Consider the following 111893-nt stretch of genomic DNA (forward strand, 5'->3'; position numbering starts at 1 on the left):
CCAGCGACGGCGTGCCGCTGACGGTGACCGCTTCGGAGAACTGCACCTGGATGCTGACGGTGTCGCCGATCTTGCGCAGGCCGTCCGGGCTGGCCGAGGTGATGCCGGTGACGACAGCGCGCACCGCATCTACCTGCACATTGGCGGTGTCCGTGCGCGAGGTGCTGTTGCCAGCATCGTCCACAACCGACACGCCGACGTTTCGGTTGCCTGCCGAAATGGCGGTTTCCGTGACCGTGTAGCTTGCGCTCCAGGCGTTGCCTGCCATGGTGGCCGCAACGACGCCGCCGCCGAACTGGCTGAAGTCGAAGCTGACGCCCGCGATATCCGTGTTGCCGTCGGTGACATTGCTCCAGGTCGCCGTGACGACGTCCCCGATGCGATACACGCCGCCGGCGCCGGTGGCGCCCGCGATCGTGAGCGCCGCGTCGGACACGGCCGGAGCCGCATTGTCGACTACGGCGTTGGTGCTGTCGCTGCGGGTGGTGACGTTGCCCGCGTCGTCCGTCACGGTGACGGAGACGTTGCGCATGGTGCTGTCGATGCTGCCCGCCGTGATGGTGTAGCTTGCGCTCCACACGCCATTGGCGAGCGTCGCAGCCGCCGCTGCCGGGCCGCCGAACTGGCTGAAGTCCACGGTTGCGGACACGCTGTCGCCGTTGTTGTCGCCGCCGGCGCCGTCGTTCCACGCCACGGTGACGGTGTCGCCGGTGCGGAAGGCGCCATTCGCGCCAGTGGCGCCGGCGATCGACAGGTGAGCGTCGCTCACGGCCGGATGCAGGGTGTCCCCGCTGATGGCCACGTTCGCCGTGCTGGCCGCGTTCGGGTTACCCGCCGCGTCGGTGACCACCGCGCCCGCAATGCTGATTGCGCCCGCCAGGCTGGCGACGTCCGCCGCCGGCGTGAAGGTGGCTGTGTACACCTTGCTGTCGCTGGTCGCCGCGAGGCCGGTCAGCGTGCCGCCGGTGACGGTGATGTCGCCATCGGTGAAACCGGCCGGCACTTCGCTGAAGGTGAACGTGACCGTTGCGGTGTCGCCGGCCTTGAACACGCTGCGGCTGCTCCCGATGCTCACGGTCGGCAGCAGCGTGTCGCCGGTGATCTCGACGTTGGCGGTGCTGGCCAGGTTGCCCAGGCCGCCGGCGTTGGTAAACACACCCGCGCCGACCGAGATTGCGGCCTGCAGCGCCTGCTGGCCTGCCGCCGGCGTGAAGGTGGCGGTATAGAGCTTGCTGTTGAGCGGGTCGGCCGTGACTTCGCCGAGCGTGCCGCCGGTAACGGTGACATCGCCCGCGGTGAAGCCGCTCGGCGCCGCGCTGAAGGTAAAGGTGATGAGCGCGGTGCCGCTGGCATTGACCGTGCTCGTGCTGGTGCTGATCGCAACAGTCGGGTTCGCGGTGACCGTCACTTCCAGCACCTGCTCGTACGTATTGCCGGCGGCGTCGGTGGTCCGCACGCGCACCGAGCGCACGCCAGCGGCCAGCTCGGACGCGTCGATAGCCTGCAGGGTGTTGCCGACGATCTCGAACGCGGCGTTGTCGGTATCGCCCGCACCGGCCACCAGCGAATAGGTGAAGGTGTCCGCAGGGTCGATGTCGGTGGACGACAGCACGCCGACCGCGGCATGTGCGCCATCCTGGGTGTTCACTTCGGCGTGGTCGAGCGCGATGGCGGTCGGCGCCACGCCGTCGATCACGATGGCCTTGTTCGCGCCGAGCGAACCGGCTGCGCCAGGCGCGGCCAGCGTGCGCGTGACGGCATTGCCGGCCGCGTCGACGATCGTGCCGCCAGTCAGGGCCGACATGCCGGTGACGTCCAGGTCGGGAGACTGGTCGCCTGCCTGCACCGTGTAGGTGAAGGTCAGCGTATCGGTTCCGCTGCCCGAGGCATAGCTCGCGCTGCGGTCGGTTGCCCCCGTCTCCAGGGCCAGTACCGGTGTGCCGGTGACAGTCACGGCCTCGGAGAACTTCACCTGGATGCTGACCGTGTCGCCGGCCTTGCGCAGGCCGTTCGCGCCGGACGAGGTAATGCCGGTGACGGTCGCGCGCAACGCATCGACCTGTGCATTGGAGGTGCCGGCCAGGTTGCTGCGGTTGCCGGCGTCGTCCCATACCGCCAGGCCGACGTTCAGGCCGGATGCAGCCAATCCCGAATCGGTGATCGTGTAGCTGGCAGTCCAGATGCCGTTGCTGGACACGGCAGCCACGCCACCGCCGCCAAACTGGCTGAAATCCACAATGACGCTGGCCGCATCGGCATTGCCATCGGCCGTGTTGTCCCAGGTTGCGGTGACGACGTCGCCGATGCGGTACACGCCGCCCGGACCGGTAGCACCGGACAGCGAGAGTGCGCCCTGCGACAGGACCGGCGCCTGGCTGTCCACGCTCGCGTTGCTGGTGTCGGCGAGCGTGGTGGTATTGCCCACGTCGTCAGTGACCGTGACGGACACGTTGCGGTTGGTGGCGTCGATCGCACCCGGTGCGATGTCGTAGCTGGCAGTCCACACGCCATTGGAGAGCGTGGCTGCCACTGCAGCCGGGCCGCCGAACTGGGTGAAGTCGACCGTCACGGCGGCAGTGTCGCCGTTGCGGTCGCCGCTGTCGCCGTCGTTCCAGGATACGGTCACCGTATCGCCCGCCACGAAGGTCCCGTTGGCGCCGCTGGCGCCGCCGATCGAGACGTTGACGTCGCTGACGGCCGGACGCAGCGTGTCGCCCAGGAATTCGACGTTCACCGTGCTTGCCGTGTTCTGGTTGCCGATCGCATCGGTGAACCTGGCGCCGGCCACGCTGATCATGCCGGCCAGGCTTTCCACGTTGGCCGCCGGGGTGAACGTGGCCGTGTATACCTTGCTGTCGGCGGTGGCGCTGACGGCGCCGATGGCGCCTCCGGTCACGGTGACATCGCCGGCGGTAAAGCCGACCGGCGCTTCGCTGAACGTGAAGGTGATCGTGGCGGTCTCGCCGGCCTTGAACAGTGCCTGTGCGCTCGTGACGGCAACCGTCGGGCTGAGCGTGTCGCCGGTGATGGCGACGTTCTGGGTGCTCGCCACGTTGGCCAGGCCGCCTGCATCGGTGAATTTGCCTGCGTCGACCGAAATGGTGGCGCTGAGGGCCTGCACGTTGGGCGCGGGCGTGAACGTGGCCGTGTACACCTTGCTGTCGGCAGGATCGACGGTGACCGGACCGATGCTGCCGCCGGTGACGGTGACATCGCCTGCCACAAAGCCGGTGGGCGCGTCGCTGAAGGTAAACGTGATGACAGCGGTGCCGTTCTTGTTGACGCTGGTGGCATCGGTGCTGATGGAGACGGTCGGCGGCGTGGTCACGGTGATGGCCAACGCTTCTTCGTACGAGTTGCCGGCAGCGTCGGTCGTGCGCACGCGGACGGACTTCACGCCTTCGGTCAGGGCCGATGCATCGATCGCGCGCAGCGAGGAACCGCTGATTTCAAAGGCGGCGTTGTCGGTGGAACCCGCGCCGGCCACCAGGGTGTACGTGAACGTGTCGGACGCGGTGCCGTCGGTAGTCGACAGGGAGCCGACAGTGGCGTGCGTGCCGGCCAGCGTGGTGATCGCCGCGTTGCTGATCGCCAGGTCGGTCGGCGCGATGCCGTCCACCACGATCTGCTTCGATGCGCCGAGCGAACCGGCCGTGCCTGGCGCGGCCAGGGTGCGGATCGCGGCGATGCCCGCCAGGTCGGCGATGGTTCCGCCGGTGAGTGCCGTGGTCGACGTGACGTCGAGGTCGGTGGAGCGGTCGCCCGCCAGCACCGTGTAGGTGAAGGTGAGCGTATTGGTGCCGCTGCCGGAGGTATAAGTCGCATTGCGGTCGATGGCGCCGGTCTCCAGCGCCAGCACCGGGGTGCCGGTCACGGTGACCGCTTCATTGAAGGTCACCTGGATGCTGATGGTATCGCCCACGTTCCACGGGCCGTTGCCGGTGGTCGAGGTGACGCCGGTGACCACTGGCGGGACGATGTCGACGCCGGTCATACCGAAGGACGAGGCAGCCGAGGTGCCGCCGTCGCCGTCGCTGACGGTCAGGCTGAACGTGCGCTCGCCCGCGGTTGGCGCGCTGTACATCATGTACTTGATCAGGAATTCGGCAGCGCGCGCACCCGAATTGGCGGTGGTGAATTCGATCACCAGGTCGCGGCCGTCCTGGCCGTCCAGGGTCGCATGCACGCGGCCCACTTCTTCCCAGACTGCGCCGTCCAGGACGAACACCTTCTGGCCAGCGGATGGAATCCCGCCAAGGCTGCCGCTGTCAGGGCCGAAGCCCACTTCGCCGCTCAGGTAGTCGAGCTCGAAGTGGCCGTTCTCTTCCCCGCCGGTCTGCAGGATCGACAGCGTGCCGCCGATGAAGTTGAGGGAGTCCGCGTCCGAAACCAGCACCTGGTCGGTGCCGGTGACCTGCACGTCGATGTAGGCATAGTCGGCCGCCAGGTCGGTCGCCCCCGGCGTGAACTGCGTCACTTCGCCATCCAGTTCGCGGACGACCGGTGCGGCGTTGAGCAGCAGGCCGAACTCGTCGGAAGTGCCGCTGGTCGAGTCGATGTTGCGCAGGTCGGTGTCTTCGGTCACGACCATGATGTGGCCGTCGGCGCCCACCGAGAAGATCGCTTCGCCGAAGTTCTCTTCTCCCTGTGCACTCAGCTGCGGCATGATCGCTTCGCCACTGTAGCCCTTGGTCCAGGCCGGGCCGTCCTTGCGCCACACCACCATGTTGGTATCGCTCCAATCGGGAGCGACGGAGGCGACCAGCATGTGCAGCTTGCCCGCCGCGACCTGCATGCCGTACACATAGTTGGCGCGGCTGTCGGTCAGGCTGGAATCGGTCTGCCAGCTGCCGGACTCGTTCGACACCACGTGGATCGTGGTGCCGACGCCATCCTGATTGGTGGTCGAGTGCGCGAGCCAGAATTTGCCATTGCCGTCCGTCGCCACCTCGTAATAGGTCTCCGGCGTCTGCGCCAGCTTCAGCGGCGCGGACCAGGTCGTGCTGCCAGCTGCCTTGGTCTGGTAGTACAGGTTGCCGAAGTAGTCGTTCTGGTTGTCTTCACGAACATAGAAAAGGTGGACGGTGCCGGCCGCGTCGACGCGGATCTTCGGGATGTGCAGCTCGTCGATGCCGGCGATGGTGGTCTGCAGCACCGTGGAGCTGGTCCAGGTGGCGCCGTTGTCCGTGCTGGTGGCGTACTTGATGTAGTAGTCGTGCACCGATGCGTCGGCATAGTTGTACACCGCGTGCAGCACGCCGTTCTGGCCGATCGCCAGCATTGGATCGTCGAAGTTGTACCAGCCGCTCGGGTGCGATGCCTGCTGCACGACGTTGGTGGTCCAGCTGCCCGCCTGCAGGTCGAACTCGCCGTACTTCACGCCGCGCATCGAGCTCGAACCGGTGCCGACGTAGTGCTTGAACAGCAGCGCAGGGTTGCCGTCCGTGCCGATTTGCAGGGACAGGTCGTCGCCGAAGTTGGTCACGCCCGCGGTGGCGGTCGTCAGCTCGCTGACCTCGATCCAGTCCGTGCCATTCCACTTCTTCAGCGAGATGGTATTCGAGTTTTCCAGGTGCGCCAGGTAGATGGTGCCGTCGGCCGCGCGCGCCATGCTGCTGAATGCCCAGGTATTGGCGCTATACGTGTGGATGTGATCGACCTGGAGCGCGAGCGCGTGCGCATAGGCGCCACCTTCGAACACGACCTGCGTCTCGACCGGGCCTTCCTGCCGTTCGAGCTCCCAGTCGCCGCCCGCGCCGGTCAGGTCGGTCGATGCCGCGACGTCCGCGCCGGACAGCGCTGCCATCGTGGACAGGAAATCGGCGCCGGCCATGTCCTTGCCGGTCTCGCAGCCGTACAGGAGGATGTCGCCATCGTCGGCCAGCGCGGCGCGGATCCCCGCCAGCGCCTCCGGGTTCGCCTGCAGGTAGGCGGTGGTCAGCAAGGTGCTGCCGACCTGCAGGACGCCCGAGGCGCCGTGGCCAACCAGGTGGACCGCATCGATGCCGGTGCCGCCGGCCAGCGCCGCTTCGATTTGCGCCAGGCCGTCGCGGGCCGGGTCCAGCACGACAATGTCAACTCCGGCGCGCAGTCCCGCAAGCAGGGTGTTCAGGTCGGGCAGGTTTCCGTTGACGAAAGCAATCTCTCGGCGTGCGGCCGTATTTTGGTGTGGCATGACATCCCTTATCAGAAAATTACGGACAGAGCCCGTTGTAGGAAGAATCTTACAGGACCTTTGCCATCCGAGAAACAGTAGTTGCCATCAAGACATGGCTTTGCCACCACGCATATGCATGTTGACAGTGACCAACAAGCAGTTGTAGGAAGCGGTTGCCGAGCGGCGGCGCGGCCGGGCGTTTATAATCGGCTATCTACTGGATCCCACTGCAATGACTTCTCAACTGTCCACGAAGGGCGAGGCCTGGTCCGCGCGCTTTTCCGAACCCGTTTCCGACCTCGTCAAGCGCTACACCGCTTCCGTCAACTTCGACAAGCGCCTGGCGCCGTTCGACATCCAGGGCTCGCTCGCCCACGCCGGCATGCTGCACGCCCAGGGCATCCTGAGCGCCCAGGACCATGCCGACATCGAGCGCGGCATGGCCCAGATCCTGTCCGAGATCGAAGCCGGCACCTTCGAGTGGCTGCTCGACCTGGAAGACGTCCACCTCAACATCGAAAAGCGCCTGACGGAACTGGTGGGCGACGCCGGCAAGCGCCTGCACACGGGCCGTTCCCGCAACGACCAGGTGGCAACCGACATCCGCCTCTACATGCGCGCGGCCATCGACGACATCCTGGGCCTGATCCGCGACCTGCGCGGCGCCCTGCTCGACCTGGCGGAGAAGCACGCCGACGTGATCCTGCCCGGCTTTACGCACATGCAGGTGGCGCAGCCGATCACCTTCGGCCACCACATGCTGGCCTATGTGGAGATGTTCGGCCGCGATGCCGAGCGCCTGGTCGACGCGCGCCGCCGCGTCAACCGCCTGCCGCTGGGCGCCGCCGCGCTGGCCGGCACCACCTTCCCGATCGACCGCGCGCGCGTGGCGCACCTGCTCGGCTTCGAGGACGTCTGCCACAACTCGCTGGACGCCGTATCCGATCGCGACTTCGCGATCGAGTTCTGCGCCGCCGCGTCGCTGGTGATGATGCACGTCTCGCGCATGTCGGAAGAACTGATCATCTGGATGAGCCCACGGGTCGGCTTCATCGACATCGCCGACCGCTTCTGCACCGGCTCGTCGATCATGCCGCAGAAGAAAAACCCGGATGTGCCGGAACTCGCGCGCGGCAAGACCGGCCGCGTGTACGGCCACCTGATGGGCCTCCTCACGCTGATGAAGGGCCAGCCGCTGGCCTACAACAAGGACAACCAGGAAGACAAGGAGCCGCTGTTCGACACCGTCGACACGCTCACCGACACCCTGCGCATCTTCGCCGACATGGCCAAGGGCATCACCGTCAAGCCGGACGCGATGCGCGCGGCTGCGCTGCAGGGCTACGCCACCGCGACCGACCTGGCCGACTACCTGGTCAAGAAGGGCCTGCCGTTCCGCGATGCGCATGAAGCGGTCGCGCATGCGGTGCGCGCCTGCGACCTGGCCGGCTGCGACCTGTCCGAGATGCCGCTGGAGCAGCTGCGCGCATTCTCGCCGCTGATCGGCGACGACGTGTACGCGGTGCTCACGCTGGAAGGCTCGGTGGCGGCGCGCGACCACATCGGCGGCACCGCGCCTGCACAGGTGAAGGCGGCGATCGCGCGCGTGCGCGAACACCTCACCAGGTAGCATCCCCAAGGACTGTTCCCGCTGGGGACAGTCCTCAGTCTCCCGCATGCCGCACCCCTGTCGCCCTGAAGATCAGGGCACAGCCCCTTCCATTGCTGACATACCGTGAACACTGGCACAATACCCCCACAATAAAATGGGGAGACAAGCCTGATGTTCCTGAAGGCCGCAAGACTCATTGACACGCTCAATGAAAAGGTCGCGAATATAGTGAGCTGGGCGCTGGTGGCGGCAGTCGTCATCTGCGCGGCAAATGCGCTGCTGCGCTATGGCCTGAATCTGAGCTCCAACGCCTGGCTCGAAATCCAGTGGTACCTGTTCGCGGCGATGTTCCTGCTCGCGGCGCCGCACACCCTCAAGCGCGACGAGCATGTGCGCATCGACGTCGTCGCCGGGCGCTTCTCCAAGCGCGCGCAAGCCTGGATGGACCTGTTCGGGTTCGTCCTGTTCCTGCTCCCCGTCTGCGCGCTGATCCTGTGGTACGCCATCCCCTACGCCATGCTGTCGCTGCGCGGCGGCGAAATGTCGATGAACGCGGGCGGCCTGCTGCAGTGGCCGGCCAAGATGCTGATCCCGGCAGGCTTCCTGCTGATGATCCTGCAAGGCGTTTCCGAGATCATCAAGCGCATCGCCTTCCTCGCCGGCCGGGTCGACGCCAGCGCTTTCGGCAAGCCGCACGACGGCGCGCCTGCGCTCGGCGAATAAGGGGATCGCATGGAACAGTTCCTCATCGCGAATCTCGCGCCGGTCATGTTCGGCGTGCTCGTCGTCTTCCTGCTGTCCGGTTTCCCGGTCGCGTTCGCGCTCGCCGCCAATGGCCTGCTGTTCGGCCTGATCGGCATTGAGCTCGGGCTGCTGCAGCCGGAGCTGCTACAGGCGCTGCCGAACCGGATCTTCGGCATCATGGGCAACGACACGCTGCTGGCGATCCCCTTCTTCACCTTCATGGGCCTGGTGCTGGAGCGCTCGGGCATGGCGGAGGACCTGCTCGACACGATCGGGCAGCTGTTCGGGCCGATCCGTGGCGGCGTCGCCTACGCCGTGATCTTCGTCGGCGCCCTGCTGGCCGCCACCACCGGCGTCGTGGCCGCCTCGGTCATCTCGATGGGCCTGATCTCGCTGCCGGTGATGCTGCGCTACGGGTACGACAAGCGCATCGCCAGCGGCGTGATCGCCGCTTCCGGCACGCTCGCCCAGATCGTCCCGCCGTCGCTGGTGCTGATCGTGATGGCCGACCAGCTGGGCCGCTCCGTGGGCGACATGTACCGCGCGGCGTTCGTGCCCGGCCTGATGCTCACGGCCCTGTATGCCGGCTTCGTGTTCATGGTGACCATGGTGCGCCCGAACGCCATGCCCGCCCTGCCGCTGGAGGCGCGCAACCTGCGCCAGCCGGACGGCAGCAGCGGTACGGCCTCGCTGGCCGCCGTGGTCGCGGGCGGCATCGCGGTGGCCTTCGGCTTTACGCAATGGTGGACGCACCGCGGCGTCGCCGTCGGCGAAGAAGCGGCGATCTACGGCGCGGTCGCGGGCGTGGCGGCGGCCTTCCTGTTCGCGCTGGCCAACCGGCACCTGAAACTGGGGCTGCTCTCGCGCCTGGCCGAAAAGGTCGTGTTCGTGCTGATCCCGCCGCTCGCGCTGATCTTCCTGGTCCTGGGCACCATCTTCGTCGGCATCGCCACGCCGACCGAGGGCGGCGGCATGGGCGCGCTGGGCGCGGTGCTGCTGGCCGCCGCCAACCGCCGCCTGTCGTTCCCGCTGATGAAGCAGGCGATGGATTCGACCACGCGGCTGTCGTGCTTCGTCATGTTCATCCTGATCGGATCGACGGTGTTCGCGCTGACCTTCCGCGGCATCAACGGCGACCTGTGGGTGGAGAGCCTGCTCACCAACTTGCCGGGCGGCGCGCTGGGCTTCCTGATCGTGGTGAACATCCTGATCTTCGTGCTCGCGTTCTTCCTCGACTTCTTCGAGCTGGCCTTCATCATCGTCCCGCTGGTCGGGCCGGTGGCCGAAAAGCTGGGCATCGACCTGATCTGGTTCGGCGTGCTGCTGGGCGTGAACATGCAAACGTCGTTCATGCATCCGCCGTTCGGCTTCGCGCTGTTCTACCTGCGCTCGGTCGCTCCCAAGGCGGTGAAGACGTCCGACATCTACTGGGGCGCGATTCCGTTCGTGCTGATCCAGGTCGTGATGGTCGCGCTGATCATCTGGTTCCCCGGCATCGTCACCGTGGAGGACAAGGTCGACATGAAGGAAAATATCGAATTGCGCATCGACGCGCCCGAGCCGGAGTTGTCCGCGCCGGAAGCGCCGGACTACGGCGACACCACACAGGAGTAAGGCATGGCAATTGGCGGCAGCACCGAAGAGCAGGCACTGGCCCGGCTGTCGGATATGACGGGCGGGATCGAAGGCATCGGCAAGGACGAGCATGCGTCGCGCATCGCGAAGGCGCAGGCGTTCATGCGCGCGCAGGGCATCGCAGCGGTGTACCTGAACGCCGGCACCAACCTGGCCTACTTCACAGGCATGCGCTGGTACCCGAGCGAACGCATGGTCGGCGCCATCCTGCCTGCCGAAGGCGGCGTCGAATATATCGCGCCGGCGTTCGAGGAAGGCACGCTGAACGGGTTCATGAAGATCCCCGGGCCGGTGAACTGCTGGCAGGAGCACGAGAATCCGTATGCGCTGTTCGTGGCCGTGCTGCGCCGGATGGGCGTGGCGGCCGGGAGCCGGGTCGGCCTCGACGAGAGCACGCCATTCTTCATCGCAGACGGCATCCGCCAGCAGGAATCAGGCTACGTGCTGGAAAACGCGAAGCAGGTGACGGCGCACTGCCGCATGCGCAAGTCCGCCGCCGAGATCGCGCTGATGCAGCGTGCCAAGGACATGACGCTGGAAGTGCACAAGGCCGCGGCGAGCATCCTGCGCGAAGGGATCACGACTGCCGAAGTCACCGCGTTCATCGACCGCGCGCACCGCAAGGCCGGGGCTTCCGGCTCCTACTTCTGCATCGTGCTGTTCGGCGAAGCCAGCGCTTATCCGCATGGCGTCAACTACGAGCAGGAGCTGAAAAAAGGCGACGTCGTGCTGATCGACACCGGCTGCAAGTTCAAGGACTATATCTCCGACATCACCCGCACTTATGTGTACGGGGAGCCGACCGAACGCCAGCGCGCGGTGTGGAATGCGGAGAAGGCGGCGCAACAGGCCGCGTTCGAGGCGGCACAGCTGGGGGTGCCTTGCGGCGATGTCGACCGTGCGGCGCGCGCGTCGCTGGAAGCGGCGGGATTCGGTCCGGGCTACGCGCTTCCGGGGCTGCCGCACCGGACCGGCCACGGCATCGGCATGGACATCCACGAATGGCCCTACCTGGTCGGCAGCGACGATACGCCGCTGGACGTGGGCATGTGCTTCTCGAACGAGCCGATGATCTGCGTGCCGGGAGAATTCGGCATCCGCCACGAAGACCACTTCTACATGACGGAAAAAGGGCCGCGCTGGTTTACCCAGCCGGCCCATTCCATCGATAACCCCTTCGCCTGAACCGCGAGGGGGACTGTCCCCGGATTTTTGCCACCTGGCGGAATCGCACTATTCATGGTCGATTCCGCCAAAGGCCGGGGATAGCACTGCCCGCTCAGCGGCGGAGGGACAGTGCCAGCTCCTATTAGCTGCGCTTCTGGACCAGGGTGAGGATGTCGTAGCTGGCCACCAGCTCGCCATTCTGGTTGGTCACCTGCACATCCCACGCCACCACGCCCTGGCCGACGCCGCGCTCGTCGGTGCGGTTGCGGTCGACCTTGCGCTTGCAGGTCAGGCGCGCACGAATGGTGTCGCCGATCGCCACCGGCGCCACGAAGCGCAGGTTGTCCAGGCCGTAGTTGGCCAGCACCGGACCCGGCGCCGGCGACACGAACAGGCCCGCCGCCGCCGACAGCACGAAGTAGCCGTGCGCGATGCGCTTGCCGAACTGCGAGTCCTTCGCCGCGATCTCGTCGAAGTGCATGTAGAAGAAGTCGCCGGAAACGCCGCCAAAGGCGACGATGTCCGCCTCGCTGACCGTGCGGCGGTGCGTCAGCAGCGAGTCGCCCATCTTGAGGTCTTCGAAGTACTTGCGGAACGGGTGCACTTCCGATTCCTGCACCTTGGCGCCGCGGACGTATTCGCCCGTGACTGCCGCCAGCATGGTCGGCGAACCCTGCACCGCCGCGCGCTGGAGGAAGTGGCGCACCGCGCGGATGCCGCCCAGCTCCTCGCCGCCGCCGGCGCGGCCGGGACCGCCGTGCTTGAGCTGCGGGAGCGGCGAGCCGTGGCCGGTCGAATCGACCGAGCTTTCCGCGTCCAGGATGTGGACGCGGCCGTGCGAGGCGGCCGCCACCGGCACGGCGTAGGCGGCAATCGCAGGCTCCTTGGTCACCAGCGTCGACACCAGGCTGCCCTTGCCGCGTGCGGCCAGTTCCAGCGCTTCGTCGATGCCGTCGTAGGTCATCATTGTGCTGACCGGGCCGAATGCCTCGACGTCGTGAACCGCGTCGTTCTCCATCGGGTTACGGCACAGCAGCAGGGTCGGGCAGAAGAAGGCGCCGGCGTGCACGCCCTCGCCCACCGGCTTGAAGTCGTCGCAGGCGCCGAACAGGACCTCGTTGCCGCGCGCGAGCATCGCAACGCGCTCGGTCACGTCGCGCACCTGGTCCATCGAGGCCAGCGCGCCCATGCGCACGCCTTCCACGGACGGGTCGCCGACCACCACTTTCGCCAGGCGCGCGCGCAGGCGCTCGGCCACCGCGTCCACATGCTGGCGCGGCACGATGATGCGGCGCACCGCCGTGCACTTCTGGCCGGCCTTGGTGGTCATCTCGCGCGCCACTTCCTTGACGAACAGGTCGAACTCGGCGTCGTCAGGCGCCACGTCCGGCGCCAGGATCGCGCAATTGAGCGAATCGGCTTCCGCCGTGAACGGCACCGATTGCGCGATCAGGTTCTTGTTGGCGCGCAGCTTGGCCGCGGTGTCCGCCGACCCGGTGAAGGTGACGGCATCGTAGCCGCCAAGGCGGTCCAGCAGGTCGCCGGTGCTGCCGATGACTAGCTGCAGCGCGCCGTCCGGCAGGATGCCCGATTCGTGGATCATGCGCACCAGCGCTTCGGTCAGGTAGCTGGTTGCCGTCGCCGGCTTGCCGATGCACGGCATCGCGGCCAGGAAGCTTGGCGCGAACTTCTCGAGCAGGCCCCATATCGGGAAGTTAAAGGCGTTGATGTGCACGGCCAGGCCGCCGCGCGGCACCAGGATGTGGGTGCCGGCGAAGCCGCCGCGCTTGCCCAGCGCCATGGCCGGACCTTCGTGCAGCACGTTCGAGGACGGCAGCTCGCGGCTGCCCATGCTGGCGTAGGCGAACAGGGTGCCAATGCCGCCTTCCACGTCCACCCAGCTGTCCGGGCGGGTGGCGCCGGTCAGGTGCGAGATGCGGTACAGCTCTTCCTTGCGGTCCATCAGGTAGACAGCCAGCGCCTTGAGGCGCTGCGCGCGCAGCTGGAAGTCCAGCTTCATCAGGCCGGGCACGCCGGTCTTGCGGGCGTAGGTGACCGCTTCGTCGAAGTCGATCTGCTCGGCGTGGGTGTGGTAGATCATCTGGCCGTTCAGCGCGCTGTGCAGCGGCGCATGCGCCTCCTTGCCGATCCAGCGCCCGCCGATCAGGCTTTGCAGGGTTGCGGTCATTGCTTGTCTCCGTCTTGGTTAGTCTGTTTCAAGCCGTGTTCCAGGCCGAATTCGATGCGCTTGCGGCCGGGTTCCGGCTCGGTCAGGGCGTCCACTTCACGCATGGTGGCCAGCGAACGCTCGGCCAGTTCGTGGTACTGGCGGGTGCCGAAGCTCTTCCATGCGATCTCTTCGTCACGCAGTTCGCGCATCACGCGCGCCGGGGTGCCCATCACCATGCTGCGCGGCGGGATCACCATGCCGGCCTTCACGAAGCTCATGGCGGCGACAATGCTTTCCGCGCCCACCACCGCCTTGTCCATCACGACCGCGTTCATGCCGACCATCGCGTTGCGGCCGATGCGGCAGCCGTGCAGCACGGCGCCGTGGCCGATGTGGCCGTCCACTTCCACCACCGTCTCCTCGCCGGCAAAGCCGTGCATGACGCAGGTATCCTGGACGTTGGCGCCCTCCTCCAGCACCAGCCGGCCGAAGTCCCCGCGCAGCGACGCCAGCGGGCCGATGTAGCAGCGCGGCCCGACGATCACGTCGCCGACCAGCACCGCGGTCGGGTGCACGAAGGCGGTCGGATGCACGACCGGGCGCACGCCATTGATTTCATACACCTTGACCATTACACGCGCTCGATGACGAGGGCCGCGCCCTGGCCGACGCCGATGCACATGGTGCACAGCGCGTAGCGCTTGCCGGTGCGGTGCAGCTGGTTGACCGCGGTGATCACGAGGCGCGCGCCGGAGGCGCCGAGCGGGTGGCCGATGGCGATCGCGCCGCCGTTCGGGTTCACGCGCTCGCTGTCGTCGGGCAGGCCGAGGTCGCGCGTGACCGCGAGGCCCTGCGCGGCGAACGCTTCGTTCAGTTCGATCACGTCGATCTGGTCGAGGGTCAGGCCGACCTGCGCCAGCACTTTCTTCACTGCCGGGGCGGGGCCGAAGCCCATGATGCGCGGCGCAAGGCCGGCCGTGGCCATGCCCAGGATGCGCGCGCGCGGCTTCAGCCCGTGGCGGTCGACCGCCGCGCCGGAGGCGATCAGGATCGCGCAGGCGCCGTCGTTCACGCCCGATGAATTGCCTGCGGTGACGCTGCCGTCCGGCGCTACCACGCCCTTGAGCTTTGCCAGCGCTTCGATGGTGGTGTCGGGGCGCGGATGCTCGTCGGTGTCGACCACTTTCGGGTCGCCCTTCTTCTGCGGGATCGTGACCGGCACGATCTCTTCCTTGAAGAAGCCTTCGGCATGGGCCCTGGCCCAGCGCTGCTGGCTGCGGATCGCGAACGCGTCCTGGTCGGCGCGCGACACGCTGAATTCCTTCGCCACGTTCTCGGCCGTCTCCGGCATCGAGTCGATGCCGTACTTTGCCTTCATCAGCGGATTGACGAAGCGCCAGCCGATGGTGGTGTCCTCGATCTTCGCGGTGCGCGAGAAAGCGCTGTCGGCCTTGCCCATCACGAACGGGGCGCGCGTCATGCTTTCGACGCCGCCGGCGATCATCAGGTGCGCTTCGCCCGCCTTGATCGCGCGCGCGGCGGTGCCGACCGCATCCAGGCTGGACGCGCACAGGCGGTTGATCGTCATGCCCGGCACTTCCACCGGCAGCCCGGCCAGCAGCGCGGCCATGCGCGCGACGTTGCGGTTGTCTTCGCCGGCCTGGTTGGCGCAGCCGTAGTACACGTCGTCCAGCTGCGACCAGTCCACGCCCGGATTGCGCGCGACCAGCGCGGCGATCGGCACGGCGGCCAGGTCGTCGGCGCGCACGCTTGCCAGTGCGCCGCCGAAGCGGCCGAACGGGGTGCGGACCGCGTCACAGATGTATGCGTCGTTGATGCTCAATTGGTGGCTCCTTGTTGGTTCGTGCGCCCGTCAGTGGTCATGGCGGGCATTCAGTGCGGCCTCGCCCACGCCATCGGGCGCGACCAGGTGGCCGGCGATGCGGTGCGATTTGCCGCGGAAGAGCGCGATGGCGCGGCCGTCCTGGTTGCAGACGCGGACGTCGTACACGCCGGTCTTCCCGGACAGCGAGACCTCGACCGCTTCGGCCGTCAGCACGTCGCCTTCCTGCGCCTGGGCGAGAAAGTCGATGGTGCAGCCGGCGCCGACGGTCACGTTGTTGTGCGAGTTGCAGGCGAAGGCGAAGGCACTGTCGGCCAGGGTGAAGATATGGCCGCCGTGGCAGATCGCGTGGCCGTTCAGCATGTCCGCGCGCACCGGCATCGACATCAGCGCGTAGCCGGGGCGGATCTCGACCAGCCGCATGCCCATCGCCTGGCTCGCGCTGTCACGCTCGTACATGGCCTGGCCGACTCGGCGGGCCAGCGCCAGCGCTTGCTCAGGCATGGAACTTCGCTCCCGCAGCCCGCTTGCGCCGCAGCAGCGGCGACACGCGGTAACGGTCCTCGCCATAGGCGCGCGCCATGTTGTCCAGCACCGTCACGATGTGGGCGAGTCCGACCTGGTCGGCCCATTCCAGCGGGCCCTTCGGATAGTTCACGCCCTTCTGCATCGCGGTGTCCACGGCTGCAGCGTCGCACACGCCCTGGTTGACCGCGTCGGCCGCTTCGTTGGCGAGCATGGCCACGGTGCGCATCGCCACCATCCCCGGCACGTCGTCGATGCGGGTGACGGTGAAGCCGGCCGCCTGGAACAGGCCGACGACGGCACGGTAGGCGGAATAGCTGCACTGGTCGGCGCGCGCCAGCACGACGCGCTTTGCGCCCGCCGCGTCGAGCACCAGGTCGTACAGCACGGTGTCCGGATGCTTGTTGGCGGCCGCGCGCTCGGTCGCGGTGCGCCCGTCGGTCAGGAACACGGCCGCTCCGCTGGTGTGGAAGGCGGCTGCCTCGTCCTCGCCGGCATGCGGGAGCGGCTTGCGGTGCGGGATGCGGTAGCCGTGCGCGACAAGGCGCTGCTCCATCGGCGCCACCACCGAGGTGCTGCCCGGCTCCTGGCTCACGCTGACCGACTCGGGACGCGGCTCGGGATCCTCCTGCGCCACCAGCGGCGCTGCCGCGCCTTCCGAATAATCGTAGAACCCGCGCCCCGTCTTGCGGCCCAGGTAACCTGCGTTGACCATTTCGAGCTGCACCACCGATGGCGTGAAGCGCGGGTCGCCGTAGTAGGCGTTGTGGACCGACTGCGTGACCGAATAGTTGACGTCGTGCCCGATCAGGTCCATCAGTTCGAAGGGTCCCATGCGGAAGCCGGCCGACTCGCGCATGATCGCGTCGATGGTCGGGGCGTCGGCGGCCTGCTCGGACAGCAGGCGCAGCGCCTCGGCGTAGTACGGCCGCGCGACGCGGTTGACGATGAAGCCCGGCGTCGACTTGGCGTGCACCGGGCTCTTGCCCATCGCGAGCGCGGTCAGGTACACGGTTTCCGCCACGTCTTTCGTGGTTGCCAGGCCGCTGATCACTTCGACCAGCGCCATCAGCGGCACCGGATTGAAGAAGTGCATGCCGACCACGCGTTCCGGGCGGCGCAACTGGGCGGCGATCGAGGTCACCGAGATCGACGAGGTATTGGTGGCAAGGATGCAATCGTCGCCGACGATGCCTTCCAGGTCCGCGAACAGCTTGCGCTTGGCGTCGAGGTTCTCCACGATCGCTTCGATCACCATGGCGGCGCCGCGCATGTCTTCGAGTGTCGCCGCTTCCTCCAGGCGGCCGCGCGCGGCGCTGGCATGCTCGCCGCTCATCTTGCCCTTTTCGACCAGCTTGCCGAATGTCTTGCCGATGCCGTCGATCGCCTTCGCCACCGCTTCCGGGCGGCTGTCGAACAGCCTGACGCGGTAGCCGGCGCTGGCCGCCACCTGCGCAATGCCCGCGCCCATTGCACCGCTGCCGACGACAGCGATGACGCTATTGCGATCCAGTTCGTTCGACGCCATGGTTCATTCCCCTTTGAAGTGGGCGGGACGCTTTTCGATGAAGGCTTGCACGCCTTCGCGGTAGTCGTGGCTGTAGCCAAGCTCGCGCATCATCTCGCCTTCGAGCTTGAGCTGTTCTTCCAGCGTGTTGCCCCAGCTGAGGCGCAGCGCCTTCTTGGTGAACGCCAGGCCCTTGGTCGGAGCGACCGCGAAGTGTTCCGCCATCGCGCGCGCGTCGCCCATCAGGCCCGCGTCGGGAATGCACTTCCAGATCAGGCCCCACTGCTCGGCGCGTTCGGCATCGAGCTTCTCGCCCAGCATGGCCAGGCCGGTGGCGCGCGCATGGCCCAGCAGGCGTGGCAGGTGCCAGGTGCCGCCGGTATCGGGGATCAGGCCCAGCTTGCAGAACACTTCGACAAAGCTCGCGGACTTGGCAGCCAAGACGATGTCGCAGGCCAGTGCGAGGTTGGCGCCGGCGCCCGCGGCCACGCCGTTGACGGCGCAGATGACGGGGATCGGCAGGGTGCGCAGCTTCATCACCAGCGGGGCGTAGAACTGCTCGACCGATTCGCCCAGGTCGACGCCCTTGGCGCCCGGCTCCACCGCGCGGTCGGACAGGTCCTGGCCGGCGCAGAAGCCTCGTCCGGCGCCGGTCAGCAGCAGCACGCGCACCGACTTGTCCGCTTCGACCTTCTCCAGCGCGTCGCGCACTTCGAGGTGCATCGCGCGCGTGAAGCTGTTCAGTTTTTCGGGGCGGTTCAGCGTCAGCGTGGCGATGCCGTCCGCGACCTCGAACAGGATGTTTTCGTAGCTGCCCATGCTTGTCTCCATATTGTTATTCGGCCTGGTCGAAGTCGACCACCACCTTGTCCGTCACCGGGAAGCTCTGGCAGGACAGCACGAAGCCGCGCGCGACCTCGTAGTCTTCCAGCGCGTAGTTCACGTCCATCTCCACCTTGCCGTCGACCACCTTGCAGCGGCAGGTCGAGCATACACCGCCCTTGCACGAGTAGCGCATGTCGATGCCGGCCTTCAGGCCCGCATCCAGCAGCGATTCCTTTTCCTTCTCCATGGTGAAGGTAGTGGCGTTCCCGTCCAGGATCACGGTGACTTCGGTATCGTGCCTGGCGTCCGCGTCCAGCACGCGCGGCTTGTGCTGGTGCTTGGGGATCGAGGCCGCGAACAGTTCGACCTTGATGTTCTCCTTCGGCATGCCGGCTTCCTGCAGCGCCGCCGAGACGCCCAGCATCATGTCTTCCGGGCCGCAGATGAAGGCGACGTCGATGTCCTCGACCGGGGTCCAGTGCTTCAGCAGCTGTTCGACCTTCTCCTTGGTGATGCGGCCGTTGAACAGTTCGATATCCTGCTGCTCGCGGCTCATCACGTAGACGATGTTCAGGCGTTCGAGGTAGGTGTCCTTCAGTTCGCCCAGCTCGTCGCGGAAAATCACGGAGGACGACGCGCGGTTGCCGTAATAGAGCGTGAAGGTGCTGTTCGGCTCCGTCATCAGCGTGGTCTTGATGATCGACAGGATCGGGGTGATGCCGCTGCCGGCAGCGAACGCCGCGTAGTGGCGCCCCTGCGACGGGTCGAGCGGCACGTTGAAGTGGCCCATCGGTGGCATCACCTCGAGCTGGTGGCCAGCCTTCAGGTTCGCATTGGCCCAGCTGGAGAACAGGCCGCCCGTGGTGCGCTTGATCGCCACGCGCAGGCACTTGTCCTGCACCGCGGAGCAGATCGAATACGAGCGGCGCACGTCGTCCTCGCCGATCTGCGTGCGCAGCGTCAGGTGCTGGCCCTGCTGGTAGGCGAAGGCCTCGGCCAGTTCGACTGGCACCTCGAAAGTCACGGAGATGGTGTCGCGCGTCTCCTGGCGCACCGTGGACACGGTCAGTGGATAGAATTTGCTCATGGTCGGCCTTAGTGGCTCTTGAAATAATCGAATGGCTCGCGGCAGTCCAGGCACTTGTACAGCGCCTTGCAGGACGTGGAGCCGAACTGGCTGGTGAGCTGCGTGTTGGACGATCCGCAGTTAGGGCAGGCGATTGCCGGCTCGTCGCCGCGGCGCCGGATCAGGGCGCTGATGTCGACCACCTGCTGCGCGGGCGGCGCGATGCCGTAGCCCTTGAGCGCGGCCTTGCCCTTGTCGCTCATCCAGTCGGTGGTCCAGGCGGGCGACAGGCGCGTCTCCAGCCGCACACGCTCGATGCCCGCGCGGGCCAGTTCCTGCCTGACTTCCTGGGCGATGACTTCCATCGCCGGGCAGCCGGAATAGGTCGGCGTGATGGTGACGACGCATTCGCCGCCCTCGAAACGCACGTCGCGCACGATGCCGAGATCGACCACCGAGATCACCGGGATCTCGGGGTCCGCAACCTGCTGCAGGCGGTCCCACACCGCTTGCACGTCCATTACCATTCGGCTCCGGGGTAGGCGCGCTGCAGGAACTGCATCTCGGCCAGGATATAGCCCAGGTGCTCGGTATGGCGACCCTGCTTGCCGCCGCTGTGCATCCACGCGTCCGGCGGCAGCATGGTCAGCGTGGCTTCCTCGAACACGCGCGCGACATGGTCCAGGAAGGCCGCGCGCAGGCCGGCCGCTTCCGGCGCCACGCCCTGCTCCACCATCGCGTTCTCGACCGCGTCATAGGCGAACATCTCGCCGGTGTAGGCCCACAGCTCATTGGCTGCCGACTGGATTTTCGCGTGGCTGTCGGCGGTGCCGTCGCCCAGGCGCACCACCAGGTCGCTGCTGCGGCGCAGGTGGTAGGTGATTTCCTTGACCGACTTGGCGGCGATTTCGGCGATGCGCGGATCGCTCGAGTTCACCAGTCCCTGCATCAGGAAGTAGTGGAAGGTGTCGAAGTAGAACTGGCGCATGGTGGTGTCGGCGTAGTTCCCGTTCGGCTGCTCGGTGATCAGGCAGCAGCGCATCTCGTGCGCGTCGCGCAGGAACGCCAGCTTGTCCTCGTCGCGGCCGCGGCCTTCCAGCTCGCCCGCGTAGGACAGCCACATGCGCGTCTGTCCCAGCAGGTCGAGTGCGACGTTGGTGAGCGCCATGTCTTCTTCCAGCGCCGGGCCCTTGCCGCACCACTTGGACAACTGCTGCGACAGGATCAGCGCGCTGTCGCCCAGGCGCAGCAGGTATTCAAACTTTGCGTTATCCACGGCGGCGCTCACAGGTTCTTGACTTCTTCCGGCATCGGGAAGAAGGTCGGGTGGCGGTACACCTTGCTGTTGGACGGCTCGAACAGCGGCGCCTTGTCGCCCGGGCTCGATGCGACGATGTCGGCGGCGCGCACGACCCAGATCGACACGCCTTCGTTACGGCGCGTGTAGACGTCGCGCGCATTGTTGATCGCCATTTCCGCGTCCGATGCGTGCAGGCTGCCGACGTGCTTGTGCGCCAGGCCGTGCTGGCTGCGGATGAACACTTCCCACAGGGGCCATTCTTTGCTCATTGTCTCTCTCCGTTCTTATGCTGCCTGCTTCTTCGCGGCCTGCTTGTCCGCATACGCGACCAGCGCGTCGCGGAACCACTCGCCGTCTTCATATGCCTTGACGCGCGTGCGCAGGCGCTCCTTGTTGCATGGGCCATTGCCCTTCAGGACGTTCTGGAATTCGCTCCAGTCGATGGCGCCGAAATCGTAGTGGCCGCGCTCCTCGTTCCATTTCAGGTCCGGGTCGGGCAGGGTCAGGCCGAGGAATTCGGCCTGCGGCACGGTCTGGTCGACCATGCGCTGGCGCAGCTCGTCGTTCGAGAACAGCTTGATGCGCCATTGCGCCGACTGCGCGCTGTTGACCGATTCCGCGTCGGACGGGCCGAACATCATCAGCGACGGCCACCACCAGCGGTTCAGCGCATCCTGCGCCATCTGTTTCTGCTCCGGCGTGCCGCGGCACAGCGCCAGCATGATGTCGTAGCCCTGGCGCGCGTGGAAGGACTCTTCCTTGCACACGCGGATCATGGCGCGCGCATACGGGCCGTACGAGCAGCGGCACAGCGGGATCTGGTTGATGATGGCCGAGCCGTCCACCAGCCAGCCGATCGCGCCCATGTCGGCCCAGGACAGGGTCGGGTAATTGAAGATGCTGGAATACTTGGCCTTGCCCGAGTGGAGCGCGGCCAGCAGCTCGTCGCGCGACACGCCCAGCGTCTCGGCGGCGCTATATAAATACAGGCCGTGGCCCGCCTCGTCCTGGATCTTGGCCAGCAGGATCGACTTGCGCTTGAGCGTGGGCGCGCGCGTGACCCAGTTCCCCTCCGGGAGCTGGCCGACGATCTCCGAGTGCGCGTGCTGCGAAATCTGGCGGATCAGCGTCTTGCGGTAGGCGTCCGGCATCCAGTCCTTGGCTTCGATCCTGATGCCGGCGTCGATGCGGGCCTGGAACTCGCGCTCCTGCTGGTCCATTTCTTCCTGCGTGCGGACGTTCTTCAGCCCGGTCTCGACCATCTGTGCGTACATGGCAACTCTCCCATCATGCTTGTTCCCTGCGATGATACGATACAGTAATCATCAAGTATATAAAAATCTTGACTCATATTTAGGTTATGCTTGCCGTCATGAAACATCTCACCATCCCCGAGTGGATCGCCCACTTCCTGGCAGCCGATCCGCCGCGCTCCAAGTCGCTGGTGATGACGGTGTTCGGCGACGCCGTCAGCCCGCATGGGGGGTCGGTGTGGCTGGGCAGCCTGATCGAGCTGGCCGCGCCGTTCGGCATTTCGGACCGGCTGGTGCGCACCAGCGTGTTCCGGCTGGCGCAGGAAGGCTGGCTGGCCGCGGCCCGCGACGGCCGCCGCAGCGCCTACACCATCGCGCCGTCGGCGCTGGCGCGCTTCGAGCATGCGAACCGCCGCATCTACCTGCCGCTGGACGGGCACTGGGACGGCTCCTGGACGCTGCTGCTGGCCGGCGCGTCGCCGCTGGGCGCGGCCGAACGCACGCGCCTGCGCAAGGAGCTGGCGTGGGAAGGCTATGCGCAGCTCGCGCCCGGCGTCCTTGGCCATCCTGCCGGCAGCGCGGAGGTGCTGGACGAAGTCCTCACCCGCCTGGCGCTGCACGGGCAGGCGCCCGTGTGCTCGGTGCGCGACCTGCCCGGCACGGCCGGGCGGCCGCTGCGCGAACTGGTGGGCGAATGCTGGGACCTGGCGCCGGTGATCGCCTCGTACTTGCACTTCGCGGACGTGTTCGGGCCGCTGCTTGCGCTGCTGCGGCGCGGCTGCGGCGCGCTGTCGCCGCAGCAGGCCTTCGTGGTGCGCACGCTGCTGGTGCACGCCTACCGGCGGGTGCAGCTGCACGATCCGATGCTGCCGATGGAGCTGCTGCCTGCGCCGTGGCCGGGAGCGCAGGCCTACGAGCTGGCGCGCGAGATTTACCGGGCCACGTTCGCGCTGGCCGAGCAGCATGTGATGGAGGTGCTGCGGCGCGAAGACCCGGATGCGCCGCAGGCCGACGCGTCGTTCTACGACCGGTTCGGCGGACTGGAATAAGGGGACCGCCCCTCACGCGGCGCTGGCGTAGCAGCGCAGCAGCGACAGGTCGATATCGATGCCCAGGCACGGCCAGTACAGCCGCGTGGCCGACAGCATCTCGATGCGCGAGATCTCGCGGATGGTCGCGTGCTCGAAGTCGGGATATTCGTGGAAGGCGATGTAGAGCTCCTCGCCGCCGGCCCCGACCCAGAACCCGTGCGGGGAAATGGTCGTGACTTCGGCGCTCTGTACAGGGATGTGTCGCATGGCTGGCAAACCGTGGTTCGATGGCGGAATGCCAACGTTAACAAAGGCCGGAGTGATGCCATTTGAGCCATACCATGCCAAACGCGTTAAAATCACCGGCTCAGCTCTCACCAACCGGAATTCTTTAATGCCTATCAAGATCAGCTGCCAGTTCGACGCCGGCGCCATCGAGGTGGTCAGCGCGGACAACGCGAACGCCATCGACCTGAACATCCGCAAGGACTCGCACGCGGACATCGTCCAATGGTTCTACTTCCGCCTGCAGGGCGCGCAGGGCGAGCCGTGCACAATCCGCTTCCTGAATGCCGGCCAGGCCGCCTACCCGAAGGGCTGGGAAGGCTACCAGGCGATGGCCAGCTACGACCGCCTGAACTGGTTCCGCGTGCCGACCAGCTTCGACGGCCAGGTCATGACCATCAACCACACCCCGGGCATGGACAGCGTGTATTACGCCTACTTCGAGCCGTATTCGTGGGAACGCCACCTGGAGCTGCTCGACCGCGCCCAGATGTCCGAGCACGTGCGCCTGTTCGACCTGGGCAGCACCGTGGACGGCCGCGACATGAACATGCTGGTGATCGGCGAGGAGCACGCGAACCGCAAGAAGGTCTGGGTCATCGCGCGCCAGCACCCTGGCGAGACGATGGCCGAATGGTTCGTCGAAGGCATGCTCGACGCGCTGCTCGACCCGGCCAACCCGTTCGGCCGCCAGCTGCTGAAGGAAGCGGTGTTCTACGTGGTGCCGAACATGAATCCGGACGGCTCCGTGCGCGGCAACCTGCGCACCAACGCGGCCGGCGCGAACCTGAACCGCGAGTGGAATTCGCCGTCGATGGAGCGCAGCCCGGAAGTGTACCTGGTGCGCGAGAAGATGAAGGAAACCGGCTGCGACCTGTTCCTGGACGTGCACGGCGACGAAGGCCTGCCGTACGTGTTCACCGCGGGCAGCGGCGCCCTGCCGGCGTTCACGCCGGAGATGGCCGCGCGCGAGAAGAAGTTCCAGAAGGACTTCATGATCGCCACGCCGGACTTCCAGGACGTGCATGGCTATCCCGACGCGCCGTACACCGACGAAGTGCTGACCATGGGTTCGCCGCACATCACCCACCTGTTCGGCTGCCTGTCGCTGACCCTGGAACTGCCGTTCAAGGACAACGCCAACGATCCCGACCCGCAAACCGGCTGGGACGGCGCGCGCAGCGCACGCCTCGGCGGCGCCGTGCTGCAGCCGGTGCTCCAGGCCCTGCGCGGCTAACACAGGAAGGGGACCGCCACTGCGCTCCAGGCGCCAGTACGGTCCCCGCTTGGCGCAGCACGGCCGGCCCGCCGGCCATTTACTCACCGCCCCGCTTCCAATCGTGCTTGAGCCGCGCCGTGGAAATGCGAAAATGCCCGTCCATGACCCAACACGCAGACAGACTATCCCTGTTCGAAGGCGAAGGCGAAGTTCGCAGCCTGCTGCGCAAGCTTGACTGGTCCCGTTCGCCGCTGGGCGATCCGCGCGCCTGGCCGCATGCGCTGGTCACCGTGGTGCGCCTGATGCTCAACTCGAAATTCCCCATGTTCGTGGCGTGGGGCCCGCAGCTCGGCTTCCTCTACAACGACCAGTACGTCGCGATCCTGGGCAACAAGCACCCGAACGCGCTGGGCATGCCGTTCGAGCAGATCTGGTCCGAGATCTGGCATGACGTCGGCCCGGTCGCCGCCGCCGCGCTGGCGGGACGCTCCTCCTACTTCGAGAACATGCCCCTGCGGATGCTGCGCACGGGACGCATGGAGCTCACCTACTTCACCTTCTCGTACTCGCCGGTGGAAGGCGACCATGGCGAGATCGAGGGCATGTACTGCACCTGCATCGAGAGCACGCAGGAAGTGCTGGCGCGCCGGCGCCAGGAGTTCCAGCTCAAGCTGTCCGATGCGATGCGGGTGCTGGACTCCCCTGCCGAGGTGATCGAGCAGGCCAGCCGCATGCTGGGCGAGTGGCTCGGCGTGTCGCGCGTGGGCTTTTCGGAGATGTTCGCCGACGAGAAAACCATGATGCTGCGCAGCGAATGGAACCGCGACGCGGGCGCCAGCCTCGAAGGCAGCGTACTTACGCTCGACGATTTCGGCCAGGAGATCGCCGACCTGCTGCGCGCGAACGGCGCCATGATCGTGGACGACGTCACCACCGATCCGCGCACCGCAGCCTATGCCCAGTCCTACGCGAACATCACCGTGCGCGCCGTGCTGGCACTGCCCCTGATGCGCGGCGGACGCCTGGTGGCGCTGCTGTACATGCACGACAACACGCCCCGCGCCTGGTCGGACGAGGACATCGAGCTGGCGCGCGACATGGGCGAACGCACCTGGGCGGCCGTCGAGCGCGCCCGCGCCCAGCTGGAACTGCGCACGGAACGCGACCGCACCCAGTACATCATCGACAGCATGAACGACGGCTTCGCGATGGTGGCTCCCGACTGGACCTTCACCAGCGTCAACAAGGAAGGCGCGCGCATCCTCGGCTGTCCGCAGGAGGAGCTGATCGGCAAGGACATGTGGGCCACCTTCCCCGAGACGGTCGGTTCGGGCCGCGAGGAACTCTACCGGCGCGTCCAGTCGACCCGCGTGGCAGCCTCGCTGGAATCCCAGTTCAGGTACCGCGACGGCACGCAAACGTGGCTGGAAGTGCGCGCCTACCCGTCCCTGGACGGCGGCATCACGATCTTCTACCGCGACATCAGCGACCGCAAGCAGGCCGAACGCGAACTGCAGGAATCCAACCGCCGCAAGGACGAATTCCTCGCCATGCTCGCGCACGAGCTGCGCAACCCGCTGGCCCCGATCGGCGCTGCGGCCGAGCTGATGGAAATGGTACAGCTGGATGGCCAGCGCCTCAAGCAGACCAGCCAGGTGATCAGCCGCCAGGTGCGCCACATGACCGGGCTGGTGGACGACCTGCTGGACGTCTCGCGCGTGACGCGCGGCCTGGTCGAGATCAAGCGCACGCCGCAGGACGTCAAGAGCATCGCGGCCAGCGCGGTCGAACAGGCGCGACCGCTGATGGAGGCGCGCAGGCACCACCTGGTGGTGGACCTGGCGCCCGAGCGCGCCCACGTGCTGGGCGACGAGAACCGGCTGGTGCAGATCCTCGCCAACCTGCTCAACAACGCGGCCAAGTACACGCCGGAAGGCGGCCAGGTGCGCCTGTACACCGAGGTGCACGAGAAGGAAGTGGTGCTGGGCGTGAGCGATAACGGCATCGGCGTGCCGCGTGCGCTGCAGACCGAGATATTCGACCTGTTCTCGCAGGCCGAGCGCACCTCCGATCGCGCCCAGGGCGGGCTGGGACTGGGCCTGGCGCTGGTGCGCAGCCTGGTGGAGCTGCACGACGGCCGCGTGTACTGCGTCAGCGAAGGCGAAGGCCGCGGCAGCACCTTCGTGGTGCACCTGCCGCGCATGACCGAGGTGGCCGCAAGCTCGGGATGGGAAGCCCGCAAGGCCCTGCATCGCGCGCCGTCCAGCCTGCGCATCCTGCTGGTGGACGACAATGAAGACGCGGCTTCGATGCTGGCCATGGTGCTGGAAGCGTCGGGCCACAGGGTGACCGTCGAGACCTCGTCGGCGCGGGCCCTGGAGCGCGCGTCCAGCGCGCCGTTCGACGTCGGCGTGCTCGATATCGGGCTGCCCGAGATGGACGGCTACGAGCTGGCGCGCCGCATCCGCACCCTGCCCGGCAACGGCAGCATGCTGCTGATCGCCGTCACCGGCTATGGACACGAGAACGACCGCGAAAAAGCCGCGGCGGCCGGCTTCAACCACCACTTCGTCAAACCGGTGGACTCGCGCAAAATCATGTCGGTGCTGCCGCTCCGCTGAGCAGGCAGTCCCCGGGTTTGGCGGAATCGGCCATGATGTAGTCGATTCCGCCAACCGGCCGGTTCTGAGCGGCGCCATTGGCGCGGCTCAGAACTGGTCAGTGGCAGCCGCCCCCGTGGGTCCCGAGACGGGCCGGCACCGCATCGGCATTCCCCAATTCCTCGAGCACCTGGCAGGCGCCGCCGGCCGGCGCACTGCCGCAGCGCGCGCGCAGCTGCGCCAGCTGCGTGCAGCGACTGCAGCTCGGCGATACGCGTGGCCACGTGGCCGATGTGCCGGTCCAGCAGGTCGTCGACCGCCGCGCAGCTCTGGCCAGGCGCGTCGCGCAAGGCCAGCAGGCTGCGCACCTCGTCCAGCGTCATGTCCAGCGAGCGGCAATGGCGGATGAACAGCAGGCGCTCTTCATGCGCCTGCCCGTACAGCCGGTAATTGCCGTCGGAGCGCGCCGGCTGCGGCAGCAGTCCCTGGCGCTCGTAGTAGCGGATGGTTTCCACGGGCGAGCCGGTGCGCTGCGCCAGCTCGCCGATCTTCATCAAGCCCGGCATGGGTATCGCGTCAGCGCTTGCGCGTCGAGGCGATCATGAAGTTCGAGACCGACGCTTCGGCCACCGATGCCCAGGTATTCTGCTCCTGGCGGAAGCGCTTCCACGGCTCGTAGATCTTGCGGAAGCGCGGATTCTTCGCTGCCTCCTCCTCGTAGATCGCGTGCGCGGCCTTGAAGCCGGCGTCCATGATCTCCCTGGAGAAGTAGCGCACCTTGGCGCCGTTCTTCATCAGCCGCGCCAGCGCGCCCGGGTTCAGGAAGTCGTAGTCGGCCTGCATGCCGACGTGCGCCTCGTAGCTGGCCGCCTCGATCGCCGCCTGGTACTGCTTGGGCAGCTTCTCCCAGGCCTTGATGCCGATGTAGAACGACAGCTGCGGCCCGGTCTCCCACCAGCCGGGCGAATAGTAGAACGGCGCGACCTTGTACAGGCCGATCTTCTCGTCGTCGTACGGGCCGACCCATTCCGCCGCATCGATCGTGCCTTTCTCCAGCGCCGGGTAGATGTCCGAGCCGCCCAGCTGCTGCGGCACCGCGCCCATGCGCTCCATGACACGGCCGGCAATGCCCGCGATGCGCATCTTCAGGCCCTTCAGGTCCTGCACGCTCTTGATCTCCTTGCGGTACCACCCGCCCATCTGGGTGCCGGTGTTCCCTCCCATGTAATTCAGCACACCGTATTCGCGGAAGAACGCGCGCGTGGCCTCGCGCCCGCCGCCGCGCTCGAACCATGCCGTCTGCTGGCGCGAGGTCAGGCCGAACGGCACCGCGCAATCGAAGGCGAAGGTCGGGTCCTTGCCCACGTAGTAGTAGGAGGCCGTGTGTCCCATCTCCACCGTGCCGTTTTGCACCGCGTCGAGCACCTGCAGCGCCGGCACGATCTCGCCGGCGGCGAACACGCGGATGTTGAACTTGCCGTTGGTGAGCGCGGACACGCGCCTTGCGAAGCGTTCGGCCGCGCCGTAGATGGTGTCGAGGTTCTTGGGGAAGCTGCTGGCCAGGCGCCACTGGATGGTGGGGAGGGCCTGCGCCACGGCGGGCGCGGCGATCACGCCGGCGGCGGTGCCGGCAGCGGCTTTGGTCAGGAAGGAACGGCGTTCCATGGGCTGGGGTCTCCTATTGTGGAATTATCCAGCCAGTGTATTGCCGAGTTTCTGCTAACGCAACAAGGGGACGGCCCCGCCGGGGGACGGTCCCCTCACATCACGAACCGGCGACAACCATGCTCTCGATCAGGATCGAGCCGGTCTCCTTGTTGCCGCGGATGAGCGTATCCGCCCCCACCGCCACGATCTGTTCGAACATGGTCTTCATGTTGCCCGCGATGGTGATCTCTTCGACCGGATACTGGATCACGCCGTTCTCCACCCAGTAGCCCGACGCGCCGCGCGAATAGTCGCCGGTGACGTAGTTGGTGCCCTGCCCCATCAGCTCCGTGACCAGCAGGCCGGTGCCCATCTTGCGCAGCATGCCTTCGAAATCGTCGCCTTTCCTGGTCAGCGAGGACTTGAGCGTGAGGTTGTGCGAGCCGCCCGCGTTGCCGGTGGTCTGCATGCCCAGCTTGCGCGCCGAATACGAGGACAGGAAGTAGCCCTGCAGGACGCCGTCGCGCACCACGTCGCGCTTGACCGTGCGCACGCCCTCTTCGTCGAAGGGCGCCGAGCCGACGCCGCCGATCACGTGCGGGTCTTCCAGCACCTGGATGTGCGACGGGAAGACCTGCTTGCCCAGCGAATCGAGCAGGAAGCTCGACTTGCGGTACAGCGCACCGCCCGACGTCGCCTGCACCAGCGCGCCCAGCAGGCCGGCCGCCAGCGGCGCCTCGAACAGGACCGGGCAGGTGCGGGTATCGAGCTTGCGCGCATTCAGACGCGCGAGGGCGCGCTGGGCCGCGTACTTGCCCACTTCCTCCGGCGCCGACATGCGGCTGGCGTCGCGCACCGAGGTGTACCAGTCGTCGCGCTGCATGCGCGCGCCCTTGCCGGCGATCGGCGCCACCGACAGCGTGTGGCGCGAGAACGGATAGCCGCCCACGAAGCCGCGCGTGTTGGCCGCCACGAAGTGCGACTGCTGCACGTGCACGTTCGCGCCTTCGCTGTTGGTGATCATCTTGTCGTGCGCGAACGCGGCGTCCTCGGCGCGCTTGGCGAAGGCCACCGCTTCCTCGGTGCTGATGGTCCACGGATAGAACAGCTTGAGGTCGCGCGGGTTCTTCTCCAGCATGTCCTCGTCCGCCAGGCCGGCGCAGTCGTCTTCCGCGGTAAAGCGGGCGATGTTGTAGGCCGCGTCCACGGTGGCGCGCAGCGAATCGCCGGAAAAATCGGAGGTGCTGGCATTGCCGCGCTTCTGCCCGATGTACACGGTCACGCCCAGGCCCTTGTCGCGGTTCTGCTCGATCGTCTCGATCTTGCCGCGCCGGACCGACACCGACAGTCCGCTGCCTTCGCTGATTTCGACCGCCGCGTCGCTGGCGCCGGCCTTGCGGGCGTAGCCCAGCACATCCTGCGTCAGCTGCTTGAGCTCATCTTGGGTAAGGCTGAAAACGGAATCGTTCATGTCGTGTTTTATCGGGCTTTCGATTCAAAACAGTTATCATAGCAGCGTTGATACATTTTACCGGTTGCCATTCTTCAATCGGACTCCAATACCATGCCTAATCCAAACCGCGGCTCCGTCGGCTTCAAATCGTCCGAGTTCGAACAAGAGTACGAGCGCCCCTCCAAATCGGAGCTGAAGCGCCAGATGAGCGAACTGCAGAAGCTCGGGCAGGACCTCGTCGACCAGCCGCGTGATCGCGTCAAGCGCGTACCGATGCCGGAAGACGTGCGCGACGCCATCCTCGAGTGCCAGAAGATCACCGACCACGAGGGACGCCGCCGCCAGTTGCAGTTCGTCGGCAAGAAGATGCGCACGCTCGACGAAGACGAAGTCGCCGTCATCCAGCGCACCATCGAAGGCTGGCGCGGCGCGTCCAAGGCCGATACCGCGGCCCTGCATGCGATCGAGCGCAAGCGCGAGAAGCTGCTGGCCGACGACAAGGCCCTCACCACGCTAATGGAAGAGCATCCGGAACTCGACGTGCAGCACCTGCGCACCCTGATCCGCAACGCCCGCAAGGAGCAGGCCGAGAACAAGCCGCCGAAGGCCTACCGCGAACTGTTCCAGGTCCTCAAGCAACTGGCCAAGCCTGCCGCTGCGGCCGAGGATGAGGACGGGGACGAGCAGGACGAGCAGGACGATGAATAAGCAGCTGGTCGTCGGGCTGGTCTCGATCTCGGACCGCGCCAGCGAAGGCGTGTACGAGGACAAGGGCATTCCGGCGCTGCAGGAGTGGCTCGCGTCCGCACTGACCACGCCCTACACCACCGAGCCGCGCCTGATTCCAGACGACCGCGCGAACATCGAAGCCACGCTGATCGACCTGGTCGACAACGTGGGCTGCGACCTGGTGCTGACCACCGGAGGCACCGGCCCTGCGCGGCGCGACGTCACCCCCGAAGCCACGCTGGCCGTGGCCACGCGCGAGATGCCAGGCTTCGGCGAGCAGATGCGCCAGGTCAGCCTGCGCTTCGTGCCGACCGCGATCCTGTCGCGCCAGGTGGCGGTGATCCGCGAGACGCCGTCGCACGCCGCCCTCATCATCAACCTGCCCGGCCAGCCGAAGGCGATCCGCGAGACCCTCGAGGGCCTGCGCGGCGAGGATGGCAGCGTGCTGGTGCCTGGCGTGTTTGCCGCCGTGCCCTACTGCCTTGACCTGATCGGCGGCCCGTACATGGAAACCGACCCGGCGGTATGCAAGGCGTTCCGGCCCAAGTCGGCCCAGCGTCCCGCCAACTAAGCCCTCCCGAAAGAACCGCATGTCCCAACTGCTTGAACACATCGTCGTCGACACCGCGCCGCACCCGGCCGTCTCGGTCATCTGGCTGCACGGCCTGGGCGCCGACGGCAACGACTTCGTGCCGATCGTGCGCGAACTGGACCTGGCCGGCCTGCCCGGCATCCGCTTCATCTTCCCGCACGCGCCGGCCATGCCGGTGACGATCAATGGCGGCTACGTGATGCGCGCCTGGTACGACATCCTCGGCGCCGACCTGGTGCGGCGCGAGGACGAAGGCGGCCTGCGTACTTCGCAACGCATGGTGGAAGCGTTCATCGAGCGCGAAAAGGCGCGCGGCATTCCGGCCGGGCGCATCATCCTGGCCGGCTTCTCGCAGGGTTGCGCGATGACGCTGCAGGCGGGCATGCGCCATCCGGAAAAGCTGGGCGGCATGCTGTGCCTGTCCGGCTACGTGCCGCTGGCCGACAAGGCGCTGGCCGAACGTTCGCCGCAAAGCCTGGCCACGCCGGTCTTCATGTGCCACGGCACCCATGACGGCGTGATCCCGGTCGCACGCGCAACCTCATCGCGCGACCTGCTGCGCGAACTGGGCTACGAGGTCGAATGGCACGAGTACCCGATGCAGCACTCGGTCTGCGCGGAGGAAGTGCGCGACATCGGCAACTGGTTCAGGAAAGTCCTCGCGTGAGCCGCGCGAACCTGGATTTCGCGGCCGCCCGCGCCATCCTGGCCGCGCTGGCGTTTGGCGCCGTATCCGGCCTGGCCTGCGCGCAGGCGCCCGAATCCGCCGAGCCGGCAAAACGCCCGCCTCCCGCGTTCGATCCCCGCAGCTGCTCAAAGCCCGAGTGGCCGGCCGGCGCCGCCGAGGCCGGCAAGACCGGCACCGTGACCGTGGTGTTCCTGATCGGGACCGATGGCAAAGTCAGGAAGTCGCGCATCATCAAGTCCAGCGGACACGCGGACCTGGACGATGCGGCGCTGGCGAGCCTGGCCAAATGCACGTTCCGGCCGGGTACGCGCGACGGCGAGCCGGCCGAGGCATGGCTCCCGGTGCAATACGTCTGGAGGTAGGAAGCCGGAGACGCGCCACGGCCAGCGAGGGCGCCCGAATCGTCGAAGCGGAGGTGCAAACGTGATCAAACAGGTCGGGAATACGGTCATCCGTCCCCTGCACAGGTCGACCTGCCATTGCGGCGCGGTCGAACTCGAGCTGAGCCTGCCGGACGGGATCGTGGACCCGCGCCGCTGCGACTGCTCCATTTGCCGGCGCAAGGGCGCCATCGCCGCCTCGGTTCCGCTCGCGGGACTGCGCATCGTCAAGGGCGCCGACGTGCTGAAGGAGTACCGGTTCAACACGATGGCGGCGCGCCACTTCTTCTGTTCCGTGTGCGGCATCTACACGCACCACCAGCGCCGCTCCAACCCCGACCAGTACGGTTACAACGTCGGCTGCCTGGAGGGCGTCAATCCGTTCGAGCTAGGGGAGATTCCGACCAATGACGGCGTCAATCATCCGGCCGACCGCAAGCTGCCGTGAGCGCGGCTCGCGCGGTAATCAGGACGGCTGCCTGAGCCACTCCGTCGGCGCCATCCCGCACCAGGACGAAAACGCCTTGCTGAACGCGGGCTGATGCCGGTAGCCGACGGTCAGGGCGACTTCCTTGACCGAGCGGCCCTCCAGCAGCAGGCTCCTGGCCAGGTTCATGCGCCACCCGGTCAGGTACCTGGCCGGGGCCATCCCCACCACGTCGCGGAAGCGGTTGATGAACGTCGTGCGCGACATGCGCGCGAGGGCGGCCATGTCCTGCAGCGGCCATGGGCGTCCCGGATCGGCGTGCAGCGCGGACAAGACGGGCGCGAGCTGGAGGTCCGACAGGCCCGCGAGCACGCCCTTGCTGATCATGTTCGCCTTCCAGGCGTGGCGTATCAGGTGCACCACCAGCACGCCGCACAGGCCATCGACGATCAATTCCTTGCCGATGTCGTCGGCCGCCTCCTCCGCCATCAGGAGCTCCAGGGTGGCCGACAGCCCGTCCGCCCCCGCGAGCGGCACGCACATCACATCGGGCAGCGCCTGCGCGATCGGGTTGTGGGTGGCATGGGCGAAGCGCACGTTCGCACACAGTAGCGAAACCGGCTCGCCGGCCGGCACCACCAGCTGGTGGTCGAACGCGCGCGGATAGAACACCAGGCTCGGTTCCAGCACGTGCAGTGGCGGACCTTGCCGGTGCAGCATGTGCACCGTGCCCTTGCGCACCAGGTGCAGCTGCCCCACCCCGTCGCTGGCCCGGAATTGATTCTGGCCGCAGAAGTCGCCCCTATAAAACACGGACGTGCTGAATCCAAAGCGCGGCAACAGGGTAAGTAGAGTATCCATAGGATGGTCGCGTATCAAGTTCGTACGAATGCGTATGCATTCGCCAGTTCTGTAACGAATTCTACGACATAGTTGACGTATCATTTCCGTCAAGTAACAAATCATGTGCTATTTGCAGCACACCCCCTCAACCGACGCCGCCGGGTACCTGTCCATCAAGTACCTGGCGCTGCATTTTCCCGGATGCGAATCGTGACCCTCTTTTCGAACATGCGAATCGGTACCAAGCTCATGGTCGGCTTCGGCCTGGTCATTGCCCTTCTTGCCATCCTCAGCGCCGTGTCGATCGTGCAGACCCGGTTGACGCAGGACCAGCTCAGGCATCAGCACTGGTCGCGCACCGCGAAACTCGACCAGCTGTACGTGATGCGCGAAGCGCTGGGCCAGACCGGCCTGGCAGCGCGCAACGCCTTCATCTTCACCAGCGAGGCGGACGCCAGGAACGAGCTGCGCCTGCTGGACGAGCAGAAGGCCATCTACCTGGCGGCGCTCGAGCGCCTGGTGCCCCTGCTCGAAGGCGATCCCAATTTCGTCATCGCACGCAAGGACCTGCTCCAGATGGCGCAGGAGCTCACGCGTCCGCGCCAGTACCGGGAAGCCGGGAACATGGCGGAATTCGGCCGCTTCCTGGTCGAGGAATGCAGCCCCTTGCGCCGCAAGATCGTCGCCGAGATCGACATGGTCATCAAGGCGGTAGAGCAATCGGTGGAAAGCGAGCGCCAGGCGCTGGAACGATCGACCGAGCAATCGCGCCTGCTGGTCCTTGCGATCTCCGCCATCGCGATCGGGATTGGCGCGGCTGTCGCGGTGCTGATCACGCGCGGCCTGCTCAAGCAGCTGGGCGGGGAACCGGACCAGGTGCGCCATATCGCGAGCCGGATCGCCACCGGCGACCTGACCGTGGCCATCCCGGCGCGCGAAGGCGACACGGCCAGCGTCATCGCCGCGATGCGGGAAATGCGCGACAGCCTGGCCGGCATCGTGGCGCAGATCCGCTCCGGTGCGGACACGATCGCCGCCGGCTCGGGCCAGATCGCCAGCGGGAACCTGGACCTTTCCGCGCGAACCGAGCAGCAGGCCAGCGCGCTCGAGCAGACCTCGTCCTCGATGGTGGAAATGACCGCCACGGTGCGCGGGAACGCGGACAATGCCCAGCAGGCCAACGACCTGGCCTCGGCCGCGTCGGCGGTTGCGGTCAAGGGCGGGCAGGTGGTGTCCCAAGTGGTCGATACGATGGGGGCGATCAATGCCTCCGCGCGGAAGATTTCGGAGATCATCGGTGTCATCGACGGCATCGCATTCCAGACCAATATCCTGGCCCTGAACGCCGCGGTGGAAGCGGCGCGCGCGGGCGAACAGGGACGCGGATTCGCTGTGGTCGCGACCGAAGTGCGCAATCTCGCCCAGCGTTCGGCTGCCGCCGCCAGGGAGATCAAGGGCCTGATCGAGGAATCGGTCGGCAAGGTCGAATCGGGCAGCGCGCTGGTCGACCAGGCCGGGCGCACGATGGACGACATCCTGCACAGCATTCGCGGGGTCAACGACATCATGCAGGAAATCGCCGCGGCCAGCCGCGAACAGACGGCCGGCATCAGCCAGATCAACAGCGCCATCGCCCACATGGATGAGAACACCCAGCAGAACGCGGCGCTGGTGGACGAATCGGCGTCGGCGGCGCAAAGCATGCAGGAGCAGGCGCAGCACCTGGCCAGCCTGGTCAGCACCTTCCGGCTCGACACCCACGCCGGCGCAGAAGCGGGCCTGCGCAGGCCGGCGCCCAAAGCACGGCCAGCGGCGCGAACCCGCCTTGCCGCGCCCTCCTACCCGCGCTGAACGTAGTCGTCCGCCCCCGGCAGCGGGAGCGCGTCGCCCGGCGGCGCCGGGGTGCGGGCCGCATTCATCACCATCGCCAGCAGGGTGTAATAGCCATTGATGCCGACCAGGTCGGTCACGCCCTGCTCGCCGAACTGCGCCAGCGCGCGCGCCCAGGTCGCGTCCGAGACGCGCTTGTTCACCAGCAGCTCGAGCGAGAAGTCGTACACCGCCTGCTCGTCCGGGTAGAGCTGGTGCGGACGCGTCCAGTTGGCGATTGCGTCCACCACATGGGGCGCGATGCCGGCCTCCAGGGCGATCGGCGCGTGGATGGCCCACTCCACCTGCTGGTCCCACTCGCGCGCGACCAGCAGGATCGCCAGCTCGGTCAGGCGCGTGCCGATCGCGCTGCGGTAGCGCAGGTAGGCGCCCAGCTGCTGCACCCGATCCATCAATTCAGGGCTGCGCAGCAGCGGCACGAACGGGCCGACCAGTGCGCCGCGCGGACCCTGCACAACCGCCAGCGCCGCCTCGCGCTGGGCGGGCGTCATGTCACGTTCAGGTATCGGCGGCATGCGGTCGTTCGGCATGAAACGATATTTGCATGCGGAAAGATATGGATCAACAGCCTGCGTCAAATGGCCGCGTATCGTGCGCATTCCACCATGACACGACGGAGGGACCATGACGCGCATCATGCACCGCAACCTGCGCCATACGCCGCCGGTGGCGGTTTCCGCCAGCGGGATCCGCATCACGGACAGCGCCGGAAACAGCTATATCGACGCTTCCGGCGGCGCGGCCGTGTCTTCGCTGGGACATGCCCACCCGGCGGTGCTCGATGCGATCCGCAGCCAGCTCGACAAGGTCGCGTACGCGCACACCTCGTTCTTCACCACCGAGGTGGCCGAGGAACTGGCCGAGCGGCTCGGCCGCAATGCGCCGGGCGGCGACAGCGAGGTGTACCTGGTGTCGGGCGGCTCCGAAGCCATCGAGACGGCGCTCAAGTTCGCGCGCCAGTACTACCTGGAGACGGGCCAGCCGCAGCGCGCGCGCTTTGTCGCGCGCCGCCAGAGCTATCACGGCAATACGCTGTGTGCGCTGGGGGTGGGCGGCAACGAATGGCGGCGCAAGCCGTTCGCGCCGCTGCTGCCGGAGGTGATCCGGGTGTCGGCCTGCTACGAATACCGTGGCCGCAGCGAGACGCAGACACGCGACCAGTACACCGCCATGCTGCTGCGCGAACTGGAGGCGGCCATCCTGCAGGCCGGGCCGTCGCACGTGATCGGCTTCGTGGCCGAGCCGGTAGTGGGGGCCACCGGGGGCGCCATTCCGCCCACGCCCGGCTACTTCCGCGGCGTGCGGGCACTGTGCGACAAGTACGGGATCCTGTTCATCGCGGACGAAGTCATGTGCGGGATGGGCCGCTGCGGCACCATGTATGCGATCGAGCAGGACGGGGTGGAACCGGACATCGTCACCGTGGCCAAGGGCCTCGGCGCGGGCTACCAGCCGGTGGGCGCGGTGATCGTGAAGCGCGCGCTGGTCGAGCAGCTGCGGCTGCGCAGCGGCGTGTTCCAGCACGGGCACACCTACACCGGGCATCCGGTGGCGGCGGCGGCCGCGCTGGCGGTGCAGAAGGTGCTGGAGCAGCAGGACCTGCTGGCGCAGGTGCAGGCGCGTGGCGCCTACCTGCAGCGCGCGTTAAGGGAGGCGCTGGCCAGCCACGAGTTTGTGGGCGACGTGCGCGGCCGCGGGCTGCTGGCCGGCGTGGAGCTGGTCGAGGACCGCGCCACTCGTCGTCCCTTCCCGCCGTCGCGCAAGCTGCACGCCGCGATCAAGGCGCGTGCGCTGGAGAACGGATTGATGGTGTATCCGATGGGAGGCACCATCGATGGCGAGAGCGGCGACCATGTGCTGCTGGCCCCGCCCTTCATCGCGACCGAGGCGGACCTGGATGAGATCGTGTCGCGGCTGGTCGACGCGATCGACGCGGCTGTTTGCGAGCCAGCTGGCGCATGAGCGGGCGACTGTCGTGACAATCCGGGAGTTTTCCCGTTACGGGGCGCTGGTAGACTGGGGCGATCGCCAATCTCTTCGGGGGCATGTATGACACGCGCGCTTCGCATTATTGCTTTGATCTCGAGTACCGCCATCGGTGTGCCGTTTGCGCAGGCTGCTTGCGATGTGCAGTCGGTGACCGTATCAAGCGGAAAATCCGAACTGATGCGATGGGACGTCGTCCCGGGGGAAGTACGGCCGGTCAAGCTCCCCAATGGATTTGAACTGGGACTACAGATCGAACCGGCACCGGAAGAGAAGAACCGGGCGTTCGAGAAGGCATTTCCCGACAGGGCGCCCGCCGAATTGCTGAAGATTGCACTGTTCGATCTCACCCAACGTCAACCCAGGCTGATTACCTACACGTATGGCGACACGAACTCGCTCCAGGGATATGGCCCAAGGGGCGGAGCTGCCAGGGCAGTGGAAGTCGGCGAACCTGGCATCTTGCTGACCCTGAAGAAGCAAGCCTGCCCGCGCTAGAGCCGGGCGTTGGGGACGGTCCCCGCTGGGACCGTCCCCCTTCCTATGCCACGACTTCGGATTGCTGCTCGCCGAGGCCGGGGATGCCGAGGCGGAGCTTGTCGCCGCGCTTGAGGAAGCGCGGCGGCGTGCGCGCCATGCCCACGCCCGGCGGCGTGCCGGTGGCGATGATGTCGCCCGGCTCCAGCGTCATGAACTGCGAGATGTAGCTCACCAGGAACGGCACCTTGAAGATCATGGTGCCGGTGTTCCCGGTCTGCATGCGCTTGCCGTTGACGTCGAGGTACAGGTCCAGGTCGTCCATGTCCCACATCTCGTCGCGCGTCACCAGCCACGGGCCGACCGGGCCGAAGGTGTCGCAGCCTTTACCCTTGGTCCACTGGCCGCCGCCGCGCTCCTTCTGGTACTCGCGCTCGGAGACATCGTTCACGACGCAGAAGCCCGCCACGTACTTCATCGCGTCCGCTTCGTCCACGTGCTTGGCGCGGGTGCCGATGACGACGCCCAGCTCCACTTCGAAGTCGGTGCGCCTGGAACCCGGCGGCAGCACGATGGGGTCGTCCGGTCCGTTCAGGCAGGTGGTCGCCTTGAGGAAGATGATCGGCTCCTTCGGCACCTGCGCGCCGGTTTCGGCCGCGTGGTCGGCATAGTTCAGGCCCACGCCGATGAATTTTCCGACCCGCGAAACCGGCACGCCGATGCGCGGATTGCCGCGCACCGCAGGCAGTGTCGCGGGATCGATCCTGGCGAGCTTGCGCAGTGCCTTGTCGTTCAGTTGCCCGGGGTCGATGTCGGGGATGATGCCGGACAGGTCGCGGATGCGGCCCTCGTCGTCGAACAGTCCCGGCTTCTCTTTGCCGGGGCGGCCATAGCGTAATAGTTTCATGCGTCCTTCTTGTTGGATTCGTTCGCCTCAACCGGCGTGCGCACATTGTCGCCCAGGAGGTCCTGCACGTACAGCATGCTGACCAGCACTGCGAGCATGGCGGTGAGCGGCGTCGCCAGCGCCACCCCGGCCAGGCCGAAGAAGGCGCCCATCAGGACCTGCATGATGATCGTCAGCGCCGGCGGCAGGGACACCATCTTCCTGGTCACCAGCGGTTCGAGCAGGTAGCCCTCCATCATCTGGATCCCCACGAACAGGAGGACGACCGAGAGCGCCAGTTCGGGGCTGATCGACAGCGCGATCAGCACCGCGGGCACGCCGGCCATCAGCGGGCCGAGGTAGGGAATGAAGTCCAGCAGGCCCGCGATGATCCCGAGGATTAGCGCCAGAGGCACGTCAAGCAGCGTCAGGCCGGTGGCGGTGGCGATGCCGACCACCACCATCGAGAAGAACTTCCCGAACATCCAGCGCGCCAGCGTGAGGCCGATTTCGTCCAGCACCTCGCGGGCGCGGGCGCGCTTGCGCTTGGGGACCAGCGTGACGATGCCGTCGATGTACAGGAAGGGCTGCAGCGCGAAGTAAATCCCGACGAAAATGATGATCACCGTGTTGCCGAGCGCACCCAGCACGCCGGAGAAGAACAGCCCGGCGCGCGGCAGCAGGTCGCCCACCGACTTTTTCAGCTGCTCGGTGCTGGGCAGTTCGCCGAGGATGGCTTTCAGGGCAGGGTTCTTGGCCGCTTTCTCGTGCAACTGGTCGAGCGTCTCCGGAATGGCCGTGGACAGCTGGTGCGCCTGATCGCTGATTTGCGGCGCCATCAGGTATGCGCCGCCGCCGATGATCCCGGCCAGCAGGACCACCACCAGCGCCAGCGCGAACGGCCTGCGCATCGGCACCAGCTTGCGCACGCGCTGGCTGGCTTCGTACAGCAGGATGGCGAACAGGATGCAGGCAAAGATCAGCAGCAGTGCATGCGAGGCATACCAGAGCGCGGCCAGCGCCAGCAGGAAGATGACGGCCAGCCCGTCCACCAGCGCGACCCGGTGCAGGAAGCTGCGCTCGGAACCGGAGCCGGGCGCATTCCGCGCGCTGCGCGGTTGCTCGGTGTCGTCAGGGGCGCGGGTGTCTTCGGTCATGAATTATTGTCCGGTCAGGAGATAGGCGGCCATGTCGGATGCATCCTGCTGCGTCACGTCGAGCGCCGGCATGGCGGTGGGCGGATCGAATTCCTGCGGGTTGCGGATCCAGCGCACCAGGTTGGCGTGGTTGTTGGGTATCCGCCCCGCGATGAATTTGCGCTGTGCGAACTCTTCGAGCGAGGGACCGACGTAAACCCGCGGTCCCGTCACGCCCTTGATCATGTGGCAGGACTGGCAGCCGTACTGCGCGAGCGCGATCCTGCCGCGCGCCGGGTCGCCTTCCACGCCGCCCGCGCTGGCGCCGCTGCGGCCGCATGCCGCCAGCAGGGCGGCCAGCGCCAGGACGGCGGCGCAAGCGGCGCGCGCGCTCACCGCCCCTCTCCCTGCAGGGCCGCGTAGGCCGCGTAATCCTGCGGTGTCAGGCGCGGCAGCTGCTGCATGAACGCGACCACGCTCCACAGGTCCTGGTCCGACAGGTGGAATTCCCAGCCCGGCATGCCGGTCATCTTGATGCCGTGGCGCGTAATCCAGTACAACTCGTTCGGTTTCCAGCGCCGCGCCGCATCGACCAGCGGGCCGGGAACGGGCTGGATGCTCTTGCCGAAATCCTCAGGCGACACGCCGGGCCCACCATGGCACTGCTGGCAGTTGGCGATGAAGACGGCAGCCCCGCGCCGGACGTGCGCCGCGCCAAGCTGCGGCGCCACGATCCCGCGCGCATGATGACTGACGGAGTGGTGCATCGCCTTTTCCAGCACGGTGTGCACCACCTGGAAATGCTGCGACGTGCTGCCCACGTTGTACCAGCCGCTCCACACCAGCGCGGCGCCCGCCAGCAGCGACGCCAGCCCCGCCAGCACCAGGGTGGCGGCTGCGGTCTTGAGGATCAGGCGCGTGCGGCTCGAAGGCATCGGTAGGATCAGCTCCTGTCGGTGGTGGGGGGACTTCCTGGGCGCGTTCCGTTAGAAAAATGATATTGTTGTTTCTTGTATTATATATATCCAACGGGGTTTCACAGGATCAAACGTGCGCGGCTATTTCGGCAGCAGGCAGGACACCGGCAAAGGGGCCTTCACGCTCGCCCTGGCGTGCGCTATCGGGCTGCCGCTGGTGCTGCTGGCGGGATGCCGCGACGAGATCGCGCCGCTGCGCGTCCCCGGCGGCGACGCGGCGCGCGGCAAGGCGCTGGTATCGCAGTACCAGTGCGGGGCATGCCACGCGATCCCCGGCGTCGCCGCCGCCAGCGGCACTGCGGGTCCGCCGCTCGACGCGTTTGGCCGGCGCAGCTACATCGCAGGCCACATCCCCAACCAGCCCGCCAACCTGGTGCGCTGGCTGATCGATCCGCCCGCCATGGCCCCCGGCACCACCATGCCCTCGCTCGGCCTGTCCGAAGACGAAGCGCGCCACATGGCCGCCTACCTGTACTCGCTTGAATGAGCCAATCGGTCCTCCACCCGGCCGGTCCGGATGCCGCCATCATCAGCCAGCTGAACTGGGTCATGACTGCGGGCGGGGCGCTGATCCTGGTGTTCGTGATGGTGCTGACGCTCGTGGCGCTCAGGCGAGCGCCCGGTCCGGTGCGGCCGATGCGCTGGATCGCACTGGCCGGCGTGGCATTCCCGGTCGCGGTGCTGACCGTGCTGCTGGCGTACAGCACCTGGCGCAGCGCACAGCTGGTGCCACAGACTTCCGCCGGCGCGCTGCACATCTCGGTGACCGGCAAGATGTGGTGGTGGGAGGTGCGCTACCGCGACAGCGAGAGCGGCGCGGACATCGTGCTGGCCAACGAGATCCATGTCCCGGTTGGGCGCCGGGTCTACATCGGGCTGGCCAGCACCGACGTGATCCACAGCCTGTGGATTCCGGCGCTGGCCGGCAAGGTGGACATGATCCCCGGGCGCATGACTGGGCTGTCGCTGCGCGCTGACCAGCCCGGCGTGTACCGCGCCCAGTGCGCGGAATACTGCGGCGAGCAGCACGCGAAGATGGCGCTGCACGTGGTGGCACATGAGCCGGCGCGCTTCGATGCCTGGCTCGCGGCGCAGGCGCGGCCAGCCGCCGAGCCGGCCGGCGCCTTCCTGGCGCGCGGCCGCCAGGCCTTCATCGACCAGCGCTGCGGCGCCTGTCACACGATCCGCGGCGTGACCGCCCCGACCAGCCTGGGGCCGGACCTGACTCATGTGGGCAGCCGCCTGCACATCGCGGCCGGCACCCTGCGCAACCACCGCGGCACGCTGGGGGGCTGGATCGCCGATCCGCAGGCCACCAAGCCCGGCGCGCGCATGCCCGCTGCCTCGGGCATGGATGGCGAAACGCTGCGCGCGCTGGCCAGTTACCTCGAGCACCTCAAATGAGCCACCACCACGCCCTTCCCAGCAGCCTCCCGCGCCCGGCCGACGAGCTGCGCCGGCTGGAGGCGGCGTGGAAGACGCCCAAGGGCTGGCGCTTCTTCAAGACCGTCAACAACACCAACATCGGCCTGCTCTACATCGGCACCGCGCTGCTGTTCTTCGTGCTGGCGGGCGTTCTGGGACTGCTGATGCGGCTGCAACTGGCGGTGCCGGAAAATGGCCTGCTGTCCGCCGGCGCCTATAACCAGGTGTTCACGATGCACGGCACCGTGATGATGTTCCTGTTCGCGATTCCCGTGGTCGAAGCGATCGCCGTGTACCTGCTGCCGAACATGCTGGGCGCGCGCGACCTTCCCTTCCCGCGCCTGTCGGCGTATGCGTACTGGGCCTACGCATTCGGAGGCCTGGCCTTCTTCTGCACCCTGTTCTTCGGGCTGGCCCCGGACGGCGGCTGGTTCATGTACCCGCCCCTCACCGGCAAGGAGTATTCGCCAGGGCTGAACGCGGACTTCTGGCTGCTGGGGATCGGCTTCATCGAGATCTCCGCCATCGCCGGCGCGATCGAGCTGATCGTCGGCATCCTGTTCACCCGCGCACCCGGCATGACGCTTTCGCGCATGCCGGTGTTCGCCTGGGCCATGCTGGTGGTGGCGCTGATGATCGTGTTCGCCTTCCCCGCCATCATCGCGGGCACGGCGCTCCTGGAAATGGAGCGCGCGTTCGACTGGCCGTTCTTCATTGCCGAACGCGGCGGCGACCCGGTGCTGTGGCAGCACCTGTTCTGGTTCTTCGGCCACCCGGAGGTGTACATCATTTTCCTCCCGGCCGCGGGCATGGTCTCGACGATGATTCCCACGATCGCCGGCACGCCGCTGGTCGGCAAGCGCGCGGTGATCGTGGCGCTGGTCGGCGTGGGCATGTTCAGCTTTGCGCTGTGGGCGCACCACATGTTCACGGCGGGACTGGGGGTGCTCGAATCGAGCCTGGTGTCGGCGGCCAGCATGGCAGTGGCGGTGCCCACGGCGATCCAGGTATTCGCGTGGATCGCGACCCTGTGGCGCGGCAAGGTGACCGTCAACGCACCCACGCTGTTCCTGCTCGGCTTCATGTTCATCTTCGTGCTGGGCGGGCTGACCGGCGTGATGGTGGCGGTGGTGCCGTTCGACTGGCAGGTCCACGACACCTACTTCATCGTCGCGCACCTGCACTACGTGCTGATCGGCGGGATGGTGTTCCCGGTGTTCGCCGCGATGTACTACTGGATGCCGCTGCTCAAAGGCCAGCGCCTGTCCGAGCGCACCGCGCGCTGGGTGTTCGGCCTGATGTTCGGCGGGTTCAACCTGGCGTTCTTCCCGATGCACATCAGCGGCCTGCTGGGCATGCCGCGCCGCGTCTACACCTACGCGCCGGACCTGGGCTGGAACCTGCTCAACATGCTGTCGACCGTGGGCGCCTTCGTCCTGGCATCCGGGGTGCTGCTGTTCATCGTCGACGCGGTGCGCAGCCAGATGAAGCCGGCGCAGGAACCGGGCAATCCGTGGAACGCCCCGACGCTCGAATGGCTCCCCTCGGAGGACCATGCGACGCGCAGTGTTCCGCAAATCGATTCCGACGATCCGCTGTGGGACCATCCGCGCCTGACCGAAGAGGTGCACCAGGGCCGCCACTGGCTGCCGGGAACGCCGACCGGACGCCGCGAAACGCTGATCACCAGCGCCGTCTCCGCGCAGCTGCGCTACCTGATGATCCTGCCGGGCGACAGCTGGCTGCCGCTGGTCGCCGCCTTCGGCACGGCCGGCTTCTTCCTGCTGCTGACGGTGAAGATGACGGTGCTGGCGTGGATCTGCGGAATCACGGCCGTGGCAGCCGTGATGGCCTGGCTGTGGGAGTCGGACCAGCCGCCGCCGCTGCCGCGCGTGTTCATCAGCGACCGCGTCACGCTGCCTGTGGGCGCGGCCGGTCCTGCGGCGATGTCGTGGTGGGCCACCATCGTGATGCTGGCGGTGGACGCGACCATCTTCGCATCGTTCGTGTTCACCTACATCCATGTGTCGATGCGGCTGGACGTGTGCCCGCCGCCCGGCGCCGCGCTGGCCCCGCCGCTGTGGCCGCTGCTGGCGTCGGGCCTGCTCGTGGCAGGCTCGGTTCTCATCGCGCTGGCGCGCCGCTCGCTGGCGCGGCGCTGGCTGCCCTGGCTTGTGCTCGCAGCGCTGGCGTGCGCGCTGGCGTCCTTCGGCGCCGAACTGAATGGCCTCCGCCTGTCCGGACTCGATCCGACAGCGCAAGCCTGGAGCGCCGCTATTGCCGCCATCTCGTCCTACCAGGGCCTGCACATCGTCGCGCTGGCGCTGATGGCGCCCTTCCTTGCCGCACGCGCCTGGGCCGGTCGCCTCGGGCCGTGCAACCGCGCCATTCTCGACAACGTGGCGCTGGTGTGGCACTACACCACGCTGCAGGGCCTGCTGGCGGCGGCCGCAATCTACACCGTGCCGATGGTGATGGAATGATGGACATCCAGGACGCCGTCACCCGCCGCAGCCTGCGCGCCACCGTTCCGCTGTGGCTGTGGGCCGGGCACTGGTCGCTATGCTACGTCGCGGTGGGCGCGCTGTGCCTGCGCGACGCCTGGACCCCGTACGCGCAGCCCGTCCTGGCCGGCATCTCCGCCCTGGCGCTGGCGGGCGCCGCATACCTCCTGTGGCGCGAACTGCGGCGGCTGCGCGGCGAACCGCCTCAGGGGCTGCTGGACTGGGCGCTGGCCGGCAGCGCCGTGCTCGCGCTGGCGGGCATCGCCTGGACCTCGCTGCCGCTGCTGGTGCTGGACGGCTGCAGGTAGCGCCGCCACGCATACAGCGCCAGGCCGGGCAGCTGCAGCGCGATACAGGCGGCGAAAGCCACCTGGTAGGCGACCGCCGGGTAGCGCCCGGTGGCATCGCTGTCCCAGCAGTCGACGACCAGGCCAAAGCCCAGCTGCACCAGGAACGCGCCCACGAAGATCAGCAGGTTCAGGCAGGTGGACGCGCGCCCGGTCAGCGTAGCCGGCATGCTCTGCGCAACGATCGAATATTCGATGCCGGTGATGGTGCCGACCAGGGTAAACAGCACCGCCAGCTGGCTGAAGCCGATGCCCGGAGTGACGGCGATCGCCACCTGCACGCCGATGAACAGCGCGACGCCGGCCGCCGCGACCTCCAGCGGTGCGATCCCGCGCTTCGCGGCCCACTCCGTGATCATGCCAACCGCGATGGCGCCGAAGATCACGGCCGCCATCGACAGGTAGAGCAGGTAGGCCACCGTTCCTTCCGGCATGCGCCCCGCATCGGACAGCCAGCGCCCGATCCACAGTCCCTGCACGCCGAAGAACACCGTGTGCGGCACCAGTACCAGCGAGGCGGTGCGGCGGAACGCCGGATCGCGGTACACGTCGGCCAGCGCGACGCGCGGCCCCGCTGCGGCGCGCCCCGCATCGCGCGGCGCCACCGCCCACACCACCAGCGCGGCCATGGCGACGATCAGCCCCAGGCCAAGGAACACGCCGCGCCAGTCGGTGTGCTCCAGCGCCGATCGCACCGGCAGCGTGGCCGCGGCGGAGCCCAGCCCGCCGGCGGCGATCAGGTAGCCGCTGATCGAGGGCATGCGCGCGGGCGGCGCCCAAGCCGCCATCGCCTTCACCGCCGCCATGAAGCAGCCGCCCAGCCCGAGGCCGAGCAGGAAGCGCGCGGCGGCCATGCCTGCCAGCGTGCCGGCCTGCGCGAACAGCACGCAGGCCAGTGCCGCCAGCAGCAGCAGCGCGGCCTGCACCCGGCGCGGTCCGAAGCGGTCCAGCGCGATCCCGACCGGCAGCTGGGCCAGCGCGAACGCGCAGAAGAATGCGCTGGTGAGCAGGCCCAGTTCGCCGGGGCTGAGCGACGCGGCCTGCGCCAGCTGCGGCGCCAGCACCGCGTTCACGTTGCGCAGCAGCGTGGACAGGAAGTGTCCCAGCGCGTAAGGCAGGAACACCTGGCAGAACACGGCCGCGCCGGACATGCGCGCCGTGTGCAGTGGCGGCATGTCAGGCGGCGTCGGCGCGCTCGCCGATCGCGGACGGCTCCGGCGTCCGCACCGGCGTGATCTGGATGACGCGCGCGGGCGGCGCGGCGTGGCTCTCCTCCTCCATTTCCGACTCGAAGAAGAACTTCTGCTTGCCGAACGCCGGGACCAGGTGGTTCAGCCAGGTCGCGGCGGGATCGTACCTGGCGAAGAACGGCCGCTTGACCCAGTCCGGGTTGCGGGCCTGGAGGAACTGCAGCGCGAACAGCTTCTCGCCGTTGATCGTCACCACGCCGTCGATCATCACCTTGCCGGGGAAGGCGCTCATGGACGGTCCGCGCACGGTGCGCGCCAGGCCCGACACGCGCGAGTACGCGGCCTGGAAGATCTCGTGCGCCCGCGCCAGCGGCAGCGCGAAGTAGTCGCTCGGGCCGGTATCGCGTTCGACGAACATGTAGTAGGGGATGGCGCCGAGCCGCACGCCGGTGGTCCACAGTTCGGCCCAGCTGGCCGGGTCCTCGTTGATGTGGCGGATCAGCGGCCCCTGCATGCGCAGCGTGGCGCCGGTGCCGACAATGTTCTTGACCGCCGCCTGCGCGATGCCCGGCCGCAGTTCGGCCGCATGGCTGTAATGCCCCATCACGGCAAGGTTCTTGCCGCTGGCGACCACGCGTTCGAACAGGCGCAGCAGGTCGCCGCTATCGCGGTCGCTGACAAAGCGCTGCGGCCAGTACGCCACCGACTTGGTGCCGATGCGGATGTTCTGGATGTGCGCCAGCTCCGGCGCCAGCAGCGGTTCGAGCACCTGCTCGAGCGAGCGGGTATTCATGATCATCGGGTCGCCGCCGGTGATGAGCACATCGGTCACATCGGGGTGGCTGCGCAGGTAGGACACCAGTTGCTCGCTCTCGCGGGCGGCGAACTTCAGGCCGTCCATGCCGACGAACTGCGGCCAGCGGAAGCAGAAGGTGCAATAGGCGTGGCAGGTCTGGCCGGCGCTGGGGAAGAACAGCACGGTCTCCCGGTATTTGTGCTGCAGGCCGGGCACCGGCACGCCGTCCACATGCGGCACGTTGTGGGTCAGCTGGCCGGCCGGGTGCGGATTCATGCGCATGCGGATCTTGTGGACCAGCGCCTCGCGCGCGGCGTTGTCGCCTCCGTGCATGACGAGATCGCGCAGCTGATCGTATTCGGCAGCCGGCAGCATGTCGCGGTGCGGGAACACGAGGCGGTAGATCGGGTCGTCCGGCACCCGGCTCCAGTCGATCAGCTGGTCCAGCACATACGCGTTGGTGCGAAACGGCAGCACGTGCGACACCACCTGCACCGCTTCCTGCAATTCCGGCGCCAGCCACTGCCACTGGCGCGCCTGGGTGATCGACTGCCGTGTGTACGGCTGAAACTTGTCTCCGATGGCTTCTATCTTCACGGCAACCTCCATTGATGGTCGGAAATTCATCTTAGGTTTCGCCATCCACGTCACGGTTGCCGCTAGTCAAGAAGTGCCATGAGGAAATGCAAGGATCGTTGCACTTGTGGTAGCGCAAACCGCGTCGCGCCGCCGGGCGTAGATTAGCCGATGCAACTTGGCAACATTTCACTTGGGAACTCACAACGGAAAGGACCAACACATCATGAAAAAAATCGCTGCACTGTTGATGGGCATGGCGCTGGCTGGCACTGCCTGGGCTGCCGAACCGACCGAGAAGGACGCAATCGCGATGGCCGAACGCGGCGCCGAGGTCGTGCGCACCAAGGGCAAGGACGAACTGGCCAAACGCCTGATGGCCAAGGACCCCGAGTTCCTGCAAGGCTCCTTGTACATCGACATGCGCGACGTGAAGACCGGCATCGTGCTGGCGCACCCGGTCAACCCGTCGATCGTCGGCAAGGACCTGGTGGACGTGCCGGACGCCAGCGGCAAGAAGTACCGCCGCGAGATCATCGAGCTGGCCGCCGCCAAGGGCAAGGGCTGGGTCAACTACATGTACAAGAACCCGGTCAGCGGCAAGATCGAGCCGAAAACCACCTACATCCTGCGCGAGGGCGACGTGGTGCTGGAAGCAGGCCTGTACGGTAAAAAATAATCGAAAGCGAGGCTCGCCATGCTGAGGAAACTGCGGATCGGCCCCAAACTGCTGCTCGCGCCGGGACTCGTGCTGTTACTGCTGCTGGCACTGTCCGGCGCGTCGTACTACGGCATGGTGCGCCAGAACGCATCGCTTGAAAACATGGTGCAGGTGCGCGCCGCGCGCCTGCGCGATGCCTCCGACGTGGCGGGCTCCGCGCGCCAGGCCCACTCGGACATCTACCGGCTGCTGGCCTGGACCAACGGCAGCTTCGTCAAGGAACGGCTGGACAAGGTGACCGCCGAGATCCACGCGCGGCACCAGGCGCTGGCCCGGCAGCTGGCCGGCCTGGCGAAGGTGGCCAGCCCGGAAGAGCGCAAGCTGGTCGACCCGTCCGTGGCGGCGCTGGCGGCCTACCGCAAGGAAGTGCTCGAGACGATCGAGATGGCCCAGGTGGACGTGTCGATCGCGACCAACTCGATGCAGAAGGCCGAGGCCCAGTTCCAGGTACTGGGCACGCGCCTGGCCGAACTGTCGGCGCTCGAGCGCAAGCTGGCCGAACAGGCCTACCTGGCCGCCAAGGACGAATTCCGCACCCTCGGCATCGCGATGACGGCGCTGGTGGTGCTGTCGATCGCGCTGTCGCTGGCCGTCTCGATGCTGGTGCGGCGCTCCATGCTGGCCGACATCCGCGCGATGACCGGCGTGGTCGACGAACTGGCCGCCGGCCGCCTGACCGCAGTGGCCGCGAGCGACGGGCGCGACGAGATCGCGGACGCATCGCGCGCGCTCGACCGCACCATCGCGCACCTGAACAGCACCATGCGCACGATCACCGATGCGGTGCATTCGATCGACACCGCCTCGCGCGAGATCGCGAGCGGGAACATCGACCTGTCCACGCGCACCGAGCTGCAGGCCGGCTCGCTGCAGGAAACCGCCAGCGCCATCCATACGCTGACGCAGGCGGTCAGCGACACCGCCTCGAACGCGCGCCAGGCCAACGACCTGGCGTCGAAGGCCGCGCAGCTGGCCGACAGCGGCGGCCAGGCCGTGGACCGCGCGGTACGCACCATGGAAAGCATCCGCGCCAGCTCGCGCAAGGTGGTGGAGATCACCGGCGTGATCGACGGGATCGCGTTCCAGACCAATATCCTCGCGCTGAACGCGGCGGTGGAAGCGGCGCGCGCGGGTGAACAGGGACGCGGCTTTGCCGTGGTGGCGGCGGAAGTGCGCAGCCTGGCGCAGCGCTCGGCGGCGGCGGCCAAGGAGATCAAGGCGCTGATTGCCGAATCGGTCACCACCATCGATGGCGGCAGCGCGTCGGTGAACCAGGCCGGCGCCAGCATGGGCGACATCGTCGAATCGGTGCGCCAGGTGAACGACATCATCGGCCGCATCAGCGCGGCCAGCTCGGAGCAGGCCAGCGGCATTGCCGACGTCAACCGCGCGGTGTCCAGCATGGACGACATGACGCAGCAGAACGCCGCGCTGGTGGAGCAGGCCGCCGCGGCCGCCGAGAGCCTGCACGAGCAGGCGGCCAACCTGGCGCGCGCGGTGTCGGTGTTCCAGATCGGGAAAGCGGGCGGCGGGCCGGGCGAGCGGCGCGCGCCGGACAGCCCGATGCGCGGATCGCCGCGGCTGCCGCAGCCGGACCGGCAGGCGGAGGAGCCGCGTTCCGAGCCGCCGCGCAACGTGCACCGCCTGTAGAAGAGTTCCAGCCCCTATCTGAACGGGCGGCTGACGAAGCGCGAGCCGGCCAGGCCGAAGCGCCACGGCACGTCCATCGCCTTCGAGATGCCGATGCGCGGCCCGGACACCAGCGGCACGGGTGGCTCCGCGGGCCGAAGCTCGAACGGCGACTCCGACAGCGGATGCCCGTTCAGGGCGCGCGTGACGCCCATCGCCTCGCACAGCTTGCCCGGCCCCGAGCACAGCAGGCGCAGGTCCCCGGTGCGGCGCCGCGCGTGCATCTGCTCCACCCCGTGCAGCGGCTCCAGCGCGCGGATCAGCACCCCGGCCCCGTGCCCCTCTTCCATGCACACGAAGTTCAGGCACCAGTGGATGCCGTAGGAGCGGTACACGTAGGCATGGGCCGGCGGCCCAAACATGGCCATGTTGCGTTCGGTCGGTCCGCTGAACGCATGGGAGGCAGGATCCTCGCGGTCGTAGGCCTCGGTCTCGACAATCCGGCCGCCCACGCCATCGACCAGCACCTCCACGCCGATCAGCAGCTGCGCCACCTCGTGCGCGGGGCGGTTGAAGTCGATGCCTGCAAGATAGGAGCTCATGAGCCGATTTTAGCGGAAGTTTCCAAACCGACCATTTCGCCAGGTGTGGCGGAACGCGCAACAACCAGCGGTTTCTACACCCGCGAACCCATAACTCGTTTATGATGACATATTGCCTCGCATCACCCTTCTTTTCCTCCTGTCATGTCGATTGCCACCGTCGCCGCGCCGTCCGCCGACCCGGTCGATGCCCTGATCCGTTCGATCCGCATCCCGCCCCGTCCCAGTCTCCTGATCAGCATGCAGGAGGAGCTCGACGCGCCGGAGCCGTCCCAGCCGGCGCTGGCCCGCATCATCTCGTCCGACGTGGCGATGTCCGCCTCCCTGCTCAAGCTGGCCAATTCGTCGATGTTCGGCCGCCGCACCATCAAGTCGATCGACCAGGCGCTGGCCTTCCTCGGCCTGAACCAGGTTGCCGCGCTGATGACCGGCCTGCTCGCGCGCCAGGCCATCGCGCCCAGCCACGCCTCGCTGGCCAGCTTCTGGGAAGTGTCGAGCCGGCGCGCGCAGGCCATGGTGTTCCTGTCGCGCCGCCTGCATACCGGCCCGGCCGACGTGGCGCACACTTTCGGCCTGTTCTGCGACACGGGCATTCCGCTGATGATGGAGCGCTTTCCCGACTACGCCCGCACGCTGGACGAAGCCGGCGCCAGCGCCGGCCCGTTTACGCGCGTCGAGGATGCGCGCCACACCACCAACCATGCCGCCATCGGCTGCCTGCTGGCCCGCAACTGGGGCCTGCCGACCGAGGTGTCCTGGTCGATCCTGCACCACCACGACTACGAGGTGATCGAAGACCGCGCCACGCCCGAGAGCGTGCGCTCGATGGTGGCCGCCTCGCTGCTGTGCGAGCGCGCCATCCAGGATTTCCAGGGCCTGGAATCGGCGGAATGGGCCAAGGGCGGCGCGATCGCCTGCGCCCACTTCGGGCTGGGAGAGACGGAAGCTGACGAGCTGCAGGACGAGCTGGTGGAAGCCTTCCACGAGGACTGAGCTCCCCTTTGACAGCCGGCCCGCACCGGGAGGATACTGAGCCAACAACATAATGTCGGAAACTCAGGTACCCCACCCCGGAGGCGCACATGAAACACCTGGCTTTGCTGTTGATTGCATTCCTGCTCGGAGGCTGTGCGACCACCCAGGCGCCGTCCCGGCCCGACACCAGCGGACTGACCGCCGACGCGCTGTTCGGGCCGCCCACCGACCACATCACCACCGACAACCTGTTCGCGGCCAGTCCGGCCATGAAGGAATACCTGCGCAGTAACGACTTCCGGCGCATGGCCAAGCGCGGCGGCGCGCTGGGGCTGATCGACGCGCTGTACACGCGCGGCCAGCTGCAGCTGGAGTACGACACCACCGCCACCCGCAGCGCGGCGGAGACCTTCGACAGCAAGTCGGGCAACTGCCTGTCGCTGGTGATCATGACCGCGGCGTTCGCCCGCGAGCTGGGACTGCACGCAGGTTTCCAGAGCGCGGTCAGCTCCGACACCTGGACCCGCACCGGCGACCTGTACCTGTCGAACATGCACGTCAATGTCTCGCTCAGCCGCACCTCCAGCCGGGTCAACGGACTGGCCGATACCACGGCCGCGCTGCTGGTCGACTTCCTGCCGCCCGAGGAAGCGCGCGGGCTGCCGCTGCGCAGCATCGACGAGGGCCTGGTGGTGGCGATGTACCTGAACAACCGCGCCGCCGAAGCGCTGGCCGAAAAGCGCCTCGACGACGCCTACTGGTGGGCGCGCAAGGCGGTGATCGAGCATCCCGAGTACGCTCCCGCCATCAACACGCTCGGCGTCGTGTACCAGCAGCGGGGCCACGACGAGCTGGCCGAACGCACCTACCGCTTCGCGCTGCAGCACTCGCCCGACAGCGACGTCACCATGTACAACCTGATCCCGCTGCTGGCCAAGCTGGGCAAGCACGCGGAGTCGCAGGCGCTGGCGCAGCGCGTGTCGGCGATCCGCAAGACCCCGCCCTTCCACTACTTCCGCTCCGGACTGGAAGCGATGCAGCGCCAGGACTACGCGCTGGCGCGCGACCTGTTCCGCAAGGAGGTGGACCGCGCCCCGTATTACGATGAATTCCACTACTGGCTCGGCATGGCGTACCTGAGGCTGGGAGAGAACGGCGCGGCGCGCGAGCAGCTGGCGCTCGCACTCAAGAACAGCAGCTCGGCCGGCAGCCGCGGCACCTATTCGGCCAAGCTGGAACGCCTGAAGTCGATGCGCGGAAGCGAGCTGTGAAGCGCGCCGCCATCCTGCTCAGCGCCGCCCTGCTGGGCGGTTGCGCGGCGGCGCCGGTTCTGGTGGAACCGCAGCACCTGTACGCGGATGCACGCTTCGCCGCACCGACCGAGACTGTGGATACCAGCACACTGTTCGACGTCAGCCCGGAGATGCGCGCCTACCTGCGCTCGCCACGCTATCGCGACATGGTGCGCAACCACGGCCTGCACCAGGGACTGATTCACTCCTTGTACAGGGACGGCGACCTCAAGCTCGACTACGACGCGACCATGACGCGCACGGCCGCGCAGACATTCGAGACCCGGTCCGGCAATTGCCTGTCGCTCGTCATCATGACGGCAGCCTTCGCGCGCGAGGTTGGCATCCCCGTCACATTCCAGAATGTGCGCGTCGAGGAAACCTGGTCGCGCCAGGGATCGCTCTACGTGGGCAGCAACCATGTGAACGTCCTGCTGACATCGCGCGTCATCGCGAAAATGAGTGGCGAGGAATTGAAGGAACAGTATCTGGTCGATTTCCTGCCCCAGGCGGACGCGGTCCGGCACAAGGCTGTCCCCGTGGGCGAGCACGTCGTCGTCGCCATGTACGCGAATAACCGCGCCGTGGAAGCGCTGGCCCGCGGCCGCGTCGCCGACGCCTATTGGTGGACTCGCGAAGCACTCAGCGCGGATCCGGGCTTGACGCTGGCGTACAACACGCTCGGCGCCGTGTACCAGCGCCACGGCGACAACGCACTCGCGGCGCAGGCATTCCGCGCGGTCCTCGCACGCGACCGCAACAATCTCGTCGCCATGCAGAACCTCCTGCCGGTGCTGGAGGAACTGGGAAGCGCCGATGAAGCGAAGGCGATGCGCGCGCGGCTGGCCTCACTGCAGCCTGATCCGCCCTATCACTACTTCCAGCTGGGCCAGGCCGCGATGCAGCGGGAGGACTTCAAGGCAGCGCGCGAACTGTTCGCGCGCGAAGTGGCGCGCGCGCCTTACAACGACGAATTCCACCTGTGGTATGCGATGGCAAGCCTGCGCCTGGGCGAGACCGACGTGGCACGCCGCGAGCTGGCGCTCGCCCAGCAGACCAGCACCAATGCGAGCAGCCGCGCGCGCTACGCAGCAAAGCTTGAGCACATGCGCGGCCTGCCAGCGCTCCGCAAACGCTGAACGCGAATTGAATGTCCCACGCCATCAACGTGAAGCCGGGATATCACAACCAGCCTTGAGGACCGTTCGGTCCAGGCCACAGGGTATTCAAGTGGTCCCGACACCGGCGCGCTGGAACATCGCGGCGGCGATCGCAGGCCGCAGCACGGACCAGCGCTGCAGCTTGTCGGCGAATGGCAGCGTGTGCGCCGGGCTGCTCGATGGCAGGCCGGCCACCTGGTAGCGCGAGCGGAGCTGTCCGAGGACGCGGGCGCCAATGCGTTCGGCGGTGCCGCCATTGAAGGCAATGACTTCGATACCGGGGTAGTCGGCGAGCAGCGCGCACAGGTCGTTGTCGGCGCGGTCCCGGATGTTGGTGTCGAGGCTGCCGCTGCGCTCGGCCTCCGCCACCACGTCCCACAGGCCGATCCCGCAGGCCAGCAGCGCATCCAGGCGCTGCGGGTAGTCGAGCGCGACCAGGTCATAGCCGGTGAGTTCGGACATCAGGCGCCAGAAGGCATTGCGCGGGTTGCCGTAGTACTGCGCATTGGCGAGCGAAAGTTCGCCCGGCAGGCTGCCCAGCACCAGGATGCGCGTGTGCGCATCGACCACGGGCGGAAAGCCACGTTTGCGCCCTGCCGTTCCTGCCTCGTCCATCGGTACTCCTCCTGAAACTGCGCGTAATGTACCATCGCGCGCTCAATGGCGGCGGTGTAGAATTTGCTCAACCATACGCGGAGACCCGAGATGCGCACCATCGACAAGCTGCTGGCCCAGTACAGCGAAAGCCACCTGAATCCGACCAATGAAGTGATTCACTTCATCTGCGTGCCGGTGATCGTGTTCACGCTGCTCGGACTGCTGTGGTCCATGCACTGGGCGCTGGCGGTGCTGGTGACAATCGCGTCGCTGGTCTATTACGTGAAGCTGTCCAAACCGTTCGCGGTGGGCATGGCGCTCATGGCGGGCGCAATGCTGCTGGTGCTTGCGGCGCTGCCCGATCAGGTCATCCTGCCGCTGTCGATCGCGATCTTCGTGCTGGCGTGGGTGGGGCAGTTCATCGGGCACCAGATCGAAGGCAAGAAGCCGTCGTTCCTTGAGGACGTGCGGTTCCTGCTGATCGGGCCTTTGTTCGTGCTCAGTTTCCTCTACCGCCGCCTGAATCTCGCGTACTAGGGAGCGCCCCGCGATGCTCCTCGGCAAGCTGCCGAGGAGTGACGTATACTCTCGCGGATGTCTTCCCCCATCCTCTTCACCATCGCCTCGCTGATCTGGGGCTCTACCTTCTGGGCCATTACGCTGCAACTGGGCGAAGTGCCGCCGGCCGTGTCGGTCGCCTACCGCTTCGGCCTCGCCAGCGGCGTCCTGTTCATCTACTGCCTGCTCCGCCAGGGGACGCTGCGCCTGCCGTGGGGCGCGCAGCGCTGGACCATGCTGCAGGGCTTTTTCACCTTCGGCCTGTCCTACGTCTGCACCTACATGGCCGAGCAGTACGTAGTGTCGGCGCTGGTCGCGGTGCTGTTCGCGCTGATGGTGTTCTGGAACCCGATCTTCAACCGCGTGGCCTTCCGCACGCCGATCACGTGGCGCACCTGGGCCGCGGGCTGCGTGGCGATTGCCGGCGTGACGATGCTGTTCTTCCATTCGATCGCGTCGAGCTGGAACAGCATCATGTCCGGCGGCAGCGGCACCTTCCTCGCCGGCCTGGCGCTGGCGCTGACCGCGACCCTCGCCAGCTCCGCCGGAAACGTGGTCGTAATCAAGGTGCGCGAGCAGTCGAAGGACCTGATCCTGACCATGGCCTGGTCGATGTTCTGGGGGACCGTATTCGTCACGCTGTGGGCGCTCATGACCGGCCAGCAGTTCATCCTGCCCGACGCGCCACGCTACTGGGCGGGCCTGCTGTACCTGTCGGTCTTCGGCTCGGTGATCGCCTTCTTCGCCTATTTCACGCTGATCGCGCGCATCGGTTCGCAAAAAGCCGTGTACATCGGCGTGATCACGCCGGTCATCTCCGTGCTGCTGTCGATCCGGCTGGAAGGCTATGCGCCCGGGCCGCTCGAGTGGTTCGGCATGATATTGTGCCTGTCCAGCGTGGCATGGGCGATCGCCTCGCCCGCACCCAAGCTTGTCAAACCTGATTAAAGAAAGTCTATGAACACATTCACCATCCGCCCGGCAGAACCGGCCGACGTTTCGCACATCTACGACATGATCGTGGAGCTGGCCGTGTTCGAAAAGCTCGAACACCTCGTGGTCGCCACCGAGGCGCTGCTGCACGAGGGCCTGTTCGGCGACAAGCCTTCGGCCGAGGCGATCGTCGGGGTCGAGGATGGCGAAGTGGTGTGCTTCGCGCTGTTCTTCCATAACTTCTCGACCTTCCTGACGAAGAAGGGGCTGTACCTGGAAGACCTGTACGTGAAGCAGGCGCACCGCGGCAAGGGCTATGGCCGCCAGATGCTGATGGCGCTGGCGCGCATCGCCGTGGAGCGCGAGTGCGGCCGCTTCGAGTGGTCGGTGCTGGACTGGAACGAGAACGCGATCCGCTTCTATGAAGGCATGGGTGCGGATGTGATGCCGGACTGGCGCATCTGCCGGGTGACCGGTGACGCGCTCACGGCGCTCGCCGCCGAACACTGAGACTTGCAGCGAGTGCGATGGGCAAAAAAAACCACGGCTAACATCTGCCGTGGGGGAACCCATTTGAATGGGGAGGGGAGGCTCTACAATTCCAATGTAGAGCGAACCTGCCCCCTTCGCTGCAATCCTTACAATTCCTTACCTCTGTTATAGATCGTAACGGAACGTCACCATCCGTTACGTGGAGGATACCCACGGCGGGTATGCTCGCCGCGTGCGGGCCGGGCCGGAAAAGGCAGGGGTATCCCTTGCGGTTGCCCGGATATCGATATACCCCTAGGGGGTATCCACCGCGGGGGCCCGCCACACGCCGGCGTTGACCACGCCGCGGCAGGGATTGAAGCCGATCGAATACGACAGGTCGGCCGGGCGCGCGATCTCCCACAGCGCGAAGTCCGCGCGCTTGCCCACTTCCAGCGTCCCGATTTCCGCAGCGCGCCCCAGCGCGCGCGCCGCATTGCGGGTGGCGCCGAGCAGCGCTTCCTGCGGCGTCAGGCGCCACAGCGTGCAGGCCATGTTCATCGCCAGCAGGATCGACGTCATCGGCGACGTGCCGGGATTGCAGTCGGTCGCCACCGCCATCGGCACCCCGGCCTCGCGCAGCGCGGCCACCGGCGGCGGCGTGGTGTCGCGCAGGAAGTAGTAGGCGCCGGGCAGCAGCACGGCCACGGTGCCGCCCGCGGCCATTGCGGCGATGCCGGCCGGGGTCAGGTGTTCGAGGTGGTCGGCCGACAGGCCGTTGAACTCGGCCACGAGCTGCGCCCCGCCCTGGTCGGACAGCTGTTCGGCGTGCAGCTTGACCGGCAGGCCGCGCCGCGCCGCCGCTTCGAACACGCGCCGCGTCTGCGCGCTGGTAAAGCCGATCCGCTCGCAGAACACGTCGACCGCGTCGGCGTCGATGTCCGCGACCATCCGGCACACGAGGTCGATATAGTCGTCTGCGCGGCCCGCGTATTCCGGCGGCAGCGCGTGCGCGCCCAGGAAGGTGGTGGCCACGCTCACCGGCAGCTCGCCGGCCAGCCGGCGCGCCACGCGCAGCATCTTCGCTTCCGATTCCGGGTCCAGGCCGTAGCCGGATTTGACCTCGATGGTAGTCACGCCTTCGGCCAGCAGGCTGGCCACGCGCGGCGCGCTCTGGCGCAGCAGCTCGTCGTCGCTGGCCGCACGCGTCGCGCGCACGGTCGACATGATGCCGCCGCCCGCGCGCGCGATGTCCTCGTAGGTGGCGCCGTTCAGGCGCGCCTCGAACTCGTCGCTCCGGTTGCCGGCGTGGACAATGTGGGTGTGGCAGTCGATCAGCCCGGGCGTGAGCCACTGGCCCTGGCAATCGTGCGTGCGCGCCGCGGCGGGTGCATGGACCCTTGGCCCCAGCCAGGCGATGCGCCCGTCCTTGACGGCGATGGCGCCGTCGCGCAGCTCGCCGTAGCCCTCCACCATCGTGGCCAGGTCGAGATTGGTAAACAGCGTATCCATGCGCGTCCTACTGGTCGTAATAGATGTCGACCACGAACACCGTGGCGCGGCCCGCTTCCAGCGTCCATGCCGTGCCGGCTTCGAAGGCCACGGTATCGAAGCGCACCATGCCGATGCGCTCCGCGCCGTTTGCGAGGTCGAGGAAATCGCCCTGCGCCATGAACAGCAGCGTCACGTCGCCGCGCGGAGCGAAATCGGAAGGGCCATCGAGCGTGCGCATCCCGAACTGGTGCGAGCACACGCCCTGGCGCGTCATCACATTGAAGTCGATGCTGGGGCCGCCCGACAGGCACGCGTGGATCGCGTGCCCACCGTCGAAGGCGATGCAGGGATCCTCGGGCGACAGCAGCACGCGCCGCTCGCCATCGAAATCGAGCACCACGCCGTCGCCTTCCACCAGCGCCAGCGTGCGGTCGATGCCATGGAAGGCGGAGAACGGCCCGTCCTGCGCGATGCGCGCGAGGCTGACGCGCCAGTCGAAACTATCGAAACCCGCGCCATGCGGCGCCACCGCGATTTCGGTGGTGCTGCCGCCGCCGTTCTTCCACGGCGCTGCTTCCAGGTTGGCATACGGGATCAGGCGCGTCGTCATGATCAGAACCTCCGGAGTTCGGCTACCGTTTCCTTGAACCGCTGCGCGACCGCCTCCTGCTCCGCATGGCGTCCGTCGCGCACCACCCACTGGCCGCCGCACATCACGTGCCGCACCAGGTTGTCGTTACCGCTGAAAATGAAAGCGCCCAGGGCGTCGGCGCGCTCGATCCCGTACAGGTTCGGGTGATCGTCGTCCAGCACCAGCAGGTCGGCGCGCTTTCCGGCCGCCAGCTGGCCCACCGGGCGCCCGCTTGCCTGCGCACCGCCCTCGAGCGCGCGCTGCCACAGGTAGTCGCCGACGTTGCGCTCGCTGCCGTCGACCGAGATATTGCGGCGCTGGTGCACCAGTCGCTGGCCGTACTCGAGCCAGCGCAGTTCCTCGACCGGGCTCTGCGACACGTGGCTGTCGCTGCCGATGCCAAAGCGCCCGCCCGCCTGCATGAACTGCGTCAGCGGGAACAGCCCGTCGCCCAGGTTGGCCTCGGTGGTCGGGCAGATGCCGACCACGGCGCCGCTGCTGGCGATGCCGGCGATCTCGTCAGCCTCAAGATGGGTCGCATGCACCAGGCACCAGCGCTGGTCGACGCGAATCTCGTCCAGCAGGTAGCGCACCGGGCGGCGGCCGGAATAGGCCAGGCTCTGGTCCACCTCCGCCTGCTGCTCGGCGATGTGGATGTGCACCGGGCGGCCCTGCGGCATGGCGTCCAGCACGCGCCAGATCTCGCCAATGGAAGCGGCACGCAGCGAATGCGGCGCAACGCCGACTTCGACCTGCGCGCTGCGCTCGCATTCCAGGGCATCGATGATGCGCGCCACGTCGCGCGCGTCGGTGCGAAAGCGCAGCTGCTCGGCCTTGAGCGGCAGTTCGCCGAAGCCGGAATGGGTGTACAGCACCGGGAGCATGGTGATGCCGATGCCGGCGGTGCGCGCGCCCGCGATCACGCGGTGCGCCGTCTCCGCCGGGCGCGGCACGTACATCTCCCCGTTCGGGTCGCGCTGGATGTAGTGGAATTCGCACACCGAGGTATAGCCGTGGCGCAGGCACTCGATGTACAGCTGCGCGGCGATCGCCTCCATGTGCTGCGGCGTGATGTGGCGCGCAAACCGGTACATCAGGTCGCGCCAGGTCCAGAAGCTGTCCTGTCCTTCGCCCGCCTTCTCGGTCATTCCGGCCAGCGCGCGCTGGAACGAGTGCGAGTGCAGGTTGACCATGCCGGGGATGACGAAGCGCGCCGCCGCCGAACCGCCCTGCTCCGCGCCCGCGGTGACCGCCGTGATGGCGCCGCTGTCGTCCCATTCGACCAGCACGTCGTCGTGCCAGCCGTCCGGCAGCAGCGCATGGCGCGCGAACAGGCTGCTCATGCGCGCACCCAGTCCAGCGCGGCGCCGGTCAGGTCGCGCAGCAGCCCCTCCACCTGCGAGGCGCGGTCGGCGCGGTAGCCGAACGGCGATTCCTCGTCCATGTACAGGCACTGGCACATCTCGAGCTGGATGGCGTTGATGCCGCGCGCGGGCTGTCCGTAGAAGCGCGTGATGTGCCCTCCCTTGAAGCGGCCGTTGACGGCTACCGAGAAGCGGTCCTGGGCCTGCGCCACGCGCACCACCGCCTCCTGCATGCCCGGCTCGCACGACCTGCCTTCGGCGGTGCCGAAGTTCAGGTCGGGCAGCTTGCCCTCGAAAAAGCGCGGCAGCTCTGACGCGATCGAATGCGCGTCCCACAGCACCACCTTGCCGTGCGTGGCCAGCAGGCGCTCCAGCTCGGCCTGCAGCTGCTGGTGGTAGGGCCGCCAGTAGTGCTGCAGGCGCTGCTCCACCTCCGCCTGGTCCGGCAGCTGGCCCTCCAGGTACAGCGGCTCGCGGCGGAAGGTATCGACCGGGCACAGGCCGGTGGTATCCATGCCCGGGTACAGGTTGGTGTTCTCGGGCGGGCGGTTCAGGTCGATCACGTAGCGCGACCAGCGCGCCGCGATGGTCGAGGCGCCCATGTCCTCGGCGAATGCGTACAGCCGCTCCAGGTGCCAGTCGGTGTCCTGGCGCGGATGCGCGTGCGGCGTCATGCGCGCCGCGATCTCGTCGGGGACGTCGGTGCCGACGTGCGGCATCGATATCAGTAGCGGAACCCTACCCTGCCTGAACTTGAAGTCCATTGTTTGTTGTCCTCATGCGTACAGCGGCGCGAACACTGCCTTGCAGCCGGCGCCGAGCTGGCCGTCCACCACCATCCGCTTGGCCGCCTCGATGTCCGGCGCGAAGAAGCGGTCGGATTCGAAGAACGGCACTTTTTCGCGCAGGCGGGCGTGCACCTGCTCCAGGTGCGCGCTCGAGCGCAGCGGACGGTGGAAGTCGATCCCCTGGGCGGCGGCCAGCAGCTCGATACCGACGATCACAGCGGTATTGTGCGCCATATCGTGCAGGCGGCGCGCCGCGAAGGTCGCCATGCTGACATGGTCTTCCTGGTTGGCCGAAGTCGGCAGGCTGTCCACGCTGGCCGGATGCGCCAGCGACTTGTTTTCCGACGCCAGCGCGGCGGCCGTCACGTGGGCGATCATGAAGCCGGAGTTGACGCCCGGCTCGCGCACCAGGAACGGCGGCAGGCCGGACAGGGTGGCATCGATCAGCAGTGCGATGCGGCGCTCGGACAGCGCGCCGATCTCGGCAATCGCCAGCGCCAGCGTGTCGGCGGCAAAGGCCACCGGCTCGGCGTGGAAGTTACCGCCCGAGATGATGTCGCCGGTCTCCGGGAAGATCAGCGGATTGTCGGTCACCGCGTTGGCTTCGATCAGCAGCGTGCGCCCGGCATTGCCGATCAGGTCCATGACCGCGCCCATGACTTGCGGCTGGCAGCGCAGGCAGTACGGGTCCTGCACGCGCTCGTCGCCCACCAGGTGCGAAGCGCGGATGTCGCTGTTGGCAATCAGCTGGCGGTAGATGCCCGCTGCCGCGATCTGGCCCGGCTGGCCGCGCACCGCATGCACGCGCGAGTCGAACGGCGAATCGCTGCCCTTGGCGGCGTCCAGCGACAGTGCGCCGGTCACCAGCGCGCTCTCGGCCAGGCGTTCGGTCATGAACAGGCCGTGCAGCGCCAGCGCGGTGGAGGCCTGGGTGCCGTTGATCAGCGCCAGCCCTTCCTTGGCCGCCAGCACCACCGGTTCGATCCCGGCGGCGTCGAGCGCATCCTGGGCCGCCATCATCTTGCCGTTCACCCGCACCTCGCCCACGCCCATCATGGCCAGCGTCATGTGCGCCAGCGGCGCCAGGTCGCCGGACGCGCCGACCGAACCTTTTTCCGGGATGGCCGGCATGATGTTGGCGTTGTACAGCGCGATCAGCGTGTCCACGATCAGCGGGCGCACGCCGGAGAAGCCGCGCGCCAGGCTGCCGATCTTCATCAGGAGCAGCAGGCGCACGACCTCGTCGCGCATCAGCTCACCGGTGCCGACCGAGTGCGACAGGATCAGGTTGCGCTGCAGCTCGCCCAGCTGCGCGTCCGGGATGCGCGTCTTGGCCAGCAGGCCGAAGCCGGTGTTGATGCCGTAGGCCGGACCACCGCGCGCGACGATCGCCTCCACCGCGGCGGCCGAAGCCTTGATGTCCGCGTAGGCGGCAGGGTCGAGCGAGACTGGATGGCGGGTCGCCCAGGCGGCGCGCAGGTCGGCCAGCGTCATGGCGCCGGGTTTGAGGATGAAGTCCATGTTTTATTTGATCATTGGAAGGTTGAGGCCATTGCGCTTGGCGCAGTCGATGGCGGTTTCGTAGCCGGCGTCGGCATGGCGCATCACGCCGCTGCCGCTGTCGTTGACCAGCACGCGCGCCAGGCGCTTGGCTGCCGCGTCGGTGCCGTCGGCAACGATCACGACGCCCGAGTGCTGCGAGTAGCCCATGCCCACGCCGCCGCCGTGGTGCAGCGACACCCAGGTGGCGCCGCCGGCGGTGTTGAGCAGCGCGTTGAGGAGCGGCCAGTCCGACACCGCATCGGTGCCGTCGCGCATCGCTTCCGTTTCGCGGTTCGGGCTCGCCACCGAGCCGGTGTCGAGGTGGTCGCGGCCGATCACGATCGGGGCTTTCAGTTCGCCGTTCTTCACCATCTCGTTGAAGGCCAGGCCGGCGATGTGGCGTTCGCCCAGTCCCAGCCAGCAGATGCGCGCCGGCAGGCCCTGGAAGGCGATGCGCTCGCGCGCCATGTCGAGCCAGCGGTGCACCTGCGCGTGGTGCGGGAACAGCTCCTTGATCTTGGCGTCGGTCTTGTAGATGTCCTCCGGATCGCCGGACAGGGCCACCCAGCGGAACGGGCCGCGCCCTTCGCAGAACTGCGGGCGGATGTAGGCAGGAACGAAGCCGGGGAAGTCGAACGCGTTCTTCACGCCGTGGTCGAGCGCGACCTGGCGGATGTTGTTGCCGTAGTCGACCGCCTTCACGCCCATCGCGTGCAGGTCCAGGATCGCCTGCACGTGCACCGCGCACGATGCCGCTGCCTCTTCCTTCAGGCGCGCGTGCTGCGCCGGGTCGCGCTGCGCGGCCTTCCACTGGTCGACCGTCCAGCCGAGCGGCAGGTATCCGTTGATCAGGTCGTGCGCGGAGGTCTGGTCGGTGACCAGGTCCGGCTTGATGCCGCCCGCTTTGGCGCGGCGCACCAGTTCCGGCAGCACCTCGGCCGCATTGCCCAGCAGGGCGATCGACACGGCTTCGCGGCGGCTTGTGTGCTGCTTGATCAGCTCAATGGCGTCGTCGATGTCGCGCGCCTGCTTGTCCACGTAGCGGGTGCGCAGGCGGAAGTCGATGCTGCTTTGCTGGCACTCGATGGTGAGCGAAACGGCGCCCGCGAAGGTCGCCGCCAGCGGCTGCGCGCCGCCCATGCCGCCCAGGCCGGCCGTCAGGATCCAGCGTCCGCCCCAGTCGCCGCCGAAATGCTGGCGGCCCGCTTCGGCGAAGGTCTCGTAGGTGCCCTGCACGATGCCCTGGGTGCCGATGTAGATCCAGCTGCCGGCGGTCATCTGGCCGTACATGAACAGGCCCTTGCGGTCCAGTTCATTGAAGTGTTCCCAGTTGGCCCACTTGGGCACCAGGTTGGAGTTCGCCAGCAGCACGCGCGGCGCATCCGCGTGGGTCTGGAACACGCCGACCGGCTTGCCGGACTGGATCAGGAGGGTCTGGTCGTCTTCCAGCTCGCGCAGGGAGGCCAGGATCTGGTCGTAGCATTCCCAGTTGCGCGCCGCGCGGCCGATGCCGCCGTAGACAACCAGGTGCTTCGGGTTCTCCGCCACCTCGGCGTCGAGGTTATTCTGGATCATCCTGTAGGCGGCTTCGGTGAGCCAGCTCTTGCAGGTCAGCTGGGATCCGCGCGGGGCGCGGATCTCGCGGGTGGCGTCATAACGCGGGTCGTGGTCGAGGCTCATGCTTCCTCCATGTGTGGAAGCCATCCAGTCTAGGTTGTCTATACAACCAAGTCAAGCCACATTGTGGCCCCCGCGAAACGCGGGGACGGCATCGTCACTTTTTTTCGTAGACGGGGCGGCCGGCGACCCAGGTCTGCAGCACGCCGGTCGCGTACAGCTCCGACTCCGGCGTGCGGAACAGGTCGCGGTCGATCACGATGAAATCGGCCCACTTGCCCGGCTCCAGCGAGCCGAGCATGTTCTCCTGGTGCGCGGCGTGCGCGGCGTCCAGCGTGAAGCAGCGCAGCGCCTCCTTCAGCGACATCGCCTGCTCCGGATACCAGCCGCCCACCGGCATGCCGCGCGCATCCTGGCGCGTGACCGCGGCATGGATGCCGTAGAACGGATTCGGCGACTCGACCGGGAAATCCGAACCGCACGCCACCTTCGAGCCCTGGTGCAGGTAGGTGCGCCAGGCGTAAGCGCCCTTGATGCGCTCCGGGCCGACGCGGTTCTCGGCCATGTTCATGTCCGAGGTGGCGTGGGTCGGCTGCATCGACGGGATGATGCCGACAGTGCGGAAGCGGGCGATATCGGCCGGGGTGACGACCTGCGCGTGCTCGATGCGGTGGCGCAGCTTGCCGCTGTTGGTCTTCTTCAGCTGGTCCGCGAGTGCGTTGAGCACCTGGCGGTTGCCGGCGTCGCCGATCGCGTGCACGTTGACCTGGTAGCCTTTTCTCATCGCCTTGGCGATCAGCGCGTTCATCTTCGCGTCGCTGTTGAACAGCAGTCCGTGCGTGTGCTTGTCGTCGCTGTAGGGCGATATCATGGCGGCGCCGCGGCTGCCCAGCGCGCCGTCCGAGTACAGCTTTACCGAACGCAGCGCGTACATGTCGTTGGCGAAGGTGTTCAGCGGGCCCTGCTTCGACAGGGCATCGAAGTCGCCGCCGACGCCGCCGATCATGGCGTACACCCGTGCGGTCAGCTTGCCGGCGCTGGCGTATTCGCGGTACAGCTTGTCCTCGGCCACGCCCATGCCGGCGTCGTGCACGCTGGTCAGTCCCATGCGCGCGATCTCGTCGAGCGAGGTGTCCAGCGTGCGGCGCAGTTCGGCCTCGGTGCGTTGCGGGACCTTCGCGTTCACCAGGTCCATCGCCGCGTCGACCAGCACGCCGGTGGCCTTGCCGTTCGCGTCGCGCATGATCTTGCCACCTACCGGGTCGGGCGTCTTGTCGGTGATGCCCGCCAGTTCCATCGCACGGGTGTTGGCCCAGCCGGCGTGGCCGTCCACGCGTTCGAACCAGGCCGGGCGGTCGGACACCACCTTGTCCAGTTCCGCCGCGGTCGGGAAGCGGCCCAGCTTCCACACTTCCTGGTTCCAGCCGCGTCCCTGCAGCCACGCGCTTTGCGGGTTGGCCTTGGCGTAGTTGGCGACGGCAGCCAGCGCGTTATCGAGCGAGGTGGTGGACGACAGGTCGAGGCGGATCATCATGTCGCCCAGGCCGAACACGTGGCCGTGCGCGTCGATCAGGCCGGGAATCACCGTGCGTCCCTGCAGGTCGACGCGGCGCGCGCCCGGCGCCTTTGCTGCGACGTCCGCCGAGTCCCCCACCGCGATGATCCTGCCCTTGTCGTCGATGGCCATGGCCCTGAACTGCACCAGCTCGTTCTTCGCGTTAAGCGTGTAGCCGTTGGCGTTGTCGATCAGCGTACTGGCGTGGGCCAGCGCGCCGAGCGAGGACAGGACAGCCAGTGAGCAGTGCAGGAAAATCGGACGCATCGAGGAACCCCGTTCTTGTAGTGGTGTAAAGAACAGGAGTGTAGCGAATTTTGCCGGCTGTGTAGCAAGGCGGATGGGGACATTCTTGTGCAATACGCGGCCCGCATCCCTCCTTGCCATTCACGAGCGCTTCTTGCGATCCCCGGCGCCCTCCCTCTCCAGCAGGGCGTGCTTGCGTTCGACGCCCCAGCGGTAGCCAGAAATGGCGCCATCGTTGCGCACCACGCGGTGGCAGGGAATCGCGATGGCCACCGGGTTTGCCGCGCAGGCGCCGGCGACGGCGCGCGCCATGCGGGCCGACCCGAGCCGCGCGGCCAGCTCGGCGTAGCCCACCGTCTCGCCGGCCGGGATCGCGCGCAGGGCCTGCCACACGCGCTGCTGGAATGCGGTGCCGCGCACGTCCAGCGGCAAGTCCAGCCCCAGGCCGGGCGATTCGACCATCGCCAGTACGCGCGCGACCCACGACTCGAATCCGGGCTCCGCGCCGACCAGCTCTGCCCTGGGAAAGCGGTCCTGCAGGTCCTGCACCAGCTGGCCCGGATCGTCGCCCATCAGGATGGCGCAAATGCCCTTGGCGGTTGCCGCCACCAGCACTGCCCCCAGGGACGAGTCGCCCACGGCGAACCGGATCGTGGCGCCGGAGCCGCCCGCGCGCCAGGCCGTCGGTTCCATCCCCAGCACCGCATTGGACGCGGCGTAGAAGCGCGCGCTGGAATTGAAACCGGCCGCGTAGATGGCGTCCGTCACGCTGGGCGCGGCGCCCAGTTCTTCCTGCAGCTTGCGCGCACGGCGCGCGGCTGCGTAGGCCTTCGGCGTGATGCCGGTATGCTGCCTGAAGATGCGGTGGAAGTGGAAGCTGCTCATGCCGCAGGCCTGCGCCAGCTCGTCCAGCGAGGGCGCCTGTTCGGATGCCTCGATCAGGCGGCACGCCTGCTCCACTGCGCGCGCATGCAGCTCGGCGATCGGCGGCCCGTCCGGCTTGCAGCGCAGGCAGGGGCGGAAGCCGGCGGCCTGCGCCTCGGCGCAGCTGGCATGGAAAGCGACGTTCTTGCGCAGCGCATGGCGCGACGGGCAGGACGGGCGGCAGTACACGCCGGTGGTGCGCACGCTGTAGCAGAATGCGCCGTCGGCGCTGCTGTCGCGGCGCTGGACCGCATCCCAGCGCTTGTCATCGGTGTCGTACTCGGTGCTCATCTGGTGCCTCATGGTGATGTTTGCAGCATCATGCGTGTGCTGCATGCGGCTGTCATCCCGTGTCTTGCTTTCAAATCCGATGGGCATCTGCCGGTGCTAGAATCGGGCATCACCCAATATCACCCCGGAGCCGAATTGGACAACGCCGCAGCGCAGGATGCTACGCCAATCTTCCAGCGAATCAAAGACTACCTGATCGGCGAGATCGCCGCAGGCCGCTGGAAGGAAGGCGACGTGATCCCGTCCGAGCAGGCGCTGGTCAAGCAGTTCGGCGTGTCGCGCATGACCGTCAACCGCGCCGTGCGCGAACTGACCGCGGAGCAGGTGCTGACGCGCCGCCAGGGTTCGGGCACCTTCGTCGCGCCGCAAAAGGTGCAGGCCACGCTGCTGGAAATCCGCAGCATCGCCGATGAGATCCGCGCGCGCGGGCACGTGCACCGCAGCAGCCTGCAGTTGCTGGAGCACGCGGTGGCGGACGAGGTTCTCGCCGCGCGGTTCGCGCTGCCGGACGGGACGCCGCTGTTCCATTCCGTGATCGTCCACTACGAAAACGAGATGCCGATCCAGGTGGAGGACCGCTGGGTAAATCCGTCCTGTGCGCCGGACTACATGCAACAGGATTTCGCGCAGGTGACGCCCAACGAATACCTGAGCGCGGCGGCGCCGCTGCAAAGCGCGACCTACAGCGTGGAAGCGCTGAATCCTCCTCCCGACATCGCGGGCATGCTGGAAATGAAGGCCGGCGAATGCTGCCTGGTGCTGCAGCGCTGCACGCGCGGCCTGGGCCAGGTGGCGTCGTGCGTGACCATGTGGCATCCGGGCCACCGCTACCAGTTCGCCGGCAGCGTGGGCTGACCGGAGCATCCTGTGCAGCCGCGGCTCTTCGACCCGTCCGTGCTGGAACAACTGCTTGCAGGGAACCGCGAGATGATGGGCAGGTTCGCGCACAGGTTCGTGGAGTCCGCGCGCCACGCGCTGGCGGAAATCGATGCGGCGCTGGCGGCCCAGGATGCGCACCAGCTCCGGCACCTCGGGCACCGGACCCGGTCCGCCGCGCTGACCGTGGGTGCGGCCGGGATGGCGGAGTTGTGCGCCCGGCTGGAACAGCTGCAGGACCTGGCGGCGGCCAGCCCGCTGGTGGGCGACCTGCACAGCGCTTTCAGCGCCACCGTTGCCGGCTTGCGCGGCGCCGGGCTCTTGCGGCCCGATCCATGACGGGCGCGCCTGGCGCCGCACGGTAACGCAAGTATTTTGATTTGCGGTTGTGTTTCGGGTGCATAATGTGGCCCAATGGAAACCAATGCGCACGTTCACGTCCTGGTGGTGGACGACGACCCTTTCATGCTCGAGCTGATGCGCGACATGCTGGAGACCGCCGGGGCATCGAAGGTGACGACGGCGCCGAGCGCGCGCGCGGGCCTGGGAGCCTTGCACGGGCGGCCGGAATTGCTGATCTGCGACCTGTCGATGCCGGACATGGACGGCATCGAATTCCTGAACGCGGCGGCCGCTTCCGGCTATGACGGCAGCGTGCTGCTGTTGTCGGGAATGGACAAGGGCGTCCTGCAAGCTGCCAAAGGACTCGCGGCTGCCCAGGGATTGCGGGTGCTGGGCGCGTACGCCAAACCGATGGGGCTGGCGGAGCTGCGCGCCGCGGTGGATGCCGCGGGATGCGCAGGGCGCTTGCGGCCGGGTTCGGCCGCCTGATGTGCTTTCGGCAAGATTTTTGAGCAACTCGCCGACACTTCAGAAAAAAATGGGGTATGATTCGGCCTGTTTCCCCGCCTGGCCCCTCCCTGCCGCGAGCTTCCAGCATCGCCGCCGGTTGAAATCGCGCAATCTGCCATCACATCTGGGTGCGTGACAATCCGACAAGCCGCCAAGGCATATGACCCACCTCTACCGAGGACAACATGAGCGAAAATATCAAACACATTAGCGATGCATCCTTCGAAGCCGACGTACTGAAGTCCGAAAAGCCAGTGCTGGTCGACTTCTGGGCCGAATGGTGCGGCCCATGCAAGGCCATCGCCCCGATCCTCGAAGAAGTGGCCAAAGAATACGAAGGCAAGATCCAGATCGCCAAGATGGACGTGGACGCGAACCAGCAGGTACCTGCCAAGTTCGGCATCCGCGGCATCCCGACCCTGATCCTGTTCAAGAACGGCGTCGCCGCCGCGCAGAAGGTTGGCGCGATGGCCAAGGGCCAGCTGACGTCCTTCATCGACAGCAACATCTAATCCGTCTAAGATACACGGCGGCAGCGCGCCCGCGCTGCCGCTGGTTTGACCAACCAGACCCACGTAGTTCCCTCCCCTACCTTTACTTTCCCGTCACGGGACACTCAACACATGCATCTATCTGAACTGAAGGCCATGCACGTCTCCGCCTTGCTGGAGATGGCGATCGGCCTCGACATCGACAACGCAGCCCGCCTGCGCAAGCAGGAGCTGATGTTCGCGATCCTGAAAAAGCGCGCAAAACAAGGCGAACAGATCTTCGGCGACGGCGCCCTCGAAGTGCTGCCGGACGGCTTCGGCTTCCTGCGCTCGCCGGACGCGTCGTACATGGCGTCCACCGACGACATCTACATCTCGCCCTCGCAGATCCGCCGCTTCAACCTGCACACCGGCGACTCGATCGAAGGCGAAGTGCGCACCCCGAAGGACGGCGAGCGCTATTTCGCGCTGGTCAAGGTCGACAAGGTCAACGGCGAATCGCCGGAAGCGTCCAAGCACCGCATCCTGTTCGAGAACCTGACCCCGCTGCACCCGAACGAGCCGTTGCGCCTCGAGCGCGACATGAAGGGCGAAGAGAACATCACCGGCCGCATCATCGACATGATCGCGCCGATCGGCAAGGGCCAGCGCGGCCTGCTGGTGGCCTCGCCGAAGTCCGGCAAATCGGTCATGCTGCAGCACCTGGCGCACGCGATCACCGCGAACCACCCGGATGTCACCCTGATCGTGCTGCTGATCGACGAGCGTCCGGAGGAAGTGACCGAGATGCAGCGCTCCGTGCGCGGCGAAGTGGTCGCCTCCACCTTCGACGAGCCGGCCACCCGCCACGTGCAGGTCGCAGAGATGGTGCTGGAAAAGGCCAAGCGCCTGGTTGAGATGAAGAAGGACGTGGTGATCCTGCTGGACTCGATCACCCGCCTGGCGCGCGCCTACAACACCGTGATCCCGGCATCGGGCAAGGTGCTGACCGGTGGCGTCGACGCCAACGCACTGCAGCGTCCGAAGCGCTTCTTCGGCGCCGCGCGTAACATCGAAGAAGGCGGCTCGCTGACCATCGTCGCCACCGCGCTGATCGAAACCGGTTCGCGCATGGACGACGTGATCTACGAAGAATTCAAGGGCACCGGCAACATGGAAGTGCACCTGGAGCGCCGCCTGGCCGAGAAGCGCGTCTACCCGGCGATCAACCTGAACAAGTCGGGCACCCGCCGCGAAGAGCTGCTGATCAAGCCGGACCAGCTGCAGAAGATCTGGATCCTGCGCAAGCTGTTGTACGGCATGGACGAGATCGAGGCGATGGAGTTCATCCTCGACAAGATGAAGGCGACGAAGACCAATATCGAGTTCTTCGACATGATGCGCCGAGGCGGCTGATCCGCCAGCAAGAACGCCCCGCACGCCGGGGCGTTTTTTTTGCGCCGGCGACGCAACGCTCCTCCAATTTTTTGAACTCCGCGCCATCGTTCGTGTCTAAAGAAGACAATAACAAGCGGAGGACATCATGACGGAAAATTCGGAAGAGCTTGCAGAACTCCAGCGCGCCCATGCCGCGCTCGAGAGCAAGGTGACAACCATTCTCCCGACCCTTGCCACCAAGGCAGACCTGGAATCCATGGGCCGGCACCTTACCGATGAAATGACGCGTCGTTTCGACCTCATGAACCAGCGCTTCGACCAGCAGAACCAGCGCTTCGACCAGCGCTTTGATGCTCTGCAGAAAGCCATGACAGAAGGCTTTAACCGGATCTGGCTCTGGATTGCGGGCACGCTCGTCGCTGTCATCGTTGCCATACTTGGCTCATCCTGGTTTGCCCCGGCCCGGCAAGCGCCCGCCGCGCCTCCGGTTGTCTACCAGCTGTATCCGCCCGGTTATTCCGCCCTGCCCGCGCCGCCGGTTGCGCCGTCACCCCAACCATAGTAAAATCGCGGGTTCAGTAGTACAACCTGGCAAGTGATCGGCAATCGGGTCAAGAAGCATGGCGACCGACGAAGTGCCCATTGGCTACCAACCTAACCGAGGCAATCATGAAAGCTGATACCCATCCAAATTACCGTGAAGTCGTGTTCCACGACCTCTCCTGCGATTTCAAATTCGTCACCCGTTCGACCATCCAGACCAAAGAAACCATCCAGCACGATGGCAAAGAAATGCCTCTGGTGAAGATCGAAGTCTCGGCTGAATCGCACCCGTTCTACACCGGCAAGCACAAGATCGTCGACACCGCTGGCCGCGTCGAGAAATTCCGTCAGAAGTTCGGCGCCGTCGGCTCCAAGACTTCCGTCGCAAACGGCTAATCACCCGCCGCTCGCAGAAAAAGGCAGCCATGGCTGCCTTTTTTTACGCGCATACTTCATACTTCGCATTATTTTTACGGCCCAGCCCGCTATCGATGAAGCCAGTCCGCCTCCCTGCCGCCGCCACCCTCGCCCTGCCCCGCTGGGCCCTGTTCGGGCTTGGCCTGCTCTACATCCTGCCGGGCCTGATCGGGCGGGATATCTGGAAGGACGATGCCGGCAGCTTCGGGATCATGTGGACCATGGCCAACGGCGGCGTCAACGACTGGCTGTACCCGAACATCGCGGGCCTTGCCAGCGCCGACGAGGGGCCGCTGGCATTCTGGCTGGGCGCGGTCTTCATCAAGCTGTTCGGATGGGCGCTGGGCGACCAGCTCGCCGCCAGGCTGTCGACCATCGCGATTTTCGTGCTGGGCACGCTCTCCGTCTGGTACACGGCCTTCCACCTGGGCCGCCGCCCGGAGGCGCAGCCGCTGCGCCTGGCCTTTGGCGGCCAGCCGGAACCGGATGACTACGGCCGCACGCTGGCCGACACCGCCGTCCTGATCTACCTCGGCTGCCTGGGACTGCTGTTGCACAGCCACGTCACGCTGGCGGCGACCCTGCAGGGCGGCCTGCTGGCCTACTTCCTGTACCGCTCGGTGCGCTACATCGAACTGCAATCGGTCCGCAACGCGGCACTGATCGGCCTGTCGCTGGGCGCCCTGACGCTGACGCGCGGCTGGGTCGTGCCGGCCGGCCTGACGCTCGCGCTGTACCTGTGCACCCGCTACCTGCGCATGCCGCGCGTGCCGGTGCTGCGCGACATCGGCGTCGCCCTGCTGGTGGCGGGCGCGCTGGCGCTGCTGTGGATCGTCCCGGCCGCGCTGGTCCAGCCCTACGGCCAGTCCCCGGTGGCAGCGTGGCAGGCATGGAACATGGACCAGGTCGGCATCCCGACCATGGCTTCGCTAGGCCAGCTGCTGCGTACCGCGCTCTGGTATTTCTGGCCGGCCTGGCCGTTTGCCGGCTGGGCAATCTACGCTTGGCGCCGGCAAAGCAAGCTGTTGCACATCGTGGTGCCGCTGTTCTTCGTCGCGGTGCTGACCGTGCTGGTGCTGTTCCACCCGACCCCTGCGAATACCGACCTGATCAAGCTGTTGCCGCCGCTGGCGATCATGGCCGCGTTCGGCCTGCCGACGATGAAGCGCGGCGCGATCAACGCGATCGACTGGTTCTCGGTCATGGTGCTCACCACGCTGGCGGCGGTGGTGTGGCTGTTTTACATTGCCAAGCTCACCGGCTGGCCCGCGCAGCTGTCCAAGAACGTCCTGAAGCAAGTGCCCGGACATACGCCGGAATTCCTGCTGCTGCCATTCGCGGTTGCCGCGGCGGCCACGGTCGGCTGGTTCTTCCTGGTGCACTGGCGCGTTTCGCGCCAGCCATCGGTGCTGTGGCGCGCCGTGGTCCTGTCGGCGGGCGGCCTGATCCTGCTGTGGGTATTGCTGATGACGCTGTTCATTCCCGAACTCAACTACGGGAAGAGCTACCGCTCGGTCGCCGCGCAGATCGTCGAGCGCTTGCCGCCGCAGGCAGGCTGCATCGAAACCAATGCCGGGCCGGCACAGCGCGCCTCGTTCGCGTACTTCGGCAAGCTGCGCTTTGCGGGGATGGAAGGCGGCAAATGCGACTACCTGCTGCTACAGGACAGCATCAAGCTGCGCGACAGCCATGAGCTGAACCGCTACTACCGCAGCAAGCAGTGGCAGCTGCTGTGGGAAGGCCGCCGTCCCTCGGACCGGAGCGAACGTTTCCGCCTGTACCGCCGCGCCGACTAGCGGGAACGTTGCAGCGTTGCCCTGCGTTGCCAAATCGGTGATAATGCGGGTCGCGTTGCCGGGATGGCGGAATAGGTAGACGCACGGGACTCAAAATCCCGCGCCGCAAGGCGTACCGGTTCGATTCCGGTTCCCGGCACCACCAGTCAAGGCCTGTATTCGATATTTCGAAGCGGGCCTTTTGCTTTTCCGCCCCAGCCACTGTACCCGCGCTGGAAGGCGCTCCTGCGGCTGGAGCTCGGCGCCAGTGCCACGCAGCGCGCCTGCTGCGTCGCCGGCGTTTCAGCGCTGGGCCATCCGATCGGTTTTGGTGGCCGCGTCCAGCCGGGCGAACAACTCCCCGTGCAGTGACCGGGCGTATTGGTTCATGTGCCGGCGTGCATGGTCCAGTTCGGCTAGTTGCGTCTCGGCGATGCCCCGCTCATTGCGCTGCACGGCCCACAGCGTGTATTCCACGCGCGCCTCCAGGCTGCCGAACCGGTCGACCGCGCTGGCGAATTCGGCGCCGGCTTCCTCCTGCCTGCCGGCGGATGCATAGGCCGCTGCGAGGGCCAGCGACACGGCTTCCGGCCGGAACGACGGGTGCTTGCGGCGCAGCTCTTCGAGCATCGACACCGCTGCCGGGGCCTGCCCATCGGCGCGCAGGGCACGCGATGCCGCAAAAATGATCTCCGGGTCGCCGGCAAAAGGGCCGCGCAGGCAGGCATCGAATTGCTGGACTGCGTCCTTGAACATGCCTGCCTCGAGCATCGCGTTGGCCAGCTTCATCTGGTTCTGGGCCGTCGGGGTCAGGTCGAACGCCTGCTGCGCTTCGCGCAACGCGCGGCCCGGGTCGAGCGTATCGCGCACCGTCCGGCCCGCCTTGATGAGGGTGTGCTCGAGGCGCGAATGCGGCAGGTAGATCGCGAAGAAATAGACCACGCTGCCCAGGATGGGGAACGAGAAGAGGATCAGCAGCCAGTACATTTCGCGGCGGGTTCGTACCGCGTGCACTGCGAAATACAGCGCCACCAGAAAGTGCAGCCCCAGTCCGACGATTGGCATGTTTGCTCCTGCGAATTTAACCGGAAGTCATCATACCTTGCATGTCGATGACACAACAGGGAAAACGCCTTGTCAGGACGCAAAGGCTTACCCGCGTGCGGCGTTTTTTTACCGGAGGTGTCGTCGCCGCTGTGCGCGCAGCAGAGAACGGCTACTCGCAGGCCTTGGTCACCATGTCCGGGGTGCCCGGCAGCAGGCAGGGCGGGCGGCGGGTGCGGCGGTCGGGCGGCACACCCTCCCTGCTTCCGGTACGGGCCAGGTCGCGCAGCATGGAGGCGGCGGCCGTGTTCAGGCGCGTCACCACGGCATCCGGCACCGCCTTGTTGCACGCGAGGTAGAGCCCGACCGTATTGAATTTCAGGACCGGTACGATCGCGTGCGGATAGTAGGCGCCGTATTCCGGGCCGGTCTCGGCGTTGGCCGACACCCACAGGTCGATCCTGCCCATCAGCAGTTTTTGCGGATTGGAGTTGTCGGACTGGGCTGCGTCGACCTGGAAGCCGCGCGAACGCAGGTATTCGTGCGCCGCGTCCCCCGCAAAGGTGCCGATGCGGTACTTGCGCGCGTCTTCCAGCGTCCTGACCTGGTAGTCCTGGCCGGCGCGTCCGACCAGCACCCAGGTGCGCACGTACAGCGGCCCCACCCACTTGAAGTGCTCCTCGCGCTCCGGCGTGCGCGAGGTCGCGAACACGCAGGCATCCTTGCGCGACAGCGCGACGGCGTACGCGCGCGTCCAGGGGTACTGCCGGATGGTGTAGCTGACGTTGGCCCGGTTGGCCACCTCACGAACCCGTGCGGTCAGGCCCGGCCGTTTTGATGCGTGCCATTCTTCTTCCGCCGGAACCGGCAGATCGGTAGTGAAGTACATTGTCGGCGTGGCGCCGGCGGTGCACCAGGCGCACGCCAGGACCAGCGCCAGGCTCCTTGCCGGCATACAGACCCTTTAGCCATCTCAATATGGCGAGGGATAAGAATAACAGCTTGGATGGCACCAAAGCAATTTTCTTGCTGGGGCTGGATGCTCCGGCGCCGGGATGAAGTCCCGGCGCGGGCTAGACGCCGACCTGGGGGGCGGCAGGGGCGGCGGGAACCATCGGCACGGTGACGCGGCCGGCAACCACTTCGTCGTACAGCGCGCGGTAGTTCAGTGCCATCTGCTCGGCGGTGAACAGCTTCCAGTAGCGCGCCTCGGCGCGCTTGCCCATCTCGCTGGCCATCACCGGGTTGTCCCACAGCTGGCGCATGGCCTGGCCGAAGGCTTGCGGGTCCGACGGCGGCACGACCAGGCCGGTCTCGTTGTGGATGTTGATGTAGGTGGTGCCGGTGCCGATCTCGCTGGAGATCATCGGCTTGCCGTACATGGCGCCTTCCAGCAGCGAGATGCCGAACGCTTCGGAGCGCAGGTGCGACGGGAACGCTACCGCGTAGCACAGCTTGAGCAGCGCGACCTTGTCGGCGTCGCCCACCGCGCCCACGAAACGCACGTGCCTGAGGCCCAGTCGCCGCGCATGTTCCTTCAGCTCGCGCTCGATCGGGCCGGCGCCCACGATCACGACCGGATAGTCGGTGTTGGCCACCGCGTCCAGCAGGATGTGCAGGCCTTTGTAGTAGCGCAGCACGCCGACGAACAGGAAGAAGCGGTCGCCCACTTCGGCGCGCCACTTGTCCTGCAGCGCCTCGTCCTGGTCCGGGTAGGTGGTCTTGTCCAGGCCGTAGGTGATGACGCGCGTCTTGTCGCGGTAGCGTCCCAGCACCGGCGAGGATTCGAGGTAGTTGGGCGAGGTTGCCACCACCGCGTCCACGCTGTGCAGGAAGCGGTGGCACAGCGGCTTGTACAGGCGCAGCAGGTATTTCTGGCGCACGATGTCGGAGTGGTAGGTCACTACCGACGGCTTGTCGATCCCCGCCAGGAAGTGCGCCAGGTCCATGAAGGGCCACGGGAAGTGGTAATGGATCAGGTCCGCGCCGCGCGCCATGGCGGCCAGTTCGCGCACGGCGGCGAACGAGAAGCCGGTCGAGGCGATCTCGAAGTCGAGCGGGACGCGCTTGACCAGGTGACCCTCGAAATGCATCGGCTGCGGCTCGCGCTCGCGCGTGAGCGAGAGCACTTCGTTGCGCACGCCAAGGCGCGCAGTGCCCACGCACATCTGGCGAATCACCTGCTCGACGCCACCCACCGAATCCGGGTAGTAGGTCTTGTAAAAATGTAGAACACGCATAAGCGGCTTAATTTGATAAAACTGATTGATAGACCGCTGCCGTGCGCTGCGCGGTATGGGCCCAGGTCAGCTGGGCGGCGCGCGCGCGGCCGGCATCGATGCAACGGCGCCGCAGGAACTGATCCTCCACCAGCGTCAGCATGGCAGAGGAAATGTCCGCTACCGACAGCGGATCGACCTCCAGCGCCGCCCCCTGCGAGACTTCAGGCAGGGAGCTCGTATTCGACGTTACCGCCGGCACTCCGGCAGAGAACGCTTCTACCAGTGGAATGCCGAACCCCTCATATAATGACGGAAAAACAAAAACGCCAGCGCCCGCGTACACATGACGCAACTGATCAGGCCGGGTCAGCTTGCTCAGCCAGCGCACCCGCTCGCGCTTTTCCTGCGCCGCCTCGATCTTCGCGACCAGTTCCTCGCAGCGCCATCCGGGCGCGCCCACGATCACCAGCTGGCGCTCGCGCCGCACTTCCTTCGGCAGCGCCAGGTAGGCTTCCAGCACCCGCTCGACATTCTTGCGCGGCTGCAAGGTGCCCACGAACAGGAAGTAACCCGGCTGCAGCTTGTTCATCTGCATCGTCACCGTCATCGGGATCTGGCCCGGCGCTTCCGCCCAGCCGGCATCCACGCCCTGGTGTACCACGCTGATGCGTCGCTCGTCCACCCCGAAGCACTCGACCAGTTCGGCCACCGCGAAGTGGGACGGCGCGATGATGTGCTGCGCCTTGCGCGCCGCCTTCACCTGCAGCCAGTTCTTCAGCGCGCGCAGCTTCGGGTTGCACCACTGCGGGTACTTGATCGGCAGCGCATCGTGCAGCGTCGCCACCACCGGGCACCTCATGCGCACCACGCGGTAGTCGGTGACGTGGAAGATGTCCGCGTCCACCTTCTGGCGCACGAAGCGCGGCGTGGCCAGGTCCAGCGCGGTCTGCAGCTCGAACGGGCGGCGCATCGGCCGGCCTACTTCCAGCGGCGCACCACCGCGCAGCGGCGGGTACGAATACGGCAACACCTCGCAGCCTGCCTCGGGCAGGTGCCGCAGCAGCGCCTGCGTGTACACGCCGATCCCGTCCAGCCTTCCCTTCGTCAGCGCCGGCTCGATCATGGTGGTTCCCAGGCCGACTCGCACGCTGCTCACGCCTGGTACATCCAGCGCAGCGTCTCTTCCAGCGGCGTGGTGCGCAGCGGCCCGATCGCGTCGACCAGGCGCGCATTGCTGCCGGCCAGTTTGAGTACGTCGTTGGCGCGCACGAAGGTGGGGTTGACGCTCACGTCGATGCTGTAGCCCGCAATGCGCGACATCATCGACAGCACGTCCTGCAGCGAATGGGCCACGCCCGAACAGACGTTGAAGACCTGTCCCGCCTTGCCGGCGACCAGCAGGCGGCGGTAGGCATCGACCACCATGCGCACGTCGGAAAAATCGCGCGCAATGGCCAGGTTGCCCAGTTCGATGCGCCGCTCGCCGCGGCGGAAGTGCGCGACGATCTTCGGCAGCAAAAAGTTTTCGTGCTGGCCGGCGCCGGTGTAGTTAAAGGGGCGCACGATCGTAATCGGCAGCTTGTCCATCCACAGCCGCGCCATGTATTCCATCGACAGCTTGCTGACCGCGTAGTCGTTGGCGGGCGACGGCGGGGTGTCCTCGCCGATCGCTTCCAGGTCGGCATTGCCATACACGTTTGCCGACGATGCCAGCAGCACCGCCTCCGGCTTGTGTTCCTGCGCGGCCAGCGCCTCCAGCAGGTGGCGGGTGCCGATCAGGTTGACGCGGTAGATCAGGTCGGGGTCGGAATGGGCGACAAAGGAAATCGCCGCCAGGTGCACCACCACGTCGGGACGGATCGCGTCCACCGCGGCGCGCACGGCCGCGCGGTCGCACAGGTCGACCTGGCAGTTGTCGTCGCCATGCGCGTCGGCACGCGCATCGCCCGGCTGCACGGTGCCGAACACGCGGTAGCCTTCGGCGGCCAGCACCTCGGCCATGTAGTGGCCGGTAAAGCCGTGCACGCCCGTCACCAGGGCGCGCTTGCCCGCGCCGGTGCCGCCGGATGCAGGCGCGGGGGAGCGATCCGCCGGAACCGTCATCTCAGAACGAGAAGCCCAGCTCGTTGCGGCGCAGGTCCGCCTCCACCATCATCTGGCACAGCTGTTCGAGCGTGGTCTTTGGCTGCCAGCCCAGGTCGCGCATGGCCTTGGACGGGTCGCCGATCAGCAGGTCGACTTCCGCAGGGCGGTAGAACTTGGGGCTGACGCGCACCAGCAGCTTGCCGGTGTTGGCGCAATGGCCGGTTTCCGATTCGCCCTGGCCGCGCCAGTCGACCGCGATGCCGGCGCCCTTGAACGCCATGGTGACGAAGTCGCGCACCGTCTCGGTGCGGTTGGTCGCCAGCACGTAGGTGTCCGGGTGGTCGGCCTGCAGGATGCGCCACATGCCTTCCACGTATTCGCGTGCATAGCCCCAGTCGCGCTTGGCGTCCAGGTTGCCCAGCTCGAGCACGTCGAGCTTGTTCTGCACGATCTTGGCGACCGAGTCGGTGATCTTGCGCGTGACGAACTCGCGGCCGCGCAGCGGCGACTCGTGGTTGAACAGGATGCCGGAGGAGCCGAAGATGCCGTACGACTCGCGGTAGTTCACGGTCATCCAGTGCGCGTACAGCTTGGCCACGCCATACGGGCTGCGCGGATAGAACGGGGTGCTTTCCACTTGCGGGATGGCCTGGACCTTGCCGAACATCTCGGAGGTGGAGGCCTGGTAGAAGCGCGCGCCCGGCTTGACGATGCGGATCGCCTCCAGCAGGTGCACCGGGCCGATGCCGGTGATCGAGGCGGTGGCGATCGGCTGCTCGAACGAGACGCCGACGAAGCTCTGCGCCGCCAGGTTGTAGATCTCGTCCGGGTCGCACGACTGGACCAGGCGCAGCGAGGAGGACAGGTCGGTCAGGTCGTATTCCACCAGCTTGAGCTGGGGATGGGACGCAATGCCCAGTTCCTCGATCCGCCAGAAGTTGACGGAACTGGAGCGGCGGTAGGTGCCGGTGACCTCGTAGCCCTTTTCCAGCAGAAGCTGGGCCAGGTACGCGCCATCCTGTCCGGTGATCCCGGTAATGAGCGCCTTCTTAATTTTTTGCATGTCTTGTACTCGATTTTGACCACGCGTTGACGCTGCGGCGCGGTGTTAAAGCCCGATTTCACCCTGGATTGTAGCAGGGTTGCCAAAATTGTATTTCGCTGCGGCAATAGTGTGCGTGCAATGCACACCATAATGGCGTGCAAAAACAACAACTTGGCTATGCGAGCAAGATTATGCCCCCACAGCGGCGTGCAACCGTCGAGCTTTACGCTTTGTTACCAATACTCCCGGCCAGGCGGAGACGGTTAAGGCCGGATTATCGCTCCGATACGGCATCCACGACGCACAATGCCGTCATGTTGACGATCCGGCGCACGGTTGCCGACGGGGTCAGCACGTGCACCGGCCGCGCACAGCCCAGCAGCACCGGCCCGATCGCGATGCCGTTGCCGGCCGCCGTCTTGACCAGGTTGTACGCGATGTTGGCGGCGTCCAGGTTCGGCATCACCAGCAGGTTCGCGTCCCCCTTGAGGGTCGTGTGCGGCATCAGCTGCATCCGCAGTTTCGAGTTGAGCGCGGTGTCGCCGTGCATCTCCCCGTCGATCTCCAGCCCCGGCATGCGCTGCTGGACCAGCGCCAGCACATCGCGCATCTTGCAGGCCGACTCCGCGTTGGAGGAGCCGAAATTCGAATGCGACAGCAGCGCCACGCGCGGCGAGATGCCGAAACGCTGCATCTCTTCCGCCGCCAGGATCGTGATCTCGGCCAGCTGCTCCGCGGTCGGGTTCTGGTTCACATGCGTGTCCACCACGGCCAGCTGGCGTTCCGGCAGGATCAGGAAATTCATCGCCGCGTACACGTGCGCGCCCTGCCGCTTGCCCAGCACCTGGTCGATGTACTTGAGGTGCAGGTCGACGGTGCCGTAGGTCCCGCAGATCATCCCGTCGGCATGGCCCTTGTGGATCATCATCGCGCCGATCAGCGTGTGGCGGCGGCGCATCTCCAGCTTTGCATAATCCTGCGAGACGCCTTTGCGATTGGTCATCTCGTAGTAGCTCTGCCAATAATCGCGGTAGCGCTCTTCGTAGTCCGGATTGATCACGTCGAAGTGCTCGCCCATCTTCAGGCGCAGGCCGAAGCGCTCGATGCGGCGCTCCAGCACGCTCGGGCGGCCCACCAGGATCGGGCGCGCCAGGCGTTCGTCCACCACCACCTGCACCGCGCGCAGCACGCGCTCGTCCTCGCCTTCGGCATAGACGATGCGCTTGAGTTCATGCGGCGCCGCCTTGGCGATCGAGAACAGCGGCTTCATGAAGGTGCCGCTGTGGTACACGAACTGCTGCAGGTGGTCGGCGTAGGCGGCCAGGTCGGCGATCGGGCGCGTCGCCACGCCCGATTCCTCGGCGGCCCTGGCCACGCGCGGGGCGATCTGCATCAGCAGGCGCGGATCGAACGGCATCGGGATCAGGTACTCCGGGCCGAACGACAGGTTCTTGATGTTGTAGGTGCTGGCGACGATGTCGGACTGTTCGGCGTGCGCCAGTTCGGCGATCGCGTGCACGACCGCGATTTCCATCTCGCGCGTGATGGTGGTCGCACCGCAGTCGAGGGCGCCGCGGAAGATGTACGGGAAGCACAGCACATTGTTGACCTGGTTCGGATAGTCCGAACGGCCGGTGCAGATCACCGCGTCCGGGCGCACCGCCTTGGCTTCTTCCGGCAGGATTTCCGGGGTCGGGTTGGCCAGCGCCAGGATCAGCGGGTTGGGCGCCATCTTTGCGACCATCTCCGGCTTGAGCACGCCGCCGGCCGACAGGCCGAGGAAGATGTCCGCATCCGGGATCACCTCGGACAGCGTGCGCGCGCCGGTATCCTGCGCGAAGCGTTCCTTGTCCGGGTCCATCAGTTCCTGGCGGCCCTTGTACACCACGCCGGCCAGGTCGGTCACGTAGATGTTCGCGATCGGGAAGCCCAGGTCCACCAGCAGGTCCAGGCAGGCCAGCGCGGCGGCGCCGGCGCCGGAGACCACCAGCTTGCAGTTCAGGATGTCCTTGCCGACCACCTTGACGCCATTCAGGATCGCCGCGCCGACGATGATCGCGGTGCCGTGCTGGTCGTCGTGGAAGACCGGGATCTTCATGCGGGCACGCAGCGCGCGCTCGATGTAGAAGCATTCCGGCGCCTTGATGTCTTCCAGGTTGATGCCGCCGAAGGTCGGTTCGAGCGAAGCGATGATGTCGACCAGCTTGTCCGGATCGGACTCGTTGATCTCGATGTCGAACACGTCGACGCCCGCGAATTTCTTGAACAGGACGCCCTTGCCTTCCATGACCGGCTTGGAGGCGAGTGCGCCGATATTGCCCAGGCCGAGCACCGCGGTGCCGTTCGAGATGACGGCGACCAGGTTGCCGCGCGCCGTATATTTATAGGCGGTGGACGGGTCGCGCACGATCTCCTCGCAGGGAGCGGCAACGCCGGGCGAATAGGCCAGCGACAGGTCGCGCTGGTTGGTCAGGCCCTTGGTCGGCGTGACGGCGATCTTGCCCGGCCGCGGGAACTCGTGGTACTCGAGCGCCGCCAGGCGCAACTGTTGACGAAGTTCCTCTTTCTTATCTACCGCATCCATGCTGGGCCAGCCTTCCGTTCATTTAATGCCAAGAGTGGGATTTTATCAGACGCGCCGCATGAGTTTTACGCGCCTTTCCGGCAGGCGAAAAGCATTTAGCTATCACAGTAGTTGAAACAATCAATTTCACCTATTGATCAGCAATCGCTATGATTGTTCACATCTTGATTGAATTCGTTAATAGGAGCTTCACCATGGCACAGAACAATCCGTCCGTCACCATCCAGAACCTGGAAGCAGCCTTCGCCGGCGAGTCCATGGCCCACATCAAGTACCGCTATTTCGCCAAGCTGGCGCGCGCCGCCGGCGCGATCGAGGTGGCGGAAGCGTTCGAAGCGACGGCGGACCAGGAAGTCGCGCACGCCTTCGGCCACCTGGACTTGCTTTATCCGAAAGCCCAGATGACCCCGGCCAAGGCGCTCGAGATCGCGATCGAAGGCGAAACCTACGAGTACACCGAAATGTATCCGAAGTTCCGCCACCTGGCCGTCGAAGAAGGCAACAGCGCGGCAGTCGCCGAGTTCGACGAGCAGATCGCCGAATCGAAGGAGCATGCCGAAGCGTTCAGGCGCACGCTCGAACTGGCAGCCAAGCGCTTCGCCGCGCTGGCCAAAGTAGAGGAACGCCACGCCAACCATTACCGCGCCGCGCTCGACAAGCTGCAGGCTGCCTGACCCCACACACTCTATATATAGAAGGAAGACACATGAAGACTTACCAGTGCATCGTATGCGGTTTCATCTACGACGAAGCGGCCGGCATGCCGGACGAAGGCATCGCGCCGGGCACCCGCTGGGCCGACATCCCGGAGGACTGGGAATGCCCTGACTGCGGCGTAGCCAAGTCCGACTTTGACATGGTCGAGGTGTAATGTGAGCACAGCGCCTGTCTTGATCGTCGGCGCCGGCATGGCGTCGTATAGCCTGGCCCGCGAGTTCCGCAAGCTCGACAAGGACAGCGCGCTGGTGATCGTCACCGGCGATGCCGGTCACGCGTATGCCAAGCCGATGCTGTCGAACGCCTTCGCGCTCGGGAAGGATGCGCGCCAGCTCGTCTCGCAGGAGGCCGCGCAGATGGCAGCGCAGCTGGGCGCCCAGGTCCTGCCCAGCCGCGCCGTGGAAGCGATCGACCTGCAGGCTAGGTCGGTGCGCACTGCGCAGGGCGACATCGCCTACCGCAGCCTGGTGCTGGCCACCGGCGCGGCGCCGGTGCGGCTGCAGCTGGACGGCGACGCGGCCGATGAGGTCCTCTCGGTCAACAACATCGACGACTACGCACGGCTGCGCAGCCGGCTGGCGCTGACCGGCGCCCCGGCGCGCGTCGCGATCATCGGCGCGGGACTGATCGGCTGCGAGTTCGCGGACGACCTGCTGGCCGCCGGCCACCACGTGACGCTGATCGACCCGGCGCCGCGCCTGCTGGCGGCGCTGGCCGCGCCAAGTCTGTCGGAAGGGTTGCGCCAGGCGTGGCAAGGCCGCGCCGTGCAGCTGCACCTGGGCACCGTGGCGCAGCGCGTCGAGCGCAGCGGCGCCGGCTTGCGCGTATCGCTGGCCAATGGCGCCGAACTGGACGCGGACATCGTGCTGTCGGCGGTGGGCCTGCGCGCCAACGTGGCGCTGGCGCAGGCGGCCGGGCTGCGCACGGAGCGCGGCATCGTGGTGGACCGCCACGGACGCACCAGCGCGCCGGACGTGTTCGCGCTGGGCGACTGCGCGCAGTACGACACGGCCTCGGGCAGCGCGGTGCTGCCCTATGTGGCGCCGATGCTGGCGGCGGCGCGCGCGATCGCGGCCACGCTGGCCGGCCAGCCCGCGGCCATCGACATCAAGGCCGACCCGGTGGTCGTTAAGACCCCGAGCTACCGCATGGCGCTGCTGCCCCCGCCTGCCGGCATCGAGGGCGCCTGGCACGACCAGCACGATGGCGAGCGCACCGTGGCGCGCTTCTTCGACCGCGCCGGCGTCTTGCGCGGCTTCGGACTGTCGCACCCGACGCCCACCCTGCGCCAGTCCCTGCTGTCGGAAATGCAGCAGGTCGCCGCCGCAGCCTGACAGGGGCCATGGGGTCCTCGCTGCTTGTGTGCCCGCAGCCGGCACCCTGTCCAGCGGGCGAGTCTGGCGGAATCGGCCACAACATGACCGATTCCGCCAATTTCCTCCCGCTTTCGGGCGCCCGCGATGGACCAGGGTATTCCCCGGCAGTAAACGCCTCGTTTAACCTCGCAGCTTCTCGTTTATCCTCGCGCGGGCGCGTTCGCCCATAGGGAGAAGCTGGCCAGGGGCGAGACAAAACGAGGCAAATCGAGAAGGAACGAGGCAATTGCCCGGAAGGACCCTCCCCCTTGCCCGCTGGCGGAATCGCCCCAGTCATGGCCGATTCCGCCAACTCCGGCGGGCCCATGGCGAAGCGTTCCCCTCGCAGCCCGTTGGAATCCCGGCAGTACAATGCCGGGATGCTCTCCGAATTCGACCTGATCAAGAAATACTTCGTCCGCGCGCGCCCGGTCCGCGCCGCGCTTGGCATCGGCGACGACTGCGCCCTGCTCGCCCCGTCGCCCGGCATGCAGCTGGCCATCTCCAGCGACATGCTGGTCGAAGGCCGCCACTTCCTGCCCGGCGCAGATCCGCGCAAGCTGGGACACAAATGCCTGGCCGTGAACCTGTCCGACCTCGCCGCCATGGGCGCGAAGCCGGTGGCGTTCACGCTCGCGCTGGCCCTGCCCGCATCGGACGAACGCTGGCTGGAGCCGTTCGCCCAGGGCCTGTTCGAGCTGGCCGACCAGTACGATTGCGAGCTGATTGGCGGCGACACCACCAAGGGCCCGCTCACCATCAACATCACCGTGTTCGGCGAGCTCGCACCCGGCCACGCCCTGCGCCGCGCCGCCGCCCGGCCGGGCGACGACGTGTGGATCTCGGGCACGCTGGGCGACGCGCGCCTGGCGCTGGCGGGCTATTGGGGCGAACAGCGCCTGTCCGCCGCGGACCAGGAAGCGGCCGCCGTGCGCATGCACGAACCGCAGCCGCGGGTGGCGCTGGGCATGGCGCTGGCGTCTGGCGAAGGTGCGGTGGAAGGGGCCACCCTGGCGCGCGCCGCGCTCGACATCTCGGACGGCCTGGTGGGCGACATCGCGCACATCCTGAAGGCGTCCGGCGTGGGCGCTACGCTCGACGTGGACGCGCTGCCCGCCGGCCCCGTGCTCGCGCGCCAGCCGCTCGCGCTGCGGCGCGAATTCACCGCCGCCGGGGGCGACGACTACGAACTATGCTTCACCGCCCCGCGCGCGCACCGCGAAGCCGTGCTGGAGGCCGCGCGCCGCACCGGCACCCCGGTCACGCGCGTGGGAACGATCGACGCCGCGCCGGGACTGCGCTGGACCGATGCCGCCGGCGCCCCGCTGGCGCTGGCGCTGGCCGGTTTCGATCACTTCTCGGCCGGCTGATCCGGGTCGGGGTCGCGCCCGGCCTGCTCGCGCCAGAACTGCTGGAACGCCAGCCGGATATTCTGGCGCAGCTCCGCGTCGTCCCACGGCTTGGTGTAGAAGCGGTAGATCGAACCGCTGTTGATGGAATCGAGCACCGAGGCCAGCTCGGTGTCGCCGGACAGGATGATGCGCATCGTGCCGGGGTACAGCTCCTTGACCCGGCTGAGGAATTCCGTGCCGCTCATCAGCGGCATGCGCTGCTCGCACACGACGACCTGCACCGGATGCAGCGCCAGCAGCTCGAAGCCCTGCAGCGGCGACACTGCCGCCAGCACGCGGTAGTTCTCGCGCCGCAGCAGGCGGTGCAGCGCTGCGAGCACGCGCACGTCCGGATCGACCAGCAGCACGGTCGGCTGGCTGGAGCCCGGCACGGCCGCCGCGCGCGGCTGCGCGCGGTTGCGCAGCACCAGTTCGGCCAGCTCGCGCGCCGGCAGCGCGCGGCTGAAGTGGAAGCCCTGGATCTCGTCGCAATGGTGGCGCTGCAGGTAGGCCCACTGCCCTTCCGATTCGACCCCTTCGGCCACCACGCGCAGCTGCATGCTGTGCGCCATGCTGATGATGGCGCGCGCAATGGCCGCGTCGTCCGGATTGGCGACCAGGTCGCGCACGAAGGCGCTGTCGATCTTCAGCTTGTCGAGCGGGAAGCGCTTGAGGTAGGCCAGGCTCGAATAGCCGGTGCCAAAATCGTCCACCCCCACCGCCACGCCAAGCGCCTTCAGCTTGACCAGCACATCGGCCGCGCGCTCGGCATTCTCCATCAGCACCGTTTCGGTCAGCTCCAGCTCCAGGCAATGCGGCGCGATCCCATGGCGTTCCAGCGCCCGCCGCACCACGTGTTCGAGCTCGCCTTCGAACTGGCGGCCCGAGACGTTGACCGCGACCTGCATCTCGCCCACGCCGGAGGCCTTCCACTCGGCCATCTGGCGGCAGGCCTCGTCCAGGATCCATTCGCCGACCCGGTTGATCATGCCCGAGTCTTCCATCACGCCGACGAATTCGGCCGGGTACACCATGCCCACGCCGGGACGCTGCCAGCGCAGCAGCGACTCGACGCCGGAGATGCGGCCGGTGCGCGTGTCGACCTTGGGCTGGTAGTGCAGCACGAACTCGCCCTGCTCCAGCGCGCGCCGCAGCGCCATCTCCAGGTCCAGCCGCGCCAGCACCTGCACGTTCATCCCCGCGGTGAAGAAGCGGTAGCCGTCGCGCCCCGCTTCGCGCGCGCGCGCCATGGCCGTATCGGCGAACTTGACCAGCGTGTGCGGGTCGGTCGAGTCGAACGGATACATGGCGATCCCGATGCTGGCGGTCAGCACCACATGATGCCCGTCCAGGTCGAACGGCGCGCGCAGCTGCTCGCGCACCATGTCGGCCACGTCCGCCGCTTCCTGCTGGCTGCGGGCGCGCGCCAGGATCAGCGCGAACTCGTCGCCGCCCAGGCGCCCGATGGCTTCGCGCGACTTCACGCAGCGCACCAGGCGGTTGCTGAACTGGCTGAGCAGCTCGTCGCCCAGCGCCGCGCCCAGCGAATCGTTGACCATCTTGAAGCGGTCCAGCGTCATCACCACCAGCGCCACCTGCCAGCCCTTGTCGCGCGCCACCTCGATCGCCTCTTCCAGGGTACGGTAGAACAGGGTGCGGTTCGGCAGGCCGGTCAGGCTGTCGTAGTGCGCCAGGTGGCGCATACGCTGCTGCGCGATTACGCGCTCGGTGACGTCGCGCGCCACCGCGATCAGGATGCCGTCGTCGGCCTGCCAGTTGATTTCCACCGGCACCGGGTCGCCGTCGCGCCGCCGCAGTTCGCATTCCACCAGCTCGCGCTCGGCCGGCAGCGGCTGGCCGCGGTGCGATTGCTCCTGCTCGCTGGCCAGCTGCGCCAGTCCCACCGCGGCAGGTCCCGCAGCCAGCAGCGCGGCCCGGGTGTAGCCCAGCATGCGGCAGGCGCCCTCGTTCACGTCGACCATCGCCATCGAGCCGGTATCGAACAGGAAGATGCCGTCGGCGGTCGCGTCCATCGCCTTGCGGAAGCGCTGCAGGCTCTCGGTGCCTTCGCGCACCGCCTGCTCCATCTGGGAGCCGTGCTCGTACAGGCGGTTGTGCATCAGCCGCGTCTCGATCATGTTGCGGATGCGGGTCAGCACCTCGGGCGGATCGAAGGGCTTGCCGACGAAGTCGCGCGCGCCGGCGTTAAGCGCCGCCACGGTCTTGTCCGGGTCCGCCGTGACCACCAGCACCGGCAGGTAGTGCGGCTCGACCTCGCGCAGCGCCGCCATCACTGCGAAGCCGTCCATGCCCGGCATGTTCAGGTCGAGGATGATCAGGTCGTAGCGGTGCTCGCGGTGCAGGGCCAGCACCCGCTGCGAGTCGCGCAGCGCGGTGACGTTGGTATAGCCGCTCGCCGACAGCAGGTATTCGAGCAACTGCACGTTGACAAGCTGGTCGTCCACCACCAGGATGCGCGCCTGGCGGATCTGGTCCATGTCGATCATGGGTGGGCTGCCTCCTGGCGCAGGGCCAGCGCGGCATCCACGCTGGCGTTGAATTCATCGATATCGATCGGCTTGGACAGGTAGCGGAAGAAACCCGCTGCGCGCCCGCGCTCGGCATCGCCTGCCATCGCATTGGCGGTCAGCGCGATCACCGGCACCTGCGCCGTTTCGGGCAGCGCGCGCAGCGCATGGAAGGCCTCGATGCCCGACATGTCAGGCAGGTTCAGGTCCATCAGCACCAGGTCGGGCCGGTGGCGGCGCGCCATCTCCACCCCCGTGCGGCCGTCCGGCGCGGCCAGCAGCCGCATGCCCGGCCGGTAGCGCAGCAGCTGTGCGACCAGGTCGAGGTTGGCCGGATTGTCTTCCACGTACAGCAGCGTGTGCGAGACTGCGGCATCCGATGGCGCGGCCTGCCCGTCCTGCTCCTGCGGCGCCTCCACCGCTTCCTCGGTCACGGCCAGCGGCAGCTCGAACCAGAACACGCTGCCAACCCCGGCCGTGCTCGATACGCCGACCGTACCGCCCATCAGCTCCACCAGCCGCCGCGTGACCACCAGCCCGATCCCGCTACCCTCCTCCGTGCCCGCTTCCTGCCCGAGCCGGTTAAATGGCTGGAACAGGTTGTCCAGCTGTTGCCGCGACAGGCCGATGCCGGTGTCCTGCACCGACACGCGGACCGCGGACGCGCCGGAGCGGCGGCAATCCAGCATCACGGCGCCGCCTTCGCGGTTGTACTTGATCGCGTTGGACAGCAGGTTGAGCAGGACCTGCTTGACCCGGGTACGGTCGGCATATGCGCTGGACCCGCAGCTGTCAGGGAACAGCAGGCGCACGCCGCGCCGCGCCGCCAGCGGCTCGACCATCGCGCGGCATTCGGCGATCGCGCCGGCCATGTCGACCGGCTCCAGCGCCAGCGAAACCGTGCCCGACTCCACCTTGGCCAGGTCGAGGATTTCGTTGATCAGGGTGAGCAGGTGGCGGCCCGACTTGTGGATGTGGCCCGCGAACTCCTTGCGCTGCTCCGGCGTGGCCGGCATGCTGTCGGAAGTGAGGATCTGCGCGAACCCGAGGATCGCGTTGAGCGGGGTGCGCAGCTCGTGGCTCATGGAGGACAGGAAGGCCGACTTGGCCTGGTTGGCCTTCTGCGCCTCCGCCATCGCCAGCTCCAGCTCCGCGTTGGCGGTCTCCAGCTGCAGCGTGCGCTCGTACACACGCTGCTCCAGCTGCTCGTTCAGGCGGTCCAGCTCTCCGGTGCGCAGCTCGATCTCGCGCAGCATGGCGTTGAAGGAGTCGACCAGCTCGGCCACCTCGTCGTCGCTGCTGCGCGGCGCGCGGCGCGAAAAGTCGCGCGTGGCCACCACCTCGCGCGCGATGCCGGTGATGCGCAGCACCGGCCCGGTGATCACGCGGCCGATGCGGCGCGCCACCAGCACGGCGACGGCCAGCGCCAGCAGCATGGCGGCCGATCCGATCAGGAGGTAATCCAGCAGGCGCGCCACCAGCGCGTATTCCGAGCGCAGGTAGACGGTGCCGATGAAATCGCCGTGCTCGACGATCCGGTGGAACATGACGAAACGCTCGCCTTCGGCGCGGCTGCCCTCGGGCCGCGCGCGCGGCGGGAAGATCGCCGGTTCGCCCGGCACCGCGTAGGAGGCGAACAGGCGCCCGCCGGCATCGTAGATCGCGCCCGCGCGCATGCCCGGCCGGATGCGCAGCAGCGACAGGTTCTCGAACGCCAGCGGGGCGTCGTCGAAATTGAGCGCCGCCGCCGTCATGTGGCCCAGCAGCTCGGCCTGGGTGGCCACGTCGAGCACCACCCGGTTGTGGTAGCCGCGCAGGTCGTAGGCGATGATGCTGCCGATCGACACGAGCAGGGCCGCCACGGTGGCAGCCACCACCACACCGACCACTTTCCGCTGCATCGAGCGCAGGCGCTTCATATCGGGATCCGCGTCTCCACCCGGTGTGCCGCGGCCAGCATGCGCGCGCTGATGCGCAGCCGTCCCGTGTTCACGCGCCGCAGCGCCACCTCGAAGCGCAGCTTGTTATCGGCAATGACGAAATTGATCATCCCTCCCTGTGCGAATGCCTGGTCCGAATCGGTCACGGTCAGCACCGGATTGCCGCGCGCCTCCTCCAGGATGTCGCCGATCGCGGCGCGGCCGCCGCTGGCGTACAACATGTGCACCCCGTCGAGCGGCATGCCGCGCGTGATGCGCCGCACTTCGACCGGATGGCCGCCGACCGCACGCCCTGCCACCAGGCGCTGCAGCAGCTCGGCGGCCGCCTCGCTGCCGGCCACGCCGATCACGAACGGACTGTCGGGACCGTCGAATGCGCCGGGCGGCCACTCGGCATAGGTGGCGAACTTGTACAGGTAGGCCGCCTTCACCGCGAGTTCGACCGGTTCGGAAGCGCGCGCCGGCAGCGCCGCAGCGGCGAGCAGGACCAGCACCAGCAGGAGTTGGCGGGCCGGCGACATCAGAACCTCCACGACAGCCGTGCCAGCACGCTGCGCTCCATCACCGGGCGCACACCGGGCGCGCCGAATTCCGCATGCCCGCCCGCAAACAGGTTCCGGGCCAGCAGCGACAGTTCCAGGTCGTCGCGCAGCTCCCAGCCCAGGCGCAGGTCGACCGCGGTATACGACGGCACCACGGGGCGCGGCAGCGCGCCCACGCGGCGCGCGGTCAGGTCCAGCTCGACCGATGGCGACACGTCCCAGGAAGCGCGCAGCAGCGACCACGAGCTCGGGTCGTTGGTCGCGAACCCGGTCGCCGCCGACCCGTCCCGGCTGCCCGGCTTGGCATGCAGGTCAAGCCGGTGCATCACGTGCCCCAGGGTCAGGCGCAGGTCGGGCCGCACATCCCAGGTGGCGGACATCTCGGCGCCGTAGGTGGTGCCCTCGGCCTTGTTGAGGAAGACCGCGCCCGCTCCGCGCGGATTCGGTTCGAGCGTGCGCAGGCGGTCGTAATCGCTGTAGAACAGCGTCACCGCGTACGACAGCGCGGCATGGGGATTGCCGCGATAGCCCAGCTGCACCACGCGCGCCACCTCGGACTGGAAGTCCGGTCCGCCGGCAATCGCGTACTGCGGCACCCCGTTTACGACCGGCGGCACCGCAGGGGCGAACAGGTCGCGGTCGATGCGGGACGGCGCCCGCACCGCGCGCGAGGCCGATGCCCACAGCAGGTGGCCCTCGCCGGCGTCGAACGCGAACGACAGGTAGGGCAGCGTCTCGAGGCCGGTGTAGCTGTTGTGCTCCAGCTTGAGTCCTGCCGTCACGCGCATGCGGTCGTTGATGCGGATCTCGTCCTGGGCGTACACATTGGTCCATTTCAGGTCCACCCGGCCGGGCAGGAAAGCGAACCCCACGCCGTTCACGCGCACGTCGTCGCGCGCAACGCGGTGCCCGCCGCCCCAGATCAGCGCATGGCGCTCGCCAAGGCGGATCGAATGCTGGATGTCCAGGTCGAAGGTGTCGAGGTCCTCGATGAACGCGCCCGGCTGGTCGCGCGTGGTGTTGTCGAGGTAGGCCTGCACCCGCAGTTCGGAGCCGTTGCCCAGGGTGCGCGTCAGGCGCCCGACCAGGTTGGCGCCGCCGATCTCGATGTCGCGCGTGTTCAGCTGGTGCAGTTCGCCGCGGTAGATGTCGCCCTGCACCGTGACCTCGCCGCCCAGCGCATTGCCGTCCATGCGGAATCCTGCCGCGCGGCGCTGCATGCCGGTGTACGAGATGCCGCCTTTCTCGGTCTCCAGGTCGTCGTCCTGCCGGTAGCGCGCATACACGCGGTATGAGAAATTCCCCGCGCTGGTCCCATGGCGCACGCTGCCGAACCGGCTGTCGCTTCCCGCGCCCCCGGTGACCAGCCCGCCCAGCGTGCGGTCGGCCGGCTTGGTGATGATGTTGATCACGCCGTTGACGGCATTTGCGCCCCAGATCGTGGCGCCCGGGCCGCTGATGACTTCGATCCGGTCGACGTCCGGCATGACCAGGTCGTGCGCGTCCCAGAACACGCCGGAGAACAACGGCGAATAAATGGTGCGGCCGTCGATCATGACCAGCATCTTGTTCTGGAAGGGATTGTTGAAGCCGCGCGCGCTGACGGCGTAGTTGCGCGCATCGACCCGCGCCACATGCAGGTTGGGCGCCAGGCGCAGCGCCTCGGGCAGCGTGTGCGCGCCGGCGCGCCGGATCTCGTCGCCGCGGATCACGTACACGGGCGCGGGCGTATCGCGCAGCATCTCGGTCTTGCGCGATACCGAAGTGATTTCGATATTGCCCAGTTCTTCGAGCGAGAGATTGGCGAAATTCGGTGCCTGCGGATCGGCATGGGCAAGCTGCGCCAGGCATCCGACAATCGCCGCGGCCATCAGCTTGTGCGCCGTGCGCAGGGTGCGAGGGGTGTTAAATATCTTCTTGGTCATGTCGGCACTATTCTACGGTTGGCACCTTACCAGCCACGGCAGCACGGCTGGCGCACGGTTGTCGCCGTTATTCTTGATAAATCGCAATTAACTGTACGTTAAATTGACCCGGCCGGGTGAGCATTTTATGCACGAACGGTTGCCCATTTTTCAATTCTCCGCGCTAGAATGGGACCGGAACGAACCACAACAGGAGCCTGATGTGACGAACGAACTTCTTGACCTGGCCACCCAGGCCGGCCGCGCGCTGCAAAGCAAGCAACTGATGCTCGCCACTGCCGAATCGTGTACCGGGGGCGGCGTCGCCCAGGCCGTCACGGAAGTGGCCGGCTCGACAGGCTGGTTCGACTGCGGCTTCGTGGTGTACTCCAATGTGTCCAAGACCGAACTGCTGGACGTGTCGGCGGCGCTGATCGCCCAGCATGGCACGGTCAGCGAGGAGGTGGCCGCCGCCATGGCGGTGGGCGCGCTGGCCAACAGCAGCGCCGACGTGGCCATCTCGACCACGGGCATCGCCGGCCCGACCGGCGCCGTGCCCGGCAAGCCGGTGGGCACTGTCTGCTTCGGCTGGGCCCGCGGCGAGACCGTCCGCACCGAACGGCTGGTGTTCCAGGGCGACCGCCAGTCGGTGCGCGAGCAGACCGTCCGCCACGCCCTGCAAGGCCTGCTGCGCTTCATCGAATAATCCGGAGCACCAGCCCGGTGCTTTCGGCAACCCGGCACCGCTACCTGCCCCGCCCCGTTCGCGGGGCGCTTTTTGCTCGCCTGCCGCCATCGACCCCTGTATAGTTCTAGGCTGAAATATACGGAGCATTTTTTCGATGGATAATTCGGTTCACTTCATCCTGCAGGGCAAGGGCGGGATCGGCAAGACGCTGGTATCGACCATCGTCGCGCAATACCTGAAGCAGGACAGCGACGCCCCGTTGCGCTGCTACGACACCGACCAGGAAAACGCCACCTTCCTGCGCTACAAGGCACTGAACGTCAAGCACGTGCCGGTCATGACCGACAACCGCACGATCGACCCCAAGCGCTTCGACGCGCTGATGATCGACATCCTCGAGGAAGGCGGCAATTGCGTGGTCGACAACGGCGCCAACACCTTCTCGCCGCTGATGTCCTACCTGCTCGAAAACGACTGCTTCGACCTGCTGCGCGATTCGGGCCGCAAGGTCTACATCCATACCATCGTGGGCGGCGGCGACACCCTGCACGACACCGCGACCGGCTTCGTGTCGACCGCCAAGTCGACCGACGTGCCGCTGGTGCTGTGGGAGAACGAGCATTTCGGCAAGCTGGCCTCGGCCTCGGGCAAGGTGTTCACCGAATCGCAGACCTACGTCGACAATTCGGCGCGCGTGGTCGGGCGCATCGTGCTCGCGCAGCGCAACGCCGACACCTTCGGCGCCGACATCAAGAAAATGAACACCGCCCGCCTGACCGCGGAAGAAGTGAAGGCGAGCGACCGCTTCAACGTCATGGAAAAGCAGCGCATCAAGGTCGTGTTCAAGGACTTGTTCGCGCAGCTCGGCCAGGTCAACTGGTAAGGACCGCCATGGACCAGCAAAAACTGCGCACGCTCGTGTTCGAGAAGACCGGGGTGAAGATCGACGTGGACGATCCCGTGTTCGCCCTGGTGGCGCTGAACGAAGCGGTGCTGGAGGAAGCAGTGGAACGCCACGTCGCGGCGATCGAGCTGGCCAGCCGCGAGCTGGTGGCGCATGCGCGCGCGGCGGGCGGAATCGCGGCGCCGGCCGCGGCACCCGGCATGGCGGGACTGCTGGCGCAGGAGAAGCGGACGATCGCGATTGCGGCCGCCTCCGCGGTGCTGGGCGCGCTGGTGGTGCTGCTCGGCCAGGCCCTGCTCGCCTAGGAAGGAACCGTACTGCCCGCAGGGCGGGCGGCACGGCCCGCTTTCCGCATTACTTCACGTCGAGCAGTTCGACGTCGAAGATCAGGTCGGCGTCAGCCGGAATGAAGCCACCGCCCGCGCCTTTCTTGCCATAGGCGAGGTGCGACGGAATGATCAGCGTGCGCTTGCCGCCGACCCGCATGCCTTCCACGCCCTGGTCCCAGCCCTTGATCACTTTGCCTGCGCCCAGCGGGAATTCGAGCGGCTCGCCGCGGTCGAGCGAGGAGTCGAACTTGCGGCCGCGCTGGCGCACCGCCAGCGGCTTGTAGAACCAGCCCGTGTAGTGCACATAGACGGTCTTGCCCGGCATGGCCAGGGCGCCCTTGCCCACCACATTGTCGATCTTCTCGAGCGGAGGCAGCGCGGGAGCTGCAGGCTCGGCTGGCGCCGCTGCAGGCGCGGGCGCCGCGGCCGGTTGCGCCTCGGCAACCGAGGTGGCCGACTGCGCGGCGGCAGCGGCGGCAGGCGCCTGCGCTGCGCTCTGCGCCAGGGCGGCCGCAGATGCGATCGCGAGTACGCTGAATACGAATGGTCGAATCATTGCTAATCTTTCAAAGAAGAAAAAAGACCCGCCTATGATAGCAGGGCCGCTTTCGGATGCACCACGGCATCGGCCATCTTGTTCAGCACGTGCGCCACGGCGGCCATGCCGAAGCTGGCAGTGACCACCATGGTCGAGCCGAAGCCGGCGCAGTTCAGGCCGGACACGCCGCCGCGCTCGTCGCCATCCACCGAGCACGCCGCCTCGTCCCCTTCCGGGAACTTCAGCGGCTCCATCGAGAACACCGCGTCGATGTGGAAGTTGTTCTTGGAGCCGCGCGGGAAGCCGTGGCTGTTGCGCAGGCGCCGGCGCACCTTGGCCAGCAGCGGTTCCTGCTCGGTCTTGGACAGGTCGCGCACCGCGATCTTGGTCGGATCGACCTTGCCGCCCGCGCCGCCGATCGTGACCAAAGGGATCTGGTGTTCAGCGCAATAGGCGATCAGCGCCGTCTTGGCGCGCACGCTGTCGATCGCATCGATCACGTAGTCGAAGCCGCGCCCGCCGATGAACTGGTCGAGGTTGTCGGCGGCGACGAAGTCTTCCACCAGGTTGACCTTGCAGAACGGATTGATCCCGGCGATGCGCGCGGCCAGCGCATCGATCTTGGGCATGCCGACGGTGCCGGTCAGTGCCTGGATCTGGCGGTTCACGTTCGATTCGGCCACGTTGTCCAGGTCGATCAGGGTCAGCTGGCCGATCGCGCTGCGGGCCAGCGCCTCCACGGCCCAGGAGCCGACGCCGCCGACGCCGACCACGCAGATGTGCGCGTTGCGGAAGCGCTCCAGCGCGCGGGCGCCGTACAGCCGTCCGATGCCGCCAAAGCGGCGCTCGAAATCGACTTCGTCGGCAGGGTCGCAGGCGGCCGTTGCGCCGGGTGGGGTAGTCATCGCATCCATGCGCGCATTTTAACGGACGGGGCCATCCGGCTGCTCTAAAATGCCGGGTAATGTCAATTCATCACCGCCCCCGCCATGACCTTCGCCCTTCCTGAACCGGCTCCCGGCTTCGACCAGCCTGTCGCGGTGCTCAAGCACTGCCACGACCGCATCCGCAAGCAGCTCTCCACGCTGCACAAGCTGCTGGCGCACCTGCCCGCGCACGGCGCCGACCAGGACGCGCAGCAGGCCGCGCGCGCGATCCTGTCCTACTTCGACAAGGCCGCCAACCTGCACCATGACGACGAGGAACACGACCTGATCCCGATGCTCCAGGCGACCGCGTCCGGCGAGGACGCGGCGCTGCTGGGCCGGCTGGCGCCGCAGCTGCTGCAGGAGCACGCCGAGATGGAAGCCATGTGGCAGCAGCTGCGCGGCCCGCTGGCGGCGATCGCGGAAGGCCAGGCGCAGGCGCTCGATGCGGGCGCCGCGGCGCGCTTCGCTGACGCCTATGCGCGCCACATGGAGATCGAGGAAGGCCAGGTCGCGCCGATGGCGCTGCGCCTGTTCAGCGGCGCGCAGATGGAGCAGCTGGGCCGCGCGATGCAGGAACGGCGCGGCATCCTCCCGGCGGGCGAGCGCGTCGCGCACATGCGCAAGGACTACGAGCAGGCCGCGCTGTCGGAACAGGAAGTGCGCGCCAATCCCATCGAGCAGTTCGAAGAGTGGTTCCAGCAGGCCCTGCGCGCCGAGGTCAACGAGCCGAATGCGATGGGCGTCTCGACCGTGGGCGCGGACGGACGGCCCAGCTCGCGCATCGTGCTGGTCAAGCAGTTCGACCAGCGCGGCTTTACCTGGTACACCAACTACGACAGCCAGAAGGGACGGGAACTGTGCGCCAATCCGCATGCCGCATTGCTATTCTTCTGGAGTGAACTTGAGCGCCAGGTTCGGGTCGAAGGAAGGGTGGAGCGCACCTCGGCGGAGGAAAGCGACCGCTACTTTGGCAGCCGGCCGCTGAAGAGCAGGCTGGGCGCGATCGCGTCTGACCAGAGCCGGCCGATCGGCAGCCGCGAGGCGCTCGAGCGCAACTACGAGGCGGTCGTCAGCCGCTTCGGCGAGGATCCGCCGCGTCCCGAGCACTGGGGCGGTTTCCGCCTGGTGCCGGACCGGATCGAGTTCTGGCAGGGCCGCAGTTCGCGGTTCCACGACCGGATCGTGTACACGCGCCAGCCTGACGGCAGCTGGTCGCGGCAGCGTTTGCAACCGTAGAGGCGCCCTGGGCGCCGGAAGGAGGCGCCATGTTCGACCTCGCCCGACTCGGTTCCTGGAGCCGCGACGTCCGCAGCCAGCTCACGCTGCCGCTGCGGGTCGACCTCTGGAACGGCCAGCGCTATGACTTCTCGCCCGAGCCGCCGCGCGTCACCGTGCGCGTGCCCGATCCCGGCGCGCTGCGCTACCTGCTCAGCCCCTCGCTGTACAACCTCGGCAAGGCCTACGTGGAAGGGGCGATCGAGGTCACCGGCCGCGCCCAGGACATGATCGCCGTGGTCAATGCGCTGGCGCGCGCCTCGCTCAAGCCCGAAGGCCGGCTGGGGCGCGCGGTGCACCACCTGCGCCACACGCGCGAGAAGGACCGCAAGGCGATCGCCTACCATTACGACGTCTCCAACGCTTTCTACCAGGCCTGGCTGGACCCGGCCATGGTGTATTCCTGCGCCTACTTCGAGAACGGCGACGAGGACCTGGCCACGGCGCAGGTCAAGAAGATCGACCACATCCTCAACAAGATCCGCCTGCAGCCGGGCCAGACCCTGCTTGACATCGGCTGCGGCTGGGGCGCGCTGGCAATCCGCGCCGCCGAACGGTACGGCGCCCGCTGCGTCGGCATCACCCTGTCCGAAAACCAGCTGCGCCTGGCGCGTGAGCGCGTGCGCGCCCAGGGGCTGGAGGACCGGGTCGAGATCCGGCTGCAGGACTACCGCGACGTGCGCGGCCGCTTCGACCGCATCACCAGCGTCGGCATGTTCGAGCACGTGGGGGTGGCACACCTGCCCGAGTACTTCCGGCGCATGTGCGAGCTGCTGGCCGAGGACGGGGTGGCGATGAACCACGGGATCACTTCCACCGACCCGGCGGGCGGCGCTACGCCCTACGGCGGCGGCGAGTTCATCGCCGAGTACGTGTTCCCGGACGGCGAGCTGGCGCACCTGTCGGCCGTGCTGCGCGCCATGCAGCAGGGCGGGATGGAAGTGCTGGACGTGGAAAACCTGCGGCGCCACTACGCGCGCACCTGCGCGCTGTGGACCGAGAACTACGAGGCCCGTTCCGCCGAGATTGCGGCGCTGACGGATGCGCGGCGCTTCCGCATCTGGCACGTCTACCTCGCGGGCTGCGCCTGGGCCTTCGAGCACGACATGATCAGCCTGTACCAGGTGGTCTGTAGCAAGGCCGGCGGCCCCGCCGCCGCGCACCCCTGGTCGCGCCGCTACATGTACCAGTAACCGGCGGACGGTCGCCTCCCCGTCAGCCGGCGTCCTTGACGCGGCTGGCAAAGGTCTGCCGGAACTTGGACAGCTTGGGCGCCACCACGAACGCGCAATACCCCTGCAGCGGATGCTGCCTGAAGTAATCCTGGTGATAGTCCTCGGCCCGGTACCACTTCTGCTGCGGCTGGATCTCGGTCACCAGCGGCGCGGTCCACACGTGCGCCATCTCGCCCATCACCTGGCGCGCGGTCGCTTCCTGCTCCGGCGACGTGGTAAAGATCACCGACCGGTACTGCGTGCCGACATCGTTGCCCTGCCGGTTCAGCGTGGTCGGATCGTGGATGGTAAAGAAGATCTCGAGGATGTCGCGGTACGAGATCTGGGCCGGGTCGAACTCCACCCGCACCACCTCCGCATGCCCGCTGGTTCCCGAGCACACCTGTTCGTAGGTCGGGTTCTCGGTGTGGCCCCCCATGTAGCCGGATTCGACCTTGGTCACGCCCCGCGTCTCCAGGTACACCGCCTCCGTGCACCAGAAGCAGCCCCCGCCCAGGATGGCGGTCTCGATTGTTCTCTCTTCCATGTGATGTGCTCCAGCCGGTGATGGCAACGGCGGACCCGCCGCTGCTTGCGTCCTGCCTCTACAGTATAGACCAGTGCGCCCGGCAGTCCCTTGCGCACGCATCCCGGCAGGCGCGGCCGCAGCCTTTCGCAGGGGCAGGTGGTTTTTTTGGCATAATGGTGCAAATTCCCCAAGCAAGCGATGAACATAAGCTCCCCCCGCGCCGACGCGCGCCAGTTCGACACGGTCCAGTTTCGCCGCGCCCTGTCCCAGTTCGCCACAGGCGTCACGGTCATCACGACCCGGCTCGCCGACGGCACCTTCCGCGGCCTGACCGCGAGCTCGTTCAATTCCGTCTCGCTGGATCCGCCGCTGGTGCTGTGGAGCCTCGGCTCGGCCGCCAACAGCTTGCCCATCTTCAGCGGCAACTCGCACTACGTGATCAACGTCCTCTCGGCCGGCCAGGCCGACGTTGCGCGGATGTTTTCCACCCGCGGCGAAAACCCGTTCGACTCGGTCGAGTTCGAACTGTCGCGCACCGGCCAGCCTGTGCTCAAGGGCGCCTCCGCCTGGTTCGAATGCCACAACCGCAGCCGCTATCCGGAAGGCGACCACGTGATCTTCGTGGGCGAAGTCGAGCACTGCGAATACACCGACCTGCCGGCCCTGATTTTCCACCACGGGCGATTCAGCAGCACATAAACGCGGTAGAATTGTCAGTTAAGTTGCCTATACAACCTACCCTTATTTCCCTATAACGAGACGCCATGAACGCACACCGCAAGGCCCAGTTCCACTGGGACGATCCGCTCCTGCTCAATTCCCAGCTGACCGACGACGAGCGCATGGTGCGCGACGCCGCAGCGGCCTACTGCGCCGACAAGCTGCAGCCGCGCATCCTGGAGGCCTTCCGCCACGAGCAGATGGACACGTCGATCTTCCGCGAAATGGGCGAGCTCGGCCTGCTGGGTCCGACGATTCCCGAGCAGTATGGCGGCCCGGGCCTGAACTACGTGGCCTACGGCCTGATCGCGCGTGAAGTCGAGCGCGTCGACTCGGGCTACCGTTCCATGATGAGCGTGCAGTCCTCGCTGGTGATGGTGCCGATCTACGAATTCGGCACCGAGGCGCAGCGCCAGAAGTACCTGCCCAAGCTGGCCACCGGCGAATGGATCGGCTGCTTCGGCCTGACCGAACCGAATCACGGCTCCGACCCTGGCTCGATGGTCACGCGCGCGCGCAAGGTCGACGGCGGCTACTCGCTGACCGGCTCCAAGATGTGGATCACCAACTCCCCGGTCGCCGACGTGTTCGTGGTGTGGGCCAAGGATGACGAAGGCGCGATCCGGGGCTTCGTGCTGGAAAAGGGCTGGAAAGGCCTGTCCGCGCCGGCCATCCACGGCAAGTTCGGCCTGCGCGCCTCGGTCACCGGCGAAATCGTCATGGACGAAGTGTTCTGCCCGGAAGAGAACGCCTTCCCGGACGTGCGCGGCCTGAAGGGCCCGTTCACCTGCCTGAACTCGGCGCGCTACGGCATTGCCTGGGGCGCGCTGGGCGCGGCCGAAGCGTGCTGGCACACTGCGCGCCAGTACACCATGGACCGCAAGCAGTTCGGCCGTCCGCTGGCCGCCAACCAGCTGGTGCAAAAGAAGCTGGCCGACATGCAGACCGAGATCACGCTGGGCCTGCAGGGCTGCCTGCGCCTGGGCCGCATGAAGGACGAAGGCACGGCTGCCGTCGAAATCACCTCCATGATGAAGCGCAACTCCTGCGGCAAATCGCTGGACATCGCCCGCACCGCGCGCGACATGCTGGGCGGCAACGGCATCTCCGACGAGTTCGGCGTCATCCGCCACATGGTCAACCTGGAAGTGGTCAACACCTACGAAGGCACGCACGACATCCACGCCCTGATCCTCGGCCGCGCCCAGACCGGCATCCAGGCCTTCAGCTAACAAAAATGGGGACAGACCCCATTTCCAAAATGGGGTCAGACCCCATTTTTTGCCCATCTCCGGCGCTGTCCAAAATGGGGACAGACCCCATTTTTCGCCCATCTCCGGCGCTGCAAGCCAAATAAAAAACGGGAACCCGGCTCGGGTTCCCGTTTTTTTTATACCCGCCTAAAAATGGGGTCTGTCCCCATTTTAAATGGGGTCTGTCCCCATTTTTTTACAGCCAGCCTTTGGTGAACATCTGGTCGGCGATGTAGCGCGCGACCAGCGAGTGCTCGTACGGGGTCGGGTGCACGCTGTCGGCGAACATGTAGCGGCTGACGTCGCCCGCGACCAGGTTGGTGCCGTTGCACATCAGCGAGGAGGTGCCGCCGGCGTTCGGGCCGCACGCCACTGCCGTGGTGTTGGTCAGGCCGTATTTGCTCGGGTTGGCGAACTGGTCGTTCGACAGCGCGAACAGGTCGACGTACAGCACGCGCGCGTCGTCCGGCAGGTTGGCGCGCAGCGCGGTGTTGAACGAAGTGGCCATGCCCTTGATCAGCTGCTGGGCGCTGGCGCTCTGCGAGCGTGCCGACGGCGACACCGAGACGTCCGGCAGGTTGTTGACCACCACATACTTGGCGCCCTTGCCCAGGATCTGGGTGTTGATGATGTTCGCCAGTTCGGCGCCGGCCGCGCCCATCGCCGGAACGTTGTTCGGGCCGTTGGCGGTCAGGTAGTCCTGGCCCGCCTTGGCGCCTGCCGCCTGGCCGGCTGCGGTCGCGGTGGCCACCATCGGGCCGTACACGGCCGGGCTGCCGGCGGCGGTGTTGCCTGCCATGACGGCGGCGGTCACTGCGGCGCCCACAACGGTCTGGTCGGTACTGCCCGGACGTGCGCGCTCGGTCTGCATCGCGGTGGCGATGGCGACGGCCGCGCTCTGCGGATTCGGTGCGCCTGCAGCGAGCTGGGTCACGAGGCTCTGGCCGAATGCGGTCTGGCCGGCGCTGGTACCGGCGGCGGTCGCTGCAGCGGCAAGCTGGCCCATCAGCATCAGCAGGTCGTTGCCGCCTGCCATCACGTAGACGACTTCATTGCCGCCGAATTTGCCGCCGTTGCGGGCCAGGTGGGTGGCGACCTGAGTCACCACCGGCACGGTCAGTGCGCCGGTCGGATCGCCGGTCAGTGCATTGCCTGGACCGACAGGGTTGGTGACGCGCGCACCGCCCTGTGCGTAGTTGTAGCAGTTCAGGTGGTTCTGTACCGGCACCGCGAACATGCCCTGGCCGTTCAGGCCGGTCTGCGCTGCGCACGGCGCGGACATGCCCATGGTCGCTGCCAGCCATTCGCTCCAGGTGCGGCCATCCAGCTCTGGCTTGCCCGCCACCACGCCGTTGACCGTGAACTTGCCGCCACCCGCTGCTGCGATCGGACCGACCTTGTAGCTGCCCACGTCGGCCAGCGAGTCGCCGAACACGACCTGGCGCGCAAATACCGGCTTTTGCGCCTTGGACAGGAGGGTCGAGGCCGGGCCGCTGCCACTGTCGCCGCAGCCCGCCAGGACCGCTGCCGCGACAAGTGCCAGCACGTAGTTAGATTGACGCATTTTGTCTCCTTGGGATTCTTATTGAAGAAACGAACGCACGTACTATTCGCTTGATAACTAATATGCCAGCGTTCTCAGCTGTTGTACAGGAAAAAGCGTAGCTTTTGGTCAAGTGCGCGACGGTCCGCGGCAGGCCCGCGACAGGCCGCCGGAAACCGTGCCGTCATTCGGGAATGTCGCGCTGGAGCAGGCCGTGGACGATGCCGGTCGAGCCGTGCGCGGCGCGGCGCAGGCGATCGTTGACGCCCATCCAGGCCGCGTCGCGCGGCGGCGCTTCGACCAGGATGACGTCGGCGCCGCAGTGGTCCATCGCGCGCAGCGAAGCGTACAGGGCATGGGCGAAGCCCTCCGGCTCGGCCGGCAGGCGCACCTCCGGTCCCTGGTGCGGCAGGCTGGAATAGTGGATCAGGGCGGCGCTGCGGCCCGCATCGCGCAGGCGCGCGAGCGTCTCGACCAATGTGGCGCTGTCCTGCATGGCGACCGGCGTGTGCGGCGCGTAATGCGATTCAAGCGTGCCCGAGGCGCGCGGCGCGGCGGCGTCCGGCGCGACCGGCAGCATGTCGATCACGGCGGCGATGGCCTCCGGGCTGATGTGGCCCGGACGCAGCAGCACCGGGCCGTGGGTGGCCAGGCGCGACATGTCGACGATGGTCGATTCGATGCCCACTTGCGACTGGCCGCCATCCAGCACCATGTCAACCGTGCCGTCCGCCCCGAATTCGTCGCGCACGTGCTGCGCCGTGGTCGGGCTGACGTTGCCGAACTTGTTGGCCGAGGGCGCGGCGACGCCGCCCTGCCCGCCCTTGAAGGCGCGCAGCAGCGCCAGCGCCACCGGATGCTGCGGGCTGCGCAGGCCGACCGTGTCCTGGCCGCCCGACACCGCATCCGGAATGCCCGGTGCGCGGCGCAGGATCATGGTCAGTGGCCCAGGCCAGAAGGCGGCGGCCAGCTGCTGCGCTTCCGGGGGAATGTCGGCGGCCCAATGAGCCAGGTCGCCCTCCGGCGCGATGTGGACGATGACAGGATGGTCCTGCGGCCGGCCCTTGGCGGCGTAGATCCTGGCCACGGCTTGCGGGTTCTCCGCATCGGCGCCCAGCCCGTACACGGTCTCGGTCGGGAACGCCACCAGCCGGCCCTGTTCCAGCGCGCGCGCGGCGGCGGCGATGGCGTCGTGGTCGATGTCCGGTGCGTCCATGGTCACAGGGCGATTCCCAGGATGGCGCAGGCCTCGCGCAGCTGTTCCTGCGCCTGCGCCAGCGTCGGCGCCACGAACGTGATGTGGCCCATCTTGCGGCCGCGGCGCGCCTCTTCCTTGCCATACAGGTGCAGGCAGGCGCCGGGCAGCGCCAGCACCTGTTCCCACGCCGGCTCGCGCGCCGTGTCGCTGCCGTCCTCGAACCACACGTCGCCCAGGATGTTGAGCATCACGGCCGGCGAGTGCTGGCGAACGTCGCCCAGCGGCAGGCGCGCCATCGCGCGGACCTGCTGCGCGAACTGGCTGCTGACGCAGGCGTCGATGGTGTAGTGCCCGCTGTTGTGCGGGCGCGGCGCCATCTCGTTGACCACCAGCGAGCCGTCTTCCAGCACGAAGAATTCGATGCACAGCACGCCCACGTAGCCGAGCTGCGCGACGATCGCGCGCGCCGCATCCTGCGCCCGCGCAGCGCACGCGGCCGACACGTTCGGTCCCGGCACGGTGGTGGTGAACAGGATGCCGTCGCGGTGGACGTTCTCGGCGATCGGGTACACCACCGATTCGCCGTCGTGCCCGCGCGCGGTCAGCACCGACACTTCGTAGGCCAGCGGCAGCATCTTCTCGAGCAGGCAGATCACGCCGCCCATCGCCGCAAACGCCGCGTGCACGTCGGCGCGCGAGGCCACGCGCACCTGCCCCTTGCCGTCGTAGCCCATGCGCACGGTCTTCAGGATCCCGGGCAGGAGCTCGTCAGGAATGGCATCGATGTCGGCGGCCGAGGCGATCACCTGGTGCGGCGCCGGCATCACGCCGGAGTGCTGCGCGCAGTCGACGAAGAAGCGCTTTTCCAGCACGCGGTCCTGCGCGATCGACACGCAGCTGGCCGACGGCGCGACGAACACGCGGTCGCCCAGCAGCGCGAGGCTGTTGGCCGGCACGTTCTCGAATTCGGTGGTGACGGCCACGCACTCGGCCGCCAGCGCGGCCAGTCCCGTGTCGTCGGTGTAGCCGGCCGCGATCAGCTGGTTGGCCGCCTGCCCTGCCGGGCTGTCGGTGGCCGGGTCCAGCACCGCGACCTTGTAGCCCATCGCCTGGGCGGCGTGCGCGAACATGCGGCCCAGCTGGCCGCCGCCCATCACGCCGAGCGTGGTGGGCGGAAGGAATGGAGGTTGCCTGGTCGTGCTCATACGGGAAGGGTCATCGCCTTGGCGGCTGCGGTCTGCTGTTTGCGGAAGTCCTCGAGGCGCGCGGCGAGCGCGTCGTCGGTGGTGGCGATCATCGCGATCGCGGCCAGCGCAGCGTTGGCCGCGCCCGCCTCGCCGATGGCGAAGGTCGATACCGGCACGCCCTTGGGCATCTGCACGATCGACAGCAGCGAATCCTCGCCGCGCAGGTAGCGCGACGGCACCGGCACGCCCAGCACCGGCACGATGGTCTTGGCGGCGATCATGCCCGGCAGGTGCGCGGCGCCGCCGGCGCCTGCGATGATGGCGCGCAGGCCGCGCGCACGGGCGCTTTCGGCATACGCGAACATCTCGTCGGGCATGCGGTGCGCGGACACCACCTGCGCCTCGTGCGGCACGCCGAATTCCCTGAGGATGGCGACCGCATGCTGCATCACGTCCCAGTCGGACGAGGAACCCATCACGATGCCGACAACCGGCTTCACATCTTCTGCCATGCTCATACCTTCAGCTTCTCGCCGGTCAGGCGTTCCAGGGCTTCGAGGTACTTGGCCTTGGTCTTGTCGATCACGTCGGCCGGCACCGGCGGTGCGGGCGGCGCCTTGTTCCAGTCCTTCAGCGTTTCGAGGTAGTCGCGCACGAACTGCTTGTCGTACGACGGCGGCGACATGCCGGTGGCATAGCTCTCCACCGGCCAGAAGCGCGAGGAATCGGGCGTCAGGATCTCGTCGATCAGGTACACCTTGCCGTCGGCATCCTGGCCGAATTCGAACTTGGTGTCGGCGATGATGATGCCGTGCTGCGCCGCGTACTCCGCCGCCGCCGAGTACAGCTTGATGGCGTAGTCGCGCACCGTTTTGGCCACGTCCGCGCCGACGATCTCCTGCGCCTGCTCGAACGAGATGTTCTCGTCGTGCGCGCCCACCGGCGCCTTGGTCGACGGCGTGAACAGCACTTCCGGCAGCTTTTCCGCTTCCTTCAGGCCGGCCGGCAGGTCGATGCCGCATACCTTGCCGGTCTTCTGGTAGTCCTTCCAGCCGGAGCCGATCAGGTAGCCGCGCACGATCGCCTCGATGCCGAGCGGCTTGAGCTTCTTCACCACCATCGCGCGGCCCTCGACCTGGTCGCGCTCTTCCGGCGCCACCACGTCGAGCGGGTCGATGCCGGTCTCGTGGTTCGGCATCAGGTCCGCGAATTTGCGGAACCAGAAATTCGACATCGCGGTCAGGATCTTGCCCTTGCCCGGGATCGGATCGTTCAGGATCACGTCGAAGGCGGACAGGCGGTCGGTCTGGATCACCAGCAGCTTGTCGTCGCCGACGGCGTAGATGTCACGCACTTTCCCGCGGTGCAGGAACGGAAGCGACTTGAGGTTTGTTTCGAGGATGCCAGCCATCTTTAGGATTCCCTGGAGTGTAAGTATTCATCGATGCCGGGCAACCAGCCCGGTCTGCTTTCAATATGGAGCTGGCGCGTCACCGCGCCTTCGTACGGCGTGTCGAAGGTGCCGAGCGTGACGCCGATCCGGTCCTGGTGCCCGTCCTGCTGCCACGTCAGGTTGGCGCCGCACACCTTGCAGAAGGTGCGCTCGACGTCCGGCGAGGAACGGTAGCGCGCCACGCTGTCTTCGCCGCGCGTGTAGCCGAAATCGCGGCTCGCGATGTTGGCGTAGGGCGCGAACGCGGCCCCGTGCTGCTTCTGGCACATATGGCACCAGCAATTGCTGGTGCCGCCGATCGCACTGCGGATTTCCCATCCGACCGCGCCGCACAGGCAACTGCCCTGGTATCGCGCCATGTCTAGCTTTCTAATGGTTCAGCCCGCCGGCGCATTGAGCGGAGGCGGGCTCTCTAAAGGCCGGGGACAGTCCCATAGGGACAGTCCCCTTCTTTGCTTATTTGACGATCTGGGCCAGTTCGCCTTTGCTGTAGCGCTCGGCCATCTTCTCCAGCGGGATCGGCTTGATCTTGTCGGCCATGCCTTCGCAGCCGAACTGCGAGAAGCGTTCCTTGCAGATCTTCATCGCCGCTTCGCGCGCCGGCTTGAGGAAGTCGCGCGGGTCGAACTTGGACGGGTTCTGGAACATGAACTGGCGCACCGCCGCCGTCATCGCCAGGCGGATGTCGGTGTCGATGTTGATCTTGCGAACGCCGTGGCGGATGCCTTCCTGGATCTCTTCGACCGGCACGCCGTAGGTTTCCTTCATGTCGCCGCCGAATTCGCGGATCACGGCCAGCAGGTCCTGCGGCACCGACGAGGAGCCGTGCATGACCAGGTGGGTGTTCGGGATGCGCGCGTGGATTTCCTTGATGCGGTCGATTGCCAGGATCTCGCCGGTCGGCTTGCGCGAGAACTTGTAGGCGCCGTGCGAGGTGCCGATGGCGATGGCCAGCGCGTCCACCTGGGTGCGCGCGACGAAGTCGGCAGCCTGGTCGACGTCGGTCAGCAGCTGTTCGCGGGTCATGGTGCCTTCCGCGCCGTGGCCGTCTTCCTTGTCGCCCTTCATGGTTTCCAGCGAACCGAGCACGCCCAGCTCACCTTCGACCGAGACGCCGATCGCGTGCGCGAACTTGACGGTCTCGCGCGTCACATCAACGTTGTAGTCGTAGGAAGCGACGGTCTTGCCGTCCAGTTGCAGCGAGCCGTCCATCATCACGGACGAGAAGCCCGAACGGATCGCGGCCATGCACACTGCCGGCGACTGGCCGTGGTCCTGGTGCATGACGACCGGGATGTGCGGATACGATTCCACCGCCGCGTCGATCAGGTGGCGCAGGAACGCTTCGCCGGCGTACTTGCGGGCGCCGGCCGACGCCTGCATGATCACCGGGCTGTTCAGGGAATCGGCGGCAGCCATGATGGCCTGCACCTGTTCCAGGTTGTTGACGTTAAAGGCTGGCAAGCCGTAGCCGTTTTCGGCGGCGTGGTCCAGCAGTTGACGCAAAGATACGAGTGCCATAGTAGTACTCCAAACAATAGAAATCTGTACGGCCCGCTAGCCGCTGTCGGGACTGTCCCTTTGGGACTGTCCCCGCCTTTTAGTCGAACTCGCCCACGCGCACAATCTTGAGCGCATTAGTGCTGCCCGCCTGCCCCATCGGCGACCCCCAGGTCACCACGATCATATCGCCCTTCTTGACGATACCCTGCTCCATCAGGAGTTCCTCGGCCTGCCTCAGCACGGCGTGGCTGCCGCCTTCCTGCTCCAGGTGGTAGGCGCGCACGTTGCGGTACAGCGAGGCCTTGCGCTGGGTCGTCACGGACGGGGTCAGCGCGAAGATCGGCGTATCGATGCTGTGGCGGCTCATCCACAGCGCGGTGGAGCCCGATTCGGTCAGCGCCACGATGGCCTTCACGCGCAGGTGGTGCGCGGTGAACAGCGCGCCGTAGGCGATCGACTGGTCGATGCGGGTGAACTGGATGTTCAGGAAGTCCGCGTCTAGCTTGTTGTATTCGGAATTCTCCGCTTCGGCGCAGATCGCGTTCATCATCTCGACCGTCTCGACCGGGTACTTGCCCGATGCCGTTTCGGCCGACGTCATCACCGCGTCGGTGCCGTCCAGCACCGCGTTGGCCACGTCCGAGACTTCGGCGCGGGTCGGCACGGCGTTGACGATCATCGACTCCATCATCTGGGTCGCGGTGATCGCCAGCTTGTTCTGCTCGCGCGCCATGCGGATCATGCGCTTTTGCAGCGCCGGCACGGCGGCGTTGCCCACTTCGACCGCCAGGTCGCCGCGCGCCACCATGATGCCGTCCGACGCATCGAGGATCTCCTGCAGCGCAGGGATCGCTTCGGCGCGCTCGATCTTGGCGATCATCAGCGGCTTGTGCCCGTACGGCTCGCCGGCGATATTGGCCAGCTGGCGCGCCATTTCCATGTCGGTCGCGCTCTTCGGGAACGAGATCGCGAGGTAGTCGCACTGGAAGCTCATCGCGGTCTTGATGTCTTCCATGTCCTTGGCGGTCAGCGCCGGTGCGGTCAGGCCGCCGCCCTGGCGGTTGATGCCCTTGTTGTTGGACAGCTCGCCGCCCACCTTGACGGTGGTGTGCACTTCGTCGCCCACGACCTTGTCCACGATCAGCACGATCAGGCCGTCGTTCAGCAAGAGCTTGTCGCCGGGACGCACGTCGCGCGGCAGCGCCTTGTAGTCCAGGCCCACACGTTCGATGTTGCCCAGCTCGCCTTTTTCGCCCCAGCGCGCGTCCAGGATGAACTTGGCGCCCGGCACCAGCTCGACGCGGCCTTCCTCGAACTTGCCGACGCGGATCTTCGGACCCTGCATGTCGGCCATGATCGCCACTTCGCGGCCGCACTCGGCGGCGGCGCGGCGCACCAGGTTGGCGCGGTCGATGTGGTCCTGCGCGCGGCCATGCGAGAAGTTCAGGCGCACCACGTCCACGCCCGCGCGGATCATGTTAACGAGGGTATCGAAGTCGGTGGATGCCGGTCCGATGGTTGCAACGATCTTGGTGCCTCGGTACATAGTTCTCCCTGGAGAAAGTAAAAAGCGCAGCAAGGTGCTGCGCTGTTGGTCCGCTGTCGGTCAGGCGCTGCGCTGCAGCAGGATATCCACCGCAGGCAGCGTTTTCCCTTCGAGGAACTCGAGGAAGGCGCCGCCGCCCGTGGAGATATAGCCGATCCGGTCCGCGATGTCGTACTTGGCAATGGCCGCCAGCGTATCGCCGCCGCCGGCGATCGAGAACGCCTTCGATCCGGCGATCGCGTTCGCGAGCGTCCTGGTGCCTTCGGCGAACTGGTCGAACTCGAACACGCCGACCGGGCCGTTCCAGACGATGGTGCCGGCCGCGGCGATCTGCTGCGCCAGCATGGCCGCCGTCTTCGGGCCGATATCGAGGATCATGTCGTCGTCCTGCACGTCGGCCACGTCCTTGACGGTGGCTGCCGCGTTTGGCGAGAACTCCTTGGCGCACACCACGTCCACCGGGATCGGGACCTGGGCGCCGCGCCGGGCCATCATGTCGATGATGGCCTTCGCTTCGTCCAGCAGGTCCGGCTCGGCCAGCGACTTGCCGATGTTCAGGCCGGCGGCCTTCATGAAGGTGTTGGCGATGCCGCCGCCGACGATCAGGTTATCCACCTTGTCGGCCAGCGACTTCAGGATCGACAGCTTGGTCGAGACCTTGGAGCCGGCCACGATGGCCAGCATCGGACGTGCCGGCGCGCCCAGCGCCTTGCCCAGTGCATCGAGTTCGGCCGCCAGCAGCGGGCCGGCGCACACCACCGGTGCGAACTTGGCGATGCCATGGGTGGTCGCTTCGGCGCGGTGCGCGGTGCCGAAGGCGTCGTTGACGTAGATGTCGCACAGCTTGGCCATCTTCTGCGCCAGCTCGTCGCTGTTCTTCTTTTCACCCTTGTTCACGCGGCAGTTTTCCAGCAACACCACCTGACCCGGCTGCACGTCCACGCCGTCCACCCAGTTCTGGCGCAGCGGCACGTCCATGCCCAGCAGTTCGGACAGGCGCTTGCCGACAGGGGCGAGCGAGTCTTCCGGCTTGAATTCGCCTTCGGTAGGACGGCCCAGGTGCGAGGTGACCATGACTGCGGCGCCGGCATCGAGCGCGGCGCGGATCGCCGGCACCGAGGCGCGGATGCGGGTGTCTTCGGTGATGTTGCCGTTGTCGTCTTGCGGCACGTTCAGGTCGGCGCGGATGAAGACGCGCTTGCCCTTGAGGGCGCCCTGGTCGATCAGGTCTTGCAGTCGCTTGAAATTGAGCACACCTTGCATGGCTATCCAGATGTCGAATGAAAGAAAAGATCGTTATTTTAACGCATTGACATGCCTATCCGGCCACTCCGAACACCTGCGTCACACGCAGCACGGTAAATACGAGCATGCCGAAGATAATCGTATGGAGCATGTTCCGGCGCAGCAGGTAGAAGGCGATCGACGCGATCCCGGCCAGCAGCTTGGGGTTGGCCAGCGAAATATTCAGCTCGCCGCCGGGGCCGAACGCGATGTCCGGGGCGACGATGGCCGCAAGCGCGCAGGCCGGCGCAAAGCGCAGCATCTCCTGGATGCGCGGCGGGATGGTGATGTGGTGGCCGACCAGCCAGAACGAACTGCGGGTCAGCGCGGTGGCGGCGACCAGCGCGGCGATGGTGATCCAGATTTCCAGGTCGCTCATTTCTTCACCTTTGCGAATGTCTCCTCGACGATCATGGCGCTGACCATGCCAGCGAACACGGCGGCCAGCAGGCCCAGCTTGTAGGGCATTGTATTCAGCAGGACCGCGGTGACGCCCGCGACCGCCACGCCCACCGCCGCCGCGCGGCCGGCCGTCAGCGGCACCATGATGCAGATGATCGCCAGGGTGCCGGCAAAGCCCAGGCCCCACTCCGGCGGCACCGCGCTGCCCAGGAAGATGCCGGCAATCGAGCCCACCTGCCAGGCCGCCCAGTTGGGGTACAGCAAGCCCTTGAGGTAGGAAAGCTTGCCCGGCTCCCAAGTCTCGCTCGGATAGCGGCGCAGGAACAGCGCGACCGTCATGTCGCCCGCCACGTAGCCGAGCGCGAAGCGCTGGCGCCAGGGCAGGTGCGAGAAATGCGGCGCCAGCAGCGCAGAAAAGATGACAAAACGTAA

The 111893-nt window shown here is 67.0% G+C and carries 104 protein-coding genes, 1 tRNA gene and 1 pseudogene (2 of these 106 cut by a window edge); 47 read left to right on the plus strand and 59 right to left on the minus strand.

What is annotated here, in order from left to right:
• A protein-coding gene (locus ACFSQR_RS10215) for an Ig-like domain-containing protein (protein WP_377729659.1) crosses the window boundary here: on the minus strand, positions 1-6175 show its 5' portion. 4901 nt of this gene lie to the left of the window's left edge; 6175 of the gene's 11076 nt are visible here — the first part of the coding sequence; its start codon is at positions 6173-6175; the stop codon falls past the left edge of the window.
• A gap of 214 nt (positions 6176-6389) precedes the next feature.
• Between ACFSQR_RS10215 and argH the strand changes: the two genes are divergently transcribed.
• From argH to ACFSQR_RS10235, 4 genes are all read left to right on the plus strand, one after another.
• On the plus strand, positions 6390-7787 hold the full coding sequence (gene argH, locus ACFSQR_RS10220; protein ID WP_377729660.1) for an argininosuccinate lyase: 1398 nt from the start codon (positions 6390-6392) through the stop codon (positions 7785-7787).
• 153 nt (positions 7788-7940) lie between these two features.
• Positions 7941-8492: a TRAP transporter small permease subunit gene (locus ACFSQR_RS10225; protein ID WP_377729661.1), complete on the plus strand. Its 552-nt coding sequence runs from the start codon at positions 7941-7943 to the stop codon at positions 8490-8492.
• 9 nt (positions 8493-8501) lie between these two features.
• Positions 8502-10127 carry a TRAP transporter large permease subunit gene (locus ACFSQR_RS10230; RefSeq protein WP_377729662.1) on the plus strand — a complete coding sequence of 542 codons (1626 nt, stop codon included), beginning with the start codon at positions 8502-8504 and terminating at the stop codon, positions 10125-10127.
• Between the two features lie 3 nt (positions 10128-10130).
• Positions 10131-11333 (plus strand): M24 family metallopeptidase, encoded by a 1203-nt coding sequence (locus tag ACFSQR_RS10235; protein ID WP_377729663.1) that lies wholly within the window; start codon positions 10131-10133, stop codon positions 11331-11333.
• Positions 11334-11457: 124 nt separating this feature from the next.
• Here ACFSQR_RS10235 and paaZ read toward each other — a convergent pair whose 3' ends face one another.
• From paaZ to paaA, 11 genes are read right to left on the minus strand one after another with little or no spacing between them, the layout of a single operon-like run.
• Positions 11458-13503, minus strand: a complete 2046-nt coding sequence (paaZ, locus tag ACFSQR_RS10240) for a phenylacetic acid degradation bifunctional protein PaaZ (RefSeq protein ID WP_377729664.1) — start codon at positions 13501-13503, stop codon at positions 11458-11460.
• The gene (locus ACFSQR_RS10245; protein WP_377729665.1) at positions 13500-14117 is read right to left on the minus strand and encodes a phenylacetic acid degradation protein PaaY; all 618 of its coding nucleotides are present in this window, start codon (positions 14115-14117) and stop codon (positions 13500-13502) included. The genes paaZ and ACFSQR_RS10245 overlap by 4 nt, the downstream gene beginning before the upstream one ends.
• Positions 14117-15322 (minus strand): 3-oxoadipyl-CoA thiolase, encoded by a 1206-nt coding sequence (gene pcaF, locus ACFSQR_RS10250; protein WP_377729961.1) that lies wholly within the window; start codon positions 15320-15322, stop codon positions 14117-14119. The genes ACFSQR_RS10245 and pcaF overlap by 1 nt, the downstream gene beginning before the upstream one ends.
• Positions 15323-15358: 36 nt before the next feature.
• Positions 15359-15832 carry a hydroxyphenylacetyl-CoA thioesterase PaaI gene (paaI, locus tag ACFSQR_RS10255; protein WP_377729666.1) on the minus strand — a complete coding sequence of 158 codons (474 nt, stop codon included), beginning with the start codon at positions 15830-15832 and terminating at the stop codon, positions 15359-15361.
• Positions 15825-17381: a 3-hydroxyacyl-CoA dehydrogenase PaaH gene (gene paaH, locus ACFSQR_RS10260; protein ID WP_377729667.1), complete on the minus strand. Its 1557-nt coding sequence runs from the start codon at positions 17379-17381 to the stop codon at positions 15825-15827. Before paaH ends, paaI begins: the two co-directional genes overlap by 8 nt.
• A gap of 3 nt (positions 17382-17384) precedes the next feature.
• Positions 17385-18179 carry a 2-(1,2-epoxy-1,2-dihydrophenyl)acetyl-CoA isomerase PaaG gene (paaG, locus tag ACFSQR_RS10265; RefSeq protein ID WP_377729668.1) on the minus strand — a complete coding sequence of 265 codons (795 nt, stop codon included), beginning with the start codon at positions 18177-18179 and terminating at the stop codon, positions 17385-17387.
• A gap of 16 nt (positions 18180-18195) precedes the next feature.
• Complete coding sequence (gene paaE / locus ACFSQR_RS10270) at positions 18196-19272, minus strand: 1,2-phenylacetyl-CoA epoxidase subunit PaaE (protein WP_377729669.1); 1077 nt, start codon at positions 19270-19272, stop codon at positions 18196-18198.
• An 8-nt stretch (positions 19273-19280) separates the two neighbouring features.
• The gene (paaD, locus tag ACFSQR_RS10275; protein ID WP_377729670.1) at positions 19281-19772 is read right to left on the minus strand and encodes a 1,2-phenylacetyl-CoA epoxidase subunit PaaD; all 492 of its coding nucleotides are present in this window, start codon (positions 19770-19772) and stop codon (positions 19281-19283) included.
• On the minus strand, positions 19772-20527 hold the full coding sequence (gene paaC, locus ACFSQR_RS10280) for a 1,2-phenylacetyl-CoA epoxidase subunit PaaC (protein ID WP_377729671.1): 756 nt from the start codon (positions 20525-20527) through the stop codon (positions 19772-19774). Before paaC ends, paaD begins: the two co-directional genes overlap by 1 nt.
• 8 nt (positions 20528-20535) lie before the next feature.
• Positions 20536-20820 (minus strand): 1,2-phenylacetyl-CoA epoxidase subunit PaaB, encoded by a 285-nt coding sequence (gene paaB, locus ACFSQR_RS10285; protein ID WP_377729672.1) that lies wholly within the window; start codon positions 20818-20820, stop codon positions 20536-20538.
• Positions 20821-20835: 15 nt separating this feature from the next.
• A complete protein-coding gene (gene paaA / locus ACFSQR_RS10290) occupies positions 20836-21825 on the minus strand; it encodes a 1,2-phenylacetyl-CoA epoxidase subunit PaaA (protein WP_377729673.1) in 990 nt (329 codons plus the stop codon).
• Positions 21826-21923: 98 nt separating this feature from the next.
• Here paaA and paaX point away from each other — a divergent pair, with 98 nt between their 5' ends.
• A complete protein-coding gene (gene paaX / locus ACFSQR_RS10295) occupies positions 21924-22853 on the plus strand; it encodes a phenylacetic acid degradation operon negative regulatory protein PaaX (protein WP_377729674.1) in 930 nt (309 codons plus the stop codon).
• Positions 22854-22865: 12 nt separating this feature from the next.
• Here paaX and ACFSQR_RS10300 read toward each other — a convergent pair whose 3' ends face one another.
• Entirely contained in the window at positions 22866-23102 is a 237-nt protein-coding gene (locus tag ACFSQR_RS10300) for a DUF2442 domain-containing protein (RefSeq protein WP_377729675.1), read from the minus strand.
• A 127-nt stretch (positions 23103-23229) separates the two neighbouring features.
• Here ACFSQR_RS10300 and ACFSQR_RS10305 point away from each other — a divergent pair, with 127 nt between their 5' ends.
• Positions 23230-24357 carry a M14-type cytosolic carboxypeptidase gene (locus tag ACFSQR_RS10305; protein ID WP_377729676.1) on the plus strand — a complete coding sequence of 376 codons (1128 nt, stop codon included), beginning with the start codon at positions 23230-23232 and terminating at the stop codon, positions 24355-24357.
• Between the two features lie 143 nt (positions 24358-24500).
• The gene (locus ACFSQR_RS10310; protein ID WP_377729677.1) at positions 24501-26960 is read left to right on the plus strand and encodes an ATP-binding protein; all 2460 of its coding nucleotides are present in this window, start codon (positions 24501-24503) and stop codon (positions 26958-26960) included.
• Between the two features lie 97 nt (positions 26961-27057).
• On the opposite strand, the pseudogene cadR reads toward ACFSQR_RS10310, so the two are convergent.
• From cadR to pmbA, 3 genes and pseudogenes are all read right to left on the minus strand, one after another.
• Positions 27058-27493 (minus strand): annotated as a pseudogene (gene cadR, locus ACFSQR_RS10315) (Cd(II)/Pb(II)-responsive transcriptional regulator).
• Positions 27494-27515: 22 nt separating this feature from the next.
• The gene (locus ACFSQR_RS10320; protein WP_377729678.1) at positions 27516-28604 is read right to left on the minus strand and encodes a TRAP transporter substrate-binding protein; all 1089 of its coding nucleotides are present in this window, start codon (positions 28602-28604) and stop codon (positions 27516-27518) included.
• Between the two features lie 100 nt (positions 28605-28704).
• The gene (gene pmbA / locus ACFSQR_RS10325) at positions 28705-30057 is read right to left on the minus strand and encodes a metalloprotease PmbA (protein ID WP_377729679.1); all 1353 of its coding nucleotides are present in this window, start codon (positions 30055-30057) and stop codon (positions 28705-28707) included.
• A 93-nt stretch (positions 30058-30150) separates the two neighbouring features.
• Between pmbA and yjgA the strand changes: the two genes are divergently transcribed.
• The 5 genes from yjgA to ACFSQR_RS10350 all read left to right on the plus strand — a co-directional run bounded on the left by yjgA (position 30151) and on the right by ACFSQR_RS10350 (position 32876).
• Entirely contained in the window at positions 30151-30747 is a 597-nt protein-coding gene (gene yjgA / locus ACFSQR_RS10330) for a ribosome biogenesis factor YjgA (protein ID WP_377729680.1), read from the plus strand.
• Positions 30740-31339 (plus strand): molybdopterin adenylyltransferase, encoded by a 600-nt coding sequence (gene mog, locus ACFSQR_RS10335; protein ID WP_377729681.1) that lies wholly within the window; start codon positions 30740-30742, stop codon positions 31337-31339. Before yjgA ends, mog begins: the two co-directional genes overlap by 8 nt.
• Positions 31340-31358: 19 nt before the next feature.
• The gene (locus tag ACFSQR_RS10340; RefSeq protein WP_377729683.1) at positions 31359-32027 is read left to right on the plus strand and encodes an alpha/beta hydrolase; all 669 of its coding nucleotides are present in this window, start codon (positions 31359-31361) and stop codon (positions 32025-32027) included.
• Complete coding sequence (locus tag ACFSQR_RS10345) at positions 32024-32410, plus strand: energy transducer TonB (RefSeq protein WP_377729684.1); 387 nt, start codon at positions 32024-32026, stop codon at positions 32408-32410. The genes ACFSQR_RS10340 and ACFSQR_RS10345 overlap by 4 nt, the downstream gene beginning before the upstream one ends.
• 61 nt (positions 32411-32471) lie before the next feature.
• Positions 32472-32876, plus strand: coding sequence for a GFA family protein (locus tag ACFSQR_RS10350; RefSeq protein WP_377729685.1), 405 nt, complete (start codon positions 32472-32474; stop codon positions 32874-32876).
• Between the two features lie 18 nt (positions 32877-32894).
• Here the strand turns inward: ACFSQR_RS10350 and ACFSQR_RS10355 are convergent, their stop codons facing one another.
• Positions 32895-33716, minus strand: a complete 822-nt coding sequence (locus tag ACFSQR_RS10355; protein ID WP_377729686.1) for an AraC family transcriptional regulator — start codon at positions 33714-33716, stop codon at positions 32895-32897.
• Between the two features lie 192 nt (positions 33717-33908).
• Between ACFSQR_RS10355 and ACFSQR_RS10360 the strand changes: the two genes are divergently transcribed.
• Positions 33909-35549 (plus strand): methyl-accepting chemotaxis protein, encoded by a 1641-nt coding sequence (locus tag ACFSQR_RS10360; RefSeq protein WP_377729687.1) that lies wholly within the window; start codon positions 33909-33911, stop codon positions 35547-35549.
• Here the strand turns inward: ACFSQR_RS10360 and ACFSQR_RS10365 are convergent.
• A complete protein-coding gene (locus ACFSQR_RS10365) occupies positions 35537-36103 on the minus strand; it encodes a carboxymuconolactone decarboxylase family protein (RefSeq protein ID WP_377729688.1) in 567 nt (188 codons plus the stop codon). The two genes, ACFSQR_RS10360 and ACFSQR_RS10365, sit on opposite strands and share 13 nt — an antisense overlap.
• A 109-nt stretch (positions 36104-36212) precedes the next feature.
• Between ACFSQR_RS10365 and ACFSQR_RS10370 the strand changes: the two genes are divergently transcribed.
• A complete protein-coding gene (locus tag ACFSQR_RS10370) occupies positions 36213-37550 on the plus strand; it encodes an aspartate aminotransferase family protein (RefSeq protein WP_377729689.1) in 1338 nt (445 codons plus the stop codon).
• 87 nt (positions 37551-37637) lie between these two features.
• Complete coding sequence (locus ACFSQR_RS10375; RefSeq protein ID WP_377729690.1) at positions 37638-38072, plus strand: hypothetical protein; 435 nt, start codon at positions 37638-37640, stop codon at positions 38070-38072.
• A 43-nt stretch (positions 38073-38115) separates the two neighbouring features.
• Here ACFSQR_RS10375 and ACFSQR_RS10380 read toward each other — a convergent pair whose 3' ends face one another.
• Genes ACFSQR_RS10380 through ACFSQR_RS10395 form a run of 4 tightly spaced genes read right to left on the minus strand, consistent with a single transcriptional unit; the run spans position 38116 to position 41008 of the window.
• A complete protein-coding gene (locus ACFSQR_RS10380) occupies positions 38116-38958 on the minus strand; it encodes a fumarylacetoacetate hydrolase family protein (RefSeq protein ID WP_377729691.1) in 843 nt (280 codons plus the stop codon).
• On the minus strand, positions 38955-40094 hold the full coding sequence (locus ACFSQR_RS10385) for an AI-2E family transporter (RefSeq protein WP_377729692.1): 1140 nt from the start codon (positions 40092-40094) through the stop codon (positions 38955-38957). Before ACFSQR_RS10385 ends, ACFSQR_RS10380 begins: the two co-directional genes overlap by 4 nt.
• Before the next feature lie 3 nt (positions 40095-40097).
• Positions 40098-40469 (minus strand): c-type cytochrome, encoded by a 372-nt coding sequence (locus ACFSQR_RS10390; RefSeq protein WP_377729693.1) that lies wholly within the window; start codon positions 40467-40469, stop codon positions 40098-40100.
• Entirely contained in the window at positions 40466-41008 is a 543-nt protein-coding gene (locus ACFSQR_RS10395) for a c-type cytochrome (RefSeq protein WP_377729694.1), read from the minus strand. Before ACFSQR_RS10395 ends, ACFSQR_RS10390 begins: the two co-directional genes overlap by 4 nt.
• A gap of 115 nt (positions 41009-41123) precedes the next feature.
• On the opposite strand from ACFSQR_RS10395, the gene ACFSQR_RS10400 reads away from it, so the two are divergent.
• From ACFSQR_RS10400 to ACFSQR_RS10415, 4 genes are read left to right on the plus strand one after another with little or no spacing between them, the layout of a single operon-like run.
• Positions 41124-41537, plus strand: a complete 414-nt coding sequence (locus ACFSQR_RS10400) for a c-type cytochrome (protein ID WP_377729695.1) — start codon at positions 41124-41126, stop codon at positions 41535-41537.
• Complete coding sequence (locus ACFSQR_RS10405; protein WP_377729696.1) at positions 41534-42454, plus strand: c-type cytochrome; 921 nt, start codon at positions 41534-41536, stop codon at positions 42452-42454. The genes ACFSQR_RS10400 and ACFSQR_RS10405 overlap by 4 nt, the downstream gene beginning before the upstream one ends.
• Entirely contained in the window at positions 42451-44958 is a 2508-nt protein-coding gene (gene ctaD / locus ACFSQR_RS10410) for a cytochrome c oxidase subunit I (protein WP_377729697.1), read from the plus strand. The genes ACFSQR_RS10405 and ctaD overlap by 4 nt, the downstream gene beginning before the upstream one ends.
• Positions 44955-45287 carry a hypothetical protein gene (locus tag ACFSQR_RS10415; protein ID WP_377729698.1) on the plus strand — a complete coding sequence of 111 codons (333 nt, stop codon included), beginning with the start codon at positions 44955-44957 and terminating at the stop codon, positions 45285-45287. Before ctaD ends, ACFSQR_RS10415 begins: the two co-directional genes overlap by 4 nt.
• Here the strand turns inward: ACFSQR_RS10415 and ACFSQR_RS10420 are convergent.
• Both ACFSQR_RS10420 and ACFSQR_RS10425 read right to left on the minus strand, forming a co-directional pair.
• Positions 45185-46501: an MFS transporter gene (locus tag ACFSQR_RS10420; protein WP_377729699.1), complete on the minus strand. Its 1317-nt coding sequence runs from the start codon at positions 46499-46501 to the stop codon at positions 45185-45187. The genes ACFSQR_RS10415 and ACFSQR_RS10420 overlap by 103 nt on opposite strands.
• Before the next feature lies 1 nt (position 46502).
• Positions 46503-47909 (minus strand): KamA family radical SAM protein, encoded by a 1407-nt coding sequence (locus ACFSQR_RS10425; protein ID WP_377729700.1) that lies wholly within the window; start codon positions 47907-47909, stop codon positions 46503-46505.
• Positions 47910-48114: 205 nt separating this feature from the next.
• On the opposite strand from ACFSQR_RS10425, the gene ACFSQR_RS10430 reads away from it, so the two are divergent.
• Together ACFSQR_RS10430 and ACFSQR_RS10435 are read left to right on the plus strand one after the other, a co-directional pair.
• Positions 48115-48567: a cache domain-containing protein gene (locus ACFSQR_RS10430; RefSeq protein ID WP_377729701.1), complete on the plus strand. Its 453-nt coding sequence runs from the start codon at positions 48115-48117 to the stop codon at positions 48565-48567.
• A gap of 18 nt (positions 48568-48585) precedes the next feature.
• Positions 48586-50259 carry a methyl-accepting chemotaxis protein gene (locus tag ACFSQR_RS10435; protein WP_377729702.1) on the plus strand — a complete coding sequence of 558 codons (1674 nt, stop codon included), beginning with the start codon at positions 48586-48588 and terminating at the stop codon, positions 50257-50259.
• Between the two features lie 14 nt (positions 50260-50273).
• Here ACFSQR_RS10435 and ACFSQR_RS10440 read toward each other — a convergent pair whose 3' ends face one another.
• Entirely contained in the window at positions 50274-50840 is a 567-nt protein-coding gene (locus ACFSQR_RS10440; RefSeq protein ID WP_377729703.1) for a DNA-3-methyladenine glycosylase, read from the minus strand.
• A gap of 144 nt (positions 50841-50984) precedes the next feature.
• On the opposite strand from ACFSQR_RS10440, the gene ACFSQR_RS10445 reads away from it, so the two are divergent.
• The 3 genes from ACFSQR_RS10445 to ACFSQR_RS10455 all read left to right on the plus strand — a co-directional run bounded on the left by ACFSQR_RS10445 (position 50985) and on the right by ACFSQR_RS10455 (position 54246).
• Positions 50985-51833 carry an HDOD domain-containing protein gene (locus tag ACFSQR_RS10445; RefSeq protein ID WP_377729704.1) on the plus strand — a complete coding sequence of 283 codons (849 nt, stop codon included), beginning with the start codon at positions 50985-50987 and terminating at the stop codon, positions 51831-51833.
• A gap of 89 nt (positions 51834-51922) precedes the next feature.
• Entirely contained in the window at positions 51923-53086 is a 1164-nt protein-coding gene (locus tag ACFSQR_RS10450; protein ID WP_377729705.1) for a tetratricopeptide repeat protein, read from the plus strand.
• Entirely contained in the window at positions 53083-54246 is a 1164-nt protein-coding gene (locus ACFSQR_RS10455; protein WP_377729706.1) for a tetratricopeptide repeat protein, read from the plus strand. Before ACFSQR_RS10450 ends, ACFSQR_RS10455 begins: the two co-directional genes overlap by 4 nt.
• A gap of 87 nt (positions 54247-54333) precedes the next feature.
• On the opposite strand, the gene ACFSQR_RS10460 is transcribed toward ACFSQR_RS10455, so the two are convergent.
• A complete protein-coding gene (locus ACFSQR_RS10460) occupies positions 54334-54882 on the minus strand; it encodes a DNA-deoxyinosine glycosylase (protein ID WP_377729707.1) in 549 nt (182 codons plus the stop codon).
• 90 nt (positions 54883-54972) lie between these two features.
• Here ACFSQR_RS10460 and ACFSQR_RS10465 point away from each other — a divergent pair, with 90 nt between their 5' ends.
• Genes ACFSQR_RS10465 through ACFSQR_RS10475 form a run of 3 tightly spaced genes read left to right on the plus strand, consistent with a single transcriptional unit; the run spans position 54973 to position 56865 of the window.
• Positions 54973-55401, plus strand: a complete 429-nt coding sequence (locus ACFSQR_RS10465) for a DUF962 domain-containing protein (protein ID WP_377729708.1) — start codon at positions 54973-54975, stop codon at positions 55399-55401.
• A gap of 57 nt (positions 55402-55458) precedes the next feature.
• Complete coding sequence (locus tag ACFSQR_RS10470; protein ID WP_377729709.1) at positions 55459-56370, plus strand: DMT family transporter; 912 nt, start codon at positions 55459-55461, stop codon at positions 56368-56370.
• A gap of 9 nt (positions 56371-56379) precedes the next feature.
• Entirely contained in the window at positions 56380-56865 is a 486-nt protein-coding gene (locus tag ACFSQR_RS10475; protein ID WP_377729710.1) for a GNAT family N-acetyltransferase, read from the plus strand.
• Between the two features lie 276 nt (positions 56866-57141).
• On the opposite strand, the gene hutI is transcribed toward ACFSQR_RS10475, so the two are convergent.
• The 8 genes from hutI to ada form a co-directional block, all read right to left on the minus strand.
• Positions 57142-58338, minus strand: coding sequence for an imidazolonepropionase (gene hutI / locus ACFSQR_RS10480; RefSeq protein WP_377729711.1), 1197 nt, complete (start codon positions 58336-58338; stop codon positions 57142-57144).
• 7 nt (positions 58339-58345) lie between these two features.
• Positions 58346-58930 carry a HutD family protein gene (locus ACFSQR_RS10485; protein WP_377729712.1) on the minus strand — a complete coding sequence of 195 codons (585 nt, stop codon included), beginning with the start codon at positions 58928-58930 and terminating at the stop codon, positions 58346-58348.
• A 2-nt stretch (positions 58931-58932) separates the two neighbouring features.
• Positions 58933-60294 (minus strand): formimidoylglutamate deiminase, encoded by a 1362-nt coding sequence (locus tag ACFSQR_RS10490; protein ID WP_377729713.1) that lies wholly within the window; start codon positions 60292-60294, stop codon positions 58933-58935.
• Entirely contained in the window at positions 60291-61079 is a 789-nt protein-coding gene (hutG, locus tag ACFSQR_RS10495) for an N-formylglutamate deformylase (protein ID WP_377729714.1), read from the minus strand. The genes ACFSQR_RS10490 and hutG overlap by 4 nt, the downstream gene beginning before the upstream one ends.
• A gap of 12 nt (positions 61080-61091) precedes the next feature.
• A complete protein-coding gene (gene hutH / locus ACFSQR_RS10500; protein WP_377729715.1) occupies positions 61092-62624 on the minus strand; it encodes a histidine ammonia-lyase in 1533 nt (510 codons plus the stop codon).
• A 3-nt stretch (positions 62625-62627) separates the two neighbouring features.
• Complete coding sequence (gene hutU, locus ACFSQR_RS10505) at positions 62628-64325, minus strand: urocanate hydratase (protein WP_377729716.1); 1698 nt, start codon at positions 64323-64325, stop codon at positions 62628-62630.
• Positions 64326-64419: 94 nt separating this feature from the next.
• Positions 64420-66084 carry an amidohydrolase gene (locus ACFSQR_RS10510; protein WP_377729717.1) on the minus strand — a complete coding sequence of 555 codons (1665 nt, stop codon included), beginning with the start codon at positions 66082-66084 and terminating at the stop codon, positions 64420-64422.
• Between the two features lie 120 nt (positions 66085-66204).
• The gene (ada, locus tag ACFSQR_RS10515) at positions 66205-67278 is read right to left on the minus strand and encodes a bifunctional DNA-binding transcriptional regulator/O6-methylguanine-DNA methyltransferase Ada (RefSeq protein ID WP_377729962.1); all 1074 of its coding nucleotides are present in this window, start codon (positions 67276-67278) and stop codon (positions 66205-66207) included.
• 135 nt (positions 67279-67413) lie between these two features.
• On the opposite strand from ada, the gene hutC reads away from it, so the two are divergent.
• From hutC to ACFSQR_RS10560, 9 genes are all read left to right on the plus strand, one after another.
• The gene (gene hutC / locus ACFSQR_RS10520) at positions 67414-68133 is read left to right on the plus strand and encodes a histidine utilization repressor (protein WP_377729718.1); all 720 of its coding nucleotides are present in this window, start codon (positions 67414-67416) and stop codon (positions 68131-68133) included.
• A 12-nt stretch (positions 68134-68145) separates the two neighbouring features.
• Positions 68146-68493 carry an Hpt domain-containing protein gene (locus ACFSQR_RS10525; protein WP_377729719.1) on the plus strand — a complete coding sequence of 116 codons (348 nt, stop codon included), beginning with the start codon at positions 68146-68148 and terminating at the stop codon, positions 68491-68493.
• A 75-nt stretch (positions 68494-68568) separates the two neighbouring features.
• A complete protein-coding gene (locus ACFSQR_RS10530) occupies positions 68569-68985 on the plus strand; it encodes a response regulator (protein WP_377729720.1) in 417 nt (138 codons plus the stop codon).
• 206 nt (positions 68986-69191) lie between these two features.
• Complete coding sequence (gene trxA, locus ACFSQR_RS10535) at positions 69192-69518, plus strand: thioredoxin TrxA (protein ID WP_377729721.1); 327 nt, start codon at positions 69192-69194, stop codon at positions 69516-69518.
• Between the two features lie 111 nt (positions 69519-69629).
• Positions 69630-70892, plus strand: a complete 1263-nt coding sequence (gene rho, locus ACFSQR_RS10540; RefSeq protein ID WP_377729722.1) for a transcription termination factor Rho — start codon at positions 69630-69632, stop codon at positions 70890-70892.
• A gap of 127 nt (positions 70893-71019) precedes the next feature.
• A complete protein-coding gene (locus ACFSQR_RS10545; RefSeq protein WP_377729723.1) occupies positions 71020-71436 on the plus strand; it encodes a hypothetical protein in 417 nt (138 codons plus the stop codon).
• Positions 71437-71543: 107 nt separating this feature from the next.
• Positions 71544-71813, plus strand: coding sequence for a type B 50S ribosomal protein L31 (locus ACFSQR_RS10550; RefSeq protein WP_377729724.1), 270 nt, complete (start codon positions 71544-71546; stop codon positions 71811-71813).
• 95 nt (positions 71814-71908) lie between these two features.
• Positions 71909-73630 carry an ArnT family glycosyltransferase gene (locus ACFSQR_RS10555; RefSeq protein WP_377729725.1) on the plus strand — a complete coding sequence of 574 codons (1722 nt, stop codon included), beginning with the start codon at positions 71909-71911 and terminating at the stop codon, positions 73628-73630.
• A 57-nt stretch (positions 73631-73687) separates the two neighbouring features.
• A tRNA-Leu gene (locus ACFSQR_RS10560) sits at positions 73688-73772 on the plus strand.
• 140 nt (positions 73773-73912) lie between these two features.
• Here ACFSQR_RS10560 and ACFSQR_RS10565 read toward each other — a convergent pair.
• The 7 genes from ACFSQR_RS10565 to ACFSQR_RS10595 all read right to left on the minus strand — a co-directional run bounded on the left by ACFSQR_RS10565 (position 73913) and on the right by ACFSQR_RS10595 (position 82589).
• On the minus strand, positions 73913-74674 hold the full coding sequence (locus tag ACFSQR_RS10565; RefSeq protein ID WP_377729726.1) for a hypothetical protein: 762 nt from the start codon (positions 74672-74674) through the stop codon (positions 73913-73915).
• A gap of 151 nt (positions 74675-74825) precedes the next feature.
• On the minus strand, positions 74826-75608 hold the full coding sequence (locus ACFSQR_RS10570) for a substrate-binding periplasmic protein (RefSeq protein WP_377729727.1): 783 nt from the start codon (positions 75606-75608) through the stop codon (positions 74826-74828).
• Positions 75609-75726: 118 nt separating this feature from the next.
• Complete coding sequence (locus tag ACFSQR_RS10575) at positions 75727-76893, minus strand: glycosyltransferase family 4 protein (protein ID WP_377729728.1); 1167 nt, start codon at positions 76891-76893, stop codon at positions 75727-75729.
• Between the two features lie 7 nt (positions 76894-76900).
• Entirely contained in the window at positions 76901-78031 is a 1131-nt protein-coding gene (locus ACFSQR_RS10580; RefSeq protein WP_377729729.1) for a glycosyltransferase family 4 protein, read from the minus strand.
• The gene (locus ACFSQR_RS10585; RefSeq protein WP_377729730.1) at positions 78028-78978 is read right to left on the minus strand and encodes a GDP-mannose 4,6-dehydratase; all 951 of its coding nucleotides are present in this window, start codon (positions 78976-78978) and stop codon (positions 78028-78030) included. Before ACFSQR_RS10585 ends, ACFSQR_RS10580 begins: the two co-directional genes overlap by 4 nt.
• A 1-nt stretch (position 78979) precedes the next feature.
• Entirely contained in the window at positions 78980-80023 is a 1044-nt protein-coding gene (gmd, locus tag ACFSQR_RS10590; protein ID WP_377729731.1) for a GDP-mannose 4,6-dehydratase, read from the minus strand.
• Positions 80024-80279: 256 nt separating this feature from the next.
• The gene (locus tag ACFSQR_RS10595) at positions 80280-82589 is read right to left on the minus strand and encodes an NADP-dependent malic enzyme (RefSeq protein WP_377729732.1); all 2310 of its coding nucleotides are present in this window, start codon (positions 82587-82589) and stop codon (positions 80280-80282) included.
• 194 nt (positions 82590-82783) lie between these two features.
• Between ACFSQR_RS10595 and ACFSQR_RS10600 the strand changes: the two genes are divergently transcribed.
• The 4 genes from ACFSQR_RS10600 (at position 82784) to thiL (ending at position 86031) form a co-directional block, all read left to right on the plus strand.
• The gene (locus tag ACFSQR_RS10600; RefSeq protein WP_377729733.1) at positions 82784-83263 is read left to right on the plus strand and encodes a rubrerythrin family protein; all 480 of its coding nucleotides are present in this window, start codon (positions 82784-82786) and stop codon (positions 83261-83263) included.
• A 32-nt stretch (positions 83264-83295) separates the two neighbouring features.
• On the plus strand, positions 83296-83460 hold the full coding sequence (locus ACFSQR_RS10605; protein WP_377729734.1) for a rubredoxin: 165 nt from the start codon (positions 83296-83298) through the stop codon (positions 83458-83460).
• Position 83461: 1 nt separating this feature from the next.
• Positions 83462-84640 carry an NAD(P)/FAD-dependent oxidoreductase gene (locus ACFSQR_RS10610; RefSeq protein WP_377729735.1) on the plus strand — a complete coding sequence of 393 codons (1179 nt, stop codon included), beginning with the start codon at positions 83462-83464 and terminating at the stop codon, positions 84638-84640.
• 401 nt (positions 84641-85041) lie between these two features.
• Positions 85042-86031, plus strand: a complete 990-nt coding sequence (thiL, locus tag ACFSQR_RS10615) for a thiamine-phosphate kinase (protein ID WP_377729963.1) — start codon at positions 85042-85044, stop codon at positions 86029-86031.
• On the opposite strand, the gene ACFSQR_RS10620 is transcribed toward thiL, so the two are convergent.
• The 4 genes from ACFSQR_RS10620 to ACFSQR_RS10635 are packed head-to-tail and all read right to left on the minus strand — an operon-like array spanning position 86013 to position 92987.
• Positions 86013-88559 (minus strand): EAL domain-containing protein, encoded by a 2547-nt coding sequence (locus ACFSQR_RS10620; protein ID WP_377729736.1) that lies wholly within the window; start codon positions 88557-88559, stop codon positions 86013-86015. The two genes, thiL and ACFSQR_RS10620, sit on opposite strands and share 19 nt — an antisense overlap.
• Positions 88556-90499 (minus strand): ATP-binding protein, encoded by a 1944-nt coding sequence (locus tag ACFSQR_RS10625; RefSeq protein WP_377729737.1) that lies wholly within the window; start codon positions 90497-90499, stop codon positions 88556-88558. The genes ACFSQR_RS10620 and ACFSQR_RS10625 overlap by 4 nt, the downstream gene beginning before the upstream one ends.
• Positions 90496-91041: a YfiR family protein gene (locus ACFSQR_RS10630; protein WP_377729738.1), complete on the minus strand. Its 546-nt coding sequence runs from the start codon at positions 91039-91041 to the stop codon at positions 90496-90498. Before ACFSQR_RS10630 ends, ACFSQR_RS10625 begins: the two co-directional genes overlap by 4 nt.
• Positions 91041-92987, minus strand: coding sequence for a TonB-dependent receptor plug domain-containing protein (locus ACFSQR_RS10635; protein ID WP_377729739.1), 1947 nt, complete (start codon positions 92985-92987; stop codon positions 91041-91043). Before ACFSQR_RS10635 ends, ACFSQR_RS10630 begins: the two co-directional genes overlap by 1 nt.
• Before the next feature lie 202 nt (positions 92988-93189).
• On the opposite strand from ACFSQR_RS10635, the gene ACFSQR_RS10640 reads away from it, so the two are divergent.
• The 3 genes from ACFSQR_RS10640 (at position 93190) to ACFSQR_RS10650 (ending at position 94863) form a co-directional block, all read left to right on the plus strand.
• A complete protein-coding gene (locus ACFSQR_RS10640) occupies positions 93190-93672 on the plus strand; it encodes a CinA family protein (RefSeq protein ID WP_377729740.1) in 483 nt (160 codons plus the stop codon).
• 136 nt (positions 93673-93808) lie between these two features.
• Positions 93809-94537 (plus strand): hypothetical protein, encoded by a 729-nt coding sequence (locus ACFSQR_RS10645; RefSeq protein ID WP_377729741.1) that lies wholly within the window; start codon positions 93809-93811, stop codon positions 94535-94537.
• Between the two features lie 8 nt (positions 94538-94545).
• Complete coding sequence (locus ACFSQR_RS10650; RefSeq protein WP_377729742.1) at positions 94546-94863, plus strand: hypothetical protein; 318 nt, start codon at positions 94546-94548, stop codon at positions 94861-94863.
• 49 nt (positions 94864-94912) lie between these two features.
• Here the strand turns inward: ACFSQR_RS10650 and ACFSQR_RS10655 are convergent, their stop codons facing one another.
• A complete protein-coding gene (locus ACFSQR_RS10655; RefSeq protein ID WP_377729743.1) occupies positions 94913-95443 on the minus strand; it encodes an FKBP-type peptidyl-prolyl cis-trans isomerase in 531 nt (176 codons plus the stop codon).
• A gap of 32 nt (positions 95444-95475) precedes the next feature.
• Complete coding sequence (tcdA, locus tag ACFSQR_RS10660; RefSeq protein ID WP_377729744.1) at positions 95476-96330, minus strand: tRNA cyclic N6-threonylcarbamoyladenosine(37) synthase TcdA; 855 nt, start codon at positions 96328-96330, stop codon at positions 95476-95478.
• Positions 96331-96414: 84 nt separating this feature from the next.
• Here tcdA and pdxH point away from each other — a divergent pair, with 84 nt between their 5' ends.
• Complete coding sequence (pdxH, locus tag ACFSQR_RS10665; RefSeq protein WP_377729745.1) at positions 96415-97590, plus strand: pyridoxamine 5'-phosphate oxidase; 1176 nt, start codon at positions 96415-96417, stop codon at positions 97588-97590.
• Between the two features lie 29 nt (positions 97591-97619).
• Positions 97620-98822 carry a class I SAM-dependent methyltransferase gene (locus ACFSQR_RS10670; protein WP_377729746.1) on the plus strand — a complete coding sequence of 401 codons (1203 nt, stop codon included), beginning with the start codon at positions 97620-97622 and terminating at the stop codon, positions 98820-98822.
• 22 nt (positions 98823-98844) lie between these two features.
• Here ACFSQR_RS10670 and msrA read toward each other — a convergent pair whose 3' ends face one another.
• A complete protein-coding gene (gene msrA, locus ACFSQR_RS10675) occupies positions 98845-99390 on the minus strand; it encodes a peptide-methionine (S)-S-oxide reductase MsrA (protein ID WP_377729747.1) in 546 nt (181 codons plus the stop codon).
• Positions 99391-99570: 180 nt separating this feature from the next.
• Between msrA and ACFSQR_RS10680 the strand changes: the two genes are divergently transcribed.
• The gene (locus ACFSQR_RS10680; RefSeq protein ID WP_377729748.1) at positions 99571-100071 is read left to right on the plus strand and encodes a flavin reductase family protein; all 501 of its coding nucleotides are present in this window, start codon (positions 99571-99573) and stop codon (positions 100069-100071) included.
• 65 nt (positions 100072-100136) lie between these two features.
• Positions 100137-101324 (plus strand): acyl-CoA dehydrogenase, encoded by a 1188-nt coding sequence (locus ACFSQR_RS10685; protein WP_377729749.1) that lies wholly within the window; start codon positions 100137-100139, stop codon positions 101322-101324.
• Between the two features lie 217 nt (positions 101325-101541).
• On the opposite strand, the gene ACFSQR_RS10690 is transcribed toward ACFSQR_RS10685, so the two are convergent.
• The 11 genes from ACFSQR_RS10690 to ACFSQR_RS10740 all read right to left on the minus strand — a co-directional run.
• Complete coding sequence (locus ACFSQR_RS10690; protein WP_377729750.1) at positions 101542-102909, minus strand: SGNH/GDSL hydrolase family protein; 1368 nt, start codon at positions 102907-102909, stop codon at positions 101542-101544.
• A gap of 163 nt (positions 102910-103072) precedes the next feature.
• Positions 103073-104104 carry an L-threonylcarbamoyladenylate synthase gene (locus ACFSQR_RS10695; RefSeq protein ID WP_377729751.1) on the minus strand — a complete coding sequence of 344 codons (1032 nt, stop codon included), beginning with the start codon at positions 104102-104104 and terminating at the stop codon, positions 103073-103075.
• A 2-nt stretch (positions 104105-104106) separates the two neighbouring features.
• Positions 104107-105291: a 5-(carboxyamino)imidazole ribonucleotide synthase gene (locus ACFSQR_RS10700; RefSeq protein ID WP_377729752.1), complete on the minus strand. Its 1185-nt coding sequence runs from the start codon at positions 105289-105291 to the stop codon at positions 104107-104109.
• Positions 105288-105785: a 5-(carboxyamino)imidazole ribonucleotide mutase gene (purE, locus tag ACFSQR_RS10705; protein WP_377729753.1), complete on the minus strand. Its 498-nt coding sequence runs from the start codon at positions 105783-105785 to the stop codon at positions 105288-105290. Before purE ends, ACFSQR_RS10700 begins: the two co-directional genes overlap by 4 nt.
• Before the next feature lie 2 nt (positions 105786-105787).
• Positions 105788-106684: a phosphoribosylaminoimidazolesuccinocarboxamide synthase gene (locus tag ACFSQR_RS10710; RefSeq protein WP_377729754.1), complete on the minus strand. Its 897-nt coding sequence runs from the start codon at positions 106682-106684 to the stop codon at positions 105788-105790.
• Between the two features lie 2 nt (positions 106685-106686).
• Positions 106687-107085, minus strand: coding sequence for a GFA family protein (locus ACFSQR_RS10715; protein WP_377729755.1), 399 nt, complete (start codon positions 107083-107085; stop codon positions 106687-106689).
• Positions 107086-107182: 97 nt separating this feature from the next.
• A complete protein-coding gene (fba, locus tag ACFSQR_RS10720; protein ID WP_377729756.1) occupies positions 107183-108247 on the minus strand; it encodes a class II fructose-bisphosphate aldolase in 1065 nt (354 codons plus the stop codon).
• Positions 108248-108326: 79 nt separating this feature from the next.
• The gene (gene pyk, locus ACFSQR_RS10725; protein ID WP_377729757.1) at positions 108327-109775 is read right to left on the minus strand and encodes a pyruvate kinase; all 1449 of its coding nucleotides are present in this window, start codon (positions 109773-109775) and stop codon (positions 108327-108329) included.
• A 60-nt stretch (positions 109776-109835) separates the two neighbouring features.
• Complete coding sequence (locus ACFSQR_RS10730; RefSeq protein ID WP_377729758.1) at positions 109836-111038, minus strand: phosphoglycerate kinase; 1203 nt, start codon at positions 111036-111038, stop codon at positions 109836-109838.
• A gap of 55 nt (positions 111039-111093) precedes the next feature.
• Positions 111094-111438 (minus strand): AzlD domain-containing protein, encoded by a 345-nt coding sequence (locus tag ACFSQR_RS10735; protein ID WP_377729759.1) that lies wholly within the window; start codon positions 111436-111438, stop codon positions 111094-111096.
• Positions 111435-111893 carry the 3' portion of an AzlC family ABC transporter permease gene (locus ACFSQR_RS10740; RefSeq protein ID WP_377729760.1) on the minus strand. Its footprint extends 276 nt past the window's final position, so the window shows 459 of its 735 coding nt (coding positions 277-735); its start codon lies off the right edge, out of view — the gene reads right to left on this strand; its stop codon occupies positions 111435-111437. Before ACFSQR_RS10740 ends, ACFSQR_RS10735 begins: the two co-directional genes overlap by 4 nt.

The sequence above is a fragment of the Pseudoduganella sp. GCM10020061 genome, from assembly GCF_042683405.1.
In the GTDB taxonomy this organism is placed as follows: Bacteria; Pseudomonadota; Gammaproteobacteria; order Burkholderiales; family Burkholderiaceae_D; genus Telluria.

What these genes read in the sequence shown, in the direction of transcription:
- ACFSQR_RS10730 (WP_377729758.1), bottom strand. Translation starts at nt 111,038, where the DNA reads ATGCAAGGTGTGCTCAATTTCAAGCGACTGCAAGACCTGATCGACCAG.
- ACFSQR_RS10635 (WP_377729739.1), bottom strand. Translation starts at nt 92,987, where the DNA reads ATGACCAAGAAGATATTTAACACCCCTCGCACCCTGCGCACGGCGCAC.
- ACFSQR_RS10680 (WP_377729748.1), top strand. Translation starts at nt 99,571, where the DNA reads ATGAACATAAGCTCCCCCCGCGCCGACGCGCGCCAGTTCGACACGGTC.
- ACFSQR_RS10565 (WP_377729726.1), bottom strand. Translation starts at nt 74,674, where the DNA reads ATGCCAATCGTCGGACTGGGGCTGCACTTTCTGGTGGCGCTGTATTTC.
- ACFSQR_RS10230 (WP_377729662.1), top strand. Translation starts at nt 8,502, where the DNA reads ATGGAACAGTTCCTCATCGCGAATCTCGCGCCGGTCATGTTCGGCGTG.
- yjgA (WP_377729680.1), top strand. Translation starts at nt 30,151, where the DNA reads ATGCCTAATCCAAACCGCGGCTCCGTCGGCTTCAAATCGTCCGAGTTC.
- ACFSQR_RS10235 (WP_377729663.1), top strand. Translation starts at nt 10,131, where the DNA reads ATGGCAATTGGCGGCAGCACCGAAGAGCAGGCACTGGCCCGGCTGTCG.
- ACFSQR_RS10365 (WP_377729688.1), bottom strand. Translation starts at nt 36,103, where the DNA reads ATGCCGCCGATACCTGAACGTGACATGACGCCCGCCCAGCGCGAGGCG.
- mog (WP_377729681.1), top strand. Translation starts at nt 30,740, where the DNA reads ATGAATAAGCAGCTGGTCGTCGGGCTGGTCTCGATCTCGGACCGCGCC.
- hutH (WP_377729715.1), bottom strand. Translation starts at nt 62,624, where the DNA reads ATGGACTTCATCCTCAAACCCGGCGCCATGACGCTGGCCGACCTGCGC.
- ACFSQR_RS10545 (WP_377729723.1), top strand. Translation starts at nt 71,020, where the DNA reads ATGACGGAAAATTCGGAAGAGCTTGCAGAACTCCAGCGCGCCCATGCC.
- paaB (WP_377729672.1), bottom strand. Translation starts at nt 20,820, where the DNA reads ATGAGCAAAGAATGGCCCCTGTGGGAAGTGTTCATCCGCAGCCAGCAC.
- ACFSQR_RS10485 (WP_377729712.1), bottom strand. Translation starts at nt 58,930, where the DNA reads ATGACGACGCGCCTGATCCCGTATGCCAACCTGGAAGCAGCGCCGTGG.
- ACFSQR_RS10630 (WP_377729738.1), bottom strand. Translation starts at nt 91,041, where the DNA reads ATGTCGCCGGCCCGCCAACTCCTGCTGGTGCTGGTCCTGCTCGCCGCT.
- ACFSQR_RS10300 (WP_377729675.1), bottom strand. Translation starts at nt 23,102, where the DNA reads ATGCGACACATCCCTGTACAGAGCGCCGAAGTCACGACCATTTCCCCG.
- ACFSQR_RS10385 (WP_377729692.1), bottom strand. Translation starts at nt 40,094, where the DNA reads ATGACCGAAGACACCCGCGCCCCTGACGACACCGAGCAACCGCGCAGC.
- ACFSQR_RS10450 (WP_377729705.1), top strand. Translation starts at nt 51,923, where the DNA reads ATGAAACACCTGGCTTTGCTGTTGATTGCATTCCTGCTCGGAGGCTGT.
- ACFSQR_RS10700 (WP_377729752.1), bottom strand. Translation starts at nt 105,291, where the DNA reads ATGAGCACGACCAGGCAACCTCCATTCCTTCCGCCCACCACGCTCGGC.
- paaH (WP_377729667.1), bottom strand. Translation starts at nt 17,381, where the DNA reads ATGGCGTCGAACGAACTGGATCGCAATAGCGTCATCGCTGTCGTCGGC.
- ACFSQR_RS10435 (WP_377729702.1), top strand. Translation starts at nt 48,586, where the DNA reads ATGCTGAGGAAACTGCGGATCGGCCCCAAACTGCTGCTCGCGCCGGGA.
- hutU (WP_377729716.1), bottom strand. Translation starts at nt 64,325, where the DNA reads ATGAGCCTCGACCACGACCCGCGTTATGACGCCACCCGCGAGATCCGC.
- ACFSQR_RS10420 (WP_377729699.1), bottom strand. Translation starts at nt 46,501, where the DNA reads ATGCCGCCACTGCACACGGCGCGCATGTCCGGCGCGGCCGTGTTCTGC.
- ACFSQR_RS10415 (WP_377729698.1), top strand. Translation starts at nt 44,955, where the DNA reads ATGATGGACATCCAGGACGCCGTCACCCGCCGCAGCCTGCGCGCCACC.
- ACFSQR_RS10380 (WP_377729691.1), bottom strand. Translation starts at nt 38,958, where the DNA reads ATGAAACTATTACGCTATGGCCGCCCCGGCAAAGAGAAGCCGGGACTG.
- ACFSQR_RS10620 (WP_377729736.1), bottom strand. Translation starts at nt 88,559, where the DNA reads ATGATCGACATGGACCAGATCCGCCAGGCGCGCATCCTGGTGGTGGAC.
- paaA (WP_377729673.1), bottom strand. Translation starts at nt 21,825, where the DNA reads ATGTACGCACAGATGGTCGAGACCGGGCTGAAGAACGTCCGCACGCAG.
- ACFSQR_RS10715 (WP_377729755.1), bottom strand. Translation starts at nt 107,085, where the DNA reads ATGGCGCGATACCAGGGCAGTTGCCTGTGCGGCGCGGTCGGATGGGAA.
- pyk (WP_377729757.1), bottom strand. Translation starts at nt 109,775, where the DNA reads ATGTACCGAGGCACCAAGATCGTTGCAACCATCGGACCGGCATCCACC.
- ACFSQR_RS10320 (WP_377729678.1), bottom strand. Translation starts at nt 28,604, where the DNA reads ATGGAACGCCGTTCCTTCCTGACCAAAGCCGCTGCCGGCACCGCCGCC.
- rho (WP_377729722.1), top strand. Translation starts at nt 69,630, where the DNA reads ATGCATCTATCTGAACTGAAGGCCATGCACGTCTCCGCCTTGCTGGAG.
- ACFSQR_RS10600 (WP_377729733.1), top strand. Translation starts at nt 82,784, where the DNA reads ATGGCACAGAACAATCCGTCCGTCACCATCCAGAACCTGGAAGCAGCC.
- ACFSQR_RS10735 (WP_377729759.1), bottom strand. Translation starts at nt 111,438, where the DNA reads ATGAGCGACCTGGAAATCTGGATCACCATCGCCGCGCTGGTCGCCGCC.
- purE (WP_377729753.1), bottom strand. Translation starts at nt 105,785, where the DNA reads ATGGCAGAAGATGTGAAGCCGGTTGTCGGCATCGTGATGGGTTCCTCG.
- ACFSQR_RS10625 (WP_377729737.1), bottom strand. Translation starts at nt 90,499, where the DNA reads ATGAAGCGCCTGCGCTCGATGCAGCGGAAAGTGGTCGGTGTGGTGGTG.
- ACFSQR_RS10430 (WP_377729701.1), top strand. Translation starts at nt 48,115, where the DNA reads ATGAAAAAAATCGCTGCACTGTTGATGGGCATGGCGCTGGCTGGCACT.
- ACFSQR_RS10585 (WP_377729730.1), bottom strand. Translation starts at nt 78,978, where the DNA reads ATGACGGTTCCGGCGGATCGCTCCCCCGCGCCTGCATCCGGCGGCACC.
- ACFSQR_RS10510 (WP_377729717.1), bottom strand. Translation starts at nt 66,084, where the DNA reads ATGCGTCCGATTTTCCTGCACTGCTCACTGGCTGTCCTGTCCTCGCTC.
- pmbA (WP_377729679.1), bottom strand. Translation starts at nt 30,057, where the DNA reads ATGAACGATTCCGTTTTCAGCCTTACCCAAGATGAGCTCAAGCAGCTG.
- hutG (WP_377729714.1), bottom strand. Translation starts at nt 61,079, where the DNA reads ATGGACTTCAAGTTCAGGCAGGGTAGGGTTCCGCTACTGATATCGATG.
- fba (WP_377729756.1), bottom strand. Translation starts at nt 108,247, where the DNA reads ATGGCACTCGTATCTTTGCGTCAACTGCTGGACCACGCCGCCGAAAAC.
- ctaD (WP_377729697.1), top strand. Translation starts at nt 42,451, where the DNA reads ATGAGCCACCACCACGCCCTTCCCAGCAGCCTCCCGCGCCCGGCCGAC.
- ACFSQR_RS10670 (WP_377729746.1), top strand. Translation starts at nt 97,620, where the DNA reads ATGTTCGACCTCGCCCGACTCGGTTCCTGGAGCCGCGACGTCCGCAGC.
- ACFSQR_RS10405 (WP_377729696.1), top strand. Translation starts at nt 41,534, where the DNA reads ATGAGCCAATCGGTCCTCCACCCGGCCGGTCCGGATGCCGCCATCATC.
- ACFSQR_RS10490 (WP_377729713.1), bottom strand. Translation starts at nt 60,294, where the DNA reads ATGAGCAGCCTGTTCGCGCGCCATGCGCTGCTGCCGGACGGCTGGCAC.
- ACFSQR_RS10655 (WP_377729743.1), bottom strand. Translation starts at nt 95,443, where the DNA reads ATGATTCGACCATTCGTATTCAGCGTACTCGCGATCGCATCTGCGGCC.
- ACFSQR_RS10445 (WP_377729704.1), top strand. Translation starts at nt 50,985, where the DNA reads ATGTCGATTGCCACCGTCGCCGCGCCGTCCGCCGACCCGGTCGATGCC.
- ACFSQR_RS10460 (WP_377729707.1), bottom strand. Translation starts at nt 54,882, where the DNA reads ATGGACGAGGCAGGAACGGCAGGGCGCAAACGTGGCTTTCCGCCCGTG.
- tcdA (WP_377729744.1), bottom strand. Translation starts at nt 96,330, where the DNA reads ATGACTACCCCACCCGGCGCAACGGCCGCCTGCGACCCTGCCGACGAA.
- ACFSQR_RS10605 (WP_377729734.1), top strand. Translation starts at nt 83,296, where the DNA reads ATGAAGACTTACCAGTGCATCGTATGCGGTTTCATCTACGACGAAGCG.
- ACFSQR_RS10395 (WP_377729694.1), bottom strand. Translation starts at nt 41,008, where the DNA reads ATGCCTTCGAGCCGCACGCGCCTGATCCTCAAGACCGCAGCCGCCACC.
- ACFSQR_RS10650 (WP_377729742.1), top strand. Translation starts at nt 94,546, where the DNA reads ATGGACCAGCAAAAACTGCGCACGCTCGTGTTCGAGAAGACCGGGGTG.
- paaZ (WP_377729664.1), bottom strand. Translation starts at nt 13,503, where the DNA reads ATGACCGCAACCCTGCAAAGCCTGATCGGCGGGCGCTGGATCGGCAAG.
- ACFSQR_RS10470 (WP_377729709.1), top strand. Translation starts at nt 55,459, where the DNA reads ATGTCTTCCCCCATCCTCTTCACCATCGCCTCGCTGATCTGGGGCTCT.
- ACFSQR_RS10355 (WP_377729686.1), bottom strand. Translation starts at nt 33,716, where the DNA reads ATGGATACTCTACTTACCCTGTTGCCGCGCTTTGGATTCAGCACGTCC.
- ACFSQR_RS10440 (WP_377729703.1), bottom strand. Translation starts at nt 50,840, where the DNA reads ATGAGCTCCTATCTTGCAGGCATCGACTTCAACCGCCCCGCGCACGAG.
- ACFSQR_RS10245 (WP_377729665.1), bottom strand. Translation starts at nt 14,117, where the DNA reads ATGGTCAAGGTGTATGAAATCAATGGCGTGCGCCCGGTCGTGCATCCG.
- ACFSQR_RS10690 (WP_377729750.1), bottom strand. Translation starts at nt 102,909, where the DNA reads ATGCGTCAATCTAACTACGTGCTGGCACTTGTCGCGGCAGCGGTCCTG.
- pdxH (WP_377729745.1), top strand. Translation starts at nt 96,415, where the DNA reads ATGACCTTCGCCCTTCCTGAACCGGCTCCCGGCTTCGACCAGCCTGTC.
- paaG (WP_377729668.1), bottom strand. Translation starts at nt 18,179, where the DNA reads ATGGGCAGCTACGAAAACATCCTGTTCGAGGTCGCGGACGGCATCGCC.
- ACFSQR_RS10475 (WP_377729710.1), top strand. Translation starts at nt 56,380, where the DNA reads ATGAACACATTCACCATCCGCCCGGCAGAACCGGCCGACGTTTCGCAC.
- ada (WP_377729962.1), bottom strand. Translation starts at nt 67,278, where the DNA reads ATGAGCACCGAGTACGACACCGATGACAAGCGCTGGGATGCGGTCCAG.
- ACFSQR_RS10465 (WP_377729708.1), top strand. Translation starts at nt 54,973, where the DNA reads ATGCGCACCATCGACAAGCTGCTGGCCCAGTACAGCGAAAGCCACCTG.
- ACFSQR_RS10555 (WP_377729725.1), top strand. Translation starts at nt 71,909, where the DNA reads ATGAAGCCAGTCCGCCTCCCTGCCGCCGCCACCCTCGCCCTGCCCCGC.
- hutI (WP_377729711.1), bottom strand. Translation starts at nt 58,338, where the DNA reads ATGGATACGCTGTTTACCAATCTCGACCTGGCCACGATGGTGGAGGGC.
- gmd (WP_377729731.1), bottom strand. Translation starts at nt 80,023, where the DNA reads ATGCAAAAAATTAAGAAGGCGCTCATTACCGGGATCACCGGACAGGAT.
- ACFSQR_RS10695 (WP_377729751.1), bottom strand. Translation starts at nt 104,104, where the DNA reads ATGGACGCACCGGACATCGACCACGACGCCATCGCCGCCGCCGCGCGC.
- paaX (WP_377729674.1), top strand. Translation starts at nt 21,924, where the DNA reads ATGAAACATCTCACCATCCCCGAGTGGATCGCCCACTTCCTGGCAGCC.
- ACFSQR_RS10575 (WP_377729728.1), bottom strand. Translation starts at nt 76,893, where the DNA reads ATGCGTGTTCTACATTTTTACAAGACCTACTACCCGGATTCGGTGGGT.
- msrA (WP_377729747.1), bottom strand. Translation starts at nt 99,390, where the DNA reads ATGGAAGAGAGAACAATCGAGACCGCCATCCTGGGCGGGGGCTGCTTC.
- ACFSQR_RS10710 (WP_377729754.1), bottom strand. Translation starts at nt 106,684, where the DNA reads ATGGCTGGCATCCTCGAAACAAACCTCAAGTCGCTTCCGTTCCTGCAC.
- paaE (WP_377729669.1), bottom strand. Translation starts at nt 19,272, where the DNA reads ATGAGCAAATTCTATCCACTGACCGTGTCCACGGTGCGCCAGGAGACG.
- ACFSQR_RS10225 (WP_377729661.1), top strand. Translation starts at nt 7,941, where the DNA reads ATGTTCCTGAAGGCCGCAAGACTCATTGACACGCTCAATGAAAAGGTC.
- paaI (WP_377729666.1), bottom strand. Translation starts at nt 15,832, where the DNA reads ATGCCTGAGCAAGCGCTGGCGCTGGCCCGCCGAGTCGGCCAGGCCATG.
- ACFSQR_RS10375 (WP_377729690.1), top strand. Translation starts at nt 37,638, where the DNA reads ATGACACGCGCGCTTCGCATTATTGCTTTGATCTCGAGTACCGCCATC.
- argH (WP_377729660.1), top strand. Translation starts at nt 6,390, where the DNA reads ATGACTTCTCAACTGTCCACGAAGGGCGAGGCCTGGTCCGCGCGCTTT.
- ACFSQR_RS10550 (WP_377729724.1), top strand. Translation starts at nt 71,544, where the DNA reads ATGAAAGCTGATACCCATCCAAATTACCGTGAAGTCGTGTTCCACGAC.
- ACFSQR_RS10340 (WP_377729683.1), top strand. Translation starts at nt 31,359, where the DNA reads ATGTCCCAACTGCTTGAACACATCGTCGTCGACACCGCGCCGCACCCG.
- ACFSQR_RS10530 (WP_377729720.1), top strand. Translation starts at nt 68,569, where the DNA reads ATGGAAACCAATGCGCACGTTCACGTCCTGGTGGTGGACGACGACCCT.
- ACFSQR_RS10645 (WP_377729741.1), top strand. Translation starts at nt 93,809, where the DNA reads ATGGATAATTCGGTTCACTTCATCCTGCAGGGCAAGGGCGGGATCGGC.
- thiL (WP_377729963.1), top strand. Translation starts at nt 85,042, where the DNA reads ATGCTCTCCGAATTCGACCTGATCAAGAAATACTTCGTCCGCGCGCGC.
- paaD (WP_377729670.1), bottom strand. Translation starts at nt 19,772, where the DNA reads ATGGACGTGCAAGCGGTGTGGGACCGCCTGCAGCAGGTTGCGGACCCC.
- ACFSQR_RS10570 (WP_377729727.1), bottom strand. Translation starts at nt 75,608, where the DNA reads ATGCCGGCAAGGAGCCTGGCGCTGGTCCTGGCGTGCGCCTGGTGCACC.
- ACFSQR_RS10310 (WP_377729677.1), top strand. Translation starts at nt 24,501, where the DNA reads ATGACCCAACACGCAGACAGACTATCCCTGTTCGAAGGCGAAGGCGAA.
- ACFSQR_RS10305 (WP_377729676.1), top strand. Translation starts at nt 23,230, where the DNA reads ATGCCTATCAAGATCAGCTGCCAGTTCGACGCCGGCGCCATCGAGGTG.
- trxA (WP_377729721.1), top strand. Translation starts at nt 69,192, where the DNA reads ATGAGCGAAAATATCAAACACATTAGCGATGCATCCTTCGAAGCCGAC.
- ACFSQR_RS10685 (WP_377729749.1), top strand. Translation starts at nt 100,137, where the DNA reads ATGAACGCACACCGCAAGGCCCAGTTCCACTGGGACGATCCGCTCCTG.
- ACFSQR_RS10370 (WP_377729689.1), top strand. Translation starts at nt 36,213, where the DNA reads ATGACGCGCATCATGCACCGCAACCTGCGCCATACGCCGCCGGTGGCG.
- ACFSQR_RS10595 (WP_377729732.1), bottom strand. Translation starts at nt 82,589, where the DNA reads ATGGATGCGGTAGATAAGAAAGAGGAACTTCGTCAACAGTTGCGCCTG.